Source organism: Aquimarina mytili (assembly GCF_016735115.1).
GTDB lineage: Bacteria > Bacteroidota > Bacteroidia > Flavobacteriales > Flavobacteriaceae > Aquimarina > Aquimarina mytili.
In genome coordinates this window covers 1-115343 of sequence record NZ_JAERQJ010000011.1, presented here as the reverse complement: position 1 = coordinate 115343, position 115343 = coordinate 1, and the positions used below count along the sequence as shown (strand labels likewise).

The 115343-nt window shown below is 34.9% G+C and carries 80 protein-coding genes, 5 tRNA genes and 1 pseudogene (1 of these 86 running past the window's edge); 50 read left to right on the top strand and 36 right to left on the bottom strand.

The window, feature by feature from the left end:
* Window positions 1-1501, bottom strand: the 5' portion of a protein-coding gene (locus JJQ60_RS19520) for a hypothetical protein (protein ID WP_201924088.1). 29 nt of this gene lie to the left of the window's left edge; 1501 of the gene's 1530 nt are visible here — the first part of the coding sequence; its start codon is at window positions 1499-1501; the stop codon falls past the left edge of the window.
* A gap of 142 nt (window positions 1502-1643) precedes the next feature.
* Between JJQ60_RS19520 and JJQ60_RS19515 the strand changes: the two genes are divergently transcribed.
* Window positions 1644-1982, top strand: a complete 339-nt coding sequence (locus JJQ60_RS19515) for a helix-turn-helix domain-containing protein (protein ID WP_201924087.1) — start codon at window positions 1644-1646, stop codon at window positions 1980-1982.
* Between the two features lie 56 nt (window positions 1983-2038).
* On the opposite strand, the gene JJQ60_RS19510 is transcribed toward JJQ60_RS19515, so the two are convergent.
* The 4 genes from JJQ60_RS19510 to JJQ60_RS19495 form a co-directional block, all read right to left on the bottom strand.
* Complete coding sequence (locus tag JJQ60_RS19510; RefSeq protein ID WP_201924086.1) at window positions 2039-2767, bottom strand: hypothetical protein; 729 nt, start codon at window positions 2765-2767, stop codon at window positions 2039-2041.
* Between the two features lie 10 nt (window positions 2768-2777).
* On the bottom strand, window positions 2778-5531 hold the full coding sequence (locus JJQ60_RS22325) for an RHS repeat-associated core domain-containing protein (protein ID WP_201924085.1): 2754 nt from the start codon (window positions 5529-5531) through the stop codon (window positions 2778-2780).
* A 217-nt stretch (window positions 5532-5748) separates the two neighbouring features.
* Window positions 5749-7857 carry a DUF6443 domain-containing protein gene (locus tag JJQ60_RS19500; protein ID WP_455423521.1) on the bottom strand — a complete coding sequence of 703 codons (2109 nt, stop codon included), beginning with the start codon at window positions 7855-7857 and terminating at the stop codon, window positions 5749-5751.
* 144 nt (window positions 7858-8001) lie between these two features.
* Window positions 8002-12588, bottom strand: a complete 4587-nt coding sequence (locus JJQ60_RS19495) for a hypothetical protein (RefSeq protein WP_201924082.1) — start codon at window positions 12586-12588, stop codon at window positions 8002-8004.
* Between the two features lie 460 nt (window positions 12589-13048).
* Between JJQ60_RS19495 and JJQ60_RS19490 the strand changes: the two genes are divergently transcribed.
* Window positions 13049-13444, top strand: a complete 396-nt coding sequence (locus JJQ60_RS19490) for a hypothetical protein (protein WP_201924080.1) — start codon at window positions 13049-13051, stop codon at window positions 13442-13444.
* Between the two features lie 128 nt (window positions 13445-13572).
* On the opposite strand, the gene JJQ60_RS19485 is transcribed toward JJQ60_RS19490, so the two are convergent.
* The 3 genes from JJQ60_RS19485 to rpmH form a co-directional block, all read right to left on the bottom strand.
* Window positions 13573-13920: a T9SS type A sorting domain-containing protein gene (locus tag JJQ60_RS19485; protein ID WP_201924078.1), complete on the bottom strand. Its 348-nt coding sequence runs from the start codon at window positions 13918-13920 to the stop codon at window positions 13573-13575.
* A gap of 108 nt (window positions 13921-14028) precedes the next feature.
* Window positions 14029-16881, bottom strand: coding sequence for a carbamoyl-phosphate synthase large subunit (gene carB, locus JJQ60_RS19480; protein ID WP_201924076.1), 2853 nt, complete (start codon window positions 16879-16881; stop codon window positions 14029-14031).
* Window positions 16882-16985: 104 nt separating this feature from the next.
* Entirely contained in the window at window positions 16986-17144 is a 159-nt protein-coding gene (gene rpmH / locus JJQ60_RS19475; protein WP_073314535.1) for a 50S ribosomal protein L34, read from the bottom strand.
* A gap of 172 nt (window positions 17145-17316) precedes the next feature.
* Here rpmH and JJQ60_RS19470 point away from each other — a divergent pair, with 172 nt between their 5' ends.
* Together JJQ60_RS19470 and JJQ60_RS19465 are read left to right on the top strand one after the other, a co-directional pair.
* Window positions 17317-17832, top strand: coding sequence for a tetratricopeptide repeat protein (locus JJQ60_RS19470; protein ID WP_201924067.1), 516 nt, complete (start codon window positions 17317-17319; stop codon window positions 17830-17832).
* A 150-nt stretch (window positions 17833-17982) separates the two neighbouring features.
* Window positions 17983-18846 (top strand): TlpA family protein disulfide reductase, encoded by an 864-nt coding sequence (locus JJQ60_RS19465; protein ID WP_201924065.1) that lies wholly within the window; start codon window positions 17983-17985, stop codon window positions 18844-18846.
* 4 nt (window positions 18847-18850) lie between these two features.
* On the opposite strand, the gene JJQ60_RS19460 is transcribed toward JJQ60_RS19465, so the two are convergent.
* The 3 genes from JJQ60_RS19460 to JJQ60_RS19450 all read right to left on the bottom strand — a co-directional run bounded on the left by JJQ60_RS19460 (window position 18851) and on the right by JJQ60_RS19450 (window position 20961).
* Entirely contained in the window at window positions 18851-19219 is a 369-nt protein-coding gene (locus JJQ60_RS19460) for a sulfite exporter TauE/SafE family protein (RefSeq protein WP_201924064.1), read from the bottom strand.
* Between the two features lie 62 nt (window positions 19220-19281).
* Window positions 19282-20229, bottom strand: coding sequence for a lytic transglycosylase domain-containing protein (locus JJQ60_RS19455; protein ID WP_201924063.1), 948 nt, complete (start codon window positions 20227-20229; stop codon window positions 19282-19284).
* 60 nt (window positions 20230-20289) lie between these two features.
* A complete protein-coding gene (locus tag JJQ60_RS19450) occupies window positions 20290-20961 on the bottom strand; it encodes an alpha/beta hydrolase family protein (protein ID WP_201924062.1) in 672 nt (223 codons plus the stop codon).
* A gap of 280 nt (window positions 20962-21241) precedes the next feature.
* Between JJQ60_RS19450 and JJQ60_RS19445 the strand changes: the two genes are divergently transcribed.
* Window positions 21242-21544 carry an N-acetyltransferase gene (locus JJQ60_RS19445; RefSeq protein WP_201924107.1) on the top strand — a complete coding sequence of 101 codons (303 nt, stop codon included), beginning with the start codon at window positions 21242-21244 and terminating at the stop codon, window positions 21542-21544.
* 68 nt (window positions 21545-21612) lie between these two features.
* On the opposite strand, the gene mtaB is transcribed toward JJQ60_RS19445, so the two are convergent.
* Window positions 21613-22923 carry a tRNA (N(6)-L-threonylcarbamoyladenosine(37)-C(2))-methylthiotransferase MtaB gene (gene mtaB, locus JJQ60_RS19440; RefSeq protein WP_201924061.1) on the bottom strand — a complete coding sequence of 437 codons (1311 nt, stop codon included), beginning with the start codon at window positions 22921-22923 and terminating at the stop codon, window positions 21613-21615.
* A 60-nt stretch (window positions 22924-22983) separates the two neighbouring features.
* On the opposite strand from mtaB, the gene JJQ60_RS19435 reads away from it, so the two are divergent.
* Complete coding sequence (locus JJQ60_RS19435; RefSeq protein WP_201924060.1) at window positions 22984-24678, top strand: ABC transporter substrate-binding protein; 1695 nt, start codon at window positions 22984-22986, stop codon at window positions 24676-24678.
* Window positions 24679-24762: 84 nt separating this feature from the next.
* Here the strand turns inward: JJQ60_RS19435 and JJQ60_RS19430 are convergent, their stop codons facing one another.
* The 3 genes from JJQ60_RS19430 to JJQ60_RS19420 all read right to left on the bottom strand — a co-directional run bounded on the left by JJQ60_RS19430 (window position 24763) and on the right by JJQ60_RS19420 (window position 27195).
* Window positions 24763-25944 carry a GlmU family protein gene (locus tag JJQ60_RS19430; RefSeq protein ID WP_201924059.1) on the bottom strand — a complete coding sequence of 394 codons (1182 nt, stop codon included), beginning with the start codon at window positions 25942-25944 and terminating at the stop codon, window positions 24763-24765.
* Window positions 25945-26314: 370 nt separating this feature from the next.
* Complete coding sequence (locus tag JJQ60_RS19425) at window positions 26315-26566, bottom strand: type B 50S ribosomal protein L31 (protein WP_025741669.1); 252 nt, start codon at window positions 26564-26566, stop codon at window positions 26315-26317.
* 164 nt (window positions 26567-26730) lie between these two features.
* Window positions 26731-27195, bottom strand: coding sequence for a hypothetical protein (locus JJQ60_RS19420; RefSeq protein WP_201924058.1), 465 nt, complete (start codon window positions 27193-27195; stop codon window positions 26731-26733).
* 330 nt (window positions 27196-27525) lie between these two features.
* Between JJQ60_RS19420 and JJQ60_RS19415 the strand changes: the two genes are divergently transcribed.
* The 3 genes and pseudogenes from JJQ60_RS19415 to JJQ60_RS22130 form a co-directional block, all read left to right on the top strand.
* A complete protein-coding gene (locus JJQ60_RS19415; protein ID WP_201924057.1) occupies window positions 27526-28011 on the top strand; it encodes a DUF4199 domain-containing protein in 486 nt (161 codons plus the stop codon).
* A gap of 173 nt (window positions 28012-28184) precedes the next feature.
* Window positions 28185-28712: a DUF4199 domain-containing protein gene (locus tag JJQ60_RS19410; RefSeq protein WP_201924056.1), complete on the top strand. Its 528-nt coding sequence runs from the start codon at window positions 28185-28187 to the stop codon at window positions 28710-28712.
* Between the two features lie 3 nt (window positions 28713-28715).
* Window positions 28716-28811: pseudogene (locus JJQ60_RS22130) on the top strand (glycosyltransferase); the annotation flags it as partial.
* 223 nt (window positions 28812-29034) lie between these two features.
* Here JJQ60_RS22130 and JJQ60_RS19405 read toward each other — a convergent pair.
* Window positions 29035-30723: a helix-turn-helix domain-containing protein gene (locus JJQ60_RS19405; protein WP_201924055.1), complete on the bottom strand. Its 1689-nt coding sequence runs from the start codon at window positions 30721-30723 to the stop codon at window positions 29035-29037.
* 192 nt (window positions 30724-30915) lie between these two features.
* Between JJQ60_RS19405 and JJQ60_RS19400 the strand changes: the two genes are divergently transcribed.
* The 6 genes from JJQ60_RS19400 (at window position 30916) to JJQ60_RS19375 (ending at window position 35336) form a co-directional block, all read left to right on the top strand.
* Window positions 30916-31302 carry a DUF4199 domain-containing protein gene (locus JJQ60_RS19400; protein WP_201924054.1) on the top strand — a complete coding sequence of 129 codons (387 nt, stop codon included), beginning with the start codon at window positions 30916-30918 and terminating at the stop codon, window positions 31300-31302.
* A gap of 150 nt (window positions 31303-31452) precedes the next feature.
* Window positions 31453-31962, top strand: a complete 510-nt coding sequence (locus JJQ60_RS19395) for a DUF4199 domain-containing protein (protein WP_201924053.1) — start codon at window positions 31453-31455, stop codon at window positions 31960-31962.
* Between the two features lie 2 nt (window positions 31963-31964).
* Entirely contained in the window at window positions 31965-32468 is a 504-nt protein-coding gene (locus tag JJQ60_RS19390; protein WP_201924052.1) for a DUF4199 domain-containing protein, read from the top strand.
* Window positions 32469-32475: 7 nt separating this feature from the next.
* Window positions 32476-32925: a DUF4199 domain-containing protein gene (locus JJQ60_RS19385; protein ID WP_201924051.1), complete on the top strand. Its 450-nt coding sequence runs from the start codon at window positions 32476-32478 to the stop codon at window positions 32923-32925.
* Window positions 32926-33134: 209 nt separating this feature from the next.
* Window positions 33135-34082 (top strand): glycosyltransferase family 2 protein, encoded by a 948-nt coding sequence (locus JJQ60_RS19380; protein ID WP_201924050.1) that lies wholly within the window; start codon window positions 33135-33137, stop codon window positions 34080-34082.
* Window positions 34083-34349: 267 nt separating this feature from the next.
* Window positions 34350-35336, top strand: coding sequence for an IS110 family RNA-guided transposase (locus tag JJQ60_RS19375; RefSeq protein ID WP_201924048.1), 987 nt, complete (start codon window positions 34350-34352; stop codon window positions 35334-35336).
* Window positions 35337-35435: 99 nt separating this feature from the next.
* On the opposite strand, the gene JJQ60_RS19370 is transcribed toward JJQ60_RS19375, so the two are convergent.
* Window positions 35436-36209 (bottom strand): hypothetical protein, encoded by a 774-nt coding sequence (locus JJQ60_RS19370; protein WP_201924046.1) that lies wholly within the window; start codon window positions 36207-36209, stop codon window positions 35436-35438.
* Window positions 36210-36348: 139 nt separating this feature from the next.
* The gene (locus JJQ60_RS19365; protein ID WP_201924044.1) at window positions 36349-37059 is read right to left on the bottom strand and encodes a class I SAM-dependent methyltransferase; all 711 of its coding nucleotides are present in this window, start codon (window positions 37057-37059) and stop codon (window positions 36349-36351) included.
* Window positions 37060-37341: 282 nt separating this feature from the next.
* Here JJQ60_RS19365 and JJQ60_RS19360 point away from each other — a divergent pair, with 282 nt between their 5' ends.
* Complete coding sequence (locus tag JJQ60_RS19360; RefSeq protein ID WP_201924042.1) at window positions 37342-37836, top strand: YkgJ family cysteine cluster protein; 495 nt, start codon at window positions 37342-37344, stop codon at window positions 37834-37836.
* Between the two features lie 72 nt (window positions 37837-37908).
* Here JJQ60_RS19360 and JJQ60_RS19355 read toward each other — a convergent pair whose 3' ends face one another.
* Both JJQ60_RS19355 and JJQ60_RS19350 read right to left on the bottom strand, forming a co-directional pair.
* Window positions 37909-38595, bottom strand: coding sequence for a Lipl32 family lipoprotein (locus JJQ60_RS19355; protein WP_201924040.1), 687 nt, complete (start codon window positions 38593-38595; stop codon window positions 37909-37911).
* Between the two features lie 146 nt (window positions 38596-38741).
* Window positions 38742-40064 (bottom strand): exo-beta-N-acetylmuramidase NamZ family protein, encoded by a 1323-nt coding sequence (locus JJQ60_RS19350; protein ID WP_201924038.1) that lies wholly within the window; start codon window positions 40062-40064, stop codon window positions 38742-38744.
* A gap of 8 nt (window positions 40065-40072) precedes the next feature.
* Here JJQ60_RS19350 and JJQ60_RS19345 point away from each other — a divergent pair, with 8 nt between their 5' ends.
* Entirely contained in the window at window positions 40073-41314 is a 1242-nt protein-coding gene (locus tag JJQ60_RS19345) for an ABC transporter permease (RefSeq protein ID WP_201924036.1), read from the top strand.
* A 50-nt stretch (window positions 41315-41364) separates the two neighbouring features.
* Here the strand turns inward: JJQ60_RS19345 and JJQ60_RS19340 are convergent, their stop codons facing one another.
* Both JJQ60_RS19340 and JJQ60_RS19335 read right to left on the bottom strand, forming a co-directional pair.
* Window positions 41365-42060 (bottom strand): fibronectin type III domain-containing protein, encoded by a 696-nt coding sequence (locus tag JJQ60_RS19340; protein ID WP_201924034.1) that lies wholly within the window; start codon window positions 42058-42060, stop codon window positions 41365-41367.
* Window positions 42061-42124: 64 nt separating this feature from the next.
* Entirely contained in the window at window positions 42125-49594 is a 7470-nt protein-coding gene (locus JJQ60_RS19335; RefSeq protein WP_201924032.1) for an MBG domain-containing protein, read from the bottom strand.
* A gap of 726 nt (window positions 49595-50320) precedes the next feature.
* On the opposite strand from JJQ60_RS19335, the gene JJQ60_RS19330 reads away from it, so the two are divergent.
* On the top strand, window positions 50321-50905 hold the full coding sequence (locus JJQ60_RS19330; RefSeq protein WP_201924030.1) for a fasciclin domain-containing protein: 585 nt from the start codon (window positions 50321-50323) through the stop codon (window positions 50903-50905).
* 730 nt (window positions 50906-51635) lie between these two features.
* Here JJQ60_RS19330 and JJQ60_RS19325 read toward each other — a convergent pair.
* The 8 genes from JJQ60_RS19325 to JJQ60_RS19290 all read right to left on the bottom strand — a co-directional run bounded on the left by JJQ60_RS19325 (window position 51636) and on the right by JJQ60_RS19290 (window position 68107).
* Window positions 51636-51905, bottom strand: coding sequence for a hypothetical protein (locus JJQ60_RS19325; protein ID WP_201924029.1), 270 nt, complete (start codon window positions 51903-51905; stop codon window positions 51636-51638).
* Between the two features lie 363 nt (window positions 51906-52268).
* Window positions 52269-53507 (bottom strand): AAA family ATPase, encoded by a 1239-nt coding sequence (locus JJQ60_RS19320; protein ID WP_201924027.1) that lies wholly within the window; start codon window positions 53505-53507, stop codon window positions 52269-52271.
* Between the two features lie 92 nt (window positions 53508-53599).
* Window positions 53600-54388 (bottom strand): hypothetical protein, encoded by a 789-nt coding sequence (locus tag JJQ60_RS19315; RefSeq protein ID WP_201924025.1) that lies wholly within the window; start codon window positions 54386-54388, stop codon window positions 53600-53602.
* Window positions 54389-54394: 6 nt separating this feature from the next.
* A complete protein-coding gene (locus tag JJQ60_RS19310; RefSeq protein ID WP_201924022.1) occupies window positions 54395-55384 on the bottom strand; it encodes a hypothetical protein in 990 nt (329 codons plus the stop codon).
* A 351-nt stretch (window positions 55385-55735) separates the two neighbouring features.
* Window positions 55736-56185 (bottom strand): T9SS type A sorting domain-containing protein, encoded by a 450-nt coding sequence (locus tag JJQ60_RS19305; RefSeq protein WP_201924020.1) that lies wholly within the window; start codon window positions 56183-56185, stop codon window positions 55736-55738.
* A gap of 273 nt (window positions 56186-56458) precedes the next feature.
* Window positions 56459-60259 carry a C1q-like domain-containing protein gene (locus JJQ60_RS19300; protein ID WP_201924019.1) on the bottom strand — a complete coding sequence of 1267 codons (3801 nt, stop codon included), beginning with the start codon at window positions 60257-60259 and terminating at the stop codon, window positions 56459-56461.
* Window positions 60260-60631: 372 nt separating this feature from the next.
* Window positions 60632-61333: a fibronectin type III domain-containing protein gene (locus tag JJQ60_RS19295; RefSeq protein ID WP_201924017.1), complete on the bottom strand. Its 702-nt coding sequence runs from the start codon at window positions 61331-61333 to the stop codon at window positions 60632-60634.
* Between the two features lie 12 nt (window positions 61334-61345).
* The gene (locus JJQ60_RS19290) at window positions 61346-68107 is read right to left on the bottom strand and encodes a LamG-like jellyroll fold domain-containing protein (protein ID WP_201924015.1); all 6762 of its coding nucleotides are present in this window, start codon (window positions 68105-68107) and stop codon (window positions 61346-61348) included.
* 207 nt (window positions 68108-68314) lie between these two features.
* Between JJQ60_RS19290 and JJQ60_RS19285 the strand changes: the two genes are divergently transcribed.
* Window positions 68315-69976: a tetratricopeptide repeat protein gene (locus JJQ60_RS19285; protein ID WP_201924013.1), complete on the top strand. Its 1662-nt coding sequence runs from the start codon at window positions 68315-68317 to the stop codon at window positions 69974-69976.
* 78 nt (window positions 69977-70054) lie between these two features.
* On the opposite strand, the gene JJQ60_RS19280 is transcribed toward JJQ60_RS19285, so the two are convergent.
* From JJQ60_RS19280 to JJQ60_RS19270, 3 genes are all read right to left on the bottom strand, one after another.
* The gene (locus JJQ60_RS19280) at window positions 70055-70747 is read right to left on the bottom strand and encodes a hypothetical protein (protein ID WP_201924012.1); all 693 of its coding nucleotides are present in this window, start codon (window positions 70745-70747) and stop codon (window positions 70055-70057) included.
* Window positions 70748-70812: 65 nt separating this feature from the next.
* Complete coding sequence (locus tag JJQ60_RS19275; protein ID WP_201924011.1) at window positions 70813-74046, bottom strand: T9SS type A sorting domain-containing protein; 3234 nt, start codon at window positions 74044-74046, stop codon at window positions 70813-70815.
* 197 nt (window positions 74047-74243) lie between these two features.
* Window positions 74244-79304, bottom strand: coding sequence for an FG-GAP-like repeat-containing protein (locus JJQ60_RS19270; protein ID WP_201924010.1), 5061 nt, complete (start codon window positions 79302-79304; stop codon window positions 74244-74246).
* A gap of 432 nt (window positions 79305-79736) precedes the next feature.
* Here JJQ60_RS19270 and JJQ60_RS19265 point away from each other — a divergent pair, with 432 nt between their 5' ends.
* The 3 genes from JJQ60_RS19265 (at window position 79737) to JJQ60_RS19255 (ending at window position 83959) form a co-directional block, all read left to right on the top strand.
* A complete protein-coding gene (locus JJQ60_RS19265) occupies window positions 79737-80258 on the top strand; it encodes an RNA polymerase sigma factor (RefSeq protein WP_201924009.1) in 522 nt (173 codons plus the stop codon).
* Between the two features lie 108 nt (window positions 80259-80366).
* Window positions 80367-81272, top strand: coding sequence for a FecR family protein (locus tag JJQ60_RS19260; protein WP_201924008.1), 906 nt, complete (start codon window positions 80367-80369; stop codon window positions 81270-81272).
* A 20-nt stretch (window positions 81273-81292) separates the two neighbouring features.
* Window positions 81293-83959, top strand: coding sequence for a TonB-dependent receptor (locus JJQ60_RS19255; RefSeq protein WP_201924006.1), 2667 nt, complete (start codon window positions 81293-81295; stop codon window positions 83957-83959).
* Between the two features lie 23 nt (window positions 83960-83982).
* Here JJQ60_RS19255 and JJQ60_RS19250 read toward each other — a convergent pair whose 3' ends face one another.
* Window positions 83983-85599: a hypothetical protein gene (locus JJQ60_RS19250; RefSeq protein ID WP_201924004.1), complete on the bottom strand. Its 1617-nt coding sequence runs from the start codon at window positions 85597-85599 to the stop codon at window positions 83983-83985.
* A 331-nt stretch (window positions 85600-85930) separates the two neighbouring features.
* Between JJQ60_RS19250 and JJQ60_RS19245 the strand changes: the two genes are divergently transcribed.
* The gene (locus JJQ60_RS19245; protein WP_201924003.1) at window positions 85931-87292 is read left to right on the top strand and encodes a pyridoxal-phosphate dependent enzyme; all 1362 of its coding nucleotides are present in this window, start codon (window positions 85931-85933) and stop codon (window positions 87290-87292) included.
* Window positions 87293-87438: 146 nt separating this feature from the next.
* Window positions 87439-88419 (top strand): helix-turn-helix domain-containing protein, encoded by a 981-nt coding sequence (locus JJQ60_RS19240; RefSeq protein ID WP_201924001.1) that lies wholly within the window; start codon window positions 87439-87441, stop codon window positions 88417-88419.
* 266 nt (window positions 88420-88685) lie between these two features.
* Here the strand turns inward: JJQ60_RS19240 and JJQ60_RS19235 are convergent, their stop codons facing one another.
* Window positions 88686-89540 (bottom strand): peroxiredoxin family protein, encoded by an 855-nt coding sequence (locus tag JJQ60_RS19235; RefSeq protein WP_201923999.1) that lies wholly within the window; start codon window positions 89538-89540, stop codon window positions 88686-88688.
* 192 nt (window positions 89541-89732) lie between these two features.
* Between JJQ60_RS19235 and JJQ60_RS19230 the strand changes: the two genes are divergently transcribed.
* From JJQ60_RS19230 to JJQ60_RS19110, 25 genes are all read left to right on the top strand, one after another.
* The gene (locus JJQ60_RS19230; protein WP_201923997.1) at window positions 89733-91013 is read left to right on the top strand and encodes a DUF2851 family protein; all 1281 of its coding nucleotides are present in this window, start codon (window positions 89733-89735) and stop codon (window positions 91011-91013) included.
* A gap of 29 nt (window positions 91014-91042) precedes the next feature.
* A complete protein-coding gene (locus JJQ60_RS19225; RefSeq protein WP_201923995.1) occupies window positions 91043-91264 on the top strand; it encodes a PspC domain-containing protein in 222 nt (73 codons plus the stop codon).
* Window positions 91261-92295, top strand: a complete 1035-nt coding sequence (locus JJQ60_RS19220) for a potassium channel family protein (RefSeq protein ID WP_201923993.1) — start codon at window positions 91261-91263, stop codon at window positions 92293-92295. Before JJQ60_RS19225 ends, JJQ60_RS19220 begins: the two co-directional genes overlap by 4 nt.
* Before the next feature lie 81 nt (window positions 92296-92376).
* Window positions 92377-93981 carry an alanine/glycine:cation symporter family protein gene (locus tag JJQ60_RS19215; RefSeq protein ID WP_201923992.1) on the top strand — a complete coding sequence of 535 codons (1605 nt, stop codon included), beginning with the start codon at window positions 92377-92379 and terminating at the stop codon, window positions 93979-93981.
* 10 nt (window positions 93982-93991) lie between these two features.
* Window positions 93992-94864 carry a ComEA family DNA-binding protein gene (locus JJQ60_RS19210; RefSeq protein WP_201923991.1) on the top strand — a complete coding sequence of 291 codons (873 nt, stop codon included), beginning with the start codon at window positions 93992-93994 and terminating at the stop codon, window positions 94862-94864.
* A gap of 140 nt (window positions 94865-95004) precedes the next feature.
* Window positions 95005-96171 carry an acyl-CoA dehydrogenase family protein gene (locus JJQ60_RS19205; protein WP_201923984.1) on the top strand — a complete coding sequence of 389 codons (1167 nt, stop codon included), beginning with the start codon at window positions 95005-95007 and terminating at the stop codon, window positions 96169-96171.
* 242 nt (window positions 96172-96413) lie between these two features.
* Complete coding sequence (locus tag JJQ60_RS19200) at window positions 96414-97793, top strand: alpha-amylase (RefSeq protein WP_201923981.1); 1380 nt, start codon at window positions 96414-96416, stop codon at window positions 97791-97793.
* 75 nt (window positions 97794-97868) lie between these two features.
* Window positions 97869-98063, top strand: a complete 195-nt coding sequence (rpsU, locus tag JJQ60_RS19195; RefSeq protein WP_130286235.1) for a 30S ribosomal protein S21 — start codon at window positions 97869-97871, stop codon at window positions 98061-98063.
* Between the two features lie 113 nt (window positions 98064-98176).
* Window positions 98177-99067 carry a tyrosine-type recombinase/integrase gene (locus JJQ60_RS19190; RefSeq protein ID WP_201923979.1) on the top strand — a complete coding sequence of 297 codons (891 nt, stop codon included), beginning with the start codon at window positions 98177-98179 and terminating at the stop codon, window positions 99065-99067.
* Window positions 99068-99138: 71 nt separating this feature from the next.
* On the top strand, window positions 99139-99441 hold the full coding sequence (gene hpf / locus JJQ60_RS19185; protein WP_201923978.1) for a ribosome hibernation-promoting factor, HPF/YfiA family: 303 nt from the start codon (window positions 99139-99141) through the stop codon (window positions 99439-99441).
* A 101-nt stretch (window positions 99442-99542) separates the two neighbouring features.
* Window positions 99543-99616 (top strand) — tRNA-Thr (locus JJQ60_RS19180).
* Between the two features lie 128 nt (window positions 99617-99744).
* Window positions 99745-99827, top strand: a tRNA-Tyr gene (locus JJQ60_RS19175).
* Window positions 99828-99863: 36 nt separating this feature from the next.
* Window positions 99864-99936, top strand: a tRNA-Gly gene (locus tag JJQ60_RS19170).
* A 128-nt stretch (window positions 99937-100064) separates the two neighbouring features.
* A tRNA-Thr gene (locus JJQ60_RS19165) sits at window positions 100065-100136 on the top strand.
* A gap of 58 nt (window positions 100137-100194) precedes the next feature.
* The gene (tuf, locus tag JJQ60_RS19160; protein WP_201923977.1) at window positions 100195-101382 is read left to right on the top strand and encodes an elongation factor Tu; all 1188 of its coding nucleotides are present in this window, start codon (window positions 100195-100197) and stop codon (window positions 101380-101382) included.
* A 60-nt stretch (window positions 101383-101442) separates the two neighbouring features.
* Window positions 101443-101515 (top strand) — tRNA-Trp (locus tag JJQ60_RS19155).
* Window positions 101516-101608: 93 nt separating this feature from the next.
* Complete coding sequence (gene secE / locus JJQ60_RS19150) at window positions 101609-101806, top strand: preprotein translocase subunit SecE (protein WP_201923974.1); 198 nt, start codon at window positions 101609-101611, stop codon at window positions 101804-101806.
* A gap of 9 nt (window positions 101807-101815) precedes the next feature.
* Complete coding sequence (nusG, locus tag JJQ60_RS19145; RefSeq protein ID WP_201923972.1) at window positions 101816-102370, top strand: transcription termination/antitermination protein NusG; 555 nt, start codon at window positions 101816-101818, stop codon at window positions 102368-102370.
* 75 nt (window positions 102371-102445) lie between these two features.
* Window positions 102446-102883: a 50S ribosomal protein L11 gene (gene rplK / locus JJQ60_RS19140; RefSeq protein WP_103071214.1), complete on the top strand. Its 438-nt coding sequence runs from the start codon at window positions 102446-102448 to the stop codon at window positions 102881-102883.
* An 18-nt stretch (window positions 102884-102901) separates the two neighbouring features.
* Window positions 102902-103597, top strand: coding sequence for a 50S ribosomal protein L1 (gene rplA, locus JJQ60_RS19135; RefSeq protein WP_201923970.1), 696 nt, complete (start codon window positions 102902-102904; stop codon window positions 103595-103597).
* A gap of 15 nt (window positions 103598-103612) precedes the next feature.
* Window positions 103613-104134: a 50S ribosomal protein L10 gene (rplJ, locus tag JJQ60_RS19130; RefSeq protein WP_201923968.1), complete on the top strand. Its 522-nt coding sequence runs from the start codon at window positions 103613-103615 to the stop codon at window positions 104132-104134.
* 69 nt (window positions 104135-104203) lie between these two features.
* On the top strand, window positions 104204-104581 hold the full coding sequence (gene rplL / locus JJQ60_RS19125) for a 50S ribosomal protein L7/L12 (protein ID WP_201923966.1): 378 nt from the start codon (window positions 104204-104206) through the stop codon (window positions 104579-104581).
* 132 nt (window positions 104582-104713) lie between these two features.
* Window positions 104714-108523: a DNA-directed RNA polymerase subunit beta gene (gene rpoB / locus JJQ60_RS19120; RefSeq protein WP_201923964.1), complete on the top strand. Its 3810-nt coding sequence runs from the start codon at window positions 104714-104716 to the stop codon at window positions 108521-108523.
* A gap of 107 nt (window positions 108524-108630) precedes the next feature.
* Window positions 108631-112932, top strand: a complete 4302-nt coding sequence (rpoC, locus tag JJQ60_RS19115) for a DNA-directed RNA polymerase subunit beta' (protein ID WP_201923962.1) — start codon at window positions 108631-108633, stop codon at window positions 112930-112932.
* Window positions 112933-113001: 69 nt separating this feature from the next.
* Window positions 113002-113322, top strand: coding sequence for a DUF3467 domain-containing protein (locus tag JJQ60_RS19110; RefSeq protein WP_201923960.1), 321 nt, complete (start codon window positions 113002-113004; stop codon window positions 113320-113322).
* Window positions 113323-113401: 79 nt separating this feature from the next.
* Here JJQ60_RS19110 and JJQ60_RS19105 read toward each other — a convergent pair whose 3' ends face one another.
* On the bottom strand, window positions 113402-114988 hold the full coding sequence (locus tag JJQ60_RS19105; RefSeq protein WP_201923958.1) for a peptide chain release factor 3: 1587 nt from the start codon (window positions 114986-114988) through the stop codon (window positions 113402-113404).
* A 181-nt stretch (window positions 114989-115169) separates the two neighbouring features.
* Between JJQ60_RS19105 and JJQ60_RS19100 the strand changes: the two genes are divergently transcribed.
* Window positions 115170-115343, top strand: a 174-nt coding sequence (locus JJQ60_RS19100) for a type IX secretion system membrane protein PorP/SprF (protein ID WP_455423520.1), incomplete at its 3' end; no start/stop codon positions are given.

Genomic DNA, 115343 nt, shown 5'->3' with positions numbered 1-115343 from the left:
GTTGCAAACAACCCTTTAAAGCATTATCAATACTGGCTCTGAGCCAATCATATTCTTTCATATCTACAATCTCAAAACAGTAACTCTTAGTTTTCTTTTTCTTCACTCGTTTTATATATCCTTCTTCCTGTAGTTGTTTATGATAGCCTCGTAATGTACTTTCTTTGATATGTAATTGCTTTCTGATTTCAGCATTAGTAAAAGTGGTTTGCTCATTGTCTTTAAGATAGGTTTTCAACCTTTCCAGATGATTTCGGGCGGCTCCTGTGATCAAGTCACTTTTACGTAGTAACACCTCTTTAATAATCTCGTTGGCTTGCTGTATATCATCAATAGTAGTTTCTACATATATTTCTCCTGTTTCTTTATCGGTTTTCTTTTTACGTTGCCATTGTTTGTAAAAGGTAATGGCTTCTATAAATTGTAAGTAATGTGCATTGGTTCTTCGTGGTTTAAAAACTGATACAGGCAAGGTCAAGTATTCTGCATAAGGATTACGAACTGATACCGTATTTAATGATCGTTGTACACTTCGTAAAAAACGTGCGGATTCAAATTCTTCTTTCTGATTTCGTTTACCTGCAGAGAGTAAACGCTGATAATCCATAATCTTTTTATCCTGTTCTTCACTTTCATCAATATAGAGCAAGAAGCTCCTGTTACTATTATCTTCGTAAACTGATTCTTGAGTGGTACAACCTGCAACACTCACAGGTCCTTCTACAGTTAAGTGTATGGTTTTGGTAGTTCCTTTTCGATCTTTATGAACCACTGTTTTTGTGATTCTCTTTTTAGATTGTAATTCTCTAAGTGGATAAAGTACCGATTCTGCACCGTCCAGATCTTCGATTAAGATCAGTTTGTTTCGTAATTCTGTTCTATTAAAGTAGTAAAAAGCATTCGCTGATAATACAGTGATCTCTATTTTATCTTCATCGGGTATGAGTTCTGCCACTTTAGATTGTAAATGCGTCTTACCAACTCCTGAACTACCAAGACTAATGCAATGTAATGGATTGTTAGTCTTTCTTGATGTAAAGATCAGGTACATTAATAATCTGTTGGTTTCTTCACCTATAACACCAGATTTACCAATAAGTTCATTCGTTTTTTTAAGTAGGTCTTTAGATTTTAAAAAGGTAATGGCTGCTTGTTCTTCTGTGGCGGAGAGTTCTTCTACTTGTATTTGGTTAGCTTCCTTCTCTCGTTCTAGTTCTTCCATACGATATTGCTCTAGTGCTGCGGTTAACTCTTGCAAAGTTTTTCTGGTCACACTTGTACCAATCTCGATACGTTCTGCGATCTTACGTACTAATTTCTCGATCATATTGTCATTATACAAATCGATACTATGTCGTAATACATTGATACTTTTAGGTTTTTGTACGCTCATCGTTACTCGCATACGCTCTAGATTGTTGAACTTAATGCCGCCCAAAATGTGGATTTCTAAGTATGCATTGATGTAACTGTAATTGTGTGGGTTGTGTGTTTTTAGCATTGTGAAAAATATTTTTTTGTTACACTTTGGTGACAAATGTAGACAATCTGTTATTTTTAAACAATACTTTTGGATTTGTTTTTTACCATTTGATGATATATTTTTGCTTAATCCATCACAGAATGGTGATTATTGATACATTATGAGTACAACTTTTGGCAATAGATTAAAAAATATTAGAACAGAAAAAGGTATAAAGCGTGAGGAGTTAGCTTCTTTAATTGGTACTTCTTCTGCTATTATAGGTAGATATGAACGTAACGAGCGTACTCCATCTATTGATATTGCCATGAACATTGCACAAGCTCTTAATGTTTCTCTTGACTTCTTAGCAGGAGATACCTCTGTATTAGTAAAAGATAAAGAAGTTTTACAGCGTATCGAAGATATTTCTAACCTATCTGATGATCGTAAAAAATATATCTATGACTTTATTGATATGTGCCTGCGTGACTATAAAACGCAAAAAGCATATTCATAAAAAAACAGTTACAAACCTAAGTCTATAACTGTTTCATAATCTAATCTGTAAAAGGTTTATTCTTTTACTTCAACTTTACGTCTTATACTGTCCTTAGATTTAAGCTGTAACTTACCTTTTTCTAAATTATAGTTTGACACGATAGAATCAACTAATTCTGAGTAGTTATTTGGATCAACATAATCATCTAACATATTTTTAACTAGTGTAACTCTTACTAAATTTTCTTCTTGTACTATTTCTGAATATGATTTTACAACAAGTTCCGCTATATCATCAATTTTGTGAGACAACAATATTTTATCTACAAGTTTTCCGTTATTGTCGAACTCAAAAAGATACCAAGAAGATGTCTCGTCTTCATTAATAAAATAAATAATTGCAGAACAAGGGATTGATTTAGGAGATGAATGATAAAAACTTCTAGAGTTACTTCTTCCTATTACTTTTGATAGGTAGTTTGCATAATTTTTATCGATAGCAATCATACCTTTTACTCCATCTTCCTTAACCAGTTCAATATCAAAAAGCTTCTGTTTTGTATTAACATCATTATCATTGATATATTTACAATTGATATAAACTTCTCCTTCCTTAATAGAAAAGATTTTATGTGAAGCTTCATCGTTAGTAGTTATATTATCTTTCTTACTATCATTTTCTTTAGTAATATCATTTGAACTTACTTTATCGGATGATATATCATCCTTCTTTTCACTACTTACATTATTACAACTGGTAATAAAAAGCAGTATACATAGGGCATTTAAAAGTGTTTTATTCATATTCATAGTTTTAATCAAGAATTGGTGTTGGTGGTGGTATTATTGGAAGCGGTGCTGGTGCTGGTGCCGGAGCTGGTACAGGTATAGTTCCACCCCCCGGTACTGGTCCGGGTGTTGGTGATGGTGTAATATCATTAGGCGTAATCGTACTAACACTTGTCGCTGTTTCTCTATTAAGATAAGCACTAGATTCTTTAAAATACTTTATATACTCTCCTTCGGGTATAATAAGTGAAAAAGACTGTATAGTACTTTCAAATTGAGACTGTGCTAAAGGTCCTATAAACCCTTCGCCTGCTGGTCTTCCTGCTCCAACAAATTCTCTTTCAAATTTACCACCTTTCCATAACGCTCCATCTGTTGAAGTATTATACTTATCATTTATACTTATTCCTCCTTTATTATATGTGGACTGTATAATATGTAAAGTACCATCATCATTAACCCTAGCTACAACCCCTGTGTGGCTGATCCTAGTAGTACCCGGTTTTCTCCAATATACAAAATCCCCTGCTTTAACTTCTGATACATTTGTGATCCATTGTCCACTATTTTGATAATACTTTGCTTGTGTTCTACTATCTCTACCCGGATCATAACCATCTGCTAGAGCTACTTCTCTAGCAAACTCAGAACAATCTACATAATTATCATTATATGCTGCTGTTCCGCCTACCATTTTATAAGTTCTGGTATCAGAACTATTTATGCTTTTCGCAGCAGCTACTCGATCTCCTGGTCCCATTGGTAACATCCCATCAATATCTATATAAAGAACAGGATTATCAAAAGCGTATGAAAAAGGAGAGAACGAAGGCATAAATTCTGCTAACGGATCAATGTTCATCCATCTACCCAATGCAGGATCATAGTTTCTAGCTCCAAAATCAAGCATACCAAAATCTAAAGAGTTTTGTTCTTCTTTACCATTAAATCCAAAGTTATGTTTTCTTCCTCTTATTGTATAGTTATAACCTTTTTGAACTAACCCAAAAGGATAGTAATTTTTCTCTTCTCGGATTTCATTCGTGTAATCATTGTCTCCATCAATATCAACACCATTTCTAACAACATCAATTTTACCGTCTTTATCATTATCAGCATATCTTAACCTTACTGATCCAAGATGATCCCTATATTCGTAAATATAAGTATAAGTTCCATCGCTTTCAGGTTCTACATACCCTTCTTTATGATCAAAAAATGATAGTTCATTATTCTCATAAATGTAATTGTTAGCATATTCTGTCATTGTTACAGAAGTACCATTGGTTACCTGTTTCTTAAGCTTAACACCATATGCATCGTACACATAGCTAATTTTCTTTGAACTAGAGTTATTAAAAGTAACTTCTACAGGCATATTAAGGTGATTATAGGTCATACCCGTAATACCTTTGTTACGGTCAATAATCATATTCCCATTATCGTCATATTCAAAGTCATCGTTGGTATTAGTACCATCTTTAAAACCATAGGTTTTGTTCCCTGTATCAGCTACTCTCATTAGTTTATTACCTACATCGTAAGTATACCCTAAATTATCCATTATACCAAAATCATTGACTCTTGATATATCTGGGCTTAATACTATTGTTCCTTTTCGTTGTAAAGCTAAAATATTTCCATTTCTATCATAAGACACAGAGGTTAAATCATATCTACCATCACTACTTTTAGCCTTAATTAAACGGTTCATAGCATCATAGTTAAATCCATATGCGCGCTTAGTAAGATCATTAGCTGTTTTCCAGATTGTTTCACTAATGTTGTTATTATATAGTGGATCAGCTCCTAGGTTTTCAGTTGGATTATTATAGCTAAGACCAAAAGCAAAAAGGTCATTCCCCATATTATTTACATCATTAATACCTTTTAACCACCCTCTCACATTGTAACTATAATCCACATTCTGTAATCCTCCACCTACGGCTTTAGATTCTAATTGCCCTAAAGCATCATAAGTGTTCTCTACAATGGTTTCTTCCTGATTTCCTATAGTTTGAGTTTGTTTTGTTAATCTACCAATATGATCGTATTCAAAACGATCTATCGTAACAATGACTGCATTATTGCCTTTCTTGTGTCTAGTAGTAGTTTCTTCAACTTTACCAACAAAATCAAATTTTGTCTCTACAATATCGCTAGTATTTAAATATTCATTGGTAGTTGCAACACATATAGGTCTGGCTTTTTTATCGTGATAGCTAACCGTGGTGATCCAATATGAAGTACCTAATACTTTTACTTTTGTACCTGTTGCTAAGGATTTTGTGCTATTAGATACTGGTTCACTATATACAGTTCCCGGATTAGCTAACTGTTGTACAGGAGTAGTTCCTAAAAAGTCATAATCATCATAATAATTAACCGTAAGTACTTCTGCATTCTGCGTGTTAGGGTAACCTCCATTGTTATAATACATTGTAGCTCCACCTATCATTACAGCACTACCGCGCTCTACCCATAGCGGAGTAGTTAGTGCATTTACTTCATCCTGCATTATTTTATGATCCCTATTATCAGTAATCTTACCTGTATAAGCTACTCTGCCAAAAGCATCGTATTTAGTAAACAACCACTCATTGTTTGCTCTAAGATTAGCATCTTGGGTCATTATAGGCCAGTCAAGTTTATTATAAACTACATATTCCCATTCCTTACCAGGTATTTTCTTGGCATATGGACGATTTCGATAATCATAACGATATTGTATAGATAACTCATCCAGTTCACTCTGACTTACCCCGTCACTAATATCCACCTTAGGTGACAGCTCGTACGTTAAGTTCCCGAAACTATCATACTTAACGCATTTTTTTTAATCGGATACCCTTTTTTCAAGCGCATACCTTCTAAAAACACTAAAAAATAAAAAACATTGGAACTATCCCCACCGCTCACCACCACTAAAGCCAAAGCTATCTTTACATAATTAGTAGTTATAGTCGCACTTCCTATCGTCAGGGTCTATAACGCAACTATGTAAAANCCTTACCAGGTATTTTCTTGGCATATGGACGATTTCGATAATCATAACGATATTGTATAGATAACTCATCCAGTTCACTCTGACTTACCCCGTCACTAATATCCACCTTAGGTGACAGCTCGTACGTTAAGTTCCCGAAATCATCATACACATAATAGGTATCATGAGCTATATTGTTATTAAACGTACGTTTTAGAATCACGCGACCTAACTTATCTTTATATTCTTTGGTGGTATGATCGTTAGAATAGGTTTGGCCAGGTTGCCAATTTTCATCTTTGGTAATGGTGACATATAATTGTCCCGCGGCATAATCATCAGTTCTTTTGGTCAATTTTGGTTTTTCGGTATTACCATTCTCAAAAGCTACTTCAAAATATACCACTTTATCAGCAATCGCATTTGTATTCCAATCAAATTTGATGGTATGATCGGTATCACTGTTTGTATCAACTTTCCAGGCTGCTCCTGGTGCCCCTTGCTCTTTTACCCTGTTTAATGGTGAGGCTTCGTATACACTTTGGCTATACGCATTGATCTGATTTAGATCTGTAATCCCTGGAAAATCGTCAGGATATTTATTTTGGTAGTATCCATTAATATGAGCACGCGTATTTACATTTCTGTAACTACCATTATTACCCGAAGCACTAAATGGTAAATATTCTTTAGCTTGTCTGCCAAACTCATCATATTCGAGATGGGTCACAATATCTTCAGGGATTATTGTTTCTTCTTGAATAGAGCCTGCGGCTGGATTAACATCTCCTCCTAATTTTCGCACTACGGGATTCCAAAAATATTGGCGCACATTAGTATCGATACTATAATATAAATAACTTCTAAATCTTGCTGTAGTTGTTGTATTGCTCCATCTAAATTCATTTCCATCTGATACTTTATTACCATCAATATCATACACTCCACTAATACCCTTGTCTCCTCCGGTATATCCATATGGATGAATTACTCCTCGCATCTGGTACCAAGTATTTAATTTGGGCAGGTCCCCAGACCAGAAATAAGGATTACTTTGTGCTACCCCATTAAGGTTTTCTACATTATTAGTACCGTGATAGGTTAAGCCATCTTGTGACCCGGTTCGCTTTACCCATACGCTATATCGGTACTCCAGGGTTTTATCTACAGTAAAATAGTCGGTGTTCCAACCTCCATCAGCATCGCGACCTGCATCGTTACCACATCTCCAAAGCACAGTAAACTCGCCATGAGGATTATTGCCATACAATCTACGGTTTTCTGAAGTGCCTCCATTCTGATTGAAGAAGGGAGTTCCCCCGTTTCCTTGAGACCAATCCATCGTAAGCTCGTTAGTTGTATTGAATACACTTACATCTGTAACACCTTGCTCGGTACCGTCTAATTTTTGGATCATAGGGTTCCAGAAATACTGTCTTACATTAGTATCTGTACTATAAAACAAATAACTTCTAAATCGAGAGGTATGTACATCATTTCTCCATTTAAATTCTTTACCGTCCAATACCCGGTTTCCGTTAATGTCATACACCCCGCTGATTCCTTGATCAGGGCCTGTATAATTATAAGGATGAATAATCCCAACAATAAGATACCAGGTATCTAGTTGCGGTAAATCACCATAAAAGAAATATGGGTTGTTATCCTGTACCCCGTCAAGCGTATTTACATTTTGTGTTCCATGGTATGTAGATCCATTTTGAGACCCAGTACGTTTTACCCATACACTATAACGATACCCAAGTCTATTATCAATTTGAAAATACTTGGTGTTCCATCCTCCATCGGCATCATTGGCTGCATCATTCCCACATTTCCATAATATGGATTGCTGCCCTGTAGGGCTGATCCCCATCTCACGGTTATTTTCTGAAGTACCTCCATTCTGGATAAAATTTGGCGTACTTCCTTGTCCAACTTCCCAATCTATTGGAACTGTATTGATTTTTGAAGAAAATGCTGGACTGGCACCTACAGCAATTTGTTGCTTTGGTCTTCCTAATCCATCATAATAGGTGATGCTAGTGATTTTTTTCTCTAAAGGTGCTGCATCAATGTCCACTGCTCTTTTGAATGGTTCTTGTGGTTGTACAGCCATTACAAAATTTTCGTCACTGATTTGGATCTGCTGTGACCATCCTGATAAAAAAGACAGGACCATAAATAAACCACAGCTATATAACTTAAATGTATGCATTTGATATTGTTTTAAATTGTGTTTTTGATATAACATGTGATACGTTTATTGTTTATGATTATCACTATCATCAATAAGGTCTGGCCCACCACCAGAACCGCCACCGGAACCACCTCCATTATTATTACAATAATCGGGGTTGAAGTAAAAATTCATCTTTTTGGTATGCTTCAGTCCACTCATGTTATCGGTTACAGTACACTCCAGGTAACCAGATTCTCCACAGTTATATAATGAGATTCCATATGTATCTCCCAAATAAGGTCTATTGGGATCGGCACTGCTAGTCCATGTAATTGTATAATCGCCTGATCCTTTTGATGGAATCGCTTTGTAGTCTTTTCTCATATATGAATTGTAGTATTCATCAACAATCGTGTTCCAACTTTGTCCCACTTCGGCACCGTATACAGAAATATCTCTATACACTTTAATAGTATGTCCTTTTGTATTATCGGTAACCTCGCAGATCAGAAATTTATCGATCCCATAAAAGTTATGACTCATATTCATAGTAAAGGTTCTTGTAGTGGGAGTATGATTAAAATTTCTACCATAGATCAACCACTTATAACTATAATTACCCGAACCTCCAGTAATTGCAACACTAAACGAAGCATTTGTAGCAACCTTAACTTCTCTAGGTGTATTGATATTTATACCATATACTGTAAGTCCTTGAGTAATTGTTTTTTTCTCGCCGGTAACCTTATCGGTCAATTTAACGCGAATAGTATTATACCCCGCCTGATCCATTTTGAAATGGAAATAATGGGAAGGTTTGTTTTCTATAGTAGTTACTTTCCCATCTGGGGCTTCAAACTCCCATTTATAATCATATTGTCCAGAACCACCATTTATCGTAACCTGAAAACCAGTTTGTTTGTGCGTTGCCGCAAACTCAGGAAAGTTTTTAAAACGTATTGCCAAAGGATCATATTCGCTAGATGAGTCGGTAACACCTGCATATCCATAATAAAATTTATTCGTGATATTTTCTTCTGCATCCTTTTGGTGCATCAAACGATTAAAATTATCGTATTCATAATAGGTTGTATATCCTTTGGGATTGGTCATACTCGTCATCCCAATCAAGGGTTCATAGGTATAGGTAGTAACCATGGCCTGTGGAAGATTATCTCGCAGAGTATCTAACGAGTAGGATAAATCGAAATTCATAAGTTCACCTTGTGAAATACCTAATGCAGCAGCGGCTTCTGTAAACGTTGCATTTTCAATTTTGGCCAGAGGATACATTTTATTATGCCCCCAGATATAACTTATGGTTGGTCCATCTGCTTTTTTATACTGTAAAATATTCCCCCTGTCATCATAACGTTCAAATTCAATTGTTTTTTGTAATGGATTTGCAGTAGTGATCACTCCCTTTCCTGCTTCTACAGATTTTTGTAACACTCTATTTTGTGTAATAAAAATATTGTAGCCATAATTCGTTATCTGAGAATTTAGCAAGGTATTATCTCTATACGCTTCAGATTTTACAGGAGTGCTAATACGGTTTGCCTCTCGCAATTCATCCATATACGGAAGATCATACACATCACTATCGTAAGGATAATAGTATCTAGTTTCTATTTCGTGATTATCGCTGTCTTTAGATTTAGAAATACGAAGATGATGTGTAGTTTCATTAAACACATTTGATTGTGTAGTATTGATTACTGCATTTAAATATTCTTCTGTTGTGCTTTCTTCTAAAACAGATTTTTGCGCATAATGATGAGGAAATCTATAGGTAAAATATGACATATGATCGTTACCCCAATCCATTGGAGGACCTCCATTATAATAAAAGGCCATTACTCTGGCAAAACTTCTATCACTTGCAATACCATATAATGTTTTGTATCTGTTTTTAGTACTTCTTACTCTATCGCCTTGTTGATTATATAGTATTTCTTCAGTAACATTACCGTTGATATACCCAAAACTATTTTTTGGTGCAATTCCCAGAACAAAAGCATTTTTAATACTTACATCAGGGGGGTTATGTCCCGATATGCCACCCCAATCATAATATGGTCTACGAAAACTAATCTTATGATATTCATTAGGGTTGTTTACGTACTTTGTTTCTATGGTACCATTTGTATTTCCTGATGCATCTACATCTTTTTCATACACTACAGAGTACCCAATATGACTACCTTGAGCTGATGGTAATGTTCTTAATGTAGACTCTGAGTCTAATTTAAGTGTAGACTGCCCCCATAATCTGGGCGTATAACTAATAGAACCATAGGCTTTTGAAAAATAAAGCAGATCATCCATTAAAATTCCTGTAGTCTCCTTTTCGTTATAAGCATTTACAACGTCATACTCATATATTTTTTTATTGCTAAAGGAGTTATCCTCTAAATAGTTAGTGATACTTTTTACTCTTAACCCTCCTATTTCAAAAGCTTCATATAATCTAGGAGCTGTAGGATTATCAACATTTTTGGGTAGATAAATCTTATAAATATTGGATTCATTGACAACCTCGATTCCAGGCCATCCCGGATTATTAGACGAATATGGTAAAGATTTAGTGATCACTTTATACGTACCAGGAGAAAGCGTTTTTTGCACATTGAAATTCGAGGTACCATAGTTAAACAATACTTGCTCTTGGCCGGTTGCAACATTTAAAATACTTCTCATAGGGTAACCCGAATAAAAACCAACATTATCACAATTATGATGGCACTTACGACTACCAGAAGCTTTAAAAGATGTAGGTTCTGTAATCGTAAACTCGCTATTTGTGGAGACATTTACTTCGTCAAACGCCTCATTAGCACCTTGATCTACGTGATCTATTAATCGATATGACGGATCTTTAGCTTTTTTAAGGTATTGATAGGTAAAATTGTATTTTTCCTCATCGATTAGATTTGTCCATCGATATCTGCCATTAGACAGGCGTTCTGTAATCGTATAAGGTTGTGTAACTTTTATTAAGGCCTCATGCCCTTCGTATTCGAACTCAGAATATCCTCCTGTTGGGTACGTTACTTTATTTAGGGCTCCGATTTTGCTATGTGCAAATGCTGCAGATCGATTGGCCATCGTATTATCTACATAAGCCTGACCTACTTCTAAATTAGTACCAGCATAGGCAGATGTTACAAAACGTCCTATACTTGGTATTCTTTCTGAGTTATTAGCACCGTTATAAAACCCCCAAAAATCAACATCTTTTGTGTCTTTTGTTGGTAATGAGTTTGGGCTTATGTATTCAAAATTATAACGTTTATCGTCAATAACTAGTTCGTCCAGTTTTAGTCTTAAATATTTTTCTTTATGGACATCATTACTTTTATGTTGATTGAAATAACTATGATTGAATACAATATCACGTACTACTTCGTTATCTGAGTTTTTGACCTTAATATTGTTTAATAACAAAGGTGCTTTTGAAGAAGGAGTTGCAGGGTGACTTCGTATTTCTCCTTTAGCCGTAACTAGAAAAATATTTGAATTATTTGTCATTTTGGAGAACACTAACGGAGTTACTAAATCCAATCGGGGAGCATGGATAAATTCGATTTCTCCAAAGTCTCCATAAATGCTTTCCAGGTATTGATTTTCTATAACTGTGGTTGTCGCTTGTACATACATCCCACCAGATGTTATTCCACTTCCATCTGATTGTATTAGGTTTTGGTCACTAACTTCTGTATACTCACTATATCGAGGGAAAGAAAAATGCAACCCTTCTTTATATGTAAAAACTATTTTTCTACCATAAGGAGATTCTATCGAACTTAAGAGCCAACTGGTAATAATACTTTCTTCTTTGCGATTAGGATCGGCAAATATGCCCATTAATGCTTGAAAATCATCTGAAGCACGTGTTAGTCCAGTATTTATATGAGGTACCGTACTAAATGAAGTATTAATCTCTTTGGTAGCGAATATAAATTTAAACCCTTTGTCATCTCGTATCGTAAAAGATTTATTCCTAAAATTGAATACTATTCTTACCGTATTATCATTGAACACCACCGTTTCAACAATATCACTATTAGCTTGTTTTTTCTTGAATCTAAATTTATAGGCTTTTCCTAAAAGATTTAATTCGAATAAATCAGGCTCCATGTCAATAGGTATATGCATACTTGCAAAACCTGTATGCAAATCTCTTACCTGGTTGTATGGTATATAAGGATCTGCCCCTTGGGGTTCTTGAACATTATAATTGTTATATAAAAAACCGCGAGACGTAGTTTCTCCTCTTAAATCATCAGAACCATTAATGGTTCGAGTTATGGCAGAGTATGCCATTAAATTCCAATTCAAACCTACCCAGCTGGCATCTTGATTAGTTCTTACTCCTTTTGAATCATAAGAGATTTGAATCGGTAGTGTTATACCATCAAAATTTAAATTATAAATAGGAATTGATAAGTTTATGGTACCATTGTATTTGTTTCCATTGATATTTCCATAATTTCCTAAACTTGATACTTCTGGACTCGAAGCGATACTCTCAGCAAGTTTATTAGGATGAAAATCGTGTTGGTTATCCTGAGCTTTTACATATATAGAAAAGCCAGATAAAAGCATTGTGATCAGTGACAATACTAAATGTCTCTTTTTAGTTTTATACATTGTTAGATTAGGCATAAAAAATGTTAATAATTGTTAATTATTTTGAAGCGAAGCGGCAAACGTACCACTAATTTTTAAATGGTAATGGGGGGATTTTTCCCTTTTTCGATGACTGGTTCATAAAAATTGTTGAATGGCCCAAAAGAGCCTGTTTTTAGCATTAGCATTACGGTTTTCCTCATCATTCCTTTCTTGTTTTTTTGTTTCCTGGTGCAATATTAGAGAATACCAGTTTCATTTTTCGTTACTGGAAAAACTTAAATGTTAAAATTTTGATTTACGATCGACTATTGATGATTTACGAAGTACGAATTAAGATTGATGAGTTACTTTGTCATATGCTCTTTAGGAAACTATGATAATTTTTGATTTTACACTTTTTGAAGAATTTTCTTATTGACACAACAGGTAGTAATCATTATGCGTTATAAGAATACATACAAATTTGTATATTAGAGTACCAAAACCCCATGCTATGAAAAATATAAATGTAATCCTTTTAGCATTGCTTGTTATTGTTGTAAATTCTGGTTGTAGTAGCAGTGATGACACAGTGCCTAACACAGATGGAGGTACCCCACCACCTGCTGCAAACCCAATACCTGGTAAAACATCAACCTATAATGCTGATGTACAACCTATTTTTGAAGCTCACTGTGTAGAGTGTCATGGTAATCCTCCAACACAAGGAGCACCGGTAGCATTAAGTACATATCAGGAAATTATAATCGCTATTAACCAAGAATGGGATGTATTTGGTAGAGTCTCTACTACTAGTCCTTTACGCGTGATGCCTCAATCGGGTAGATTACCCCAGGAAACTGTAGATATTATTTTGGATTGGCAAGCTGACGGGCTTTTAGAAGAATAAGCACTGTGCAGTTAGACCATATCCTTAGATGATAAAAAACAAAAATACTTACTTACTGACCGATATATAGAATCACCTTTGTGGGTAAAACCCTATTCTCGAAACGTATTTCTTCTAAATTTGAAGTATTATTTAGTATTAACGCGATCTTGTCCTTTATAAAATCGTTTAATGGCCGTGTTATTGCCAGCATATACTTTTACAATGTAAAACCCTTCTCTAAGACCAGACACATCAATTTCTCTATCAAGATGTAATTTTTGCCTTACCCTTATATGGCCAGCTTGATCCACTATTTTGATTTCGATCAATTGATTAGGCACATTAGTTTCAATACTTATAAAATGAGAAGTGACCGAAGGTTTAATTTCAAAAGAAAACAATTCGTCATTCAAATCATTCACAGGTTTTTTATCATTCGGATACACCAAAAATAATCCGACAAAAAACAAAACAGATAGTAGTACATTTTTCATAGCTTTTTTATTTTAATATACTACTAATTAAGCAATTACACCGTTAACAAAAGCACAAAAGAGCATCGATTTGATGCTCTTTTGTAAAACTTTATGAGTTGTTTATACCTATTTACTCAAATACATTTTACGTCTAGAGTATAGGTCATAAAACTGATCATCTTTAAGATCTTTGATAAATAAGATACTTTCTCCAGTACTCTTCATCTCTGGTCCTAGTTTCTTATTTACATTCGGAAACTTATTAAACGAAAATACAGGCTGCTTGATCGCGTATCCATCTAAATGTGGTTTAAAGTCAAAATCAGTAACTTTTTTCTCACCCAACATCACCTTTGTTGCATAGTTTACATATGGTTCTCCGTAAGCTTTAGCTATAAACGGAACCGTTCTTGATGCTCTTGGGTTAGCCTCTATAATATATACTACATCATCTTTTATCGCAAACTGTATGTTAATGAGTCCTACTGTATTTAGTGCGAGTGCAATTTTACGGGTATGGTCTTTAATTTGTTGCATCACAAACTCTCCCAAATTGAATGCAGGTAAGGTAGCATTAGAGTCTCCAGAGTGAATTCCACAAGGCTCTATGTGCTCCATAATACCAATGATATATACATTCTCTCCATCACATATTGCATCTGCTTCGGCTTCTATAGCACCATCCAGATAATGATCCAAGAGTAATTTATTATTCGGTATTTTACGTAATAGATCAACAACATGTTCTTCTAGCTCTTGTTTATTGATCACAATCTTCATTCCCTGCCCTCCTAATACATAAGATGGTCTTACCAGGATTGGAAAATCTAATCGATCTGCTACTTCTAATGCTTCATCAGCAGTTTCAGCCGTATCAAACTCAGGGTAAGGTATATTATTTTCTTTCAGAAGTTTAGAGAAACTACCTCTATCTTCAGCTAAATCCAGGGACTGGAAACTGGTTCCAATAATCTTAACCCCATAACGATCTAACTTTTCTGCAAGTTTTAATGCCGTCTGCCCACCAAGTTGAACGATAACACCTTCGGGCTTTTCGTGCCTAATGATATCATAAATATGCTCCCAGAACACAGGCTCAAAGTATAATTTGTCTGCTGTATCAAAATCTGTAGAAACTGTTTCAGGATTACAATTAATCATGATGGTTTCGTATCCACACTCTGCAGACGCCAAAACACCATGTACACAACAATAATCAAACTCGATCCCCTGTCCTATTCGGTTGGGTCCAGAACCTAAGACAACGATTTTCTTTTTATCGCTTACTTCGCTTTCATTAGCCACAGATACAATTCCGTCTGGAGTTTCTATTTCGGCTTCAAAAGTAGAGTAGAAATAAGGAGTCTCAGCTTTAAACTCTGCGGCACACGTATCTACTAACTTATATACTCTATTGATTCCTAACTCATCTCTTTTCTTATGCACTTCACTTTCATAACACCCTACCATATGTGCTATTTGTCTATCGGCAAATCCTTTTTGTTTTGCTTCCAGAATCAAATCTTTAGTAAGTGATTGTATGGTATAGGTTGAGATTTCTTTTTCAAGGTTATGTAATTCTTCATATTGTTTTAAGAACCACATATCTATTTTAGTAATCTCGTGTATCCTGCTCAATGGAATTCCCATTTGAATAGCATCATAAATTACAAATACTCTATCCCAGCTGGCATAGGTAAGCTTTTCTATGATTTGATCATAGTTTTTATATCCTTTACCATCTGCACCCAGTCCGTTTCTTTTGATTTCTAAGGATTGTGTGGCTTTATGTAGGGCCTCCTGGAAAGATCTTCCAATTGCCATTACTTCTCCCACTGCTTTCATTTGTAACCCAAGGGTTCTGTCTGATCCTTCAAATTTATCAAAGTTCCAGCGTGGTATTTTTACGATAACATAATCTAATGTCGGTTCAAATAATGCCGAAGTAGATTTGGTAATCTGGTTATCTAGCTCATCTAAATTATATCCTATAGCAAGTTTTGCCGCTATCTTTGCAATTGGATATCCTGTTGCTTTTGATGCCAATGCCGAGGATCTGGATACACGTGGATTTATTTCGATAGCAATAATGTCTTCGTTTTCGTCAGGGCTTACAGCAAACTGTACATTACATCCTCCTGCAAACTCTCCTATACTTCTCATCATATGAATGGCCATATCACGCATTCGTTGATATGTTTTATCACTAAGTGTCATTGCAGGTGCCACAGTAATAGAATCTCCGGTGTGAATCCCCATCGGATCCATATTTTCTATCGCACAAATAATCACTACATTATCATTAGCATCTCTAAGGAGTTCTAATTCATATTCTTTCCACCCTATTAATGCTTTATCGATCATTACTTCATGAATAGGAGAAGTTTCCAATCCTCGAGTAAGTAATTCATCAAAATCTTCTTCTTTATACACAAAGGATGCTCCGGCCCCTCCTAACGTATAAGAAGCTCTTATCACTAATGGAAAACCAAACTCTTGAGCGATTTCTTTTCCTTTCAGATATGATCCTGCAGTAGCTTGCGGTGCCATACCCACCCCAATCTTAAGCATTAATTCTCTAAATTGCTCTCTATCTTCAGTAATATTTATAGCATCAATGTCTACTCCAATAATTTCTACATCAAAATCTTTCCAGATTCCTTTTTCATCGGCCTCAATACAAAGGTTTAATGCAGTTTGCCCTCCCATAGTAGGTAACACAGCATCAATCTGAGGATGTTCTTTCAGGATTTCGATAATTGATTTTGTATTCAAAGGTTTAAGATATACATGATCTGCCATCGACGGATCCGTCATAATAGTAGCTGGATTAGAATTGATTAGAATCGTTTCGATTCCATCTTCTCTCAATGAACGTAATGCTTGTGACCCAGAATAATCAAATTCACAAGCTTGTCCAATAATAATCGGTCCGGACCCAATAATCAGTATACTCTTAAGTTCTTCTCTTTTTGGCATGTAATTAAAATTGTGTTGTGTATAATAGTTATTTTGCTAATAGATATAAAAAAAGGCGCTACCTATAAAGTAACACCTTTAATATTTTAAACTGCACATTACCATTAGTGCTTATGTCTTAATTCTGAAGAAACAGATAACTTCTTTCTACCTTTTGCTCTTCTACGAGCCAATACCTTTCTACCATTTACAGAAGCCATACGCTCTCTGAAACCGTGTTTGTTTTTTCTCTTTCTCTTTGATGGTTGAAACGTTCTTTTCATTGCTATCTATCTTTATAATATCTTCTTCGTATATCTTTAATTTACTTTTGAGCATATCTCCTCAAAACTGCGGGCAAATATACGAAGAGTTTTTACTTTGACAAACCTAAATATCAAAATATTTTTAATTGTTTTTATTACCTTTGCCGCGACTTAATAATTAAAGAAATCAATGTACAACAAAAATATAAAACTAGTAATCGCCGCAATGCTTATTGGAGCGGCTGTATGGCAAATAATTGAAGGATATATAGGTAACGGAATAATGATCATTTTGCTGGCATTGATATTTGTTTTTCTTTATTTTAAAAATGAATTCATTCTTCTTGCATTCTTACGACTACGTAAACAAGATTTTGACGGTGCTAAAAAATGGTTAAACAAAATCAAGAATCCAGAAAGTGCACTTACCACAAAACAGCAAGGATATTATAATTATCTTCTAGGTATCATGTTATCTCAAACCAACATTACTCAAGCCGAAAAATACCTTAAAAAAGCAATTAAGCTAGGACTATCAATGAATCAAGATCTTGCCGTAGCCAAACTAAATCTTGCCGGTATTGCAATGACAAAACGCCGTAAAAGAGAGGCACAAACGTTGCTAACCGAAGCAAAAAAATTGGACAAGCATGGTATGCTAAAAGATCAAATTACCATGATGAAACAACAAATGAAGAAAATTTAGGCATACTAATTGTGTAAGATTTTACGTTAACTAAGAGGTTTTTATTAAGAAAACATATAAAAACTGCTAGGGTAGAATTTTAAAGTTTTACAAACAAAAAATGCTTTTTTGGCTACTTTATACTACATTAGCTATCGTAATTAATTTGTAATGAAGAAATTATTAATACTAGGAATACTCTTTTCATATTTTAGCAACGTTGTTGCACAAGAAGAACGAAGAATACCATTCTCTACTGCTATATCAGCTCATATCGTAAAGTACAATCAAAAAATGGACGCCGTTTATAGAGAAAACGACATGGAACGCGCTCAGTTTTTGTTCGATTCACTGGTTACCAATCACCTCAATGGAACCTATATGGATAACTTTACCGTTAATACCATTAAAGAAGAGCCTGTAGCATTTGAAGATTATGAAAAACCACTATTCCTTATAACTTATGCAGCATGGTGTGTTCCTGGTGTTGGTGAAATCCCGGCATTAAATGACCTTGCTGATAGATTTCATGATCAGATTGATTTTATAGTTTTATTTTGGGATACCAAAGAAAATCTAAAGTCTAAAAGCAATGAATATAGCCAAAATATCAAGCTAGTATATGTGGATGAGAAAACCAATCAGGATTCTCATATCGTAAATAAGCTAAAACATGCACTTGGATTTCCGATGATGTATTTTATGGATGAAGAAAGAAAAGTTCTAAATATTCAAAAAGTAGAAACACATCATTCTAGCGAGACAATAAGCAATTCATATAATATACATTTCAACTCTTTATCGAAAGGAGTTTCATTAATTATTGCCGACCTTGATGCCAGAGGTTTATTAGCGGATGATGTAGAGGCTCCAGAGGAGGAAGAAGAAAATACTTCTAAAAAAAGAAGGAACAAAAAAGAGGAAAGAGATGCTGATGGCCGTACCGAAGAAGAGCGTAGAATTGATGAGGAATACGAAAAGTATAAAAAAGAAAAAGACTCACTAAAAAAACGCCGTCGCAGAAGAGGTAATTAATCTATTACCGCCCAAATATCATTTTTATAGCTACTAATAGCAGTACCCCTCCAAAAATCTTTTTAAGCAGGGCTTGATTGATAGAGATTGCTAATTTACTCCCTAAATACCCGCCAATAATAAACGTTACGGCTATTATTGCGGCATATTTCCAGTTAACATATCCTTCTTGATAATAGTTATACGCGGCTAATAATGTTACAGGAACCGCCAACACAGCTAAGCTGGTACCTTGTGCCTCATGTTGGGAAAAATTTACCCATAATATCATTAAAGGAATCATAACTACACTCCCTCCAATTCCAAGGGTGCCACTAAAAAAACCTGCTAATAGACCTATAAGTATAAGCGAAATAAGCACAGACGTATTCATACTACTATAAAATAAGCAGCTAACTTAATCAATTATCTTCGAAATATTAGATAAAAAGAGGCTTATTGTCCTACTCCTGTTTTGTAGTATCCTTCTCTTGGTATTTTGATAAGATATTCTTTACCTGTGGTATTGTTTAAATGAGGCTCTCTAAGCCATGGATTATGAAGCTTCAAGATTTTATAATTGATATCATATTGCTTTGCAAATTCAGTAAAATCCGCAATAGGCTCATCAACTAATACATTAAATGTAGGGATATGTTTATATAAATCCTCAGTATTGAAATTGAATCCATATTGTTTAGGATTACTTAAAATCTCTTTTACAGCGACAATTCTAAATACATATCTTCCTGTTTCTTCACCTAACAATAAATCATAATATGTAGTCACATTTTGTTTTTCAAGCCTTCTGTTAATTCCTGCTCTGCCTGCGTTATAAGATGCAGCAGCAAGGGTCCAAGATCCAAATTTTTCTTTTGCTTTCTTAAGATATTTACATGCTACTCGTGTAGATTTCTCAATATGATAGCGCTCGTCTATGTTTTGGTTTACTTCAAGACCATATTCTTTTGCTGTACCTTTAAGTATTTGCCAAAACCCAGTTGCTCTCGCCGGTGAAACAGCTTGAGTTAAACTACTCTCTATCACAGCTAGATATTTAAAATCATCTGGCACGCCTTCTTCTTTTAGAATTGGCTCTATAATAGGAAAAAATTTATTAGCTCTTTTAAAAAGCAACAGACCATTGGATTGCCAGTACGTATTTACCAACAATTCTCGATCCATTCTTTCTCTAATATCAGGATTTTCGATCGGAACAAGCTCTCCAGCAAAATTAAGATTATCGGGCATAGGTATAGCATAGACATTATAGTCGTTAACTAACTTCTGCTCGAGCACTTCTTGTGCTACCGGTTTTTGTATATCATCTTGGGTAGCATTTACCAAAATGCCAAAAGTGAATAGCACGCCTAAAAAGACTAAAATTTTCCTGATCATTTTCATACTAAGTAGGTTTTATTGGGGAATAAAATATTGTTTTACAATATAACGTAAAAAGTTAGACTAATGCAAGTTATCCTTAATTATTTCAGGTAAATGTTTATTAAACCATCGGTATCGATTTACAATCATTACATGGGTTCCCTGATCCACTGTTATACAATTTTTAATGTTAGAAATAGGAAAAACGATGTCTTTATTCCCATGGATATGTATAATTCCTTCTGGAGTTTTTTCTTGATCCCAACACACCATGTTCTCAATAGCCCAATCCAAATACATTTTATGATTTATAGACAAATAACGCTGATACATAGCTGCTCTTTTCTTCGCAAAATCACCGAAAGCAAGTTTTTCCCAGTTATCAATTCTAGAAACGATTGAAGTTGGCAATAGCTTATAAGCCTTGGTTTTACGGGCAATTTTCATACGTTTTGGCAATTCGTGCTTGTTTTTAACACTAGAAATGATTATTAGTTTCTTTAAAACCAAGTACTTACTCATTTCTTGCACCATAACTCCTCCAAATGAAACACCGATTAAAACACAGTTTTCATGTTTAATTTCTTCACACATCCTTTTTGCATAATCACCCATAGATTCTTTCTTGTTAGGGATCTTCCAGGGAATCAAGTGGCACTCAAATTCGTTTTCAGGGAGTTTTATATGTTCAAAAATAGATACATCGGCAGCCATACCAGGGATAAAGTAAACATGAGTAACTTGCTGCGTCATAGGTATTTTAACAGTGGATTTAAAATTTAAACCTCTAATTTTCTTATCTTTGCATCTCAAAATTATAGTATTCCTTATTAAAAAAAAGGAAATATTGTATTATTTTTTTGTAAAAAGGGAATTTTGAACTAACAAATCTTAGTTAGTAACATAGGATTATATGCAGGAAAGGGCAATATATCTTTTTCGGTAAAAAGTTACAACTATGGTTAGAAATAAGAGAGGGTAACACCTCTTATTTATGATTTAAAACCTCATAATTTTAAAAAATATGGAGAACATGAGTGATGTTGAATTAGAAATTATCGATAATGAATTTCTAAGACAATTTGAAACCACAATTGAAGGTCAAAAAGCAAAGATCGAATACGCTCAACAGGAAAGAAAAATTTTCCTCACAAAACTGATCATGAGCGATGAGCATTTAGAAAAAGGTTATGAAGAAGATTTTATTGTCGCTGTGTTTAATCTGATTCAAGATCGTAATATTAGATTAGTACCCACAAGTCCAATTATTGCAAAGTTTATGCGAAAAAATAGGCGAAAATACAAAGATTTATTACCCGTAGGGATAAACATATAGTTTTTGAAAAAACATACATAAAAAAAGACCGGCAAAAATGCTGGTCTTTTTTTATGCATATACCTTCTTTATATAAATTCAAACCTTACTATACCATCATCATCAATCTCAGTTAATCGCACCGTATTCAATGTGTTTATATACGATGGATTCCAAGGCATTTTTACCTTCACATAATTTTCAGTAAAGCCATGAATATACCCTTCTTTATTCTCTGATTCGAATAAAACTGTTCTTTCTGTCCCTAATTGACTTTCATAAAATGCTCTTCGCTTCTTTGCCGACAAGCCTCTAAGCATTTTACTTCTCTTTTTACGAATATCTAACGGAACCACACCTTCTAAATCAACGGCAACAGTATTATCTCTTTCAGAATATGTAAATACATGAAGGTACGAGATATCTAATGCTGATAAGAAATTATACGTATCCAGAAAATGATCATCTGTTTCTCCAGGAAAACCAACAATTACATCTACACCAATACAAGCATGAGGCATAACTTCCTTAATCTTTTTAACCCTATCGACATATAAATCACTAAGATACCTTCGTCGCATTAGTTTAAGGATTTCATCATTACCCGATTGCAAAGGAATATGAAAATGAGGCACAAAGGTTCTAGAACCTGCCACAAAATCTATGGTTTCATTTTTTAACAAGTTTGGCTCTATAGATGAAATTCGTAACCGCTCAATACCCTCAACAGCATCCAATGCTTGTACAAGTTCGTAAAATGTATGTTCATGTTTCTTATTTCCAAACTCACCCTTACCATAATCCCCTATATTAACACCAGTAAGCACAATTTCCTTGATTCCTTTTTCTGAAATCTCTTTTGCATTTTTAAGTACATTCTCTAAAGTATCACTTCTGGATATTCCTCTTGCCAAAGGAATTGTACAATAGGTACACTTATAATCACACCCATCCTGAACCTTTAAAAAAGCTCGGGTACGATCACCAATAGAATAGCTTCCTACATAAAAATCTGCTTCTTCAATTTCACAAGAATGCACCTCGCCAAAATCATTTTTAGACAGATCGTTAATATAATCGGTAATTTTAAATTTTTCGGTAGCTCCTAAGACCAAATCGACACCATCTACAGCAGCAAGCTCCTCGGGTTTTAATTGTGCATAACATCCAACTGCAGCCACAAAAGCATCTTGATTTATTTTTTGTGCTTGCTTAACTATAGTTTTAAATCTTTTATCTGCATTTTCGGTAACAGAACAAGTATTGATAACATAAATATCTGCATTTTCAGAAAAGTCTACACGATCAAAGCCTTCATCCTTAAAGTTTCTGGCAATTGTAGAGGTTTCTGAAAAATTCAGTTTACAACCTAATGTATAAAAAGCAACTTTTTTTCTCATAAAACTACATGTCATTTCGCCAAAGGCGGAAATCTCTTTATATTTACGCTTATTGCATCTATGATAGAATACTTAAGTATAAATTTAGAGGGTGCAAATATACCAACAATAATCCGTTTACTAAAATTGAAACTCAATCATTACCTATTTATAATTCGCTATTTAGCAATCGTTTATATTAGCTTTTCGCTTTTGTCATGCAAAAACTCTTCGAAAGAAGATAGAGATCATTTAGTATTCCGGTATAATCAATACGACAATATCAGTTCACTTGATCCAGCCTTTGCCAGAAACCCAGCAAATATTTGGTCTACCAACCAATTGTTTAACGGTCTTGTGCAGTTTGATGATTCGTTGCGGGTACAACCAGACATAGCTAAAAAATGGGAAATTTCTGAAGATGGGCTTATATATACGTTTACCCTAAGGGATGATGTATACTTTCATAAACACAGTCAATTCAAAACCCAGGATAGCACAAGGCATGTAATTGCTTCAGATTTCACCTACAGTTTTGATCGTTTAATAGACCCTGAAGTTGCTTCTCCGGGTAATTGGGTTCTTAAAAACGTGAAGTCGTATCAAGCCATTAATGACAGTGTTTTTGAAATTAACCTCAAAAAACCTTTTCCTGCCTTTTTAGGACTAATGAGCATGCGTTATTGCTCTGTTATTCCTAAAGAAGTAGTTGAATTTTATGGAAATCAATTTAGATCTAATCCCATAGGTACCGGGCCTTTTAAATTTAAGTTATGGGAAGAAAACATTAAGTTGGTGTTGCGCAAAAATGAACTGTATTTTGAAAAAGATGAAAATGGAAAACCACTGCCTTATCTCGAAGCTGTTGCCATAACTTTTTTACCAGAAAAACAAAGTGAATTTTTACAATTCGCTAAAGGAAATATTGATTTTTTAAACAGTCTTGATGCTTCATATAAAGATGAACTTCTTACTCCCAGTGGAAAATTAAGAGAAAAATATAAAGACCGCATCACCATCTCTAAAGGCCCTTATCTAAATTCTGAATATCTTGGTTTTTATCTGGATAGCGAAAAAAATGAGATTCAATCTATTTTATTAAGGCAGGCTGTTAATTATGGGTTCGACCGTGTAAAAATGATCACCTATCTAAAAAACGGAATTGGCACACCTGCCATACATGGTTTTATACCCAAAGGGCTTCCGGGATTCAACAATATTAAAGGATACGAATATAACCCTGAAAAAGCCCGAAAGCTGGTCAAAAAATATATAGAAGAAACTGGTAACAAAACCCCTACAATTACCATTACCACAGACAGCAACTACTTAAGTTTGTGCGAGTTTATACAAAGAGAATTAGAGAAAATAGGGTTACAAATCGTAGTCGATGTATTACCACCATCAACTATTAGAGAACAAAAGTGGAGTGGCAAACTAGATACATTTAGAGCCAGTTGGATTGCAGATTACCCGGATGCAGAAAATTTCTTATCGCCATACTACAGCAAAAACCATACTCCAAATGGTCCGAATTACACACATTTTAAGAATGATCTTTTTGATCAATTATACGAAGAAAGTTTTTTGATTACAGACACAAAGTTACGAGAGCAACTCTACTCAAAAATGGATTCAATAGTTATTGCTAACGCACCAATTGTTCCGCTGTATTATGATCAAATAACACACTTTACTCAAAAAAACGTAAAAGGAATGACCATGAATCCGCAAAATTTCTTAGTTCTTAAAAGAGTGTGGAAAGAAAAGAAATAACATCTCATATTTTATTAACATTAAAGAATCTAAAAACGCCATCTAAATTAGATGGCGTTTTTTTTACATTTTCAAAACCAAAATTTAAGAGTCATAACCTTTACGCCAAGATTTAGTATCTTCAAAAACATGCTCTAAAATTTTCCCATCTTGTTCGGTAAATTCAATATCTCTTCTTGACATTACTACTTTAGCTACTTCAAAAGCTTTTTTAGTTAAATACGTTGTAAAACCACCGCTACCACCCCAACTATAGCTAGGTATAAAATTACGAGGAAAACCACTACCAAAGATATTTGCATTAACCCCTACGACAGTGCCCGTATTAAACATAGTATTGATCCCACATTTAGAGTGATCTCCCATCATTAAACCGCAGAACTGTAGTCCTGTTTTTGCAAAACCTTCGGTTTCATAACTCCAAAGCCTAACCGGAGCATAATTGTTTTTTAGGTTTGATGTATTTGTATCTGCACCCAGGTTGCACCATTCTCCCAATACCGAATTCCCAATAAATCCATCATGACCTTTATTGGAGTATCCAAAAATTACACAATTAGTAACCTCTCCTCCTACTTTAGAATATGGCCCTATCGTTGTACCTCCATAAATTTTGGCTCCCATTTTTACGGTCGCTTGGTCACAAAGAGCAAATGGCCCCCTTATGATACTTCCTTCCATAATCTCTGCATTTTTCCCTATATAAATAGGACCATTAGATGCATTTAGGGTTGTAAATTCAAGTTTTGCTCCTTCTTCAAGAAAGATATTCTCAGGAGCAATTATATTATTATTCTTAGGTATAGGTAAACTCTTTCTATCATGAGTTAGCAACTCAAAATCATCATTAATGGCTTTTTCATTTTTTGAAAAGATATCCCAGGTATTCTTAACTGTCAATACATCTATATCTAATGATATGATTTCGTAAGTATCAAAATCTACCTCTTGCTCTTCAAGAACGTAGAACGCAACGGGTTGATCCTTATCAAATATAGCCTGATTAGGTTTTAAATCAACTACCATGGTAGCCAAATCTTTAGAAGGCAGATAAGATGCGTTGATCATTATATTCTCTTCTAATTCTACCATTGGGTATTTCTCGCTTAAATATTCTTCGGTTACCGTAGATGTAGTATATCCAAGGTGCTTTTCCCACTTTTCGCGTATGGTCAAAATTCCAATTCTAATTTCGGCAACAGGCCTGGTATACGTAAACGGTAGCAATGCATCTCGTGAAGCACCATCAAAAAGAATGTAATTCATGCTTTGATTCTAAATAATTAATAGTTGAACCTGTTGTGCATCTTTATATTTTTTAATCCAAAATCCGTCAATTCGAGTACTTCGACTTTAGGAGAAGTATATCGAGAATAGGGTTTTGGGGATTAAAAAAGCTTTTCTCGATACATTTTGTCTCCATTTTGTTATGACAAAAACACTCGAAATGACGCTTTTTTTAATCTGTAATCTCAAAATGCACCACGGTTTATTTCAAAACAAAAATAAAACCCTCGATGTTAAATCAAGAGGAATTATTAAATTATTTCGAAACTTTTGATAATTAACATTAATGATAGATCACAAAAAAAGCCTTTCCAAACAGAAAGGCTTTTGTATATATTGTAGTACTAAATTACTTTTTGAACTTAGCGTATTTGTTTTTGAACTTGTCAATACGTCCAGCTGTATCGATAAGTTTAGACTTACCGGTATAGAATGGATGAGACGTTCTTGAAATTTCTAATTTTACTAGCGGATACTCTACGCCATCAACTTCAAGAGTTTCCTTAGTATTCGCCGTAGATTTAGTTAAAAAAACTTCATCATTAGACATATCTTTAAACGCTACTAATCTATAATTTTCTGGGTGAATATCTTTTCTCATTATATTAATCTTTTCTTTTTTCGAGCTGCAAATTTACAACTATTTTATTAAATGCAAAACATTTTTTAAAATAAAGTAAAGAAACTCGAATTCATTTTTTAAACCTAAAATATAGTCTAGAAAATAGTGATTCTTAAAGCATTGCTTACGACACCATTTGATCCTTAATTAGTTGCTTGTTCTTTCTGACTTACCCAATCTTCAATAGCACACCAAAGGCTACCTAAGTCACAACCAGCAGATGAACTCTTACCTAAACTATTTCTTATTTCTATTCTTAAATATTCATACTGATCCGCAATACGTCTAAACTCTTCACCAGTCATGTTCATCGCCTCAAGTTGGTAATATAAATCCAAAAAGGCTTGTGATTGTTCTCCTAAAAACTCCTCAAATAAATCCTGATTAACAGATTCACTAGAAGTGTCTGTGGCAGTTTTTTGGTATCTAGATTTCATAAATTGTTGAAATTTACCTGTTTCAATAGCACTTTTATTAAACTCAATGATTGTTTGTTTCACTAAAAGTTCTTTTTCTTCCTGTGACATTTGAAGAGACTCATCATCTTTGGTACATGAGGTGATCCCAATAAAAGAAAAAATAAGCGTAAAAAGTAGTAGTTTTTTCATAAACCAATGATTTTGTTAATATATTTTTATGCAATTTAAAAATTGGGGTATTCTACTCCGAAAAGGGTATAATATGTTTTTTTTCGTCATCCCCAATGCTTAAAAACACTCATTTTCAACCCTTTAAAATTTTCGATCTATTTCAAGGTAAAGTATATATTTTACACTTGCTAAGACCATTTACAAACTACGGAAAAACCGTAATTATTTTGTAAATATACGATAAAAATGTATATTAACCCGATAAAAAGCCGTTTTATTTATGATTATAACATTTTTTTATAGTATTATACCGGTAGATTAATAATTACTTAAACACATAATTGCTATATGGAAGAGACTACTATTTCTGTTAAAAAGTATATTTTGGTATATGGGTCTATTCTTGGCCTTATATGGATTATTTATGGGGTGCTTCGTCATATTACAGATAATAGAACAACCTCAAATTGGATGTTGTCAATGTTCGAATTATTCCTTCATATTGGAATTACAGTATTCGGCATATATAAATTCAAACAAAAAGATAATGGTTTTTTAAGCTTGTGGCAAGCCTTTAAAATTGGTTTGGGAATTGCCTTAGTCTGCATCTTAGTACAACTGACTTGGGATATTTTTTTTGTAAAAGTAATTTCTCCAGAAACCCTAATTGAAGCTCTCAATTCAGGGAATGAATCTGCTTCATCCAAATCCCAAGGAGAAAATGATTATATTTTTAATAGATTTTTGAGAGGTTTAATTTTTAATTCAACTTTAGGCATTTTAATCTCGCTGCTAGGAGGAGCCATCATGCAAAAAAATAGAGATCCCTTTTAATAATAGACTTCACTAAATAAATTGTTTTACTGATATAACACCTGTACCATTAAGGTTTTTGGGGACATGTATAGCAACTCAAACCTCAACACCAAATATATTTCTTTGCTCTTGTAACATTTTAGTATCTTTGGCTACTCATGGTTATATAAATAACCAAAACGATTTCAATTATGGAGGATGAAAAGATATCCGCAAAAAAAATTATAATAAATTACGGTGTGATACTAGGAGTAGTATCTATCTTATTTAGTGCTATTATCTATGCTACTGGTATGTATAAAGATCCTCATTGGTCTGTTGGTGTATTAGGGCTTGTGATTATGTTGGCAGCCCTGGTGTATGGAATAAAGGCATATAAGTCCGCTAATCATGGATTTCTTAATCTTACCGATGCGATTAAAGTAGGTATTGGTATAGCATTAATTAGCGGAATTCTATCGGGTATTTGGAATCTTACTTTAACTACAGTAATTGAACCTGATTATTCGGCACAGGTTATGGAAATTCAGAAAGAAAAACTTGCCAAAGAATCTCCAGATATGACCCAAGAGCAAGTAGAACAAGTATTTGCCATAACAGAAAAATTACAAAGCCCACCTATAAGTTTTGCTATCGGAATTATTGGAAGCCTGTTTATGGGGTTCATTATTTCATTAATAACAGGATTGGTGATGCAAAAGAAACAAGAGTTATATTAACCTATGAATATATCTGTGGTCATACCGCTGCTGAACGAGCAGGAATCACTTAATGAATTATATAATTGGATTGCAAAGGTTATGCAATCCAATTCTTTTTTAAAATCTCATTTCTCTTTCTTAAAAAACGTAAATATTGAATAAGAAGCATCTTCTCAAGTATTTTTTTTGCAAAGAAATTGTATTGAGAAGTATGTTCTAATCGAAATTATCTTGTTTTAGATACACCCAATCATAGATTTGACAATCAAGCCGACGAAAATTTTTCATTTATAATTTACGCTAAAAACTATTTATTAAGCATGAAGCATTATTTAAGCAATTATGTATGTTTTAACTTACTAATAAAAGATGAAGGGTAAATTCCTGTTTTTTTATGAAACGCTTTTGAGAATGACTCACTTGTCTTGAATCCTACTTCCTCAGAAATACCTTTAATAGAATATAACCTAAATTTTTCATCATCCCGCAAGCGCTCAATGGCATATCCAATTCTAAGATCATGCAAATAATTAGAAAAACTCTTTTCTTTATACACGTTAATAATTTTTGACAAATAAGTCGAATTGGTTTTTAACTCTTTTGCTAATAGGTTTAGAGTATATTTTTTATTTAAGTATCGCTGTTTTTTTTCAAAATCATTGATTCCTTCTAAGATTTTTTTAATACTATCCTCTGAAATATTTAGATTATCTAATTGTTGTTTCCCCCTTTTTTCAGTATCAGGTTCTAGAACCTGTGTCTTGTTGGTATACGAGACTACAGCTCGAAAACTTTTGCGGTAGCGATTGCGATCATTATAAAAATAAATCATAATTCCAAGTGATACGAATAGCAAAAATACCCCTATAACTATTGCCAATCTATACTTAAACCCTTTACTCTCTAACTTAGAAATTATCGCATTTTCATATGAAACTATGGGGAGAAATTCATACTCTTCTATCGTTTTTATGAATGAATTCGTTGCATTCTTGTCAACAATACTATCAAGTTCTTTTATCCTTTGCCTATATACCAATATATCTTTATTATCTCCTAGGTTCTGACTATATTGCATCAACAGTTTATACCCTTCTACTAAATCAGGAGTTACATATGCATTGATTAGGGCAATCGAATCCATTTTTTTTAAATAATGTACGCTTTTCTCATTGTCACTAAGCTTATGAAACGTGGCCCCTAAATAAAAATAAGCAGTAATCAAAGGCTTAATTTCTTTACTGCTCTTCAAATTTGGTATTTCTTTTAAAATAGTATGTGCTGCGTTTTCATATTCTTCATTATAATATTGGATAACCCCTTGATTAAGAAAAAATAAATGCTTGCTATACTCATCATTAATGTCTAACGCATTTTTTATCCCCAAATTATTATAATACTCGGCAGAATCTAAAACATTCATGCGTATCCACTCTTCAGTAATAAAGTATATATCCTCTAGCCGATCCTCTAAATCTTCTTCAATACCATATTCATAACATTCTTTAAATATTTTAAGTGCATCTTTATGCGTACCTAATCGACTTTTTAAGATTCCTATAGAACGCTTATACTGATACATTAGCTTAGGATCAGAATCTTTCAATACAATATCTTCGGCTTTTTTATATGTACTCCATGCATTTTGAAATTGTCCTTTATTTAGATAATACTCTCCAAGTAAGAGATGTCCTTTTATCAAAAGGTTTTTGTTTTTAGTTTTTTGAGACAACTGTATAATGCTATCCAGGTATTTAAGATATAATGTATTCCCTTTATATAGTCGAGACATCAAATAGTATCCATGTCCTTGAGCATTTTTTTTATTTTCACTTTTTCCTTTTTCTAAATATGCATTTGCATATACAGCAGCTTTTTTTGGGTTTTCTTTATAGGTTTCAAAAAATTGATCATATAACTGAAAATATGTCTTCGATTGCAAAGAATCTGGAATTTTACTTATCCAATTTTTATTTTGAGCGGAAGTAGCAATATTTATTAAAAAGATCAAAAGTAAAATTTGTTTCATGCTAATGTTTCATAAATTTCATCCTATTCTCTATTCATCCAAAAATAAGGATAGTACAAATCATTTTCTAATTTTATTTATTGAGTTTTATAGCTATTATAGTGATTTAACTAACAAACGTTTTACCTTAAAAGGTCATATAAGCGAATTTTGTTATTTTTGCCAATTGTATTTCTTTCTCAGTCCATTAATATGAAATCTAATAACATTTCAACCCGAAAATTTATTATCAAATATGGTTTAATTCTTGGGGCTATCTGGATTATTTATTATTTCATTAAGTATTTAGTTATTAATTCCGTTTACAATGATGGAGGTTATATTTTTTCAATGATTACTGAAATAGGCTTGCATATTTTATTAGCATACCCTATATATCAATATAAATTGATCAACAATGGTTTTCTAACTTTAATACAAGCACTAAAAATAGGTATGAGTATTGCTTTAATAGTCTCCTTAATAGCGGGAATATATTTTATATTTGTAATCAAAATTATTGAACCCGAAGAAGTCCTTCAAAGAGCAAATGATGCTAAAGAAACTATGCTCAATAACAACCCTGATATGTCTCCCTAAGAAGTAAGAAAAGTAATAAAAGCAAATAACATGTTCAGTTCATTTTATATGTATCAATTATTTGATTTGATTTTCACCTTAATAATCAACTTCGTTATATCCTTAGTTACAGCAGCAATCTTATACAAGAGGAAAAAGTTATAGAACGGTATGAAAGACACAACTATTTCAACTAAAAAATTTATACTAAAATGCGGCTTAATTCTAGGAGTGATATGGGGTATCTATTTCTTAATTAGATTTGCTACGGATAATTTATACTACACAGAAGACTGGTTTTTTTCTATTATTGAACTTCTACTACATTTTAATCTGATTTTCCCCATATACCTATATAAATCATTTAATAAAGGAATTCTAAAACTTAGTGAAGCGCTAAAAATAGGCGTAGCTATTTCATTGATTACTGGTTTAATGTGGACAACCTACATTGTTTTAGTAGAAATCATTCAACCAGAATTCGTAATACAAACCCTAAATGAGAGTAAAGAAAAAATGTTAATTAATAAACCTAATATATCTCCAGAAGAGATGCATGAAACTATTATTTCTGATAAAAAGTTCAATTTATTCGGAGGGTTTATATTTCATTTAATAATTGATTTTGTAATCTCCTTAATTGCCGGAGCAATACTGCGCAAGAAAAAAAGTTATAGATGAGTATGAAGGAGACAATTATTTCAACTAAAAAATTTATACTAAAATACGGTCTAATTCTGGGAGTCATTGGAGGCATCTATTTCTGTATTAGATTTGCAACAGATAACATATATACTATAAACTGGTTTTATTCAAGTATTGAAATCATATTATATATTAGCCTGATTTACCCTATATATCGGTATAAATCATTAAATAAAGGGATCCTAAAAGTGAGTGAAGCCATAAAAATAGGCATAGGTATATCCCTAATAGCCTATTCCTTATCATTGCTTTACAATAGAATCCTTATAGATATTATTCAATCTGAATATATAATACAAACCTTAAATGAGACAAAACAGGAGGCATTAATTAACAACCCTAATATATCTCCAGGCGATATACAAGAAACTATCAAGGCCAATAGAAAGTACTATTCTTTCACGGTCTTTATGGTTAATCTAATGATTGGTTTCGTTGTTTCCTTAATTGCAGGAGCAATTCTTCGCAAGAAAAAATTATAGAAGAAGTATGGAAGACACAACGATTTCAACTAAAAAGTTTATTTTTAAATATGGTATTATACTTGGTGCAATTTGGGTTGTTTATCTTTTTCTTTGGTATACTATAACAGGTGGTGTGTCGCTCCCTTCTAAGAACCGACTTTTAAGCATTATAGAACTTGTCTTGCATTGTTCTATAATATATCCTATTTACCGTTATAAATTGATCAACAATGGGTTCTTAAACTTAAAACAAGCCATAAAAATAGGTATAAGTATTGCTTTAATAGCCTACTTTATAAATTTGACTTACTTTACTATTACAATGAAAATCGCTGAGCAGGGAGAAGTGATACAAAGTTTAAATGATGCAAGAGAAAAAATGTTAGTTAATCATCCTGATATGTCTCCTGAAGCTATACGAAAAACTATTAAATCTCCTGAAAAATATAGCCCCCAATTACTTTATGGCAATTAACGCACCTAATAATGAGTACAACATTTAGTTTCATGGTATCCCTAATTGCCGGAGCCCTTATGTATAAGAGAAAAAAATTATAGCCCCATTAAGCAGAGTTTCGTATTAAAATTCATCTTTTAGTAAAAGCGTACGATTACTATCTAAAAACATGTTACCTTATAACATTTTACTATATTTGACTACTGGTTACTTTTTTATCTATACCTATGAATATATCTGTGGTCATACCGCTGCTGAATGAGCAGGAATCACTTAACGAATTATATAATTGGATTGCAAATGTTATGCAATCCAATTCTTTTTCTTATGAAATTATCTTTATTGATGATGGAAGTACTGATGGATCCTGGGATACCATTTCTGAACTGTCACAAAAAGATCAATATGTAAAAGGAATTCGTTTCCTAAAAAATTTCGGAAAATCTCAAGCGCTGCACGCCGGTTTTGGTGTTGCAAAAGGAAATGTAGTGATCACCATGGATGCTGACCTCCAGGATAACCCCGAAGAAATCCCAGAATTATATAACCTTATCACTAAAGATGGGTTTGACTTGGTATCGGGCTGGAAAAAGAAAAGATACGATTCGGTTATCGCAAAAAACTTGCCTTCTAAATTGTTTAATGCCGCAGCCAGAAAAACATCTGGGGTTAAATTGCATGATTTTAATTGCGGACTTAAAGCATATAAAAATATTGTGGTAAAAAATATCGATGTTCATGGCGAAATGCATCGATATATTCCTGTATTGGCCAAAAATGCCGGGTTTACAAATATTGGCGAAAAAGTAGTGCTTCATCAGGCCAGAAAATATGGTACGACTAAATTCGGGATGAGCCGTTTCATTAATGGCTTTCTCGATTTGATCACTATCTGGTTTATGTCTCATTTTGGTAAAAGACCCATGCACTTTTTTGGACTTATCGGAACAATACTATTTATAGTTGGTTTTGGTATTTCGTTATATTTGGGGATCGATAAGCTTTTTATTGAAACCAAAGGAAGACTTATTGCTCAAAGACCAGAGTTTTATATTGCGCTGACCTCAATGATATTAGGAACACAGTTTTTTCTGGCCGGATTTTTAGGCGAAATTATCTTAACCAGTAAAAGAAGTAAAGAAAGATATAGTATTTCTGAAAAGATACATTTATAACAACCTGTTGTGTATTTAAGAAAAAAAAAAGCTATTCTCGATACATTTTGTTGTCATTCCATTACAACAAAACACTCCTTTAGATTTGCATTTAAATTTTTTATATTTTAAAGAACGGAAAAGGTACACTATCTATACACTCTAAGTTTTTAAACTTATACATTCGATTCAGACCTTTTCCGTTCAGTTATAAACTCAAATAGAAATTAGGGATTAGAACCCATTATCAAGGAGTTGAGTTATAACATAATCTCTAAAACCAAAGTTATGAAAACCAATTCAAAATTCATTGGGATTGATGTTAGTAAAAAAACATTAGACATCTGTATTTTATCTGATCGAAAGGAGTTCTTTAAAATTGATAATACCCCACAATCCATTGAAGAATTTTTCACTGGAAACCTATCTAAAAAAACTACCCATTATGTATGTATTGAAAACACAGGAAAATATGGTTGGGCTTTAATGAAACTAATGCCTGAATTTAACTGTTTATTTTATGTTGTTAATCCACTGCATTTAAAAAAGAGTATGGGATTGATAAGAGGAAAAAATGATAAAATAGATGCTCTTAGAATTGCTAAATTCATTAAAAGTAATCATACAGAAATAGTTGCTTTTATTACACAAAGAATTGAAATTAAGGAGCTTCAGGTATTGCTAACCGAGAGAAAACATAGAATCAAACAAAGAAAATCCTTAGTAATAAAAAATAAAGAATATCTATCCTTAAGTGATGAGAAATTAATTAAAAAACTAACCCAGAAAAATAATAGATTGATTAAAGAGCTTGACAAACAAATCAAGGAATTTGAAAAAAGTATACAAGAAATTATAAAGCAAGATCAAAAATTATCAACGTTACAGAAACAACTTGTATCTACCCCAGGAGTTGGAAAGGTTTTAGCTTGGAATTTGTTAGTGAAAACCAATGAATTTAAAACCATAACTGAGCCAAGAAAACTTGCCTGTTATGCCGGTGTGGCTCCTTTTGAAAACATATCGGGAACATCAATATTTAGAAAACCAAGAGTATCCTCTTTTGCTGATAAAGATCTAAAAAGATTATTGCACTTGGGCGCAATGAGCGCTATTCGTTTAAAAAATGATTTAAGTATTTACTATAATAGAAAAGTAGAAGAAGGTAAAAATAAAATGAGTGTACTAAATGCTGTAAGAAACAAAATTATACACATCATTTTTGCTTTGATTAAAAATCAAACTTTTTATCAAAACCGCTTGAATTTGTCATAGAAATCGAACTGACGTAATTTTCTTATACAGAACTTACAGTAGGTTTAGAAGATATATAGATATTCTGGTATTCAATATTTAGTAGGAGAAAAAGATAAATCAACGCCCGCCATTAGCCTGTAAATCAGTAATACAGAGTGGATCAAGTTCTGGTATTGTTTCTCCCATACCCATCATACCACTACCAAACTCTATCGAAGCTTCCATTAAGCAAGTAGGCACATTGCAATGCCCTTCGGCATCTTCGTCTTCGTGTTGTGATTGTAGAGGAGTTCCAATATTTACCAATCCAAGTAAATGTGCAAATTCATGATTTAATGTTGCTATTTCTATAGTGCTTAAGGCTGGAGCAGTTGGTCTGGTACTTAATCTACGTAAAGTGCCTTCATATATTACAATAGAAGTATTTAAATAAGCAGATCCCAACGTCACTTGCTCTTCTGTATCATCTTCTTTGCCTCCATCTGCAAAATAGATATACACGGCAATATCATCTTCTTCATTAAATAAGGATCGAGTTTCGTTCTCTATGTCTCCTATTTCTTCGATAGTAAAAGGTGCATTATTTGAAGAAGTTACAGTACGTTGTGTAATCGTAATTCCGTCGGGTTTAAATAATCGTGCCTGTAAAAACTCTCTAAATCCACTAATTGCTGCAGCACTAGGCTCAAAACCTTGAACAGATACAATCTCTATAGAGAGGCTATTAAAATTGGTGGCACTTAAGAGATCGTTTGCTGAAGATCCTAAAGGTCTTAGATTCGCAACTCGAGAGGCATCATTGTTAACTGGAGTGGTGTCGTCATCATCAGAACAACTAACAAGAATGAACGATGATATAAATAGGTAACCTAAAAATTTTAGTAGCTGCACAAGATTTCTTTTTAAAGTTGTTAGTATTGATCCATAGACTCACACATGGTAGCGTTTATTTGGATGGTAACATTCTATTAATGTATGTAATGCTTTTCCACAAAGATTATACCACATCAATTAAACATAATCAATTTCGTTAATTAACAACAAGTCTTGCTAAGTAGTCGTTATTTTCGCCTTCAAATAACAATTCACATAAGAAACCATTAGCATTAGCAGCATTTTGCAATGTATTATAATCAATATATAACCAATCGAACCAATCTGATTGTTGGCTTTTGTATTTCAATGCATAGCGCATTTCGCCATAATATTCAGCAGAGGCATCTACCCAAAAACCACCCTCATCATCTGTGAAAAGGTATGAAATGTCTGAGGAATCTAATAAAACTTGTCCGCCTGGATTTAAGAGCGTCTTCATGTGGGTAAAGAATCTATCAATATTACTTAGTTTACCTATAATACCGCTTCCGTTCATTAACAATAATAAGGTATCGAACTTTTCATTTTTAAGTTCAAAAATATCCTGAACTATTGCTTTGGTAACACCTCTTTTGGTGCAAATTTCTATCGCGCCTTCTGAAATGTCTATGGCCGTTGTAACTAGTTTTTTTTCATTTTGAAGGTAGAGTGCATGGCTTCCGGCACCACAACCAATATCTAAGACCTTACCATAAGACAGATCTAATGCCTTTTGTTCTATAATAGGCATCTCTGAATATGTTCTAAATAAATAGGGGATAGGGATGATATCATCATCAAAATCTGGAGCTTGCACAACAATATCTTCGGTATATTCTTGATTATAAAAGTCTTTAATAGCGGCTCCGAAGATATCTTTGTTCATATTTTAAATTTTATACCGGTAATTTGAGTATGCTATGCAATCATAAAATTAGCATTTAACAGGGTTGTTAGTTAAATATATGATTCAGGTCCCTTCTCCCTCAGGGAGAAGGTTAGGATGAGGGGATTTTTACATCAAAAGCCCTCACCTTAATCCTCTCCCTCTGGGAGAGGAAACTCAATCTTGACTATTTAAAAGTAACAAAGAATCCAAGTTAATTAATTTACTTCATTCATAAATGAATTCGTCCATCGTAATTATCAAAAGTTGTAATTTTGTACCATGCAAGACTTTATAAATCAATTACCACAGCTGGCCAAAGATAAACATAACGAGAATAAAAAATTCTTTGCTAAGCTTAAAAAAAAACCTCCCAAAAAATTGGATCACATTATGCAGGAATTGCATGATGAAGAGTTCGAACAAACTGATTGTCTGCAATGTGCTAATTGTTGTAAAACTACAGGACCATTATTTACTGATAAAGATGTAGAACGTATTGCAAAACATCTAAAATTGAAACCTCGGCAGTTTGAAGAACAGTATTTAAAAATGGATGATGAAGGGGATTTAATATTGCAGCAGACTCCTTGTTCTTTTTTGGCTGCCGATAACTATTGTTTGATTTATGAAGTGCGACCAAAAGCGTGTCGCGAATATCCACATACCGATCGCAAAAAATTTCAACAGATTTCTAACCTAACCTTAAAAAATGTTAGTATCTGCCCGGCCGCTTATAATATTGTTGAGAAAATGAAGGCCAAAATACCGTTATAAAAAAAGTATTCCTATGTATACTAAGAAAACATAGGAATACCAAGAGTGTGCCTTTTTAATCTAAGTTTTATTCTATTTGAACTGTTTTTTTAAGTCTTCGATGGTTTTAGCCATTACCACACCAGGTAATTTGATCGGCGCTGCAACTTGTGCTAAGAATGTACCTTTTACTTCTCCAGTTTTGAAGGTAGTAAATCCAACACGATATAAGCCAACTGTCAGTGCCTTAAGAGGGTCACTGGCTTCACTTTTATATCTTAGCAAAGAATTATAACTACTTCCGCTAGGTTGCTTTGGCATTTCACTACTATCATCATTTTTTGCTAACGTTGTCCATTTAGCTGATTTTACACCTTCTTCTGTGATATTATCTTTGCTAATGATGCTAGAACGTTCTAAAGTAATGTAAGTATCAAAAAAATCTTTAGAACCAGCATTTTCTTCATACGATTTTGACTTGGTAGCATTTTTTATTTTTGCCCCGGCTACTGGTGACATCATTCTTACACCAAGCTCAGGAGCTACAGCAGGAATCCATACATAGATGTAGTAAAATTTCTTACCATCTTTTACTTCATCTTCATTACCAGGTGCTGCATACCCCATATAGGATACAACCTCTGTATATGGTACTTTAATCGTTTTAGGGCCTATCTTTTTTTCAGTTAAACCACCAAACTTTTTTAATTTTTGAGCTTGTGCATCGACAGAAAAAATTAGTGCAAATGCACTTAGTAAGATTAAGATTCTTGTTTTCATAATTAATTGGATTTTGAATTGATTTAGTTATTAGTGTTAGTATTAAGGCACATTTTTTATCTGTAAATATACAGTTGTTGTATACAAGTATGAGAGTTTATTATCAAAAATTGATAGTCAATTTTATTTTTTTGTCTAACATCGAATTATTTATATAAAAGGTATTGTTTTCTTTTCTTAGCATACTTAATGAGATCTTCTCTCCATGATTTTTTGATTTGGGTGATACTCCAGCCTTCTTGTATTTGCTGTTGTAATTTTTTGGTTCCCGCATGCAATGTAAATGATTTAGTATTAAAGAATTTTTCTTTGTTATTCGAATTTTTGTAGGCATAGACCAACCATTCTAAGTTTATAGCATTTAGATTTGGAGTCTTCTGCAAGTTTTTTCCATAACATACTTCGCCTTGATGCTTAGGGTATTTGGCTCCAAAATTAGGTTGAGGTATATAGGCGTAATCATATTTTTCTATCGTAAGGTCTGGAGAACCAAAAATCTGAAACTGTGTTTCGGTACCTCTACCGGCATTAATTGTTGTTCCTTCAAAAAAACCAAGACTAGGGTATAAGTTAATAGATATATCATTAGGTAAGTTTGGCGAAGGTCTGATAGGTAAGCTATACGAAGTAGTATGCGTATAATTCTGTACAGGTATAATCTTGATATCACATGTCAACCCTTCTCCCAGCCATTTTTCCCCATTTACCATTTGTGCATACTCGCCAATAGTCATTGCATGCACTAACGGGATAGGGTGCACTCCTAAAAAACTAGAATGCTCTGGCTCTAGTGTCGGACCGTCTATATAATGCGCATTAGGATTAGGGCGATCTAAAATTAGCATAGGAATATTATTTTCTGCGCAAGCTTGCATTACATAATGTAGTGTAGAGATATAGGTATAAAATCGCACCCCCACATCCTGGATATCAAAAACCACAATATCCAGACCAGTTAATGTTTCTTTTGAGGGTTTTTTATTTTTACCATATAGAGAAATTATGGGGAGCCCGGTTTTAATATCTTTTCCATCAGCGACTAGCTCTCCCGCATCTGCTTTACCCCTAAAACCATGCTCGGGAGCAAAAACTTTTAAGATATTAACACCTCTAGATAGCAAAGAATCTACGATATGGGTATACTGTGGAAGGGTAGAAGGTTGTATCTCTCCAACATTTTCTAGTAAAGGAGACAGATTAGGGTATTTAAAAATCACCGAAGTTTGGTTACCCACAATAGCTACTTTTTTGTTTTCTAATACTGGTAAGTAACGTTCGGTTTGGTTAGCACCTACAATAATGGGCTTTGTAATTTCTGTGGTTTTTTTTACAATATTAGTATCGATTTTTATGTTTGTAGAATCTGTAGGAGAAGTCTGTGATGATAGTTTTGTTCCACTTCCGCAAGAAATAAGAACAGTACAAAAGAATAAAAATGTATTTTTGAATGCATTTCTAATAAAAACCATAGTTAAGCTTGAATTTCGAGTATTTTATTGCCAAACGCCTTATCAAAGGTAAGGAACATAAAAGTAGCATTTCTGCTCCAATCATAAAAATTGCAATTGCCGCAATTGCGATAGGTATGATTATGATGCTGATTACTGTAGCTACCGGTGTAGGTTTACAACGCAAAATTCGCGAAAAAGTTGCTACGTTTAATGGTCATGTGATAATTTCCAGCTTTGATAACAATAACAATATAGAATCTTGGATTCCTATCAAAAAACAGCAAGATTTTTACCCAGAATTTAATAGTGTAGAGGGAATAACGCATGTTCGAGGAGTAGCTACTAAGATAGGGGTGATTAGAACAGCCTCTGATTTTGAGGGAGTTGTGATGAAAGGGGTTGGCGATGATTATAATTGGGGTCATTTTGAAGAATACCTTGTTGATGGTAGATTGCCAGATTTTAAAGAAAACCTAAATCAAGAGATTTTACTCTCTGAACATATAGCCAATCGATTAGGGCTAAAAGTTGGAGATAAAGCCATAACCTATTTTTTAAAGAAAAATGTTACCGCTAATTCACGGCCTAATATTAGAGCGTTAGAAATTGTTGGAATTTATAATTCAGGATTTCAGGAGTTTGACGAAAAGTTTCTTTTTGCCGATATTAGACATATTCAACGTATGAACAAATGGGAAGCCGATGACGTAGGTAATTTTGAAATTTTTATAGATGATTTTGATAAAATCGATCAAAAAGGACAAGAAATTTATGAAAATATCCCTTCGGTACTCGATAGTCAAACGATTACCTTAAAATACGCAACCATTTTTGAATGGTTAAAACTTTTTGATTTAAACATTATAGGGATCATCAGTATTATTATCCTGGTGGCTGGGATTAATATGATAACCGCTCTCTTGGTTTTAATATTAGAAAGAACACCTATGATAGGAATATTAAAAGCTTTAGGGACCAGTGATTGGAGTATAAGAAAAATGTTTTTGTATAACGCTGCGTATTTAATCTTAATTGGTTTGTTTTGGGGCAACCTTATAGGGATCGGATTATTGTTTTTACAGGATCATTATGGGATAGTACGTCTTAATCCCGAAACGTATTATGTAAATACTGCTCCGGTATATATAGATTTTGGATACATTATGCTGCTTAATCTAGGTACTATGATATTGTGTTTGATCATGTTGCTTATTCCCTCTTATATAGTAGCTAAGATATCACCCACAAAATCTATTCGTTTTCAGTAATACTTATACATGAAAAGGGAAGAATTGCTTCCTCCCTTATTCCCCCATTACTAATCTGTAGTAAAACTCCAGACTTGTCCTATTGTGACTCCTTGTTTATTATCTTTTGCTACTACTCTCCAATAATATTCTGTATTTGTTAATACGTTTACATCTAATGATGATGAGGTACTATTTTCTACAAATAATTCAGGAGGGTTAGTATCTCCAAAATACAAATCATATGATAAAGGATCATTATCTGCATCTGCTGCATCCCAATCTAACGTAATATTAGGCCCGGTTACTGTCGCTCTTACCAAGGGCGATACCACTGTAGGTACAAACGGAATATTATTTATTCCTGCTTCGGGTTCTGTAAAGAATGTTTGTGTTGCAGAATAAATGCTCTCTTTACCCTCTGTATCTCTAGCTTTTACCCTCCAATAATACGCAACTCCTTTTTCTAAAGTAAATGGATGTGTAGTTTGCGAAGTAATTGCGGTAAACAATATGGTTGTAAAATTAATATCTGTTGCTACTTCGATGACATAGCTTAATGCATCTCCGTTAATATCTCTGGAGGCATTCCAATCAAACTGAAGATTAAAATTGGTACATACCAGATTATTTGTAGGAAATACTAAACTAGGTGTTGTAGGTTCTATATTTGGAACCAAAGGGTTTCTGGATATTACAAATTCATCATCTGCATTACACGACAGTAGCATCAATGCACTTAGAAATATGATATATATATGTTTCATAATGTATTCAATTAGTAATTGTCTAATACATCCCCTGCCTTATAAAGACAGGGAATAGTATACTTTATTCTTTAATGATTTTTATAATTTTTGAAGTACTTGCTTTAATAGATGCGAAGTAGACTCCAGCCGTTACATTCTCCATAGGTAAGGTCACTTTATTACCAACTACAGAATATATGCCTGAAGAAACTTTCATTCCGATTGCATTATAGATATCAATTGCAATAGCGTTCTCTGTTGTGCCAGGTAATAATAATGTTACATTACCCCTGGTTGGATTTGGATATGCCGAAATAGTACCTAAAGTACCTATAGTAGTAGACAATTTACCTTGACAAGTTACGCTAGAATGTACGTCTAAGATATCACCGTTGTTAACATCTACCAAGAAGCTATTTGTAGTATATTCACCAACAACTTCATTATTAATGGTTACCGTATACGGAGCGGTCCCTGATTCGATTTCTACCAATACTTGTGTATTAATACTAGTATCATGGATTGTGGTTTTACCACTTAATACCGGAGCCTGATCGATTGCAAGTTCAAAACACTGCTCACAACTTGAGAATCCATCAACTGTAATACATACATTATAATCACCCGGTGATAAATCTGGAACCACAAGGGTTGAGCTAAAGGCATATGCTTGATTATTGATTGTTGCAGTATAATTTAGTGTTTCAACTGTATTAATGGTAATGATCCCGTTGTTTTTACCATCACAAGTTTCACTAGATGTTTGAATCTGAAAGTTGTTTGCTGGCAAATTCACAAGCGGACATGCTTCAACAACGGTTAGCGTTTGCATAACATCTGTAGCAGCATTCCAATTTGTATCTCCTGCTTGAGACGCTGTGATCGTAGTAGTACCCAGACCTATGATTGAAACTGTATTACCAGATACGGTTGCTACTGAAGGATCAGAACTGATATAGGTAACCACTAATCCTGATGAAGCCGTTGCATTTAGATTAAAATCTGCATCATCCTCGGTTACCGTAGCTAAAGGAGTAAAAGTAATGGTTTGATCTGCCTTGTTCACAACTAATGTTTGCATAACATCTGTAGCAGCTGCATAGGTAGCATTACCAGCTTGTGATGCTGTGATCGTGGTTGATCCTGCTCCTACAATAGTTACAGTGTTTCCAGATATAGTAGCTACGGCAGTGTTTGAGCTTACAAAGGTTACCGGGTTACCAGAAGCGCCACCGGTTGCAGTTAGCATAAAATCTGTATCTCCAAAAGTACGATCGGCTAACGAACCAAAAGTGATTACTTGTGGTATCAGATTCGTAATGGTTAGGTTTCCAGGTACAAAAGTCAGGTTGTAATTACCATTTAGGCTTACTGTTCCTTGATTTATAGCATAGTTACCTAACGCTTCTCCTGCCACTCTGCTAAGGCTTCCCGTAACCACATCAGAGAATTGTAACCCACCAGATGTTATTTGATAGGTCAATGCAGGATCTGCAGATCCAATAACTTTTACCAGATCGTCGGCAGTGATCTCGATAGGTCTTTGGCTAATCGTAAGATCATTACTAACATAAGTTACTACATAATTTCTTCCAGCCGATAACGTACCCTGATTAATCGCATACGTTCCTACATTTTCACCGGTAGCTCTAGATAAAGCACCTGTAAAGGTATCGCTAAATTGCAAAGCTCCATTAGTAATTTGATAACTTAATGTAGGATCTGTATCACCATACGTTTTTGCTTGTACATCAGCAGTTACCTCAATAGCACGAGCCGTAATATCAAGGCTTACCGAACCTGCATTGGTATATGTTATCGAGTAAGAAGATTCTCCTCCATTGGTAGAGGTAAATCGAGCAGATAATCCTCTTATCTGGTATCTTCCTATATTTTCACCTGAAGCTCTAAATGTTCCATAGGTTTCTAAGGTGTCATCATATGCTAATGATCCCTGAGTAATAATATATGGCCATGTTAAAGCCGGATCAGTATCTCCATAGGTTTTTGAAATTGGAGCGGCAGGAATTACTCTAATAAAACGATAATCAATATATAAATTACCAGGTACAAAAGTAAGGTTATAGTTTGCTCCCAGAGATAAGGTTCCCTGGTTAATCGCATAGTTTCCTCGTGCTTGTCCAGCAACTCGATACAATGCACCTGTAAATGCATCACTAAATTGTAATGCACCTGCAGTGATCTGATACGTTAATGCTGGGTCAGCATCTCCATAAATCTTTGTTTTTGCTTCTGCAGTAACTTCTATAGCTCTTGTTGTTATTTCAAGGTCATTTGAAACGAATGATATTGCATAATTCGGATTTATTCCTAAAGTACCTTGATCAATTGCGTACGTTCCTACATTTTCTCCGGCGGTTCTTTCTAAGATTCCAATAATGGTATCACTTCCTGCTAATGTTCCCGAAGTAATTTGATAGGTAAAGGCAGGGTCAGCATCTCCATACGTCTTAGATTGAGCATCGGCTGTAATTTCAATAGCTCTTTGAGCAATCGTTAACGTATTAGGGACAAAGCTTAGGGCGTAGTTAGCATTAAGTGCTACTGTACCTTGATCAATTACATAAGGTCCTACAGCTTCTCCTGCTACTCTTGAAAGACTTCCGGTAAAGGCATCACTCCCTGCCAAACTACCTGAAGTAATTTGATAGGTAAGTACAGGATCTGTATCTCCGTATACTTTACTTTTCGCATCTGCAGTAATTTCAATAGTTCTTTGGCCAATCGTTAAAGTATTAGGGACAAAGCTTAGAGCATAGTTACCGTTAAGTGCAATAGTACCTTGACCAATTGCATATGGTCCTACAGCTTCACCGGCTGCTCTATTTAGACTTCCTGTAAAGGCGTCGCTACCAGCTAAACTACCAGAAGTAATTTGATAGGTAAGTGCCGGATCTGCATCTCCATATTGCTTATTTAAAGCATCAGCTGCAATTTCGATAGCTCTCTGGCCAATCGTAAGATCATCAGATATAAAAGTAGTTGTATAGTTAGAACCAGCAGTTAACGTTCCTTGTTCAATAGCATAGGATCCAACGTTTTCACCAGCCACTCTTGAAAGGTTTCCTGTAAAAACATCACTACCTGCAAGCGTTCCCGAGGTAATTTGATAGGTAAGTGCAGGATCTGCGTCTCCATAGGTCTTTGATTTTGCATCGGCCGTGATTTCAATAGCTCTTGGAGTTATGGTAAGATCATTCGATACAAAAGTAATATCATAGTTGCTTCCTGCGGATACAGTACCTTGTCGAATGGGGTAGCTACCTGTATTTTCTCCTGCAATTCTAGATAAACTACCGGATAAGACATCGCTAAATTGTAATGTTCCTGCAGTAAGTTGATAGGTTAACAAAGGGTCTAGCACTCCATATATCTTCGACTTAGCATCGGCCGTTACCTCAATAGCTCTTGGAGTTATGGTAAGATCATTAGAAACAACAGTTATAGCATAGTTCTCACCTGATGCAAGGGTTCCCTGGTTCATGGTATACGTTCCTACACTTTCTCCATTAATTCTGCCTAATGAACCTGTAAATGTATCTCCACCTACTAAACTTCCATTAGTGATTTGGTAGGTAAATACAGGATCAGCATCTCCGTATACTTTACTTTTTGCATCAGCAGTAACTTCAATAGCTCTTCTATTTATTGTAAAATTATAAGTGTCAGTTCCTTGATAGGTTGGGTTTGCTGCATCTATGGCTACCGTTATGGTATAATCACCAGCATTGGTAGGTGGAGTAGTAGAAGGACCATAATCAACATCAGCATTATCAGTTCCTGAATAGGAGATCGTATATGCCGGTGCCGGAGTGATAACAACATCATTGCTATCTGTAATACTCGTAATATTGACTCCTTGTGAAGTTGCATTATACGTTAAACTAGCCGAATCAAAATTAAAGGTTACATACTCTTTTTCAAATATCGTTAATGTCGCACTCGTACTTCCGAAGAAATTTGCATCAGCTGTATCTACATAGGCAAATACTTTGTATTCTCCTGTAGCAGTAGGTGCTGTAGTCGTCTTGTTATAGAACGTTCCATTAATTCCTTCATACGTTATATTTACAGTAGGCGTTGGTGTGGCTGCTACTCCTGGGCTCGTTTCAATACTACTTACTGTAACAGGTTTTTGGGTACCATCATATTGTTGTGTAAGATCAGTAGGGTTAAGGGTAATAGCTACCTCTGTTTTATCGGTAATCACTAAGTTCCCGCCTGAATAGGAAACAGTATGATTTCCTGTTCCGGTAGAGAAAACTGATACCGGATAGCTTCCTATTTCTATAGGTGCTGCTTCACTATAATAGGGGCCTATTTGATAAGATATTCTTAATGGAATATTTTCTCCTGATAATCCTGTTGCCGTAGCTTCAAAAGTTTTAGGGCTACCATCATATACTTTTGTTTGTGGGCTATCAGGAGTAATAGCAATCTGATATTGACTAATACTAAAGTTACCTGTTACCGATCCAAAATAGTTAGGATCTACAGCATCTACTGAAGCTCTTACCATATAATTCCCCGCATTTGTTGGTGGTGTGGCTGAAGGGCCGTATGAGTTTCCAAATACATCGGTTCCTGAATACGATAAATTAACCGTAGGTGAAACAGGACTACCATCAGAAGTTAACACAATACTAGAAATATCTACAGCTCTTCTTGGGGTTGCATTATAGAAAGTGTTATATAAATCAAATCGATCTAAGGTAATCGTTACTTGTTCTTTAGTTGTAATAGTAAAAGTACCTGTTTGCAACTGAATAGTATAATCACCATTCGTTACTCTACCAAAAGAATCTTCTATATCAATATAACCATATCCTAAAGGATCGGTACCAATACAAACTCCTGTAGGGCATAACCCAAAAGGATCAAAACTAGCCGGAGCTTGTGCCGTTTCATCTATGGAAATTACATAAGTTCCTTCGGTTTCTCCAGGTTCTCTTTTTAGAGGAACCCAAATAATCTCACTTTGGTTTAATTGACCACTGGTCAAAGCTGATGTTAATGCAGGATCTGGGCTTCCCAGAGCTTTGATCGCGTCGACAGCAGTGATTTCAATAATACCAGTATTGGAGTTCGTTACCGTAATCGGAGTACTACCTACAGCTACGTTATAATTGGTATCATTAGGAATGAATCTCGTATAAATTGTGGTAGGAAAACCGCTGTTGTATGGTAATGAGGTAACTCCTTCGGTAATTCTTCCTGAAAAAGTATTCGTAAAGGAACTATAAAAGGTATAGTATTCAAAAGAACCAGCAACATTGGCTGATGCATTTAAATAAGAAGCATCTAGAGGAACTCCTGCAACTATACTTGCTGGTGCGTTCCAGGTGATTACCGGGTTAGCTTTTGATATGGTTAAGTTATAATCCTTAGAAATAGTTTGATAAATACCATTGGCAGGTACGGTAACTCTTAGCGTTGTACTACCAACAGCACCTGGTGTAAAATCGCTTCCTACTAATGTGGCTCCTGTAGTATCACCGATCAAACTATAAGCAATAGCTCCTGTACTAGTGGTTGTTGCACTTAGTGTAGTGGCAGGATCATTGTATCGTATTACAGGTGGCGCAAAATTCAAGCCTAAAGCAAATTGTGAAAAAGCATATCCTGTTTGTTGATATATGGTTGTACCGTTACAATCTTTATACCCGTAGATGGTAAAGAAATACTGAGCCCCTTCAGAAAGTCCTGTGATGTTAAGAAGTGGAGTTACTGAAGTTCCTGAATAGATGACTTGTTCTCCTCCTGCATATGCAGTACTGCCGGTTGGTATAGTTGCACCAATAGCTAAAGGTGAAAAGCTATTTACGGTATTCATTTTAATCACATATCCATCAGGTGCATTTACTGTCGCAGTTGGAGCGGTAAACGAGTTTAAATCTAACGAAGTAGTCTCTACATTATTTATAACTGCTCCAGATGCTAATGTTGAAGTTACACCGCAAGTAGTTTGCTGACTGTAAATACCTGTTGGATAAAAATAATAAACACCATTACATATTTTATAATTGACTGCTGCATAATAATACGTAGTATTAGGAGATAATCCCGTGGTCATTAATCCAAAACCGTTTGCCGCACCTATATATGCTGCTACTTGTCCCGTTTTTCCTGTATAATCGGGAGAGGCCGTAGGTAACGATGCTGCAGTTAAAGTTGTGGGTAGTGTAAAATTATTTTCATCGCTCATGTAAATAATCTTACCATCGGCATTATTACCTCCTGTAAAATTTACCACGCGAATAGTGTTATGCGTGTTCGTTGGCTCTGCATATAAATAAATCCCTGCATTACTATTTGGTGGTGAACAAACTGGTGTTATAGATGAAGAGACACCTGTAGATTCAAAATAGTAATTTCCACCGCATAATTCTGCTTTATAGACTTTAAAGAAATATTCAGTCCCTGTAGTTAAGCCTGTTATTAATTCATTTGGAGTTGCAGAATCTCCTGCATACACTACTTGCTCTCCTCCACCATATACCGCGTTTGCAGTGGGTAATGTTGTCCCGTTTGTAGGTGCTGTAAAAGTATTGATTGTGTTTGCTTTTACCACATATCGTATAGATGCTCCTGTTGTTCCGGTAAAAGAACTCACATAACTAGAACTTTCATTATTCGCTGCTAAGTTTAATGCTGTTGCAGTCGCCGGAGCCGCTCCACAAGTGGTTACTGTGAATACATTACCTGCATTTAGTTTTAAATTCCCTCCGCAGTCACTATAGTTAAACACCTTAACGTAATAGGTTGTATTTGCTGTTAGTCCTGAAATAGTAACATTGGGTGTGGTAGAATTCCCAGTATACACTGTTTGCTCTCCTGACCCTGGGTAAGCAACATTAGTTGCAGAGGTAGCAGTTGGATACGTATACCCAGCACTAGGGTCTGTAAAACTATTTACCGTATTTACTTTTATTAATGAAATATTTGTACTCCCTGCAACACTATTTATCGTAAAATCATTTTCGTTACGATCGGTGGATAGAACTGTTGTTAAACCTGGGATATTACACCTTGGGAAATTAGCTCTATAGCTATAACCTCCAGATCGGCCTCCTCCAACTCTTACCAAATAGTATTCATTGGCTGCCGTATACGTTAAGGTCATCGCCCTGTTCGATTGGTCAGTACCTGGGTGAATAAGCGTATTAGAGACCAAAGGTCCATCGTAGCTTCCAGTTCTTGTTTCTAACCATACTTCTGGTTGCATAGATCCACTGTTAGATTGCATACCCATTCCTACGCTACCTAGCACAAAAGGGGATCTACCTATTTTCCAATAATCTTCGTCAGAGCCAACAACAGTACCTCCACTAAAAATAGTAGTAGTATTAGTTGTTGCCACGGTAAGTGTTTGCACACCGCTATCATTAGTAAGATTATTAGGTTCTGTTTCTGTAGCAAAATCAAATTGAGCATAAGAAAAAGTTGTGACCAAAGAACACAAAACTGTAAAAAGAAACGTTTGCAGTCTTCTGGTAAATTCTGGATGAATATCCGGTAAAAGAAGTTTCATAGTTAAGGGGTTTATTAATAGTTGAAATTATTATTGCATTACAAGCTCAGGCATGCGAGCATACTTAAGTGATACTTTGATACTATTGGATTTAGATTAACTTAAGAGCAGTATATGAGATGTTACTCTTTTGTACTGGCAGAAAAAGCCAGGGTATTGATAAAAGATTTGACCAATTTGTAGGTTGAGCTTTGAGATCGTAGTTTTTCTTCATAGTACCAGGGGCTTAGTTGTTATTACTTTTAATTTATCGGCAACTTTTATAGTGCCGGTTATAGGTATTACAGTTCAGTTTTAGAATACCCTATTTTTAATTGCAATTTTTTTTGAAATTTTTATACTGCACCATAGGATGGGCATGGTTTGATGTGCAAGAAGTACTGCCAAAAGAATTGATGGTATACATAGGTTTTAAATATTTTTAGATTTGGGATGGTAAAACTATTAGATGTAAGTGCTTTTAAAGAAAAAAACACCCCTACAAATACCCCTACAAAGTTTTTAAGACTTTGTTTATAAGGGTTTTGGTAGATTTGAGTTTGTTAAAAATGAAACAAAGAGAAATCAGAATTTGTACGGTCACGTGTAGAAATAGAGGTATATTTTTTGGTAGTAGTTCATAGATTTGAGTGTTAAAAAACACTTACTAATTGAAAGCCTACGAATTCTCATTTATAGATCTGTTTTATTTCCTGATAAAATATATTTGGTAGCAAAATTTCACCAATGCATTTTAAAACATCACTACACATTTTATCTATTTTAGGAGTATTACTTTTTAGTGCTTGTACGCCATCTAAAAAAAGTACTTCTAAAGATGAAAAATTAATCGCTCAGGCTAGTATTTTACCCACAGAAGAAAAAGTTCCTACGCTTTCAGAAATTATATCTGTTGATGTTGGATTTACCAAGTTATCTGAAATGATACAAGCCACTGAGTATGCCAAAAAACTTGAAGAGGAAGGCCCCTATACTGTTTTTGCTCCAACCAATGGTGCACTAGATAGATTACCGCCAAAGATGTTAGAAAATCTAAAGAAACCCGAAAATCAGGAAAAATTAATTTCGGTGATCAGCTACCATATTATTCCAGGGTTAATCAATAAACAAGATATTATTAAGGCTATTAAAGAATATGGTGGAAGCGTAAAATTAAAAACCATTGCCGGAGATCGGTTAACAGCCTCGATGAAAGGAGACAAAATCTATTTGATAGACGAAAGAGGAAGCGCCGGTAGATTAATGATTAACGATATTGAAGCCTCTAACGGGATCATCCATACCACAGAATCTGTAATGATGCCAAACTAATAAATAACAACCACAATCAATTAGTAGTATCTAAACGGAAGCTATCGTAATTTAGCTTCCGTTTTTTTATGAATTTACTTTTACTTGATACATCATTCCATTACGAAAAACCACTCGAACCGACGGGTTAACACGCTACGTCACAACTTGTCCCGAACTTGTTTCGGGATCGTGTGCCACGCCTTAGCGTGGTGTATCGAGATGCATTTCGTAACTAAAAGGTTCTCGATACATTTTTCTCCATTACATTTCGAAAAGCACTCGAACTGACGTTGCGACTATACTCAACATAGATCAAGCAAACACGCTACGTCATATCGAGTGATTCGACCAGCGGGAGAATTGTATCGAGATGTTTTTAGAACCAATAGGTTTAAATTTAATCTATAGTACTATTAAGGGTTCTCGATACACTTTTCTCCATTCCATTCCGAAAACCACTCGAACTGACGGATGAATACGCTACGTCGCATCGAGTGCCACGCCTTAGCGTGGTGTATCGAGATGTTTCAGAACCGAAAAGCCCAAAAAAAGGAACACCAATCCGTGTTCCTTTTATAATATATACAAGTGATGTGTCGTACATTACGATATCAACACTTCTTCTTCATCCCCAACGGGTACACCACCAGGTCGGCTAGGGGTGCGGTACAGGTCCCGTTTTACTGGTAACTCGTCAAACACATTATCGGCTGCAGCGTTGATTTTTTGAAGGATGGCATATAGCTCATTAAGCTGCTCTACACGGCCTTCGGTATCTACCATACGCAATAATTGTTGTTCTTGACAAAGTAGCTAAAGGTTTCCCCGTTGCAGCTGATCGTTTCGACAAGATAGCTAAGAGTTTCTCCGTTGTAGCTGATCGTTTCGACAAGATAGCTAAGGGTTTCCCCGTTGCAGCTGATTGTTTCGACAAGGTAGCTAAGGATTTCCCTGTTGCAGCTGATCGTTTCGACAAGGTAGCTAAGGATTTCCCCGTTGCAGCTGATCGTTTCGACAAGATAGCTAAGGATTTCCCCGTTGCAGCTGATCGTTTCGACAAGATAGCTAAGGATTTCTCCGTTGCAGCTGAAGCTTTCGACAAAAATGAATGAACTACTAGTTTGTATATGTATTTATCTGCAATATGACGATTGCATCGGGGTGGGTGTGCCGTTAAGCGATGGCGAATATAGGGATTAATTTTTGAATTATGAATTTTAGGGTATGGTAGTTGGGGTTAGGCACGGATTACGAATCTGGGCGATCGGGGTTATAACACTAAGATAACAAAAAGGCACAGAGTGAGGAATATTCGGAGAATATCCCGATTGGCACTTACCATACTCAAGCAATTATTTATGGCCATTGTTGTGTGTTGTTTTTATTTTTTACGTGCTCCAAATAATTTTATCCATAAGGCAAAACCTCTTTGTTGCAATCTATATTCTCCTCTTTTTGAAGGATTTTTTAGTATAATTTTTCTTGATGTTAAAGCTTTTAAAGCGTCAGTGACTGTATGGTCAGCACCAGAGAATTTTTGAACGATATCACTTTTTTTTATCCAAGAATTCATACTGTCAGCCATTATTGAAAGTACTTCTCTATAGTCATCCGATTTTATTTGCTCATTATATGCACTATGGTAATACCTTGTTCCTATTTCATCTAGTGCACCTCCTTTTCCAAAAGCACCACCAGTTACATCATCTTCATTTATTTCTCCGTCTGAATTAAAATCAAATGCTGAATATGCAAATTGTTGAATAAAATGAGGATAACCTTCTGATAAAGTAGATATTAGATTTTTACCTTTTGAAGTTATAGTAGTTATCTCTTCATTTATTTTATTGCCTTCTTTTATGCCACTTTCAACAACACGTTGTCTGTCTTCTGGGGATAATTCTTTTATTATTAAATGATTGAAAATCCTAATAGATGAAGGGTGTGAGTTAGATAGTTTTTCTATTACGACTGGTAAACCAGCAACAACAAACATTATGTTGTTACATTCGTGTTGAACTAATAATTCTGTAACAGCTTTAACTAAATATCCTAAATGAAGATTTTCGCAAGCATTATCAGCTTCATCAATAAAAAAGATAATACCATCTTTACATTTAGCTTCATCTTGTTTGCCAATAATTCTTTTACAAGTTTGTGCAAGTGAATATGCAAAATCATCAATTATGATGTCAAGTTCACTATTTTGTTTAGCGGAATCGATTCCCGAATCCATAATTTTAATTCTCTGGACAAATTCCCAAGTTGAATCTAAAAATGATTTTACTTTTTCAATTTTACCTAGTTCTCGTTTTAAAATTCGGTCAATTAATTTTACGGAACTAATTAGGTCAGTTCTGTCTGAAATTACAAGTTGGACTGTGACGAAATCTAGTTTTTTACCATAACTATTTTCAATATCGCCTTGAGCAATATATTTAATAAGTTGAATTAATGAGGATTTACCAATTCCTCTTTCTCCAGTTATTAAATAGTTGTTAGGGAATCCATTTTTAGTTTGCCATAGCCCTTTTTCTAATTCTCTAATCTCTTCGATTCTACCTGCAAACATTCCGGGTGGAACTGTATGATTTGGTTTAAATGGATTTATTTTTGGCATAATGTATTTTGTTTTTTCTCAAATAACACACAACGTTCCGTGTATGGTGCGTATCCCGTAGGGTATGCACTATACACCTTGTTGGCGTGTCGTTATTTTTTTAATTTCTCTTTACGTTTTTTCCAATTCTCAGAAATCTTTTCATTATTGGAATTGAAAATTTTAGAATCTAAGTTTGTATTTGCCCAAGATTTTATGCTGTAATATTCCATTACAGGAATTAATAGTTTCGGGACATCACTTTCCGAAATATTTTCATTTTCTAAATTGGTGAATTCTATTTTAAACCTTTCATTAATACTTGTTACGTTTTGAAAGTATACAAAGAGAATAACAAAGTCAGTTAGTAATGTCAATGGAATGCTTATTTCAAATAGTATTCTTACAATATCACTACCGCCTTTTGAGAAAATAGAAAGAAGAAAAGGAATACTAAGTACTACTAGAATTATCAAGTTTTTATATAGCATTAACTTCAACGTATTTTCGGTATGAAATGAGCTTTCATAAGAGTTTAATGCTAGCTTTTTTATGCCATATTCAGTCTCATCATTATTATAGTATTCCGTGGTGTTTTCATCAGAGTAATTAGTTCCAAATGCATTGTCTATCAAGTCATTTCTCTTAAGTTTCTCTACATTGTGAAATAGAATTTTAGTCACTAGTTTTATTATCAAATATCCAATCATTGAGACATAACTAATTACTTTTCCAAGGTCTTTTAAATTCTCGTAATCTTTGTTAACTGTTTCATCGAAGAATTTTCCAAGCATCCAATTTGTTAAAATGAGGAATGCCGAAACCAAAAGAAGAATGAATGCAACTTTTTCAAATTTTCTTATTAGGTCATATTTTGTATCAAAAGGAACGTGTCTAGCCATACTTATTTATGAATATTGAGGAAAATCGTCACCAAATAATTCTCTCCATTTATTAATTGCCGAATTCTGATTTTTGTCTTCTGTTTCAAGCCGATATGCTTCATAACCTTTTGTGTATGCATCATTTGCCTTAGCTGATATTTTGGTTTTATCGTCATTGGACAAACCATTTATATTCGTATCTATTCCTTTTGGATCATTGACATTATTGTAAACAGCAGTTTTTAAATAATTCCAAAAATTTATCAAGTTGACATCTATATAATCTGATAACTCAGATTTACTATCCGCAAAATTCAAAACAAAGTTTTCGAATAAAAACGAACTCATTGTTGGCATTTGAGCTCTTCGATTCCAGTATTTTAAGGTGCGAACAAGCTGGTGAACAGAAAAATTATGTTTTTGATTCATTTGGGTCATATACTCTTGATCCAAAGATGGATTTGTTGCTTTCCAATTACCACTTCCATCTGGAATCAAATAAAATCCTGTCGTAGTATAAAATGCTGGAACTATATCAAAACTCCAGTCATAAGAGGTTAGATTAAGTTTAGCAGCTTCCTGTCTTCGGTGAATTGCGGCAGATTTATATTGCCTAATATTTGATAAACAAGAAACGAATTTGTTTACAACCTTTATCGAGTTTAATTGGTTGTCATTTGACAAATCTTTAAGCCTTTGACCTGCATTTTCGGTATGTAAGTAATAGCGATTATGATACAGAGAACTTTTGGAATAATAAGCATTGTTAGCATGGAGGCAATAAATTAGGTCAATATCGTCAAGTTCTCTAATCTTAGTATTACGAGCGAATGAGCCAAATTTCACATGACGTTCTTCATATTTCAATGGAAATAAATTATAGTTGTCAGGAAAGCTATTCAGCTGACCATATAACCAATCTCGGCTGCTTCTAGCGGTTGTAGTTTTCCCACTATCTAGATTAACATAATCTCGATTAAATTCAGTAAATGCTGAGTTTACGGTTTTTGCCATTTAGTTTTTATTTAATGCACGCCAACATGTATATAATAACAATAGCTATTATTCCTTTTATATCCCCACTAATCTACCCCAATATTTCTAACCTTCTGATGTGGGAAACCGTAAACATTTTTAAAAAGATTTTTGTATGGCCCTTCGACAGGCTCTGGGTGACAGGCTTTAGGGTCGAGATGTTTTAGAACCGATAGGTTTATTTTAATCCGTGTTATTACTAAGAGGTTCTCGATACACTTTTCTCTATTACATTCCGAAAAGCACTCGAACTGACGGGTAGGTGTGTTATGGTATTACATTCCGAAAAACCACTCGAACTGACGGGCTAACACGCTACCTAGTATTACGTTACTCTTTTACAATTCTTTTGGTGATAGATCTTGTGGTGGTTAATATACGTGCTATATATACACCCGATGATAAATGTGTTAAATCAAAGCGTGTAGTATTCGTTTTGTATACTTTCTGGCCGGTGATAGAGTAGATTTCGGTCTCCAGGATACCTTCACCATCTATAAACACCAATCCCGAGGTAGGGTTAGGATACATTGAAAAAATAGTTGGCGTATCAGGATCTATCGTTAGGATAGTATATGTCGATTGATGAAACCCTTGTGTAAGGTTGAATGTATCACCTTTAAGCGTTGTGATCGCAGTTTCACCTACGGTAAAATCTAAAGCGATAGTGCCATTATCAAATGAAGCCCCGGTGCTGCCTATTATCTGGCGTTCTATGCTTTGGGCTTGTAGTTGTGCTCCTGTGAGTACTACTAATATTAATAGTATATGTATATTCATTTGCTTGTATTTTTGTTTAGATTAAATCTTACAATTTAAACTAGTTACATATTTCGAAATTAAAATTTTAAAAAGCGTCATTCCGAGTGGTTTTGCTATAGTGAAACGTAGACAAAATGCCCGCCTGCTGGACGGGCGGGTATCGACCTTTCGGCAAGCTCAGGATGACGAAGCTTTTTTATACGAAAATCCTATTCTCGATATATCCCAAAAACAAGTTTGGGACACTCGAATTGACGGATTTTCGCATAAAAACGTGACATACAAACTCAATTAAAACCTACTAATCAAGTACCCGCTAAAACCACTTTCAGAATGAAGGCTCCAACTTGTATCCGCACTTGATTGTACATTAACATTTACCTGCTCTCCTGCATTTAATTTCATCACACCACTTACGGTTAGGGTATGAAAATTGGTACCCGCATCTCCTTGAGTGATAGCATGCATTCCGTTATCCAAGCTTAGTTTATTCTGGATTCCTAATAATAGTCTAAAGTCTCCTGAATTAACTCCGTCAAAGCGTATTTGTGCCGAAAAGAAGTACAATCCATTTACAGGAGCGGTAAACGTTCCCGAAGCTTCATCAAAATGATTTCCATTATCGTGTAGATTGGTAATGGTTGCATCACTGGTTCTCCAGGATGGTACCCGAACGAAGTTACCAGCACCAGACAATACCAAAGTCCCACTTAGATCTGCAGAAAAACTTGGTAAACCTGTTACGGTTAGTGCAGAGGTGGTTACCGAGTTAGCAGAAACGTCATTGGTCCAGCTATGGTTACCACTGCCATCTGTGCTTAGTAATTGTCCGTTCGTTCCTCCTGAAGGAAGGGAGCTGGCACCAGAAGCATCCACCCATGAAACATTTCCGGCACCATCGGTAGTCATTACCTGGTTAGCTGTGCCGTCTTGTGCAGGTAGGGTATAGGCTGCACCTGCCCCAGTGTTATCACCATCAATGGTTAATTGACCGTTTAAAGTAGTATTACCATTTTTAAGCATCACCAGGGCATCTCTTCTTTGAAGGACAGAAATACCATTTCCGATTACAAAAAGGCGGTCTGTAGCGTTAAAACTGTCTTTTGTTCCGTTGACCACTGTATTATTAAATCCCATAGAAGTTTGTCCGTAACTGCCAGCATGAGTTACAAATCCCATTGCCATTGCTCCAAAAGCAGAAGATGTATTTGAAAACCCAAAAGCCAGTGAAGCACCATGGGTAAGCGTATTACTCTGACCAATGGCGTAGCTTATAGTAGCATCATTGATATCATTTCCGTCTCCTATGGCTATAGAACCGACTGAAGTTCCACGTATATTATTATTGTCTCCAATAGCTATCGAATTTCTGGATGCGGCAATAGAACCTTCTCCTAAGGCAATAGAACCTTCGCCAACATTGGCATCATTCCACTGATCTCCTGGTTCATTATCAGTTGGGTCTGTAGGATCTAGGTCTTTCAATCTTCCAACGCGAAAAGCTGCTTTACTTTTATCAAAAAACATTTTGGCGTTATCATCAGTCGTTAATGGATCATTATCTAATTGGGTACTACCAAACACAAAATCGTCTGTAGCAATCGCACCAGGGGCATTGCTGGTTACATTAGCAGTTGTCGAGAAAGCGCCTGATAAAGCCGTAGTCCAGGATACATTTCCGGCACCATCGGTTGTCATTACCTGATTAGTAGTACCATCTTGTGCGGGTAGGGTATAGGCAGCACCACTTCCGTTATTATCTGCATCAATAGTTAATTGTCCGTTAAGCGTAGTGTTTCCATTTTTGCTCATGACTAGAGCATTTGTTCTATTACTATCATCGATTCCGTTACCAATAATAAATAAGGGATCTGTAGCAATGTAAGCGGCATCATTTCCGTTTACAAACTCACTAAACAATCCAATGGTATGTTGCCCATAACTAGTCGATTGGGTACCACGTCCTATACCTACTGCATAATTACCCGAGGTACTATTATTTGCTCCCAATGAAATAGAAGCGAAACGAGATGATAAATTATTATATCCTACCGAAAAAGCATTTTCTCCTCCAGAATTGTTATAACTACCAAAGGCTGTTGCGGCTGTACCTTGTACAAGGTTTCCTCGTCCCATAGCTACAGAAAAATCACCTGAATTACCCTCATCCCAATCTCCTGCAAATCCATCTGAGGCTACTGCGCTACCGGCTCTAAAAGATCCTTTACTTTTATCAAAATACATTCTGATATCATCTGCCGTACCTCCTATATTATTTAATTGTGAGCTTCCGAATACAAAATCATCGGTGGCGATAGTACCATTGGTATTGCTAGTTACATTATTAGTAGTCGAAAATGCTGTTGTTGGTGCGGTGGGTAAGTTTGTCCACGATACTTGTCCGCTTCCATCTGTTGTCATCACTTGGTTAGCCGTTCCATCTTGAGTGGGTAGGGTATAAGCAGTACCTGCCCCTTGATTATCTCCATCAATGGTTAATTGGCCATTAAGTGTTGTGTTACCATTTTTGAGCATGACCAAGGCATTACTTTTATTGGAAAACGTACCATTACCGATTACAAAAAGCCTATCGGTTGTAATAGCCGAATTAAGGTTTCCGTTTACAGGGTTATTATAGTATCCAATGGTCGTTTGTCCGAAGCTATTGGCTTCATTATTTCTTCCAAGAGTGAGTGCAAAAGTACCAGCTACTTCATTACTAACGCCTAATGCTCCTGCATAAGCTCCTGTAACGGTGTTACCATTACCCATGGCAAAGCCGGTCTCACCGGTTACTGTATTATATCGCCCTAGAGAAACAGATCCTTCTGTAGTAGCTATTGGAGATAATCCCATAGCTACAGAGCCAAAACCGATGTTAGATTCATTCCATTCGTTTCCTAATGTACCATCAGCAGGATCTTCAAAAGCAAATCCGGCTCTAAAAGCACCTTTGCTTTTATCGAAGAAAAATCGGGCATTATCATCCATGCTGCCTGCTACATTATCTAATTGCGAACTACCAAATACAAAATCATCGGTTGCAATTGTACCAGGTGCATTGCTTGTGATATTGGCTGTTGTGCTAAAAGCACCTTGTGTATCGGTTACCCAACTGTAGTTTCCAGCACCATCTGTGCTTAACACTTGTCCGTTGGTTCCTCCAGTAGGTAATTCAATTTCGTTGGTAGGATCTGCATCGGCATCGTTTACATTATCATTTACCCAGCTATAGTTTCCGCTTCCATCGGTTACTAAAACTTGCCCGTTGGTTCCTCCGGTTGGTAATTCAATCTCGTTAGTGGCATCAGCATCGGCATCATTAATGTTATCATTTACCCAGCTGTAGTTTCCGCTTCCGTCGGTTACTAATACTTGCCCGTTGGTTCCTCCGGTTGGTAATTCAATCTCGTTAGTGGCATCAGCATCGGCATCGTTAATGTTGTCATTTACCCAGCTGTAGTTTCCGCTTCCATCGGTTACTAATACTTGGCCGTTGGTTCCTCCGGTTGGTAATTCAATTTCGTTGGTAGGATCGGCATCTCCATCAATGGTGACTATATCGATCCAATTATAATTACCATTGCCGTCTGTGGCTAATACTTGTCCGTTAATTCCACCAGTGGGTAATTCAATTTCGTTAGTTGGGTCTGCATCTGGCCCATTAGTTGCATAATTAGCATAAGGCACCGATTGTAATTGAGTTGCGCCAAGCACAGTATAGTTAGTACCTCCAGCGCTGTCTATAGCAACCTGAAGCCAGTAGTCTTGTGTACTCCATTCGATTGTAGAAAAATTATCAGATGTATTTCCTTGACCAATGGACAATGTGATGATACCTTGGGCATTAGAACGTATTGTATGCGTTTCTTCATAAATATTGGTACCTGTTGCATTTCCTTGTAATACGGAAATTTGTACTCCAATGTCTTGATTTGCAATGGGGTTACCCTCTGCATCGCGAACTGCTGCCTGGTAATTAAAAGATTGAGAAAATCCTTGTTGTGCAACCAATAGTAGCACGGCACAAGTGAGCCATTGTACATATTTTTTTGCAAATGTGTTTTGATTTGAATTGTAATTTGTATTCATACGATACAGGGTTATAATATTTATTTTATTTTGAGCTGATAAACAATAAGTTTACTTCAATTGGTTTCTAGTAGTACAGTTAAGTTTATGGATACCCTATTTTTATTTTAAAATTTGATAAAGAATATGTTGATCGGTTGTGCATTTTGAATTAAAAAAAGCTTTTCTCGATAAATTTTGTCTACGTTTCACTATGACAAAACACTCGAAATGACGCTTTTTTTTAATTCAAAACCTTGTCGTTCTGTTCTTATGATATTTTAGTTTTGTATAACATTCATAATCAGTTTATAAAACAGCAAAACCACCCAATTTCTTGAGTGGTTTTAGTGTTGTTGTGATTTGAAATTTAAAGCATCATAGTACTCTTTCTTATTCTGTTCTAAAATTCCAAACCTGACCGATCGTTGCACCTTGATTGGTATCTTTGACAGTAACTCTCCAATAATATATCGTATCCGGAGATACTGAGACATTAATGGTGTTTGTATCTAGATTTTCTGCAAATAGTATTGGAGGATTTGTGTCTCCAAAGTATAGATCATAGGATAATGCATCTCCATCAGCATCACTAGCGGCCCATTCTAAATCTACAGTACTACCCGATAGTGTTGCTCCTAAAGAAGGGCTTACCAGCGTTGCAACCGTAGGGATGGTATTCAACCCGGCATCAGGCTCGGTAACGAATGACTGAGGTTCAGAAAATGCACTCTCATTTCCTTCACTATCTCTAGCTTTTACTCGCCAATAATAGGTGGTACCTTTTTCGAGGGTAAAGATGGTTTGGGTACTAGTTGTAGTGGTTGTAAATACTACAGTATTGAAGTTGTTATCTCCAGCAATTTCAACTACATAGCTCACCACATCTCCATCGGGATCGGTAGCAATATTCCAGTCGAGTTCGAGGTCAAAATTTGTACAGGTTTCATTATTGATAGGAAATACCAAACTCGGGGTTACGGGAGCCTCATTTCCTGACACAGATCCTGGCGATACTGCGCCATCATCATCTCCACTACAAGAAAATAACAAAGTAATACCAATTACGGCTATATATAGTTTTACACTTTTCATCTGTTTATTATTTTATTGTTTTACAATTCTAAAGGTTTTTGAACTACCATCGTTTAGAGAGATAAAATACACGCCAGATGGTAATGTTTCCATTGGCAATACTACTTTTCCTTCAGTAATACTATATGTATTTGAAGATACCTTTATCCCTAATGTATTGTATATCTCTACGGGTAAGGTTTTAAGTACAGTTTCTGGAATGGTAATTACGATATTTGATCTTGTAGGGTTTGGTGATACCGTTATTTGATCGAACAGCGTTACTTTGGTTGATAATTTTCCTTCACAAGCCTGGCTTGAAAACACATCCAAAGTATCGCCATGTTGTACTTCAACATAAAAGCTATTGGTATCATAGGTGGCAACCATCTTATCATTAATCATTACGGTATAAGGTGCTGTACCTTCGTCAATTTCTACGTATATCTCATTACTTTTAGTATCGGTATTCAATATTGTTTTACCTTCTAAAACAGGGGCTTCTTCAATCGCTACTTCAAAACATTGTTCGCAATCTGAATATCCATCAATGGCAATACATAATTGATATGTTCCCGGGGCTAAATCTTGTACAAAAAGATCAGTCCCAAAATCATAGGTGTTGTTATTAATGGTAGCGATGTAATTCTGCTCTTCGGTAGCTCTAACAAAAATATTTCCGTTATCCTTATCTTCACAGGTTTCGCTATATGCCTCTACCAGGAAGTTATCTGCAGGTAAATCAAAGATAGGACAACTCGAAACTACATGTACCGTTCGTATCACTTCTACTGCAACATTATTTGAAGCATCAGTTGAATTATATGTAATGCTATACGTCCCTAATGCATCAACAAAATCGGAAGTATCGATAATAACCTCTGATCCATCATCTGTAGTAGCTCCTAATTCGGTATATCCATCTCCTAGAACAATGGTTTGAGGATTATCACCTAGTAAAGTGATTATAGGGGGAACGTTATTTACTACATTAACGGTTCTGGTCACTTCTGCGGCAACATTGTTTGACGCATCGGTAGCATTATATCGAATGGTATAACTTCCAAGAGCATCTATAAAGACAGAGGTATCGATTGTTACCGTGGTACCATCATCTGTGGTTGCCCCCAGTTCGGTATAGCCATTCCCTAGTTCAATGGTTTGTGGATTATCTCCTGTTAATGTAATGACAGGAGCCGTAGTATCGACTACGTTTACGGTTCTGGTTACTTCTACCGCAGCGTTGTTTGACGCATCGGTAGCATTGTATCGAATAGTATAGCTTCCCACAGCATCTACAAAATCTGAAGTATCGATAATAATACTACTCCCGTCATCTATGGTCGCTCCCAATTCGGTATATCCATCGCCTAATTCAATGGTTTGTGGGTTCTCTCCTGTTAATGTAATGACCGGAGCCGTAGTATCGACTACATTTACGGTTCTTGTCACTTCTGCCGCAACATTGTTTGACGCATCGGTGGCATTGTATCGTATAGTATAACTTCCTAAAGCATCTACAAAATCAGAATCATCAATTACTACAGCCGTACCATCATCTGTGTTTGCTCCTAATTCGGTATACCCATCTCCTAATTCTATGACCTGAGGATTATCGCCTATTAAGGTAATTACCGGAGCCGTAGTATTTACCACATTTACGGTTCGGGTTACCTCTGCGGCAACGTTGTTTGATGCATCGGTAGCGTTATATCGTATGGTATAACTTCCAAGAACATCCATGAAGGCAGTAGCATCAATGGTTACATTAGTGCCATCATCTGTAGTTGCTCCCAGTTCGGTGTAGCCATCACCTAATTCAATGGTTTGTGGGTTATCTCCTGTTAATGTAATGACTGGAGCCGTAGTATCAACTACATTTACCGTTCTGGTTACTTCAACAGCGTTATTACCTAATAATCCTACAGCATTATACGTAATGGTATAACTTCCTACAGCATCTGTAAAATCTGAAGCATCAATAATTACAGTTGAACTATCACTGGTACTTGCTCCCAGTTCGGTATACCCATCACCCAATTCAATGGTTTGTGGATTATCTCCAATCAAGGTTATGATAGGAGTTTCACAATTATCAGTAATGTCTTGAACACTATCCCAGGCCGTTTGATTGCTACCTTGAAATGATAAGGTTGTCGCACCATCACCTGTGGTAACATAATCATACAAACCACATAGATTCGTAATCCCCAGGTCCTGATCTCGGATAATCAAATTAGAACCTACATTTCTAAGTCCATACAGATTGATACTTTGCAAACTATTATTATTTCTAATAGTGGAGTTAGTTCCTGTAAGGGAAGCTACATTTTGTAAGGCATCAATTTCTACCAGATTTCCATTAAAACTAATTCCTAGAGTACCAATAGAAGTTAATGATGCTAAGAAAGAATTATCGAATGTTGTGAGTAATTCATTTTCGGCAATATTCAATGAATTTATAGAAGTAATCGCTAATTTAGGGAATCCCTCCAGATTAGGTACCAAATCACAATCTGATATATTAAAACCACCTAAAGTTGTTAAATTATCCATTCCTTGAACAGTATTAAGAGCAGTCATATCGGTTAAAGACAGGTTTCCTCCAATACTTGTAACACCTGATAAAAATGATAAATCAGTCACGGCCATATCATGAAATAGTGCAGCGCCACTTATGGTACTTAACACTGTTGCTGTTATGGAGTTCAGGGATGGAGAGTTATCTATAGATAAATTATTTCCAATACTCGTCAGTTTAGGGAAATTAACAGTCGTTAAGTTCGCACACCCTCCTATGTTGCATGCTCCTGTTAAATTTAATATTTCTGGAGCATCAATACTGATTAATCCCGTTGCATCGGCTATGCGGAAATTTCCTGAACTCTCTAATAATGGCAATGATATACTCGTTAATCCTGATCCAATATTGCTAACACGAAACTCCCCGTTAACTTGGGTTAATTGGTCTATTGAAAGCGTACTCAAAGAGCTATTGAAAGTTATTCTGAAGCTACCTGTCATTGTTTGCAACTGATTCAATGTGATAGTTGTCAAAAGCGCATTATCCGTAATCTCTATATTTGGTATTGTAGTTATCTGATCAAGTATGGTTATTTCTGTTAAAAGATCTAAATTATCTACGGTAAGATTCCCTCCTAAACTCGTTACATTAGAGAATGACGCTATACTTGTAGTATTGGTCATATCTTTTAAAGTGAAATTTCCTCCAATAGTAGTCAATGAAGCAAAGCCGGAAAGATCATCCACAATATTTCCTTCCAAATACAAATTCCCAGAAATAGTATTCACATTTGAAAAGCCTGATACATCGGTAATGGTACCATTAATCGTTACATTTCCTTCAATAACCCCACAAGTTCCTAAGGTTGCTATATAACTATCTACTTCTGCTTGTGTAGTTAGTGTAACGCCTCCAGCAACTACACAATCACAACTTCCTGAAATATTGTTAGAAGACGCATCTATCCAGTTACTCGTAGCACCGTTTAACGCAAAATTGGTAAGTGTTCCGTTATAGCTGTTTCCAGAGCCATCCGCTAATGTTGTTAGACCACTATTATCAGCTCCTGAAATACCTTCATTAAAATTATAACTGGCTATTAAATTAGATTGCGACATATCTGCTGTACAGCCATTCAATTCTGAAACCTCGAAAGCACTTAGGGTTTTTGTCCAGATACGTAATTCGTCTAACTGCCCATTAAAATATCCTCCTGTATCTCCTGAAGGTGTATCCCCGACAGCATATCCCAATTGTATATCGGCTGTTGTGGTCGTAGCCGTTGCTGTTCCTACCCATCCAGTTGTTCTAGCTATTGTTCCATCAATATAACATCTTGCATTTCCAGAATCTAAAGTTACAGCCACATGATGCCACTCTCCATCATCTACTTTTGTAGCAGGACTTAACAGACGAGTAATATAATTAGAGGCACTAGCGTAGTAATAAAATTCTATTCTTCCGCCATCTAAGTTAATACGCCATCCATTATTCCCATCGGGCGTAAATTTATTGATGACTCCACCAAGTCCATCGGTAGTTTTAATCCAAAAATCTACTGAAAAATTCAAGTTATTTTGAGAGATATTGTGTGGGATTGTTACCAAATCGTTAGCACCGTCAAAATCTAAACCAGTCCCAGGAGGAATTGCTGTTCCTTGTATGGTGAAACTATATGAAGGTTCATCACAATCATCGCTATCTATAATTACGGTAGCTGTTTTTGTCCCGCCAGATGTAGGAGCAAACTCTATTCTTAATGAAGCAGATTCAGTGGCTGGTATTGGATTGTTATGTGGGTTTTGCGTAATGGTAAAATCAGCTGTATCACCCGTAAGTATAACACCATCTATATTTAAAGCGGCAGAACCATCTGTATTACGAACAAAGAAGCTCATTTCTTTAGTACTACCTACATTGATACTTCCTGCATCTGTATTGTCACTAGTCTCAGGAGTTGTATCCCCATTCAGGATATCGTTACCGTTTCCTTGTACATTAATTTCAGGAATAGCTATTGAACAATTTCCGGAGATACCATTTGCTGTAGTATTTATCCAGTTAGAAGTATTTCCTGTTAATCCAAAATTGGTTAAAGTTCCGTCTAAATTGTTTGAACTAGTATCATCTACGGTTGTTTCACTAGTATTGTCTGCAGCAACATTTCCTTGATTTAATTTGTAGTAAGCAACTAATCCTGATTCGTTTCCTGCTAGTTCACAACCTTGTTGTGCTAAAATCTCATCTGAGCATAATAAACGATTCCAGAAACGAATATCATCCAATTCTCCGGAAAAATAGGTGTTTGAGTAATCGGAATAACCTATAAATACATTTTCTGAATTCGTGGGCGCATTTGTAATAGTTGAAACTGAGTAATCACTATCCAAAACACCATCTACATAAAGCGTTGAAACCTGATTTCCATAAACCAAAGAAAAATAATGCCAGTTCCCATCGTTTAATCCAGAAATATCAGAGTTTCTAAAGGAAGTAAGGTTTGAACTTTTAAAGTATAGACGTAATCTTCCTGTATCGGTTAAATACACTGAGTAACCATTGTCTTCAGTGGCATCGTACTTACTAACAATAGGATTGTCCTGAGACGTTGACGAAGTTTTAAAATACCCTTCAATAGTAAATGTACTGGTATTGAATGCGTTATTATGATTAATACTGATATGGTCATCTGTTCCATCTAAACTGATTCCTGTAGCAGGCGTATAACCTGTTCCTTCTATAGCAAACTCAAAAGTAGCATCATCACAATCATTATTTGAAATACGAACCGTTGCATTTTTAGTTCCTATAGAAGAAGGTGTAAATAGAATCCTTAGATTTCCGGAAGCACCTGCTGCTACATCTGTTGGCGATTCTATAATCGTAAAATCGGATGCTCCATCAATGGTAATGTTAGAAATGTCTAGTGTAATATTACCTGTATTGCTAATGGTATAGTCTGCGGGCTCTGCTTGTCCAAATATAACATTCCCAAAAGAGGTGCTATTATTTATACTTACTGTAGTATCTCCATTATTAATAGCATTATTATTTGAAGCAATGGCAATTATAGCCTCTGTATATGCATTACAGGCTCCTGAAACACCATTAGCAGTAGCATCTATCCAATTGGATGTAGTGCCTGATAATCCAAAATTATTTAATGTTCCTTGTGGTGGAATCCCAGATGTAATCCTATGATTAGGATCTAATATACTGTACTCAGGAAAGTTATTACCATTTACTTCTCCATTGTTAAAATTATAATAGGCAATTAAATCATCTTCGCTTCCTGTTAATTGACAGCCAGATTGATCAGAAATTCTACATGTAGACAGTGCTACATCCCACACTCGTAATTCATCTATTGCACCCTTGTAGTAGAGTGGGCCGCCACCTGATACTGTTCCTAAAGTTAAGTTATTACTGCTATTATCTACAATAGCTTCAGAAAGGGCTAATGAGTTATCTAGCATACCGTTAATAAAAATTGAATAACGAGAACCATTATAAACAATAGCCACATGTTGCCATTGATCATTTACTATAGAGGGGGTGTCTAAATTTTGAATACCACTAGCAGTAAAAAAGGTAAAACTTAACTCTGACATAGAACTTATTCTCAGACTATACCCTGAGTTGCTACTCATATTATCCAGTATAAAATGTTCGTCTGTACCAGAAATTTCAGGTTTTATCCAAAATTCAATGGTAAAATCATCGCTCAGGCTATAATTACCATTGTTAAAAGTGATATTATCATCCACACCATCAAAATGTAGCCCAGTAGCTCCTTCGAAAGCAGTTCCTTGTATAGCAAATGTATAAGTTCCATTGGTTGGATCATCACTGGTAATGGTTACTATCGCGTTTTTTATTCCAGCAGATTGTGGCGCAAAACTTATTTCAATAAATTCTGATGTTCCACTTAATACCGTGACTGGCCACATGTCATTAAGCACAAAATCTGAAGCATTGGCTCCAGTAATTGTAATATTCGAAATATTTAAATCACTTGCACCATTGTTTTGGATGCTAAAAGGTGTCATTAGAGAGTTGCCTGTTCCTAGTTCTAGATACATGGTCCCATCAAACATATCAGGAGTTGTATCACCATTGGCAATCACTGTCATCATATCAGGACCAGTGACACTAATCTGTGGTGTGAATAATTCTTTGGAGGGTTTAAGAGATGTTTTAGCAGATAATTCATAAGAGGTGAATCCTATAACGTAAAACACCACGAAAAACAAAAGTAGTAGTTTCTTCATAAGGGGTATGTTTTGGTTAAAATTTTGTTAACGATTCGAGCTGCAATGGTACAAATCTATGTTCAGATTTATGTTGTTTTTATGGTTACAAAAAGTTTCATCTCTTTGTTTATAAGGGTTTTCAAAGAAATATTGATAAGCATGTGCTATGTTGTTTTTTGTCAATATTCTTATATTTGTAATACACTTTTAATCCCCTTATACCTCATGAGAACTTTGTTCTTTACCATTTCGTTATTGTATTTATTTCCTGTATTGGGTCAGGTACAACAAGACAGTCTGGAAATTGAATTAAGACAAAAGGTTAATGATGCCGCTAATGATTCTCTAAAAGTGCATTACCTTATTGAGCTTACTAAGGAGGTTGAAAAATATAGTATAGATCAAGGAAGGGATTTGATGAACCAAACCCTGCAACTCATTAACAATATCGATGCTCCTTCTTATCACTTTTTGAAGCAAAAAGCAATTGTATTTGATTTATTGGGCAAATATGAATCCAGACAAACCAATTATAAAAACGCTTTGGATCTTAAGTTAAAAGCATTAAAAATCAGGGAAAAATTGCAAGATTCTTTTGAAATTGCCAAAAGTTATCATAATATCGGCATGATCTTCAGATATGAAAAAGAATATGATAAGTCAAAGTCTTATTTTTTAAAATGCATAGCCATACGGAAACGGTATTTAGACAGTACACAATTGTCACGCACCTACAATATGCTGGGAGTCGTACATTATTATACCAAGCAGAATGATTCTGCTATGTATTATTATCAGCTTTCAAAGAATTATGCCCTTACGCTTGAGGAAAAAGCAAAATCCAATGACAATATTGCTGCGATCTACTATACTACTGGTAACTATAAGGAGGCTATTGAAATATATAAGGAAAACTTAGCCATTTTTAAATCTTCAAAAAATTATAATTTTGTTGTTAATAACTTAATGCACCTTTCCAAAATACATTCTGATTTGGGTAAACATCAGGAAGCCGTGGCCTATGTAGATGAAGCGCTTGACTATGCCAAAAAGTATGGGAGTACCTCTAAACTTGCTCTTATATTTCAATTAAGAAGTCATGTTCATGAAGAGATGGGGGCTTATAAATATGCATTGAAGGATTATAGAAACCATAAGTTTTATTATGATTCTATATATAATGTTAGAAACGCAAAAAAGATCACGGTTCTAGAGTTGAATCATCAGTTCCAAAAAGAAAAACTGGCAGATAGCCTTCAATTTGCAAATGAAAAACGGGAAATAGAATTAAAAGCAGAAACCCAAAAAACCAGAAACCAACTGTACGTAGTTTTGTTAATCGCTGCGGTAGTTGGGATTATCGCTTTGTTAATCGTAATGCGAAATCGAAAAAAATTGAATAAAGAACGTATTAAGAAGGAACAGTTAGAAAAGGAATTATTAGACGAAAAGCTGAAACATACCACCTACCAGACCAAACAATTAATTGCAGACAATAAAATGCGTTTACAGTTCAAACAAGAATTCCTGGTAAAACTCAAAAAAGTAAAACAACATGCTGATGCAGTTGATGTCTCAGATTTTCAATCTCTGATTACTGATCTTAATTCTCAAATTACCACAGAAAGTAAATTTGATTTTATAGGAGATAATATAGAGCAGATAGATAGAGAGTTTAATGAGAAGCTTAGACGTTTATATCCTGATCTTACAAAATCTGAACGAGAGATTTGCGCCCTCATGCGTATGAATCTAAGCCTTAAAGAAATTATGGTGATCAGAAACGTAACCATGGGATCGATTAAAGCCTCCAGGCATCGTATTCGAAAAAAAATAGGTTTAGATCGAGAGCAAGAATTAGAGCAGTTTATCAGTAAGCTCGTTTAGATCATAAAAAAACCACCCAATTTCTTGAGTGGTTTTAGTTTTGCCGTGATTTGAAATTTAAAACATCGTGTGTCCCCCTTATTCAGTTCTAAAATTCCAAACCCGGCCTATGGCTACTCCTTGCTTATCATCTTTGGCAACTACCCTCCAATAATATGTTTTATTAGCTTCAATCTGAACATCCAAAGTCATTGCATTCAGATTTTCTGCAAATAATTGAGGAGGGTTGGACTCGCCAAAGTATACATCAAACAATAGTGGGTCATTATCTCCATCTGTGGCATTCCAACCCAGTGTTGCCGTATTTCCTCGTAATAGTTCACTTACAGCAGGTGTTGCTGTTGAAGAAATAGAAGGAATTGTATTTGTTGTTGCTTCTGGTTCTGTAATAAAAGTTTGTATTCTTGAATACGGGCTTTTATATCCTTTACTGTCAAAGGCTTTTACTCTCCAATAGTATAGAGTACCTTGTTCTAAAGTAAATGTAGCAGTAGGTTCGGTAGTTGTAGTGGTAAATACTATTTGATTGAATGTCGCATCGGTTGCAATTTCTACCTGATATCCAATTTTACCTAGGGTAATGGTAGTAGATGTAGTCCACTGAAACTCCAGGTTAAAATTAGTACATACTAAATTATTGGTTGGATATACCAAACCCGGGGTTGTGGGATCAACACTAAGATTTTGTAAAGAATCTACTAATATAGTCTCTTCTTCGGTACAAGAAAATAAAAGTAGTACAGTGCATATGGTGATATATATTTTTTTCATGGGTATTTTTCTTTAAAGGGGTTTTGTTCCCCTTGCATTAAAAGGCAAGGGGAACATTATTTTATTTATTGTTTAATAATTCTTAAGGTTTTTGAAGTGCCTTGATTAATGGTGACAAAGTATATTCCGGATGGTAAAGACTGCATAGGCAACTCTACTTTATTAGCTTTGATATCATATACTCCAGAGGATACGGTCATTCCCAATGCATTATGAATTTCAATAGCTATGGTGCTACTATCAGCATTAAGGATGCTTAGTGTTGCATTGGCTTTAGTTGGGTTAGGGTACAGGTTTATATTTCCTAGATTACCAATAGTTGTTGATAATTTACCCTGGCAGGCAGCTTTGCTTGAAAATACTTCAAGAACACCTCCGGTTTTAACATCGATCTCAAAACTATTGGTGTTATATTCGCCAACTACTTGATTATCGATAGTTACTGTATATGGGGCAGTACCCGATTGGATGTCAACAAATACTTTGTTGTTGATATTGTCTATACTTGTTTTACCTTCTAATGCAGCAGCTTCTTCGATTACAAATTCATAACATTTTTCGCAATCTTCAATTCCTGCAATACCAACGCATAAAGGATAAGTGCCTGGTGCTAAATCTGGTATAACAAGATTAGAGTTGAAAGGATACGCTTGGCCATTAAGTGTTGCCATATAACTAAAGTTTTCTACAGCATCGATACTTAAAATACCATTGTTTTTATCAACGCAAGTCTCATTGGAAGCTTGAATCTGGAAGTTATTATCTGATAAAGTATCGATAAAACAATCTCCGGTTACACGTACCGTAGCGGTTCGTTCAGAAACATTTCCATTAACATCGGTAATGGTAAGCGTTACGATATTGTCTCCAGTATTTCTAATATTAAAGGTATTAGGAGATACTTCCATCGTATCGATTCCACAGTTATCAAATACTGCACTAGTCGGTACAAAAGCAACATAATCATTGGTAGCTCCCCAATTCGCTGCATTACGGCCAGGGACAATAATAGCTGCTGTACCATCTATATTTTCCAATCCTTGCGTTTTATCGTCTCCGGTTAGTGGAATATTAGTAGTATGAATCTCGATACGATTTGTTCCTTCAAACAGTTTTACTTGGGTTGTTGTAATATCATTATCGTCATCAATATGAGTCACACTATCCCAATCCATAATCAGGATTCGATTTGGTGCAGTTCCAATAGTTTCATAATGCATGGTTCCTCCACTTTCAGGGTCAATGTCATTCCAGTCGAAAGCGATAAGATTATTTGGTGTACTAGTATCTGGTAAGGATTGTCCATTACAACATCCATCATCTCCGTCATCCGAAAATGTGATAAAACCGTTTGATGAGATATAAAATTCAGTATATAAATTTCCATAAAAACCAAACTCGAAACCTATGGGTAGTGCTGCAGTTAGTTCATCATCGTCTAAAACTACCTCGGTTCCTGTAGTACTAATATCTACACGATCCAATGTTCCTGAAGTTTCTACAGTATAGTCACGAGCAAGAGGATCTTCGCCAATAACGTCTTGAGGAGTTACAGTAACCGTATCCTCAAAGTTTGCCAGTGTAAGAGTCGCATCTTTTGTATTAAATAACGGGGCTCTGGTATCCACAACGGTTACATCATAACTACACTGTACCGTATTGCCCTCATTATCTAAACTGTCATATGTAAATGTGGTAGTGCTTCCAACAGGTAAAAGTGTACCGCTAGCAGGTCCGGCAGTAACATTACTGGCACATGGATAATTATACACTGCGCCACATGCATCAGTATCACTTTCTAAAGTAAAGTCAGAAGGGCATGATGGCAATGTAATCGTAACTGTTGTCGTGCATGTTACTCTATTTCTGTTTCGATCAAAAACCGTTACCGTTACTGTATTGTCTCCTAAATCGGCACAAGTAAAGGTACTTTTATCAAATCGAACACGATCGATAGCACAATTATCTGTTGCACTTGAAAGAATGTTATCTTCTGTAATCATAGCATTACCTGTAGCATCTAATTCTAACGTAAAAGGAGCTACACATTCTATTACCGGATCAATAGGATCATCAATAAATGCAACTACTGAAGCAGTACTTACATTTCCGTTGGTATCGGTAGCAGTTAGTGTTATTATATTAGGCGGGCCAACATCACTACAGTCAAAATCTGTTGGACTTAATGTAAGGCTTTGCAACCCACAATCGTCAGTTGCGCTTGCATTAAGATCGGCTAATGTAATTGTAGCATTACCTGTTTCATCTAACTCTATATTAACGAATATATCATTAGTGATTACAGGAGCAGATTCAACGATCACCACAGTAACATCTATTGTTGTACTGTTGTTTTGATCATCGGTAGCCGTTAGTTGTATAGTATTATTACCGATATGGGTACAATCAAAATCCGTTTGACTTAAACTAAGATTTGGAGTACTACAATTGTCGGTAGCTGTTAATCCAAAATCAGCTGGAGTTACCGTAGCGTTCCCTGTTGTATCTAAAGTAACGGTTAGTGTAGTTGTACCTGATGGTGAAAGATCCCCACGAACCCATACTCTATGGATTGTACTTGCAGCATTTACTGCAAAATCGTCTACTTCCCAGCGATTACCAGCACCTCTAATTCCCCAATGATACCTTCCTGATCTCCAGAACGGAAAATTAGTTAGTGCTAAATCTCCTTCGTTTGTAAATACGCTAGATGCCTGAGCAGGTATAAAAGCGGTATGATTTGGTAGAATTGTAAAATTACTGGTATTATTTATTCCTGAAAAAGAACCTGAGCCTGTCTTTACATAATTCAATACATTAGTATAACTGGTTTTGAAATCAATAATACGACTGTGCCCTGTAGTGGCTCCATAAAATCGCATTTCTTCAAAATCGATGGCCGCAGCCAGGGCATTCCCCATATGGCCCCAAGTGGCAGTTCCGGCTTCGTTATCTCCTAAAGTAGAAGATCCCAATAAGGGTAAGTCGGTATTACGTACCGTTAAGTTAGAATTATCACCTGCAACATGTACATAGTTAAGAATCATTAACCAACCGCCACCATCGGTGTCATTGTCTAAGACACCTTGAAAAGTACTTCCATTAAAATTAAAATAGTAGGTTCCGCTAGGAACACTACCCACTGTGGTTTGTAATAAATTCTTAAAAGGGTTGGCCATAGTCCCGTCTCCGGCATCACCAAAGACTGGAGGCGTAGTGTCCTGTCCAGGACCACATTGTGCTTGTGTGTTATAAGCAAAACAAAAAGACGCTAATAACAATAGTAGTAGTTTCTTCATAAATAAGGGGTTTATAAAAATTAATTGTTTAATTGTTGTTTCTTATTCTAATACAGTCAAGTTTCAGGATACCCTATTTTTATTTGCAATTTTTTTTAAAGAATTGACAAAAAAGAACTAAAGGTGTTTACTTTGCTGTTTAATAGTTGTTTGATTCCCCTCGCTTCAGATAAAAGCAAGGGGAAGGATATTTATATTTATTGTTTTACGATTCTCAATGTTTTTAAAGTTCCCTGGTTGATGGTCACAAAGTATATTCCTGTGGGTAAAGCCTGCATTGGTAGCTCTACTTTATTTGCAATGATATCATACACCCCAGAAGATATGATCATTCCCAGTGCGTTATGAACCTCAACGGCTATGGTATCACTTATTGCATTAGGTATGCTAAGGGTTATATTAGTCCTTGTGGGGTTAGGATATGCATTAATATTAGCTAATTCATCAAGGGTCATTGATAATTTACCCTGGCAAGCAGCTTTACTTGAAAATATTTCGACCGCCCCTCCATTCTTAGCATCTATTGCAAAACTATTGGTGTGATATTCGCCCACTACTTTGTTATTAAGAGTTACTGTATATGGAGCAGTACCTGATTGTATGTCAACAGCTACTGTATTGTTACTTTTGTCCATTGTAGTTTTTCCTTCTAGCACAGGAGCTTCTTCAATAACAAACTCATAACATTTTTCGCACCCCTTAATTCCTTCGATACTAATACAAATAGGATAAACACCTGGTGTTAGGTCTGTTACGATAAGATTATCAGTAAAAGCATAGGTTTCTCCGTTAAGAGTAGCGATATAATTAAAGTCTTCTATTGTGCTAATCCTTAAGACCCCGTTGTTTTTATCACTACATGTCTCATTAGAAACCTGAAGCTGAAAATTATTATCAAGTAACTCATCAATAAGGCAGTCTAAATGTACGGTTACGGTTGCGGTTTGTTGAGAAACATTTCCATGTACATCGGTTACTGTTAAAGTCACTATGTTAGCTCCTAAGTTTGTATCATCAAAAGTGGTGGTATCTAAACTCATCGTTTGAATACCGCAATTATCCGATGAACCATTATCAATTTGAGTCGGAGTAATAGTTACGCTTCCAGATGCGTCTAATTGTACGGTGATGTTTTGAGTGACCACCGTTGGTACAATTTTATCTTCTAGGGTTACGGTTGCGGTTTGAGTATCTGAATTTCCGTTTACATCGGTTACGGTTAAGGTTACTGTATTCGTTCCCACATGGGTACAATCAAATGAAGTAACATCCAAACTCATCGATTGAATTCCACATGCATCAGAAGAACCATTATCAATTTGAGCCGGAGTAATAGTTACACTTCCAGATGCATTTAATTGTACTGTGATATCTTGAGTTACCACCGTTGGTACGATTTTATCTTCTATGGTTACGGTTGCAGTTTGAGTATCTGAATTTCCGTTTACATCGGTTACAGTTAAAGTTACTGTATTGGTTCCAATGTTAGTACAATCAAATGAAGTAGTATCTAAACTCATGGAATGAATGCCACAATTATCTGATGAACCGTTATCGATTTGATTAGGAGTAATGTTTGCATTTCCTGAGGCATCTAACTGAACAGTTATATTTTGAGTTACTAGAATCGGATTGATATTATCTTCTACAGTTACAATCGCCGTATTGGTATCTGAATTTCCATTTACATCAGTTACGGTTAAGGTCACCGTATTTGTTCCAATATTCATACAGTCAAAAGATGTGATATCCAAACTCATCGATTGAATGCCACAGTTGTCTGAGGAACCATTATCAATCTGAGCTGGAGTGATACTTGCATTTCCTGAAGCATTTAATTGTATCGTGATATCTTGAGTTACCACCGTTGGCAAAGTTGCATCTACCGTACTAAAACTTCCTTCTGAAGAAAAAGCAGATCCGGCAAAACTATGATCTATCGCTTGTACTTTAAAGGTATAATTAGTAGTGCAAGCTGAAGAAAGTTTATATCTGTAACTGGTGTTTTGCTGAGAATTACCCATAGCAGGTAGTTTACGCCAACCATTGTTCTCCTGTGCCATTGGACTTACTTCGTATGCTGAGCTTGTCGAAGCATCTTTTATATACACATTATAGCTTAATCCGCTACTTGGCGTTTCAGCGTCTGTACTTGCAGTCCAACTTAAGGTTACTTCATCTCCGTTTACCACTGCTACCGGATCGGTAGGTGCTGTAGGAGCAGTATTGGCAATGGTACTATTATTAGTAAAAATTTTTGAAGTAAACGAGCTGGTTGTAACTCCTGCCATTGCTATATCTAAATCTCCGTCATTATCATAATCTCCCCAAACGGCATCACTAACTGTTATATTTGGCAAATTACCAGTAATAAGATGGGTAAAAACACCTGCAGTATTCGTATATATTCTGGTTGAAGCACCTCCACCTGTACCTGTTATTAATACGTCTAAATCTCCATCATTATCATAGTCCCCCCAGGCAGCTGAACCTTCTTGTACTCCAAGCAAGTTTGCAGTTGCCAGTTCTGTAAAACTCCCCGCGGTATTGGTGTATATTTTAGAGACCCAAGCGCTTCCCGTATATCCTGATAACAAAATATCTAAATCCCCATCATTATCATGATCTCCCCAAGCTGCCGAACTGTACGATACTCCTGTTAGACTTGCAGAGGTAAGTTCTGTAAAAACTCCATTAGTATTCGTATATATTTTAGAGATATCTAAACTTCCAGTATATCCAGTCAATAATATATCTAGATCCCCGTCGTTATCATAATCCCCCCAAGCTAAAGCACCACTAAATAATCCCGGTAGATTTGCTGAAGCGAGTTCAGTAAAAATCCCTTCATTGTTGGTATATATTTTTGAGATCCTACCTCCACTCAATGCGATATCCAAATCTCCGTCATTATCATAATCTCCCCAGGCTACATCTCCATAGGCGATTCCTTGTAAATTAGCTGTCGCTAACTCAGTAAACGTACCTCCATTGTTGGTATATATTTTTGCTACATTAACATCTCCAACACCTAAACCTGTTAGAAGTATATCTAGATCCCCATCGTTATCATAATCCCCCCATTCTACAGAACCTGACTGTACTCCTTCTAAATTAGCGGAAGCTAACTCTGTGAAAGCACCACCATTATTGGTATATATTTTTGAAATAGGATCGATAAATACAGAAATTGATTTTTTACCAGTTACTAATAGATCCAAATCTCCATCATTATCATAATCTCCCCAGGCTAAATCACTTTGGAAAACATCTGGTATATTTGTTGTAGTAAGCTCTTCGAATATGTTTTGTACGGTTACCGTAGCAGTTCTGGAATTTGAGTTTCCATTGACATCAGTAACGGTTAGTGTTACTGTATTGGCTCCTACATGGGTGCTGTTAAATGCAGTCATATCCAGGCTTGTCGATTGAATACCACAGTTATCTGAGGAGCCATTGTCTATTTGTGCCGGTGTAATGCTTGCATTTCCTGAGGTATCTAACTGTAGGGTAATATTTTGAGTAATTACCATCGGAAGTTCATTATCTTCAATGGTTACTGTTGCGTTTTGAGTATCAGAATTCCCATAAATATCGGTTACCGTTAAGGTCACTGTATTTGTTCCAATATGAGTACAATCAAATGTAGTAGTATCTAAACTCATAGATTGAATGCCACAGTTATCTGAAGAGCCATTGTCTATATCTGTTGTAGTGATACTTGCATTTCCTGAGCTATCTAGCTGTACGGTGATGTCCTGGGTTACTATGGTAGGATTGGTAGTATCTACTGTGCTAAAACTTCCTTCAGCAGAAAAGGCAGACCCGGCAAAACTATGGTCTATAGCTTGTACCTTAAAGGTGTAATTGGCAGTACATACTGGAGGGAAAATATATTTACGGCTAGTGCTTTGTCCTGCATTACCCATAGCTGGGAGTTTACGCCAACCATCATTTTCCTGGGCCATAGGACTCACGCTGTATGCTGAGCTTGTCAAAGCATCCTTGATATATACATTATAACTTAATCCGTTACTGGGTGTTTCTGCATCGGTACTGGCGGTCCAACTTAAGGTTACTTCATTTCCATTAACTACTGCCGTAGGATTAGTAGGTGCAGTAGGTGGTGTGTTAGGAGTAACTATGTTATTAGTATATATTTTTGAAAAGTTAGTATCATCTCCTGCAATACCAGAAACTAAAATATCCAAATCGTTATCATTATCATAATCGCCCCAGACTGCCGAACCATATTGTCCTCCTAGTAAATTTGCCGACACTAATTCAGAAAAAGTTCCTGCGGTATTAGTATATATTCTTGTAATACGCGTACTTCCATTTACTCCGGTTAGTAAAATGTCTAAATCTCCATCATTATCATAATCTCCCCAAGCCACAGAACTGTGTTGTATATTGGGTAAATTTGCGGTAACAAGCTCAGTAAAAGTACCAGCTGTATTGGTGTATATTTTGGAAACTGTTGTACTTCCTGTAAACCCTGTCATTAAAATATCTAAATCCCCATCGTTATCATAATCCCCCCAAGCGACTGAACTATAGGAAACTCCTATTAAATTAGCTGTTAAAAGTTCTTCAAAAACGCCATTGTTGTTGGTGTAGATTTTTGAGACATCTGCACTTCCAGTATATCCTGTTAGCAATACATCCAGATCTCCATCATTATCATAATCACCCCAAGCAGCCGAGCTGTCATCAAGATCTAGTAAATTCGCGGTAGTTAATTCTGTAAATACTCCTGCATTGTTGGTATATATTTTTGAGGTCCCTCCTGTCATTAAAATATCTAAATCTCCATCGTTATCATAGTCACCCCAAGCTACTGAACCTCCAGCAGTTCCTGGTAAATTGGCTGTCGTAAGTTCGGTAAAAGTGCCATTAGTATTGGTATAGATTTTTGTTATCGCGAATAAACCACCTGCTAATAAAACATCTAAATCCCCATCATTATCATAATCTCCCCAGGCTACAGCACCGTTATCCGCTCCTGGTAAATTGGCAGAAGTAAGCTCTGTAAAAGTACCTCCATTATTCGTATAGATTTTGGAATATCTACGATTGGATGCATAAGAATCCAATCCGGTGAGTAATACATCTAAGTCTCCGTCATTATCATAATCCCCCCAGGCTGCTGAGCTGAGAAAAAGATCGGTTAAATTGGCGGTATTGAGTTCGGTAAATGTTTGTGAATAGACGCAAAAAGTTAGTAATGATACCGAGAATAGTAATAGTTTTTTCATAGATAAGGGGCTTAAAAATGTTTATTCAGCTTTTAATAATAAAATCACAGTTTTATCATGTTATATGTATTACAGCCAAGTTTTAGAATACCCTATTTTTAGTTGCATTTTTTTTAGAGCTTCGAAAATTGATGAGAATTAGGTTTATAATTCATTCTTGGTTAGAGCGTAGAATGATCGTACGAATTTTAGAAAAGTTGTAGGTTGGGTATTCGGGTTCATAATGATAAAGTTTTTGGGGGTAACGATCCAAAAGTACACACTGATACGTTTATATAGGTTAAAAACTACCCCTACAAATACCCCTACAAAAATTTAAAAACCATTGAAAAACAATAGTTTATAATAGATGTAAGGAAATAAGGTCCATTAAAATGTTCTAGCTTTCTGTTTTTTTAATAGCTTTGAATATTTCATAATTCTTTAAACCCCATGCCCGAAAAAAAGCAATCTGTTTGTGAAGAAAAAAATTTCGATACCCTATTCAATACACATTTTGAATCGGCAAGAAATTATCTGTACTATAAGTGTGGAGATATACAGCAAGCTGAAGATATTGTACAAGATGCTTTTGTGAAATTATGGAAACAATGTGCAGATATTATCTACGAAACCGCAAAATCCCTCATTTTTAAGATATGTAATAATGCACTTTTGAATGAATTTGCTCATAAAAAAGTGGTACTACGATATGAAGCTATGCCTAGAGATGATAAAGATCACGAAAGCCCCGATTTTGTTTTGGAAACTGAAGAATTTAGAATCAAATTAGAACGAGCTATCTCACAGTTGTCCGAAAAAGAACGTGAAGTTTTTTTACTAAGTAGAATCGATAAAAAAACGTATAAAGAGATCGCAGAAATCACTAATATTACGGTAAAAGCGGTAGAAAGAAGAATGAGTAATGCCTTCATTAATCTAAAGAAATTATTAGGAGAGGATATAAAAATTTAAAAAAAATAGGGTAATTCATTGTTCACCTGTATTATAATTGAATGGGAGAAAATTGCAGGATAAAGAATTATGAATAAAATACCGAAAGTGAATACTTTCTAAACCGATATGGAAAAGTACGAATCAGATAAGACATATATAGCAAGATGGGTTGCTGGAGAGTTGAGCCAGGAAGAATTATCTGAGTTTAAAAAATCAGATGCATACAAAGAATTTAATCGTATTAATCAAGTAGCTCAAAATTTTAAAGCACCGCCTGTAGATAAAAGACAAGCACTTATTAAAACCAAAGAACAAATTACCTTTGGTAAAAAACGAACATCAACTCGTAGTGCGTGGCTTGCTGTTGCAGCCTCTATAGTGGTTGTATTAGGAGTGTTTGGATTGTTTAACACAACCAAAAGTTACACTACAGCGTATGGCGAGCAATTAGCGGTAACCTTGCCTGATGGATCAACAATACAACTCAATTCAGATTCTGAAGTAACGCATAGACGTTTTTTTTGGTTGAATGATCGCGAAGTTAACCTGAAAGGAGAAGCATATTTTGAAGTCGAGAAAGGTGGAGATTTTGTAGTGAAAACCACGTACGGAGATATATCCGTTCTTGGTACCAAATTTAATATCAAAACCAGAACCAAAACTTTTGAAGTAAACTGTTTTGAAGGAGCGGTTCGTTTTGATAAAATCTCCTCAGAAGAATATCATATCTTAAAAGAAAATGATAAGATAGTGCTCTCTGAAGCAAAAGTTGTTAATGAAAAAACTGAAGAAACTATCCCGAACTGGATGAACGGTATTAGTGTATTTAAAGAGAAGCCTTTACAAGAAGTTTTAGGTGAAATTCAAATTCAATACAATGTCACTTTTCAGAACAAGAATATAGATCTAACAAGGCTGTTTACCGGAAGTTTTTTACATGATGATCTTGAAAAAGCACTAAAGTCAACGTTAACCCCAATGGGCATTTCATATACCCTTTCTGAAGATAAAACTATCGTATATTTGCAATAAACCTGTTTACCATATTATTTATGAACCAACGTCTAATGCTTATTGCAGCACTTTTTGTGTCTGCATTATGTTATACCCAAGAAAAATTAACAGTGACATATACCAATACACCACTTAAAGAGGTGCTACTGGATATTGAATCAAAAACGGGTATTCTTTTTTCGTATTCTCAAGATGTTATCGCTTCAAAAACCATTACAATATCTCAACAAGAAACCTCTATTGATGATTTATTACCAGTATTAAGCATACAAAGCGATCTTATTTTTGAAAAAGTATCCACTAAACAAGTTATTATTACTCAGAAAAAAGTGATTTGTGGTTATGTCTTCGATTCAGATACAAATACAGCATTACCATATGTTACCGTAATTATCAATGCTGATCTAAATACCACAACAGATGATAATGGATATTTTAGTGTGCAAGATAGTAGTCTGGCGACCGAAAATGTGAAACTAAGTTTTATTGGATATGATGACAAAGAGATGGTTATTAAAGTTGGTGATCCTTGTCAAAATATACAACTTGATCCATTGTCTTCTGCTCTTGATGAGGTTGTAGTTTTAGGATATGTAACCTCAGGTATTGACAGAAATAAGGACGGATCAATTTCGTTAGACTCTGATAAATTAGGAATTTTACCTGGATTGGTAAGTCCAGATATATCACAGAGTATCCAATTAATTCCAGGGATTTCAACTTTAGACGAATCTGCAACGGGGATTCAGATTCGTGGGGGGTCACCAGATCAAAACTTGATTTTGTACGATGATATCAAGTTATATAACACAGGATATTTTTATGGGATGTTTTCATTATTCAATCCCTTCGCTACAAAAACTGCAACCATTTTTAGATCAGGTACAAGTGCTAGTTATGGAGATCGTATTTCGGGGATTATTGATATTTCTAGTGGAGAAGATATTCCTCAAAACATCGAAGGAGGATTTGAGATCGATGGTCTAGCTATAAATGGATATGTAAAAGCACCTTTATCTGAAAAAACTGCAGTATATGCTTTTGCCAGAAGATCATATGCCGATGTATTAGAAACACCAACGTATATTAGCTATGCTGATAAGATTTTTACAAATTTTGGAGTCGCAAGAGACGTTAATGGTAATGTGTTAGAACTAGAAACTGATGATGATTTTAGCCGTGATACCAGTAATAATGATTTTTCTTTTACCGATGTCAATGCTAAGTTTATTGTAAAACCTAATGCTAAAAACAGTATTTCGCTTAGTGGTTTATATACCAGAAATCGCTTGGATTTTGATTTTACCGGAGGTGAAGAACTTGTTGTAGATTCGTTGATAACCCAAAACAAAGGAGCTAGTATTAACTGGAAGTATACATCAAGCGATACATACCAACAAAAACTTACTGCATATTTTGCTGAATATAATTCGTTTTATCAAAACGATGAGATAAAGGATGAGACTGATGATGGTATTTTGGATCTTGCCGAGATTAATATTCGCAAAAACGATATTTTAGATTTAGGGCTAAAATTTACTTCTTCATTGGCAATCAAAGAAACCCAAAAACTTACATTGGGGTATGAACTTTCGTATACCGATTTAGATATAGTAATCAGTAAAGAAAATCCGGTTGATGCCGAATTTGAAAGCTCTGGTCAAGATGATGAAAACCTTCAAAATGCATTATTTGGGGAGTATACCTTTAATTTCAAAAATAAAGGATTTATTAATGCCGGACTTCGATTAGTACATTATAGTTCTCTTGATGAGTTTTTAATTGAACCCCGTGTCAATTTAGAATACCCGTTAGGAGATCGTTTTAGGGTTAAAACTGCTGTAGAAAGAAGAAATCAACCCATTTCTCAATTGGTAGAGTTTAATCATACCGAGTTGCGTTTAGAAAATGAATTATGGCGTTTATCAGACGATCAACAATTTCCTTTATTGAGTAGTAATCAAATCTCTGGAGGGTTATTATATCATTATAAAAATCTAAATATTGATATCGATGCCTATTATAAAGAACTTGATGGTTTAACAACATTTACCAGTGGTTTTAGTAATCCTTTAGAGAATTTAGAAGAAGGGGATAGTACGATAAAAGGAGTAGACGTTTTATTAAAATATCGATGGGATAATTACAAAATATGGACAGGATATACGTATAATGATATTACGTTTCAATTTCCTAATTTGGCCGCGACTCCATTTGAGTTTCCCGGAAACAATGATATCACACACTCTTTTAGAATTTCAAATACATTGCAACTCGAAAAATGGCAATTTTCTCTGGGATGGCAATTTAGAACAGGAAAACCAATTACCCCTGTTAATAGTTACGTAATTGAAATTGATGCCGATGGTGAAAATGCGGGTGTAGTTAATTTTGGATCCGTTAATAGCGATAAATTGCCCGATTTTCATAGGCTAGATGCTTCAATATTATATGACTTCGCTATAAAAACGGGTAATAATAGATTAAAGGCGCAGCTGGGGTTATCATTTTTAAATATTTACGATAGGATAAAACCTTTAAATTTGATATACAAAGCAGAACGTAAACCCTTAGATGATGGAGGGATAGCAGTTCCTGGGACTACTGGATCAACTCCTGAAGAACTTGAAGTGATTTTAGAACAAGTAATTCAACGATTTTCTCTAGGCTTTACGCCAAATGCTGTGTTTAGAATTTTCTTTTAAAAAGAAAGCAGGACATTTTCTTTCTAATTCTTTTCTAGATATTCAAGAATTGGCGCCCCTTTGGGAGCATTGATTTTTTTACGAAGACGATATCTGTTCATCATAACACTGTCTTCAGAAATAGCTAAAATACTAGCAATTTGTTTTGTGTCTAGTCGTAACTTTTCCATAGCAATTAATCGTTCTTCAGATTGTGTGAGTTCAAATCCTTTACGGTTTAACGTATTAAAAAATCCAGGATGTACATTAGTGAATTTTTCTCTGAAGGTATACCAATCTTCTTTGGTTAGGATTTTAGTAGCGGTTAGCTCTTGAAGGTTTTTTATAGATTCTTTTTCTCCAAACTCAGATTTTAGTTCTTCTAATTCACGGGTCAGTGCTTCTTGTGCATTACTTTTTTCGATGAGCTGTTTAGTGAAGTCTTCCAGCTCTTGTTTGTTTTTTTCTAGCTCTTCAGCTACTGCAATGGCTTTGTTTTTGTAGATTCTTCTAATGAGGTATCCAATTACTAACCCTCCCATAATAGCAGTGATTAGTAAAATTAGGTACAATTGTTTTTTGGCTGTTTCAGATTCATTTATTAAAGCTAGTTCACGTTTTTCAGATACAAATTTTATACTGTCACGTACTTTTTCTTTTTCATATACAAAAGCAGTTTCAAGCTTTGCTAACTTTTTTGCTTCTTCAACATCATTACGTTTTTCCAATAATTTATGATATTCTAGATACGCCGCATAACTCTCTTTATAGTTTCCTATAGCTTCATAACTCCTACTTAATTCAAGGTATCTAAAAGGTATTACGGCTTCACTTTTAAGAGCTACACATAAATCTATAGCTTGTTTTAAATACGTTATGCCTTTTAGAGGTTGGCCTACATCTGTATAGTAAATCCCCAATGCATATAAACCAGATTCTAGGCCTATTTTATTATTGTTTTTCTTATGGAGCACTATAGCTTTTTGTAAATATGATAAACTACTTTTATAGTCCTTAAAGCGTCTTAGTATAGCCGCATAATTAGCATACATTGCAGCTTTTTGATAGTCTGTTCCAATCGAATCAACAAGACGAATCGATTTATTGTAATATCTCATGGAGTTGATAGTGTCACTTGCTCCATAAGCAGATCCAAGCGAGCTATAGATCTCTAATAACTGTCCTGTTTGCTTATATTTTTTTGCAACCTGTTCTGCTTTTTCAAGTTGCTTAATGCCATCTTCCATAGAATTTAAAACAGAAATCCAAGCTTTAGCCTTTTGATGGTAGGATATAGCTAGTAATGAGTCCAGTCCATGTGCAAGTTTTATATCAATACTTTTTTGAGCTAATATTGCAGCTTCATCAAAATTGTGTTCTCGACGTTCATAATAACTAAGAAAGTGATACGCATCGGCCTTTATTTTATTAAAATAATTGTTTTTTGATTTTCTGGGTACTACTAAGCTATCTATATACTGGACTATTTCATAAAGATATTTTTTAGCTTTATAGGGTTTGCGATCCGAATTTTCTTTAGCAAGGCTATATAATTTCTCGACTTCTATGCTATCTTGGGTATCTTGATTTTCCGATTTCTGTTGCCCCATTGCAAAAGAAAACATAGAAAAAAAAGCGATAATGAATAGAGAACATCTCATGAAAACAAAAATATTAGAATAGTTGCATATTTCATCACATAGAAAGTTTTTTATTTAAACAAATTTTCTGGATTGAAAGTATTAAACCTTTTAGATGATACAATATTAGTTTTTAAACTATGAATCATGAAGCATTTATTCAATAAAAACAAATACTGTTTTTATTGAATAGAATAATGAATTTACTAAATAACAAATGTATTCTATCAGGAGTAAATTATGAAATTTGAGATCAAAATAAAATAATATCACCAGTGCATTGAAATCGATATTCTAGATCGTATCTTTGCGAAGTTCAATACCCTAGAATTGGGTTATTAAATTATATATAGTGGAATACGCAAAAAATATATTAGAAACCATTGGAAATACACCTTTGGTTAAAATGAATGCCTTAGTAAAAGATGTTGAGGCTTTGGTATTGGCCAAATATGAAACTTTTAATCCAGGAAATTCGGTAAAAGACCGTATGGCCCTTAAAATGATTGAAGATGCTGAAGCTGATGGTCGATTAAAACCTGGAGGAACTATTATAGAAGGTACCTCAGGAAATACTGGAATGGGACTTGCCTTGGTAGCTATTGTAAAAGGATATAAATTAATTTGTGTAATGGCCGATAAGCAGTCCAAAGAAAAAATGGATATCCTTCGTGCTGTTGGAGCAAAAGTAATGGTATGTCCTACTAATGTAGAACCCGATGACCCAAGATCATATTATTCGGTTTCTAAAAGATTAGCGGAAGAAACACCGAATTCTTGGTACGTAAATCAATACGATAATCCATCAAATGCAGTAGCGCATTATGAAAGTACAGGGCCTGAAATCTGGGAACAAACTGAAGGTAAAATAACTCACTTTATTGTAGGTGTTGGTACTGGTGGAACCATATCAGGAGTTGGTAAATATCTGAAAGAAAAAAATCCTAATGTAAAAATTTGGGGAGTAGATACTTATGGCTCAGTATTCAAAAAATATCATGAAACGGGTATTTTTGACGAAAATGAGATCTATTCATACATTACTGAAGGTATTGGAGAGGATATTCTTCCAAAGAATGTAGATTTTTCTGTAATTGATGGCTTCACTAAGGTTACTGATAAAGATGCAGCCATTTATACCCAGCGATTGGCCAAAGAAGAAGGAATGTTTTTGGGAAATAGTGCAGGAGCTGCGATAAAAGGATTACTTCAATTAAAAGAACATTTTACTAAAGACGATGTGGTGGTGATTTTATACCATGACCATGGTAGTCGATATGTTGGTAAAATGTTTAATGATGATTGGATGCGTGAACGTGGTTTTCTTGAAGAGGAAGTATCTACCGCAGTTGATTTGGTAAAAGATCATGTAGAAAAACCTTTGGTTACCGTTAAAACAGAAGAACTGGTTTCGCATGCTATAGAGCGTATGCGTAAATTTCAAATTTCGCAAATACCAGTTGTTGATAGTGATGGCTTTGTAGGATCTGTAGATGAAAGTGCTTTGTTTAAAGCTTTCATGGAAGATAAGAATATGGATAGTACACCTATTAAAGAAGTGATGAAAGATCCATTTCCAGTTGTAAATGCAAAAACCTCTTTGGATGAGATCTCTAAACTTATAAAAAATGGAAACCCTGCAGTTCTAGTAGAACTTGAAAATGGGAAACACCATATCATTACTAAGTATGACGTTATCAGTCATATAAAATAAATCCTTATATTTAGTATAATTTAACCCCTCTATTAGCGTTATTGGCTGATAAAGGGGTTGTTTCTATTAGCTTAATTTTGCGTTTTGTTGGAATATTTATCTAGATGCATAAATGAAGCAAGTATCTTATATAATGGTAGTAGTGTATGTGTAAGTATGTATTCGATTTTTCTGATATAGATAAATTGCGAGATTATTTCAGATCTCAATTGGATCCAAATAGTATTTCTGATCGAATTTATTTTCCGCCAGAAATAGGAGAGGGGTACCTATCATATTATAAAATATCGCCAGAAGTATTTCTTTTGGTTAATAATTATAGAGCCAATACCGATATAGAGTATATCAGACGACCAATTGATGAAAAAGACATTATTCTTCATTTCAGGAAATATGCATTAGATCATCAAATCGAAGAAGATCAAATTATCAGCACATATTCTGACAATTATACTCCAGGTAATATGAGATGCATGGATGCCCGACAAGGAGAACAGGTTTTTATTACTAAAGGAGCAGAGGTGAGATCGACTATGATTGTATTAAAAAGTTCATATACCAAGTCCTTCTTTATGAAAAGTAATGATATGGCAGAGAAGGTAGATAGTTACATACGCTATTCACATCAGCATATCCATAAGTTTTATCTTTCGTACAAACAATCTAATCTCTTTGATCAAATTGTACAGCCCGATCTGAACAAGATAGAAAATTACCTATATTATATTGCTCGAGGAATACGATTATTAGAAACTTTTTGGAAAGATGTTCTTAAATGGGAAACAGCCAGTAATCCATTTAATGTCAACAGTGCTCAAGTTGGTAATATTTATAAGGTGAGTAACTATCTTAAAGAAAACCTGCATGAACCCTTTATTGGTGTTGATCAATTAGCTACCATGGCACATATGAGTCGTACAAATTTCTTTAATATGTTTAAAGAGATACATGATCAAACACCACTAGAATTTTTTAATAATAAAAAATTAGAAAGCTCTTATAATATGATATTTGGTGAAGGCCTATCCATAAAGGAAGTTATGGATGCTCTTAATTATTCGAATTCTTCAAAATTCAAAAAAGCATTTTTTAATAAGTTTGATATTTATCCTGATATCAATATTTAGAAAATAAAGAAGGTCGTCAAAATATGACAACCTTCTATAACCTAACACAAACTCAACTTAGCTTAGGGTTTTGTAATCTTTATGTCGTTGTGAATTATTTTCCCTCTAATTCTAACAACAAAGTAAAGAAATGAAATTGTTGTTTAGGTTTCCATTAATACATATTATGTTACCAATAGTACATTTTAGAGCAGTATTAACTTGATTTTAAGAATAATTAGGGGTATTTGCTCATTTGGAACACATTTATTTGTCTTTTTTCAAGTTTAAACAGCTTTTTGATCTAAAATCTTGAGAAATGTTTCTGGTTCTGGTCGTACTCTATAATTATCAGTTAAATCGGCAAATATGATTTTTCCTTGTTTATCTGTTATAATGATTGTTGGTAATACTGTATCACTATCATATCCAAGAGTTTGAAAACCCATCGGGATTCCATTTTTGGACAAAATATCCAACTGTTTTGCCACTTTGTTACCTTGATCGACCAAAAAATTGAAGTTTACATCAAATTTATTGGCCAAAGACTGGGTGTATTTATGCGGTTGCGGACTTATAAGAACCATATTTACATTTCTCTTTTCAAGCTCTTTATATTGTGATGCAATTTCTTTGATTTGGGCCATGCATAGAGGACACCAATTGCCTCTGTAAAACATAAAAATAGAAGGGTTTCCAACAAATTTTGAAACATTTACATTATTTTTTTTAGAATCTTGTAATTCAAAATCAGGGAGTTGATTTCCAACTTTAATCATTTGATTTGATTTTCTACCCTTAAATGTTGAATACCATTTTATATAGAGCACCCATCCCAAAAACAAAATAATACTTGGTAGAGAACCATTCAAGTCTTGCTCTATAATCCCACCAAAAACAATACTAATTAAAAAACCGATGCTTATTGGCAATGTAAATGCCCTTAAATTTGCATCTGTTCTCGCCACGGGTTTGATAAAAATCATTGCAAAAAGAAATGCAATTGTAAAAGCGATTAGAATTCTTCCGATATATCTATAGGAGATACCATGATTGATCAAGTGTAAGACGCCATCAATTGCAAAATAAAGCGCTATTAATGGAAATACAGAAATGAAAATTGATTTTAATAAAGAATTCATGTGACTTAATATATTGGTTATGTTTTGTCTATAGTATAATGATAAGCTTACAAGATTAGAATAAATTTTATTATTTTCAGCAAATATTTGAGATAAGCTATTGCGAATTTTTCTTCCTACCCAAAAACATTAATAGTTTATTCTGCTTTCTACACAGCAGGTATTATAATAACTAAATAATGTATAATGGTAATGAATGAAGATTTTCTTCAATATTTATGGAAACATAAAAAATTTGAACTCTCTAATTTAAAAACAACACATCAACAAAAGATTGTTTTACGACATGCGGGAGTTCATAATACGGAAAACTCGGGTCCTGATTTCTTTAATGCCCAGATGAGTATAGAAGACCAAAAATGGGCCGGAAATGTTGAGGTTCATTATAAATCTAGCGATTGGTATGTTCATAATCATGAAAATGATCCTTCTTATGATAATGTGATTTTACATGTGGTTTGGGAGGATGATACTGAAATTTTTAGAAGGGACAATACAATGATACCGACTCTACAACTAAAGGACTATATACCTAAACTTACATTAAAACGGTATCATACACTTTTTAATACTCATCATTATAATTGGGTACAATGTGAAAAACAATTACCAAAAGTTTCAAGTTTTGTAATGTCTAATTGGAAAGAAAGACTGTATATAGAAAGACTAGAACAGAAATCGATTTTGATTCTGGAATTATTACAGAATTCTTCAAATAATTGGGAAGCTGTTTTTTTTAAACTTTTAGCAAAAAATTTTGGACTAAAAATCAATGGAGAAGCGTTCTTAAGCCTTTCTCATTCTTTTGATTTTTCTGTAGTTCAGAAATGTTGTGAGAGTTTGAACAGGTTAGAAGCATTATTCTTAGGGCAAGCAGATTTACTAATGGTTAAGAATGAAACTGCTTACTCAAGAAAACTGAAAGAAGAGTATGGATTTTTGAAAAACAAGTTTCAGTTAAATAATACAGGGGTTTTGCCTTCTCAATTCTTCAGATTAAGACCATCAAATTTTCCAACAATTCGTTTGGCACAATTGGCTAAATTATATTTTAGTCATCAACACCTTTTTAATACTGTTATTCAAACAACAAATATCGAAGATTTTTATGACCTTTTTCAAGTAGATACAAGTGATTTTTGGAAAAACCATTATACATTTGAAAAAGAGTCGTATCCAAGAAAAAAAAGAATAACACAATCATTTATAGATCTTATTCTAATTAATACGGTAATTCCAATCAAATTTATATATGCCAAAAGTCAAGGCAAAAATCCAGAAGAAGAAGTGTTTGAATTACTGTCTCAGGTATCTTATGAGAAGAATACTATTACTGATCATTTTATTTCTTTAAAAATACCCATTAATAACGCTATACATTCTCAGGCAATGATTCAGCTCAAAAATAATTACTGTGATCAAAAAGCGTGTCTTAAATGTGCAATTGGGAATTATTTATTGAATCAAGATTGAAGTTTAGGATAATATAATTATTTTGCGGTATGTTATATAACCTAAGACACTTTTTAGAGCGTAATGGATTTTATGTATCTGCAAGATTGGCAGATAGGTTTGGTATGCGGGCAAAAAATGTACGTTTGTTCTTTATTTATTTGACCTTTGCAACGGTAGGTTTGGGTTTTGTGATATACCTTAATATGGCATTTTGGTTAAAACTTAAAGATTTGGTGTATACCAAACGAACTTCTGTATTTGATCTATGATAAGAATTTACAATTGGGGAAGACCTAGAATATATATTGCACTAATTTTATTGATTATTGTAATTTCTATCGGAGTATTAGGATTCCGGTTCTTTTCAGATTATTCATGGGTAGATGCTTTGTATATGACTGTTATTACTATGACTACAGTTGGTTTTGAAGAAGTTCAACCCCTAGATGATCAAGGAAAACTCTTTACAGTATTTCTGATCTCTACCAGTGTCGCCATCTTTGCCTATTCGGTTTCTGTAATTACAGAGTATATTGTAAGTAAAAATGATCCTAAAAGAGTGCAATTAAGAAAAACACAAAAAATGATACATCAGATTCAAAATCATATCATCATAATTGGTTATGGGCGCAATGGAAAACAAGCTGCAGCTAAACTTATGGCATATGATAAACCTTTTATTATTATAGAAAAGGATGAAGCGATTATTGAGCGATATCAAAATGGAGAATTACTTTTTTTGAAAGGTAATGCTACCGAAGATGAGGTTTTAATTAAAGCTGGGATTAAAAATGCCACCTGTTTGATATGTACATTACCCGAAGATGCAGATAATCTATTTATAGTACTTTCTGCAAGACAAATAAATAAAAGTCTAAAGATAATAAGCAGAGCATCTCAAGATGCTTCTTATAAAAAAATAAGACTAGCGGGTGCAGATAATGTAATAATGCCCGATAGAATAGGAGGAGACCACATGGCATCTTTAGTTGTGGTTCCTGATTTAATTGAATTTTTAGATAACCTTTCCATTGTAGGCAAGCGATCTATAAATATCGAGGAAGTATCTTTTGAAGAACTATTTGATGATCTCGAAGAAAGAACAATTCGCAATATAGATATGCGATCCAGAACCGGATGTACAATTATTGGGTATAAATCTCCAGAAGGAGAATATATTGTAAATCCCGAAGCCGACACACTTCTAAGACCCGGTTCTAAGATTGTTGTTCTTGGTCGTCCCGAACAGATTAATCTGTTAAATAAAGAGTTCAATATTCAACAATTACCGAACATTTAACTCTTTAAAAATTGTACACAACCGTTTTTTTTAGCATCTTGCTGGCTTCTTAATAACTAAATTCAATTAACTCACATAATCATGAAGAGAATTCTTCTTTCAATTTTAGCACTCACACTTCCATTTTTAACAGTTGCACAAGAAACCGCAGAAAAAGGCCTCGATCAAATTATAGATGAAGGGTTTAAGCCTGTTTCAGATTTTTTCTCTAGTGTAATTTTCTTTACCATTGGAGGTACACCATTTGTTTTAATATTGTTGGTGTTAAGTGCCTTGTTTTTTACTATTTATTTTGGTTTCCCTAATATTAGATACTTTGCAAAAGCAATTAATGTGGTTAGAGGAAAGTATGATGATGTTGAAGGGCACGGAATTGAAGGAAACCCAGAAGTAAATATAGTAGAAGGAGACATTAAAGATACAATACGTGACGAATCTAAAGAAGGAGAAGTTTCGCATTTTCAGGCATTGGCAACGGCAGTATCGGGAACCGTTGGTAACGGTAACATTGCAGGTGTTGCCTTAGCAATAGCCTTAGGAGGGCCTGGAGCTACATTTTGGATGATTATTTGTGGATTACTAGGGATGTCAACAAAATTTGTAGAATGTACTCTTGGTGTACAATATAGAGATGTAGGAGAAGATGGAACCGTGTATGGTGGTCCTATGTATTATTTAAGTAAAGGGCTTAAAGAAAAGGGATTTGTTTGGCTCGGTAAAATTGCAGCCGTAATTTTTGCAATCTTTTGTATTGGTGGTTCATTTGGTGGAGGTAATGCTGCACAATCAAACCAGGCCACGGTAGTTTTAAAAGAACTATTAGGTTTGGAAAGTACAGCAGCTGGATTTTGGATTGGTATTATCCTGGCGATTTTAGTTGGAATCATTATTATCGGTGGAATTAAAAGAATTGCATCCGTTACTGAAAAAGTGGTTCCTTTTATGGCATTGCTTTATATCATTGCATGTCTATATATTATTTTTAGTAATTTCTCTTTTATAGATGATGCTATTGGAATGATTATAACCGAAGCTTTTAATCCTAAAGCAATAGGAGTTGGTGGAGTTATTGGGGTATTGTTAGTAGGATTTAAAAGAGCAGCGTTTTCTAACGAAGCAGGTGCAGGATCGGCATCTATTGCTCACTCTGCTGTTAAAACAAAATACTCGGCTTCAGAAGGATTAGTAGCATTATTAGAGCCATTTATTGATACAGTAGTAATCTGTACGATGACAGCATTGGTAATTATTATTTTCAATTCTGAAGGAGCGTTTGCATATGGAGGCGATGGTAGTGGTGCTGTTATTATAGACGGTGTTTCATACGAAGGTGCTGGGATAACCCAAAAAGCATTTGCCAAATATATTCCATTCTCTAATGTGTTTTTAACTATTGCTGTTGTTCTTTTTGCAGTATCAACAATGATATCATGGTCATATTATGGGCTACAATCCTGGAAGTTTTTATTTGGTAGAGGAAAGAAAGCTGATTTAGTGTATAAATTATTATTCTTAACATTTGTTGTGATTGGTGCAGCTGCGAGTATGAAATCAATTTGGGATTTCTCTGATGCCATGATTTTTGCTATGGTGTTCCCTAATATGATTGGATTGTATTTCTTATTCCCTGTAGTTAAGAAACAATTAGCAAGGTATTTTGCAGCAATAAAAGCTTCTCAGAAATAAGTATAGATTGATGAAAAATATTAAATCCCATTTCGAGATACATTCACGTTTCCGAAATGGGATTTTTCTTTTATCAATAGTGTTGTTACTTAGTGTTTTTGGATATTACTTTTATCCGAAACCTACAACACTGGAACAGAGTTTTGTTGAGTTGACAGAGTTTCAAAACCAGGTAGATTCCTTAAAATTAGTAACAAGTCTAGAAAAAAAAGTGTATCAACCTAAACCTTTCAATCCTAATTTTATTTCGGATCATAAGGGATATCAACTCGGCCTTTCCACACAACAATTAGATCGACTCTTTGCATATAGAGAGAAAAATAAATGGATCAATTCTGTTTCAGATTTTAAGAATGTAACAAAAGTTTCGGATTCTCTTCTTGCACTAATCTCTCCGCTGTTCAAATTTCCTGAATGGAAAAAAAATGAGGTTACCTATAAACAATATGCTCGTAGAAAATATCCGATAAAAACATATGCCCAAAAAGAGGACTTGAATAGGGTGACGGCGCAACAACTTCAAGAAAAAGTGAACGTACCAGATTTTATCGCAGAACGAATTATTAGGTATAGAAATAAACTTGGTGGTTTTGTTGGAGATATACAGCTTAAAGATGTTTCTGGATTATATGATCACCAGAGAAAAAAAATGTTATCTCTGTTTACAGTAAAAACTCCAAAACAGATCAAAAAAGTAAATATAAATACAGCATCTGTAAATGAGCTTATCGAGGTACCTTATTTTACTTTTGAAACAGTTTTAGAAATAAAAGATTATATAAAGAAAAATGGTTCTATTTCCAGTTTTAAAGAATTAGAAAAAATCGACGGTTTTTCTTTAGAAAAAATAGATAGAATAGCTTTATATTTGACATTAAATTAATAATCGGAAAAAATTGCTGTGAATTTTGAGAAATCTTAAAAATGTTAACTAAAAACTATCAATTCGATAAAAAAGTTACATCAGTATTGATTTGTCATTATACATGGTAATATGCTAACTACAAAAGCAAAAGTTATCATATGAATAGTATGTATTTTACAGAAGAGCACGAATTATTTAGGCAAAGCCTTAGAGAGTTTCTTAAAAAAGAAGTAGTTCCACATATCGAAAAATGGGAAAAGTCTGGATCAATTGATCGATTTATTTGGGAAAAATTTGGTGAGATGGGGTATTTCGGTATTGCGTATCCTGAAGAATATGGAGGACTTGGATTGGATCTTTTTTATACCGTTATCTTGTTAGAAGAACTGCAGAGAATACATTCTGGTGGTTTTGCAGCGGCTATATGGGCTCATGCTTATTTAGCTATGACACATATTAATAAAGAAGGTGATCATAGAATTAAACAAGAGTACCTTACACCCAGTATATCTGGAGAGAAAATAGGATGTCTTGCTATAACAGAACCTTTTGGAGGTTCTGATGTTGCAGGTATGAAAACTACTGCTGTTAAAGAAGGAGATCATTATGTGATTAATGGTTCAAAGACCTTTATTACCAATGGAGTATACAGTGATTATTTGGTAATAGCCGCTAAAACTGATCCAAAGTTAGGGAATAAAGGAATTAGCATTTTTGTAGTTGATCGTGATACTCCTGGAGTTTCTGCGACTAAACTAGACAAGTTGGGTTGGAGAGCTTCAGATACAGGTGAGATCGCTTTTGATAATGTGAAAATACCGGCACAAAATTTAATGGGAGAAGAAAACAAAGGATTCTCATACATTATGCAACATTTTGCTTTAGAAAGATTGATTATGGGGGTTAATGCCCATGCCAGAGCAGAATATGCCTTAGAGTATACCATAAAGTATATGTCAGAGCGAGAAGCTTTTGGTAAAACCATTGATAAATTTCAGGCGCTGAGACATTCGGTAGCAGATATGGCCAGCGAAATTGAAATGTGTAAGGAGTTTAATTACTCCATTACAAAAAGGCTTGATGAAGGGCAATATGTGGTTAAAGAAGCTAGTATGTCAAAATTACTTTCTACTAAAATGGCAGACGAGGCTATTTACAAATGCCTACAACTTTTAGGAGGATATGGTTATATGGAAGAATATCCAATCGCCAGACTGTTTAGGGATAGTAGATTAGGACCCATAGGAGGAGGAACTTCAGAGATTTTAAGAGAAATTATAGCTAAGATCGTAATCGATAAAAAAGAATATAAACCGGCGACCTAAAATTTGGTTATGGTTTTTGGTAATTATGTTCTTCTTATTAAAACATGATTTAAAATTAAAAAAGTGCGGTATTTACCGCACTTTTTTAATGTGAATCCTATATCATAATGCTTTTTACTTGTAATAAATATTGATTCTTATTGTTTTATCAACACGAAAACGTTTTCGTGTTTCTTCAAACGTTTTCGTTAGTGTTAGAATACTTAATTTGATAAAAATTTAACACAAAACACTAAGTAATTATGAAAATTAATCATCTTTTTTATGGATTTCTTACACTGACTTTTTTGTTTGCAAGTTGTAGTAAGGACGAAATCTTGGATCCTGTAACATCAGAGTCTAGTGATTTACAAGAACAAGTGTCATCAAAAGCTTTAAAACCAATAGGTTCTGGAGTGATGATGCAAGCATTTTATTGGGATGTCCCGGCGGGAGGTACCTGGTGGAATGTTATTAAAGGTAAAGTAAGCTCATGGAGCAATGCTGGTGTCGATGCAATTTGGTTACCGCCAGCGAGTAAAGCACAGAATGGGGCATTTTCAATGGGGTATGACCCTTTTGATTATTATGATTTTGGTCAGTATAATCAAATGGGAAGCACAGAAACTCGTTTTGGATCAAAGTCTGAATTGGAGTCATTAATTTCCAGAGCTCACAATAACGGATTAAGTGTTATTGCGGATATTGTGATAAATCATAATAGTGGTGGTGATCTCGAATCTAATGAGTTTGCAGGAAAAAGTACGTACACAAAATTTACACCCTTATCCGGTAAATTTAATCGAACAAAATATGATTTTCATCCAAATGATCAATATAGTTCAGATAGCGGATTTTTTGGTGGATTTCCTGATTTAAGTCATAATAAACCATATGTTCAGGATTGGTTATGGAAACGATCTAATTCTGTAGCAAAGTATTATAAGAATACCATGAAATTTGATGGCTGGAGATTTGATTATGTTAAAGGATTTGCTCCTTGGGTTCCTAGAGAGTTTAATAGAGCTGTTGGAGGGTTTGCAGTTGGAGAATATTGGGATGGAAATGTTAATACTCTAAATTGGTGGGTGAATGAAGCACAAATGTCTGCTTTTGATTTTGGATGTTACTATAAAATGAGAGATGCATTTATGGGTAATAATTTGAATGCACTTAGTGGTGATATGTTGTGGAAAAGAAACGCTTCTCGTGCAGTAACCTTTGTTGCTAATCATGATACAGATGAGATTATCAATAATAAGATTTTGGCATATGCATATATATTAACCCATGAAGGATATCCTGCATTATTTTATAGGGATTATGAAGATTGGTTAGATAAGAATAAACTAAATAATTTAATCTGGATACATAATAATCTTGCTGGAGGTAGTACAACAAACCTATGGACCGATAATGATGAATATATTGCCAAGAGAAATGGTGGAGGCGGAAAGAATGGCCTTATCGTATATATAAACAACTCTAACTCTTGGAAAGAAAGATGGGTAGAGACGAATTGGTCAAGCAGAAGGATTAAAGATTATACCGGTAGTTCAGGTTGGGAACCTGTAACTCAAGGAGGACGATGGGTGAAGATTCAGGCGCCACCAAAAGGGTATTCTGTTTGGTCTTTAAAATAAAAGTAAAAAAGACTTTGTATATAGCAGTATTGTATTATCTTTGCATCCTAATTTTTAAAGAAAGGAGGTACAACTATGTTAATTATACCAGTAAAAGACGGAGAAAATATAGATAGAGCGTTAAAACGTTTTAAACGTAAATTCGATAGAACAGGAACGATGCGTCAGCTTCGTAAACGTCAACAATTTACTAAACCTTCTGTAGAGCGAAGAGCTCAGATCCAAAAAGCGCAGTACATACAGCATTTAAGAGATCAGGAAGAAATTTAAAAAGTTGAAACGCAGTCTATGATACTTCTTAACAGAAGAAGACTTCGTTTTTCAGTATAAAATTACCGTTAGGATTCTAAAAGTTTCATATTTTTGTTTTCTAACGGTTTTTTATGTTTATTTCTGAATTTATAGACTATTTACTTCTCGAAAAAAAGTATTCAATACATACAGTTACGGCCTATAAAACAGATCTGTTTTCTTTTTTAGAATTCTATCAAGAAACATATGATACTTCAGATATTTCTAAGGCAAATTATTCTCAAATTCGTTCTTGGATTGTAGATTTGGTGGATAATGGTATTTCTAATCGCTCGGTAAACAGAAAAGTTTCTTCACTTAAAACATATTACAAGTTTTTACTTAAAACTGGTCATATTGATAAAAGTCCCTTAGTAAAACATCAAGCTCTTAAAGCAGCAAAAAAAATACAGATTCCATTTTCTACAAAGGAGGTGGATATAGTTTTAAATGAATTTGTAGATAGTAAAGATTTTGAAAGTGTAAGAGATAGATTAATTGTAGAGCTTTTTTATGCTACAGGGATGCGTAGGATCGAATTGGTGAATTTGAAGCTTTCAGATATAGATATAGCTAACCAGCAAATAAAAGTATTAGGAAAGAGAAATAAGGAGCGATATTTGCCATTACTTTCTTCGGTTTGTGGTACGCTGAAGACTTATTTAGACCTTAGATCTGTAACAGTGGGTCAAGAAGAAGTTTCTTCTTTGTTATTGACAAAAAAAGGAGTTAAAATATATGAAACTCTTGTATATCGAATCATAAATGGTTATTTTAGTAAGGCCTCCTCGAAGGTAAAAAAGAGCCCGCATATCTTAAGGCACTCATTTGCGACTCATTTACTTAACGAAGGAGCAGATTTAAATGCTGTAAAAGAATTACTTGGTCATTCCAGTTTGGCAGCCACACAGGTGTATACAAATCATAGTGTAGCTCAACTAACAAAAGTTTACAAAAAGTCTCACCCAAGGAATAAAAAGTAAAGAATAAGAGTAGAGCGCTTATTAATCTTTTTTGGCTAAAAATATTTGTTCAACCAATTAAACTATTACCTATGAAAGTGAACTTGCAATCCGTGAATTTTAATGTAGATCAAAAGTTGGTAGATTTTACTCAAGCTAAATTAGATAAACTTGAAAATCATTTTAATCGTATTATTCATGCAGATGTATTCTTAAAAGTTATGAATACAAGTAGTAAAGAAAATAAAATTACAGAAATTTTGTTAAGTGTACCTGGAGATGAATTTATAATTAAAAAAATCAATAAAACATTTGAAGAGGGTGTGGATGAGTGTGTTAGTTCATTAGAAAGACAATTAAGAAAACGAAAGGAAAAATTAAATGCACATGTTTAGCTATTTTTTTTGAAAATAGTTTTGTCTAAAAAATAAATTATTATACATTTGCAGTCCGTTAGAAATAGCGGACTTTTTTATGTTCTAAAACATGGTGAAAAGCCGATATAGCTCAGCTGGCTAGAGCAGCTGATTTGTAATCAGCAGGTCGTGGGTTCGAGTCCCTCTATCGGCTCAAAAAAAGCTAAAACTTTTAATAAATTTTAAAGCTTTTTTGTTAGAATTTTGAATTGTAAAATAAATGACTATTTTTGCGCTCTCAAAACTCTTAAAGTTCATTGTAAAATATTGAATTTATCAATTGGGGAGATACTCAAGCGGCCAACGAGGACAGACTGTAAATCTGTTGGTTTTTACCTTCGCAGGTTCGAATCCTGCTCTCCCCACTTTTTTAATTTTGAATTTTAAATTCAAAATTTTTTGCGGGAGTAGCTCAGTTGGTAGAGCGTCAGCCTTCCAAGCTGAATGTCGCCGGTTCGAACCCGGTCTCCCGCTCAACAGAGCTAATCTCAATGATATATTATATTATTGAGGTTGGATTTTTAAAATAGATGTAATGGTTGATCGGATTTCTTTCTGAATGTTATGAAAGTGCTCTGATTTATCATTATACTCGTTAAAAAGCCGGTGTAGCTCAGGGGTAGAGCGTTTCCTTGGTAAGGAAGAGGTCACGAGTTCAAATCTCGTCATTGGCTCTGAGTTCAGAAGTATAAATTGAACACTAATATATAACTAAGATTAAATAAATTAATTATGGCAAAGGAAACTTTTGATCGTTCCAAACCGCACTTAAATATTGGTACTATTGGACACGTTGATCACGGTAAAACAACTTTAACTGCTGCGATTACTAAAGTATTAGCAGAAGCTGGTCTTTCTGAAGCGAGAGATTTCGATACTATCGACAACGCTCCAGAAGAAAAAGAAAGAGGTATCACGATTAATACTTCGCATGTAGAGTATCAAACATCAAACCGTCATTACGCTCACGTTGACTGTCCAGGTCACGCCGATTACGTAAAGAACATGGTTACTGGTGCTGCTCAGATGGACGGTGCAATCTTAGTGGTTGCTGCTACAGATGGTCCAATGCCACAAACTCGTGAACACATCCTTTTAGGTCGTCAGGTAGGTATCCCAAGAATCGTTGTATTCCTTAATAAGGTGGATATGGTTGATGATGAGGAATTATTAGAACTTGTTGAAATGGAAGTAAGAGATCTTCTTTCTTTTTATGAGTATGATGGAGATAATGGTCCTGTAATCGCTGGTTCTGCACTTGGAGCTCTTAACGGAGAGAAAAAATGGGTAGATACAGTAATGGAACTTATGGAAGCTGTTGATACTTGGATCGAGTTACCTAAGCGTGACGTTGATAAAGATTTCTTAATGCCTATCGAAGATGTATTCTCTATTACTGGTCGTGGTACAGTTGCTACTGGTCGTATTGAAACTGGTGTAGCTAATACTGGAGATCCTGTAGAGATTATTGGTATGGGAGCAGAGAAATTAACTTCTACAATTACTGGAGTTGAGATGTTCCGTAAAATATTAGATAGAGGAGAAGCTGGAGATAACGTAGGTATCCTGTTAAGAGGTATTGAAAAGACTCAGATTTCTCGTGGTATGGTAATTACTAAGCCAGGATCTGTAACTCCACATGCTAAATTTAAAGCTGAGGTGTATATTCTTAAGAAAGAAGAAGGTGGACGTCACACTCCATTTCATAACAACTACCGTCCTCAGTTCTACGTACGTACAACTGATGTAACTGGAAATATTGCGCTTCCTGATGGAGTAGAAATGGTAATGCCTGGAGATAACTTAACAATTACTGTTGAGCTAATTCAGCCAATTGCAATGAATGTTGGTCTTCGTTTTGCTATCCGTGAAGGTGGTAGAACAGTAGGTGCTGGTCAGGTAACCGAAATTTTAGACTAATACAAATATATACATATAAGTGTGAGGTATTCGCCTAGGCGAATACCTTGACTTATGTATACGGGTTTAGCTCAGTTGGTAGAGCACTGGTCTCCAAAACCAGGTGTCGGGAGTTCGAGCCTCTCAACCCGTGCAAGAACAATCATAAATTATGATTGAGATAGGTAAGAATTTATGTAACGAATTTTAAGGGAGTATTCTTAGGTTCGTATAAATAATAAACAAGATGGCTGGATTAATAAACTATATTACAGAATCATATAACGAATTGAAAAACCATGTAACATGGACACCGTGGGCTGAAGCACAAAGGCTAACCTTGGTTGTTATTGTTTTTTCGGTTATTTTTTCTCTAGCTATATGGGGAATAGATACTGTGTTTAGTAATTTGATCGAGTACTATTTTACTCTAGTTAAATCTTAAATTGTCAAAATGGCCGAGGTGGATAATTCAAAGAAGTGGTACGTTGTAAGAGCGGTTAGCGGGCAGGAAAATAAAGTAAAAGACTATATAGAGAGAGAAATTTCTCACATGGGTCTTCAGGATTATGTTTCGCAAATTCTTGTTCCTACAGAAAAAGTGGTACAGATCCGTAATGGAAAAAAGATAAATAAAGAACGTGTTTATTTCCCGGGTTATGTTATGATAGAAGCTAACTTATCTGGTGAAATACCACATATTATTAAGTCTATTAATGGAGTTATTGGTTTTTTAGGAGAAGTAAAAGGAGGAGATCCTGTTCCTTTACGAAAATCTGAAATCAATAGAATGCTTGGTAAAGTTGATGAACTTGCAGTTAAGACTGATAATGTTGCTATACCTTATACAGTTGGAGAAACTGTAAAAGTTATCGATGGACCTTTTAATGGTTTTAATGGTACTGTTGAGAAAGTAAATGAAGAGAAGCGTAAACTTGAAGTAATGGTTAAAATCTTTGGTAGAAAAACGCCATTAGAATTAAGTTATATGCAAGTAGAGAAAGTATAATAATTGTTACATTATATATCCAGAGTTGTTCTTTTGCTTCCACATGTAGAACAATTCTAATTTAAAATTAGAAAAATGGCTAAAGAGTTAAGTAAGGTTGTAAAATTACAAGTACGTGGTGGAGCGGCTAACCCATCCCCACCAGTTGGGCCTGCTTTAGGTGCTGCCGGAGTAAATATCATGGAATTCTGTAAGCAATTCAATGGTAGAACACAAGATAAAGCTGGTAAAGTATTACCGGTTGTTATTAATGTGTATAAAGACAAGTCTTTTGACTTCGTTATAAAAACTCCTCCTGCAGCGGTTCAGATACTGGAAGCAGCAAAACAGAAAAAAGGTTCTGGAGAGCCTAATCGTAAGAAAGTAGCAAGTGTTACTTGGGATCAAGTTCGTGCAATCGCTGAAGATAAAATGCAAGATTTAAATGCATTTACAGTAGAATCTGCTATGAAAATGATTGCTGGTACTGCTCGTTCAATGGGTGTAACTGTAAAAGGACAAGCTCCTTTTTAATCCAAAAACGTTTACAAAATGGCAAAAGTAACAAAAAAGCAAAAAGAAGCACGTGCTAAAGTTGATAGCAATAAAGCATATTCACTAGCCGAAGCTTCCGCTTTAGTAAAAGAAATAACAAACGTAAATTTTGATGCTTCTGTAGATCTTGCTGTTCGTTTGAACGTAGATCCACGTAAAGCTAATCAAATGGTACGTGGTGTGGTAACGTTACCTCACGGAACAGGAAAAGATGTTAAAGTATTAGCATTAGTAACGCCAGATAAAGAAGCTGAAGCTAAAGAAGCTGGTGCTGATTTTGTTGGTCTTGATGAATATCTTGATAAAATCAAAGGTGGTTGGACAGATGTCGATGTAATAATTACCATGCCTAGTGTAATGGGTAAATTAGGACCTCTAGGTAGAGTATTAGGACCACGAGGATTGATGCCTAACCCTAAAACTGGAACAGTAACAATGGATGTAGCAAAAGCTGTTTCTGATGTTAAAGCTGGTAAAATAGATTTTAAAGTAGATAAAACAGGTATTGTTCATGCTGCAATAGGAAAATCTTCTTTTGATGCAGATAAGATAGCTGGAAATGCTAAAGAATTAATAACAACATTGGTAAAGTTAAAACCTCAGGCTGCTAAAGGAGTGTATATTAAATCAATATACATCTCTTCTACAATGAGTCCTGGAGTTGAAATAGATGCTAAAAACTTTGCTGGGTAATTAAGAAAAACGATTATGACAAGAGAAGAAAAATCACTAGTAATTGAAGACTTAACTGCTCAGTTGGCTGAAAATGCTAATATCTATTTAGCTGATATTTCAGGTCTAGATGCAGGTACAACTTCAAACTTACGTAGAGCTTGTTTTAAAGCTAATGTATCATTAAAAGTAATTAAGAATACACTTCTTGCTAAGGCAATGGAGAATTCTGATAAGGATTTTGGAGAATTACCAAATGTATTAAATGGTAATACTTCATTAATGTTTGCTGAAACTGGTAATGCACCTGCTAAGGTAATCAAAGAATTTCGTAAGAAATCTGAGAAACCTGTATTAAAAGGAGCTTTTATCGAAGAAGCAATATTTATCGGTGATGATAACCTTGAGACTTTAGTTAATATCAAGTCTAAAGAAGAAGTTATCGGAGATATTATCGGCTTATTACAGTCACCAGCTAAGAATGTTATTTCAGCATTAAAGTCAGGTGGAGGTACAATAGCAGGTATCCTTAAAACATTATCCGAAAAAGAAGGATAATAACTAGTAGTGTACGCACTTTTTAATAAATTATATTTCAATTAAAAAAATTATTTAAAACGATAGAAAATGGCAGATTTAAAAGATTTCGCAGAACAATTAGTTAACTTAACAGTAAAAGAAGTTAATGAGTTAGCTGATATATTAAAAGAAGAATATGGTATCGAGCCTGCTGCTGCTGCAGTTGCCGTAGCTGGTGGAGCTGCTGCTGGAGGTGGAGATGCTGCTGAAGAAAAAACAGAATTTGATGTAATCCTTAAGGCTGCAGGTGGTTCTAAATTGGCAGTTGTAAAACTTGTTAAAGAATTAACTGGTCTTGGTCTTAAAGATGCTAAAGAATTAGTTGATGGAGCTCCTAAAGCTGTAAAAGAAGGAGTTGCTAAAGACGAAGCAGAAGCTCTTAAAGCTCAATTAGAAGAGGCTGGAGCTGAGGTTGAGCTTAAGTAAGCTTACCATAGATTGATATATAGGTTTAGACCCGGAGAGTATTCTCTGTGGTCTAAACCATTTTGCATATATAAATGTTAAGCATTAAAATATGCAACCCTTTTTAAAATTTTAATTTAATTCCGTCCATTGATGTTAGCAACGCAAACAGAAAGATTGAATTTCTCTTCCGTAAAGAATAGACCCGAATATCCTGACTTCCTGGATATCCAGATCAAATCTTTTCAGGATTTCTTTCAATTAGAAACAAAGTCTGAAGAAAGAGGAAACGAAGGTTTATATAATACCTTCATGGAAAACTTCCCGATTACTGATACTCGTAATCAATTTGTACTAGAATTTTTAGATTATTTTGTGGATCCTCCAAGATATGATCTGCAAGAATGTATTGAAAGAGGTCTTACATACAGTGTGCCTTTAAAAGCACGTCTTAAATTATTCTGTACTGACCCAGAACACGAGGATTTTGAAACTATTGTTCAGGACGTATATCTAGGTACAATTCCGTATATGACCCCTAGTGGTACTTTCTGTATTAATGGAGCTGAGCGTGTAGTTGTATCTCAGTTACACCGATCTCCAGGAGTATTCTTTGGACAATCATTCCATGCTAATGGAACTAAATTATATTCTGCCAGAGTAATTCCTTTTAAAGGTTCTTGGATAGAATTTGCTACCGATATCAATAGCGTAATGTACGCATATATCGATAGAAAGAAAAAATTACCGGTTACAACACTTTTCCGTGCCATCGGTTTTGAAAGAGATAAAGATATTTTAGAAATATTTGACCTTGCAGAAGAGGTAAAAGTTTCTAAGTCAGGTTTAAAGAAAGTACTAGGGCGTAAATTAGCGGCTCGTGTACTAAATACTTGGCATGAGGATTTTGTGGATGAAGATACAGGAGAGGTAGTATCTATCGAGCGTAATGAGATCGTTTTAGATCGTGATACAATCCTAGATAAGGATCACCTTGAAGAAATAATCGAATCTGGTGCAAAAACTATTTTATTGCACAAAGAAGATAATCAAAAAGGTGATTATGCAATTATCCATAATACATTACAAAAAGATCCAACCAATTCTGAAAAAGAAGCGGTAGAACATATTTATCGTCAATTACGTAATGCAGAACCACCAGATGAGGAAACTGCACGAGGTATTATTGACAAATTATTCTTCTCTGATCAACGTTATAACTTAGGTGAAGTTGGTCGTTATAGAATGAATAAGAAATTGGGTCTTGATATCGCAATGGATAAGCAAGTGCTTACCAAAGAAGATATCATTACCATCATAAAATACTTAATTGAGTTAATTAATTCTAAAGCTGAGATTGATGATATTGATCACCTTTCTAATCGTCGTGTTAGAACTGTAGGAGAGCAATTATCACAACAGTTTGGTGTTGGTTTAGCTCGTATGGCTCGTACTATTCGTGAGCGTATGAATGTTAGAGATAATGAGGTATTTACGCCAATTGATTTGATCAATGCTAAAACCTTATCTTCTGTAATTAATTCGTTCTTTGGTACGAATCAGCTATCTCAGTTTATGGATCAAACCAATCCATTAGCAGAGATTACTCATAAACGTAGACTTTCTGCTCTTGGACCTGGTGGTTTATCAAGAGAAAGAGCAGGATTTGAGGTTCGTGACGTACACTACACACATTATGGTCGTTTATGTCCTATCGAAACTCCTGAAGGTCCAAATATTGGTCTGATTTCTTCGCTTGCCGTATTCGCAAAAGTGAATTCAATGGGATTCTTAGAGACTCCTTACCGTAAAGTTGAAGAAGGTAAAGTTGATATTAGCGAGTTTAGATATTTAAGTGCAGAAGAGGAAGAAGAGAAATTGATTGCACAAGCCAATATTCCATTAAAAGATGATGGAACTATTGAATCTGATAAAGTAATTGCTCGTATGGAAGGTGACTTCCCGGTAATTGAGCCAACAAATGTAAATTATGCAGATGTCGCACCAAATCAGATAGCATCGATTTCAGCATCGTTAATCCCATTCTTAGAGCATGATGATGCAAACCGTGCACTGATGGGATCAAACATGATGCGCCAGGCAGTGCCATTATTAAGAGTGGATGCTCCAATTGTAGGTACAGGGTTAGAACGTCAGGTAGCTTCAGACTCAAGAGTATTGATTAATGCAGAAGGAGACGGAGTTGTAGAATATGTTGATGCTCAAAAAATCACGATCAAGTACGATAGAACTGATGAGGAAAGAATGGTTAGTTTTGATGGTGATTCTAAAACATACAACCTTATCAAGTTCCGTAAAACAAACCAGGGAACAAGTATCAACCTTAAACCAATTGTAAGAGTTGGGGATAGAGTGACAAAAGGTCAAGTTCTTTGTCAAGGGTATGCAACCGAAAACGGTGAGCTTGCACTTGGTAGAAACATGAAAGTGGCTTTTATGCCTTGGAAAGGATATAACTTTGAGGATGCGATTGTAATTTCTGAAAAAGTAGTTAGAGATGATATCTTTACTTCTATTCATATCGATGAGTACTCTCTTGAAGTTAGAGATACTAAATTAGGTCATGAAGAATTGACAAATGATATCCCTAACGTTTCTGAAGAGGCTACAAAAGATCTTGATGAAAACGGTATGATCCGTGTTGGAGCAGAGATCAAACCTGGTGATATTCTGATTGGTAAAATTACTCCAAAAGGAGAAAGTGATCCTACTCCAGAAGAAAAACTATTAAGAGCGATCTTTGGTGATAAAGCTGGTGATGTTAAAGATGCTTCTTTAAAAGCTTCTCCATCATTACACGGTGTGGTTATTGATAAAAAATTATTTGCACGTGCTATAAAAGATAAGAGAAAACGTTCTCAAGACAAAGAAGATATTGATATCCTAGAGAGATCTTACGATACAAAATTTGAATTGTTAAAATCAGAATTAGTAGATAAGTTATTTGCTATTGTTGGAGGTAAAACTTCTCAAGGTGTTATGAATGACTTAGGAGAAGAAGTGCTTCCTAAAGGTAAAAAGTATACTCAAAAAATGCTGAATAGTGTTGATGATTATGCACACCTTACCAAAGGAACATGGACTACCGATGATGAACTTAATAGTATGGTTGCAGATCTTATCCACAACTATAAGATTAAAGAAAATGATTTACAAGGTAACCTAAGAAGAGAGAAGTTTACAATCTCGGTAGGAGACGAATTACCTTCAGGAATTATAAAACTTGCTAAAGTTTACATTGCTAAAAAACGTAAATTAAAAGTAGGTGATAAGATGGCAGGTCGACACGGTAACAAAGGTATTGTTGCACGTATCGTAAGAGAAGAAGATATGCCTTTCTTAGAAGATGGAACACCAGTAGATATCGTATTGAATCCACTTGGGGTACCTTCTCGTATGAATATTGGTCAGATTTATGAAACTGTATTAGGATGGGCCGGGCAAAAATTAAATAGAAAATTTGCTACTCCAATTTTTGATGGTGCTTCTCTTGATCAAATTAATGAATTGACTGATGAAGCAGGAATTCCAAGATTTGGACATACGTATCTTTATGATGGTGGAACAGGTGATCGATTTGATCAAGCTGCTACTGTAGGTGTGATTTATATGCTTAAATTAGGTCACATGGTAGATGATAAGATGCACGCACGTTCTATCGGTCCATACTCCTTGATTACTCAGCAACCACTTGGTGGTAAAGCTCAGTTTGGTGGTCAACGTTTTGGAGAGATGGAAGTTTGGGCTCTTGAAGCTTATGGAGCTTCAAGTACGCTTCGTGAGATATTGACTGTGAAATCTGATGATGTTATAGGAAGAGCTAAGACGTACGAAAGTATCGTTAAAGGTGAGCCTATGCCAGAACCTGGATTACCAGAATCTTTTAACGTATTAATGCACGAATTAAAAGGTCTGGGTCTGGATATCAGATTAGAAGAATAATGAAAGGTGTTAAAGCTTTCACCCTGAGCTTGTCGAAGGGTAGTTAGTTCAAAATACCAAATGTTATTCAATTTTAAATTACAATAATTCTTTAGCAACCATATATTATGGCAAGAAATAATGATAAGAATACAGTAAAGAGATTTAATAAGATCTCTATTGGTTTAGCTTCTCCAGAATCAGTTTTGGCGCAATCAAACGGAGAAGTATTAAAACCTGAAACTATCAATTATCGTACTCACAAACCTGAGCGTGATGGTTTGTTCTGTGAGCGTATCTTTGGACCTGTAAAGGACTTTGAATGTGCTTGTGGTAAATATAAAAGAATTCGTTACAAAGGTATTGTTTGTGATCGATGTGGGGTAGAAGTTACCGAAAAGAAAGTACGTAGAGACCGTGTAGGTCACATTAACTTAGTGGTTCCTGTGGCACACATTTGGTATTTCCGTTCTTTACCAAATAAAATAGGATATTTATTAGGCCTTCCTTCTAAAAAGCTGGATATGATTATATACTACGAGCGTTACGTAGTAATCCAGCCTGGTATTGCCAAAAATGAAGAAGGAGAGCCAGTACAAAAAATGGATTTCCTTACAGAAGAAGAATATCTTAATATCCTAGATAGCCTTCCACAAGAGAATTTATATTTGGACGATACTGATCCAAATAAATTTATCGCTAAAATGGGAGCAGAGTGCTTGATCGAGATTCTAAGAAGAATTGATCTTGACGCACTTTCTTATGAATTAAGACATAAAGCAAATAACGAAACTTCAAAACAACGTAAAACAGAAGCACTTAAACGTCTTCAGGTTGTAGAGTCGTTCCGTGATGCAAACAAAAATAGAGAAAACCGTCCAGAATGGATGATCCTTAAAGTAGTACCAGTAATTCCGCCAGAATTACGCCCATTGGTACCACTTGATGGTGGTCGTTTTGCAACATCTGATTTGAATGATTTATATCGTCGTGTAATTATACGTAACAATCGTTTGAAGCGTTTGATGGAGATTAAAGCTCCTGAAGTAATTCTTCGTAACGAAAAGCGTATGCTTCAAGAATCTGTAGATTCATTATTTGATAATACACGTAAAGCATCTGCTGTTAAAACAGATTCTAACAGACCATTAAAATCATTATCTGATTCGTTAAAAGGTAAGCAAGGACGTTTCCGTCAAAACTTACTTGGTAAACGTGTGGATTATTCAGCTCGTTCGGTAATCGTTGTAGGACCAGAATTGAAATTATTCGAATGTGGTCTTCCAAAAAATATGGCTGCAGAGCTATACAAACCATTTGTAATCAGAAAGTTGATTGAACGTGGTATTGTAAAAACTGTAAAATCGGCTAAAAAGATTATAGATAGAAAAGAGCCTGTTGTTTGGGATATCTTAGAAAATGTTCTTAAAGGACATCCAGTATTACTAAACCGTGCTCCTACGCTTCACCGATTAGGTATTCAGGCATTCCAACCTAAACTTATTGAAGGTAAAGCGATTCAATTACACCCATTAGTATGTACTGCATTTAATGCAGATTTTGATGGGGATCAGATGGCGGTACACTTACCACTGGGTCCAGAGGCAATTTTAGAAGCACAGTTATTGATGCTTGCTTCACATAACATCTTAAACCCTGCTAATGGTTCTCCGGTAACCGTACCTTCTCAGGATATGGTATTGGGTCTTTATTATATGACCAAATCACGTAGATCTACTTCAGAGTTAGAAATAAAAGGTGAAGATTTGACATTCTATTCTCCAGAGGAAGTTGTGATCGCATATAACGAGAAGAGATTAGATATCAATGCTAATATCAAAGTAAGAACTAAAGATATTAATGAAGAAGGTGAATCAGTAACTAAAATAATCGAAACTACCACAGGTAGAGTATTATTTAATGAAAAAGTTCCTGAGCAAGCTGGATATATCAATGAGGTATTAACCAAGAAATCTCTTAGAGATATTATTGGTGATATCTTGAAAGTTACTAGTGTTCCTGAAACAGCTGTTTTCTTAGATGAAATCAAGAAATTAGGATATAACTTTGCATTCCAGGGTGGATTATCATTCAGTTTGGGAGATATCATTATACCTCAAGAAAAGCACACGATGATTGCGAGTGCTAATAAAAAGGTAGATGAAATCGTAGGAAGTTATAACATGGGACTTATCACTAATAACGAGCGATACAATCAGGTAATTGATGTTTGGACAACAACAAACGCAAACCTTACCGAGTTGTCGATGAAGCGTATTAGAGAGGACCAACAAGGATTCAACTCTGTATATATGATGCTTGATTCTGGAGCTAGGGGATCTAAAGAACAGATTCGTCAGTTAACCGGAATGCGTGGATTGATGGCAAAACCTAAGAAAGCTAGTTCTGCCGGAGGAGAGATTATCGAAAACCCTATTCTTTCTAACTTTAAAGAAGGACTTTCGATTCTTGAATACTTTATCTCTACTCACGGTGCTCGTAAAGGTCTTGCAGATACCGCTCTTAAAACGGCAGATGCTGGATATCTTACACGTCGTTTGGTAGATGTGGCACAAGATGTTATTGTTAATATAGAAGATTGTGGTACGCTTAGAGGTGTAGAGGTAACTCCGTTAAAGAAAAACGAAGAGATTATCGAAGGTTTAGGTGCAAGAATTGTTGGTAGAACTTCATTACAAGATGTAATTAATCCTCTTACTCAAGAAGTATTGGTTGAAGCTGGAGTAGAAATTGATGATGTTACAGCTAAAATTATTGAAAATTCTCCTGTAGAATCTGTAGAAGTACGTTCTGCACTGACTTGTGAAGCTAAGAAAGGAATCTGTGTGAAATGTTATGGTCGTAATCTTGCAACTGGTAAAACAGTTCAACGAGGTGAGGCTGTAGGTGTAGTTGCAGCTCAATCAATTGGTGAGCCTGGAACACAGCTTACATTACGTACATTCCACGTGGGAGGTATCGCAGGTAACATTTCTGAAGAAAACCAATTAAAATCTAAGTTTTCTGGTAAAGCAGAAATAGAAGAACTTAAAACGGTTAAAGGTGAAGATGCAGAAGGAAATGAAATAGATGTAGTGATCTCTCGTACTTCAGAGGTGAAGATAATTGACCCAAAGACGAAGATAGTTTTAAGTACAAACCTAATCCCTTATGGTTCTCAACTATTCATTAAGGATGGTGATACCTTAAAGGAGGAACAGGTGATCTGTCAATGGGATCCTTATAATGGTGTTATTATTTCTGAATTTGCTGGTAAAGTAAGTTACGAAAACATCGAACAAGGGGTTACATATCAGGTAGAAATTGATGAACAAACTGGTTTCCAGGAAAAAGTAATTTCTGAATCTCGAGATAAGAAAAAGATACCTACGCTTCATGTATTAGGTAAAGGAGATGAAGTGTTACGTTCATATAACCTTCCGGTAGGTGCCCACCTTATGGTAGATGATAACGACAAGATTAAGGTAGGTAAGATTCTGGTTAAAATACCTCGTAAGTCAGCTAAAGCTGGTGATATTACAGGAGGTCTGCCAAGAGTAACTGAATTATTCGAAGCACGTAACCCATCTAACCCTGCTGTTGTTAGTGAGATCGATGGTGTTGTATCTTTTGGTAAAATCAAGCGTGGTAACCGCGAAATCATTGTAGAGTCTAGAATAGGTGAGATTAAGAAATATCTTGTAAAGCTTTCTAATCAGATCCTTGTTCAGGAAAACGATTATGTAAGAGCAGGTATGCCATTATCTGATGGTTCTATCACTCCAGAAGATATTCTTAAGATTAAAGGACCATCTGCTGTACAACAATACTTAGTTAATGAAGTACAGGAGGTTTACCGACTACAAGGTGTGAAAATTAATGATAAGCACTTTGAAGTAGTGGTAAGACAGATGATGCGTAAAGTAAGAATCCAGGATCCGGGAGATACTATTTTCTTAGAAAATCAACTGGTTCATAAATCAGACTTTATAGAAGAGAATGATGAAATCTTCGGAATGAAGGTTGTAGAAGACGCAGGAGATAGCGAAAACCTTAAACCAGGTCAAATTATTTCTCCTCGTGATCTTAGAGATGAAAATTCAGTATTACGTAGAGAAGATAAGAATTTAGTTGTAGCTAGAGATGTAACTCCGGCGACTGCGACACCTATTTTACAGGGTATTACCAGAGCTTCTCTTCAAACGAAGTCATTTATCTCAGCGGCTTCCTTCCAGGAAACTACAAAAGTATTAAACGAAGCTGCAGTAAGCGGTAAAGTTGATACGCTTGAAGGTCTTAAAGAAAATGTAATTGTTGGACATAGAATCCCAGCAGGTACAGGAATGAGAGATTACGAAAGCATTATTGTAGGTTCTAAAGAAGAATTCGAAGATCGAATGGAACAACGACAAGAAGTTAATTATAATTAATACGAAAAGCCTGCCGCTCTCTAGGCAGGCTTTCTTTTTTTAAAAAGAAGTACAATAAAAGAACTTGAAATGGCAGACAATAAAAATCAAAATCAAAAACAGAATCAATTAAATATAGAGTTAGATGAATCAATAGCAGATGGAATCTATAGTAACCTGGCTATTATTAATCACTCCGTTTCAGAATTTGTTGTTGATTTTGTAAATATTATGCCTGGTAGACCTAAAAGTAAAGTGAAGAGCCGAATTATTTTGACTCCACAACATGCCAAACGGTTGTTAAAAGCCCTTAATGATAATGTTAATAGGTTTGAGGCTGCTCATGGAGAGATTAAAGATTATGAGCAACCACCAATACCAATGAATTTTGGTCCTACTGGAGAGGCTTAATCTTTTATTTTTAAATAGAACTATAAAAAACCGGTTAGATATTTTCTAACCGGTTTTTTATGCTTTCGCCCTATACCGTCTAAAACTCCGAAGTAAAATGAAATTGTATCGAAGGATATTTTTGCTGAGTCATTTGTAAACTAAATGAAGAATCGGCCAAGAAAACAAGTTGTCCTTGCTTGTCTTTAGCTAAGAACTTGCTTTTTACACGTTTAAAATCTTTGAATTCTTCGTTGTTTGGATCTTCGGGATCTACCCAACATGCTTTATGGACATTTAGGTTTTCATAAGTACATTTTGCACCATATTCATGCTCCAATCGATATTGAATAACTTCATATTGAAGCGCCCCTACGGTACCGATAACTTTTCTTCCGTTTAATTCTAAAGTAAATAATTGAGCCACTCCTTCATCCATTAATTGATCAATTCCTTTAGCCAATTGTTTAGATTTCATAGGATCCGCATTGTTAATATATCTAAAATGTTCTGGCGAAAAACTTGGGATACCTTTATAATGAAGAATCTCTCCTTTTGTAAGCGTATCCCCAATCTTGAAGTTACCCGTATCATGTAGCCCGACGATATCACCTGGATAGGATATGTCTACAATTTCTTTCTTTTCTGCAAAAAAAGCATTTGGACTGGAAAACTTAAGTTTTTTATTATGCCTTGTGTGTAGATAGGGTACATTTCTTTCAAAAGTACCTGAAACAATTTTTACAAAAGCCAATCGATCTCTGTGTTTAGGATCCATATTGGCATGAATTTTAAATACAAATCCTGTAAAATCATTTTCTTCAGGTTTTACAATACGTACATCACTTTCTTTTGGTCTTGGTGGGGGTGCTATACTAACAAAGCAATCTAGCAATTCTCTAACGCCAAAGTTATTTAATGCTGATCCAAAAAACACAGGTTGTAATTCTCCGTTTTTGTAGGCTTCGTTTTCAAATTTTGGATATATACCTTCAACGAGCTCGATTTCTTCTCTTAGCGTCTCTGCAGGTCTGTCTCCAATGATTTTATTCAGTTCTTGGGATGCTAAATCAGAAATCTCAATATTTTCTTCTATATTCTTTCTACTATCTCCACTAAAAAGGTTAATATTTTTCTCCCAAATATTATATATCCCTTTAAAATCATACCCCATACCGATTGGAAAACTAAGAGGGGTAACAGTAAGACCTAATTTTTGCTCAATTTCATCCAGAAGTTCAAAAGCATCTTTACCTTCTCTATCAAGTTTGTTGATAAAAACTATCATTGGAATGTTACGCATTCTACATACCGATACTAGTTTTTCGGTTTGTTCCTCTACACCCTTAGCAACATCAATTACAACAATTACACTATCTACAGCGGTTAAGGTCCTAAATGTGTCTTCTGCAAAATCCTTATGTCCTGGAGTATCAAGAATATTGATCTTAATATTTTTATACTCAAAAGCTAATACAGAAGTTGCTACTGATATACCACGCTGGCGTTCGATTTCCATAAAATCACTGGTTGCTCCTTTTTTGATTTTATTCGATTTTACCGCTCCGGCTTCTTGAATAGCTCCTCCAAAAAGTAATAGTTTTTCTGTTAATGTGGTTTTACCGGCATCCGGGTGAGAGATGATCCCAAAGGTTCTCCTTCTTCCTATTTCGTCTGTAAATTTCATTGTATATGTAGTGATGAAGGTGCAAATATAGCACTAAAAACACAATGTAAGAATCAAATTATCTTTCAATATTTATTGTCGATAGTATGCTAATAATATGGTATTTATATAATATACTATATATTTGTTAATCCCTAAATCAATTAAAATTCTAATGAATAGACCCTTACTTATATTTATAATGTTGGTATTTACTTGCACTACTACATTCATTCATGCGCAGCAAGACGCCCAATATACCCAATACATGTATAATACGATTAGTGTTAATCCGGCCTATGCTGGTAGTCGAGGTGTTATGAGTATTATGGGGCTACATCGTAGTCAGTGGGTAGGTTTAGATGGTGCACCACGT

What these genes read in the sequence shown, in the direction of transcription:
- JJQ60_RS19515 (WP_201924087.1), top strand. Translation starts at nt 1,644, where the DNA reads ATGAGTACAACTTTTGGCAATAGATTAAAAAATATTAGAACAGAAAAA.
- JJQ60_RS19510 (WP_201924086.1), bottom strand. Translation starts at nt 2,767, where the DNA reads ATGAATAAAACACTTTTAAATGCCCTATGTATACTGCTTTTTATTACC.
- JJQ60_RS19495 (WP_201924082.1), bottom strand. Translation starts at nt 12,588, where the DNA reads ATGCCTAATCTAACAATGTATAAAACTAAAAAGAGACATTTAGTATTG.
- JJQ60_RS19490 (WP_201924080.1), top strand. Translation starts at nt 13,049, where the DNA reads ATGAAAAATATAAATGTAATCCTTTTAGCATTGCTTGTTATTGTTGTA.
- JJQ60_RS19485 (WP_201924078.1), bottom strand. Translation starts at nt 13,920, where the DNA reads ATGAAAAATGTACTACTATCTGTTTTGTTTTTTGTCGGATTATTTTTG.
- carB (WP_201924076.1), bottom strand. Translation starts at nt 16,881, where the DNA reads ATGCCAAAAAGAGAAGAACTTAAGAGTATACTGATTATTGGGTCCGGA.
- rpmH (WP_073314535.1), bottom strand. Translation starts at nt 17,144, where the DNA reads ATGAAAAGAACGTTTCAACCATCAAAGAGAAAGAGAAAAAACAAACAC.
- JJQ60_RS19470 (WP_201924067.1), top strand. Translation starts at nt 17,317, where the DNA reads ATGTACAACAAAAATATAAAACTAGTAATCGCCGCAATGCTTATTGGA.
- JJQ60_RS19465 (WP_201924065.1), top strand. Translation starts at nt 17,983, where the DNA reads ATGAAGAAATTATTAATACTAGGAATACTCTTTTCATATTTTAGCAAC.
- JJQ60_RS19460 (WP_201924064.1), bottom strand. Translation starts at nt 19,219, where the DNA reads ATGAATACGTCTGTGCTTATTTCGCTTATACTTATAGGTCTATTAGCA.
- JJQ60_RS19455 (WP_201924063.1), bottom strand. Translation starts at nt 20,229, where the DNA reads ATGAAAATGATCAGGAAAATTTTAGTCTTTTTAGGCGTGCTATTCACT.
- JJQ60_RS19450 (WP_201924062.1), bottom strand. Translation starts at nt 20,961, where the DNA reads ATGACGCAGCAAGTTACTCATGTTTACTTTATCCCTGGTATGGCTGCC.
- JJQ60_RS19445 (WP_201924107.1), top strand. Translation starts at nt 21,242, where the DNA reads ATGAGTGATGTTGAATTAGAAATTATCGATAATGAATTTCTAAGACAA.
- mtaB (WP_201924061.1), bottom strand. Translation starts at nt 22,923, where the DNA reads ATGAGAAAAAAAGTTGCTTTTTATACATTAGGTTGTAAACTGAATTTT.
- JJQ60_RS19435 (WP_201924060.1), top strand. Translation starts at nt 22,984, where the DNA reads ATGATAGAATACTTAAGTATAAATTTAGAGGGTGCAAATATACCAACA.
- JJQ60_RS19430 (WP_201924059.1), bottom strand. Translation starts at nt 25,944, where the DNA reads ATGAATTACATTCTTTTTGATGGTGCTTCACGAGATGCATTGCTACCG.
- JJQ60_RS19425 (WP_025741669.1), bottom strand. Translation starts at nt 26,566, where the DNA reads ATGAGAAAAGATATTCACCCAGAAAATTATAGATTAGTAGCGTTTAAA.
- JJQ60_RS19420 (WP_201924058.1), bottom strand. Translation starts at nt 27,195, where the DNA reads ATGAAAAAACTACTACTTTTTACGCTTATTTTTTCTTTTATTGGGATC.
- JJQ60_RS19415 (WP_201924057.1), top strand. Translation starts at nt 27,526, where the DNA reads ATGGAAGAGACTACTATTTCTGTTAAAAAGTATATTTTGGTATATGGG.
- JJQ60_RS19410 (WP_201924056.1), top strand. Translation starts at nt 28,185, where the DNA reads ATGGAGGATGAAAAGATATCCGCAAAAAAAATTATAATAAATTACGGT.
- JJQ60_RS19405 (WP_201924055.1), bottom strand. Translation starts at nt 30,723, where the DNA reads ATGAAACAAATTTTACTTTTGATCTTTTTAATAAATATTGCTACTTCC.
- JJQ60_RS19400 (WP_201924054.1), top strand. Translation starts at nt 30,916, where the DNA reads ATGAAATCTAATAACATTTCAACCCGAAAATTTATTATCAAATATGGT.
- JJQ60_RS19395 (WP_201924053.1), top strand. Translation starts at nt 31,453, where the DNA reads ATGAAAGACACAACTATTTCAACTAAAAAATTTATACTAAAATGCGGC.
- JJQ60_RS19390 (WP_201924052.1), top strand. Translation starts at nt 31,965, where the DNA reads ATGAAGGAGACAATTATTTCAACTAAAAAATTTATACTAAAATACGGT.
- JJQ60_RS19385 (WP_201924051.1), top strand. Translation starts at nt 32,476, where the DNA reads ATGGAAGACACAACGATTTCAACTAAAAAGTTTATTTTTAAATATGGT.
- JJQ60_RS19380 (WP_201924050.1), top strand. Translation starts at nt 33,135, where the DNA reads ATGAATATATCTGTGGTCATACCGCTGCTGAATGAGCAGGAATCACTT.
- JJQ60_RS19375 (WP_201924048.1), top strand. Translation starts at nt 34,350, where the DNA reads ATGAAAACCAATTCAAAATTCATTGGGATTGATGTTAGTAAAAAAACA.
- JJQ60_RS19365 (WP_201924044.1), bottom strand. Translation starts at nt 37,059, where the DNA reads ATGAACAAAGATATCTTCGGAGCCGCTATTAAAGACTTTTATAATCAA.
- JJQ60_RS19360 (WP_201924042.1), top strand. Translation starts at nt 37,342, where the DNA reads ATGCAAGACTTTATAAATCAATTACCACAGCTGGCCAAAGATAAACAT.
- JJQ60_RS19355 (WP_201924040.1), bottom strand. Translation starts at nt 38,595, where the DNA reads ATGAAAACAAGAATCTTAATCTTACTAAGTGCATTTGCACTAATTTTT.
- JJQ60_RS19350 (WP_201924038.1), bottom strand. Translation starts at nt 40,064, where the DNA reads ATGGTTTTTATTAGAAATGCATTCAAAAATACATTTTTATTCTTTTGT.
- JJQ60_RS19340 (WP_201924034.1), bottom strand. Translation starts at nt 42,060, where the DNA reads ATGAAACATATATATATCATATTTCTAAGTGCATTGATGCTACTGTCG.
- JJQ60_RS19335 (WP_201924032.1), bottom strand. Translation starts at nt 49,594, where the DNA reads ATGAAACTTCTTTTACCGGATATTCATCCAGAATTTACCAGAAGACTG.
- JJQ60_RS19330 (WP_201924030.1), top strand. Translation starts at nt 50,321, where the DNA reads ATGCATTTTAAAACATCACTACACATTTTATCTATTTTAGGAGTATTA.
- JJQ60_RS19320 (WP_201924027.1), bottom strand. Translation starts at nt 53,507, where the DNA reads ATGCCAAAAATAAATCCATTTAAACCAAATCATACAGTTCCACCCGGA.
- JJQ60_RS19315 (WP_201924025.1), bottom strand. Translation starts at nt 54,388, where the DNA reads ATGGCTAGACACGTTCCTTTTGATACAAAATATGACCTAATAAGAAAA.
- JJQ60_RS19310 (WP_201924022.1), bottom strand. Translation starts at nt 55,384, where the DNA reads ATGGCAAAAACCGTAAACTCAGCATTTACTGAATTTAATCGAGATTAT.
- JJQ60_RS19305 (WP_201924020.1), bottom strand. Translation starts at nt 56,185, where the DNA reads ATGAATATACATATACTATTAATATTAGTAGTACTCACAGGAGCACAA.
- JJQ60_RS19300 (WP_201924019.1), bottom strand. Translation starts at nt 60,259, where the DNA reads ATGAATACAAATTACAATTCAAATCAAAACACATTTGCAAAAAAATAT.
- JJQ60_RS19295 (WP_201924017.1), bottom strand. Translation starts at nt 61,333, where the DNA reads ATGAAAAGTGTAAAACTATATATAGCCGTAATTGGTATTACTTTGTTA.
- JJQ60_RS19290 (WP_201924015.1), bottom strand. Translation starts at nt 68,107, where the DNA reads ATGAAGAAACTACTACTTTTGTTTTTCGTGGTGTTTTACGTTATAGGA.
- JJQ60_RS19285 (WP_201924013.1), top strand. Translation starts at nt 68,315, where the DNA reads ATGAGAACTTTGTTCTTTACCATTTCGTTATTGTATTTATTTCCTGTA.
- JJQ60_RS19280 (WP_201924012.1), bottom strand. Translation starts at nt 70,747, where the DNA reads ATGAAAAAAATATATATCACCATATGCACTGTACTACTTTTATTTTCT.
- JJQ60_RS19275 (WP_201924011.1), bottom strand. Translation starts at nt 74,046, where the DNA reads ATGAAGAAACTACTACTATTGTTATTAGCGTCTTTTTGTTTTGCTTAT.
- JJQ60_RS19270 (WP_201924010.1), bottom strand. Translation starts at nt 79,304, where the DNA reads ATGAAAAAACTATTACTATTCTCGGTATCATTACTAACTTTTTGCGTC.
- JJQ60_RS19265 (WP_201924009.1), top strand. Translation starts at nt 79,737, where the DNA reads ATGCCCGAAAAAAAGCAATCTGTTTGTGAAGAAAAAAATTTCGATACC.
- JJQ60_RS19260 (WP_201924008.1), top strand. Translation starts at nt 80,367, where the DNA reads ATGGAAAAGTACGAATCAGATAAGACATATATAGCAAGATGGGTTGCT.
- JJQ60_RS19255 (WP_201924006.1), top strand. Translation starts at nt 81,293, where the DNA reads ATGAACCAACGTCTAATGCTTATTGCAGCACTTTTTGTGTCTGCATTA.
- JJQ60_RS19250 (WP_201924004.1), bottom strand. Translation starts at nt 85,599, where the DNA reads ATGAGATGTTCTCTATTCATTATCGCTTTTTTTTCTATGTTTTCTTTT.
- JJQ60_RS19240 (WP_201924001.1), top strand. Translation starts at nt 87,439, where the DNA reads ATGTGTAAGTATGTATTCGATTTTTCTGATATAGATAAATTGCGAGAT.
- JJQ60_RS19235 (WP_201923999.1), bottom strand. Translation starts at nt 89,540, where the DNA reads ATGAATTCTTTATTAAAATCAATTTTCATTTCTGTATTTCCATTAATA.
- JJQ60_RS19230 (WP_201923997.1), top strand. Translation starts at nt 89,733, where the DNA reads ATGAATGAAGATTTTCTTCAATATTTATGGAAACATAAAAAATTTGAA.
- JJQ60_RS19225 (WP_201923995.1), top strand. Translation starts at nt 91,043, where the DNA reads ATGTTATATAACCTAAGACACTTTTTAGAGCGTAATGGATTTTATGTA.
- JJQ60_RS19220 (WP_201923993.1), top strand. Translation starts at nt 91,261, where the DNA reads ATGATAAGAATTTACAATTGGGGAAGACCTAGAATATATATTGCACTA.
- JJQ60_RS19215 (WP_201923992.1), top strand. Translation starts at nt 92,377, where the DNA reads ATGAAGAGAATTCTTCTTTCAATTTTAGCACTCACACTTCCATTTTTA.
- JJQ60_RS19210 (WP_201923991.1), top strand. Translation starts at nt 93,992, where the DNA reads ATGAAAAATATTAAATCCCATTTCGAGATACATTCACGTTTCCGAAAT.
- JJQ60_RS19205 (WP_201923984.1), top strand. Translation starts at nt 95,005, where the DNA reads ATGAATAGTATGTATTTTACAGAAGAGCACGAATTATTTAGGCAAAGC.
- JJQ60_RS19200 (WP_201923981.1), top strand. Translation starts at nt 96,414, where the DNA reads ATGAAAATTAATCATCTTTTTTATGGATTTCTTACACTGACTTTTTTG.
- rpsU (WP_130286235.1), top strand. Translation starts at nt 97,869, where the DNA reads ATGTTAATTATACCAGTAAAAGACGGAGAAAATATAGATAGAGCGTTA.
- JJQ60_RS19190 (WP_201923979.1), top strand. Translation starts at nt 98,177, where the DNA reads ATGTTTATTTCTGAATTTATAGACTATTTACTTCTCGAAAAAAAGTAT.
- hpf (WP_201923978.1), top strand. Translation starts at nt 99,139, where the DNA reads ATGAAAGTGAACTTGCAATCCGTGAATTTTAATGTAGATCAAAAGTTG.
- tuf (WP_201923977.1), top strand. Translation starts at nt 100,195, where the DNA reads ATGGCAAAGGAAACTTTTGATCGTTCCAAACCGCACTTAAATATTGGT.
- secE (WP_201923974.1), top strand. Translation starts at nt 101,609, where the DNA reads ATGGCTGGATTAATAAACTATATTACAGAATCATATAACGAATTGAAA.
- nusG (WP_201923972.1), top strand. Translation starts at nt 101,816, where the DNA reads ATGGCCGAGGTGGATAATTCAAAGAAGTGGTACGTTGTAAGAGCGGTT.
- rplK (WP_103071214.1), top strand. Translation starts at nt 102,446, where the DNA reads ATGGCTAAAGAGTTAAGTAAGGTTGTAAAATTACAAGTACGTGGTGGA.
- rplA (WP_201923970.1), top strand. Translation starts at nt 102,902, where the DNA reads ATGGCAAAAGTAACAAAAAAGCAAAAAGAAGCACGTGCTAAAGTTGAT.
- rplJ (WP_201923968.1), top strand. Translation starts at nt 103,613, where the DNA reads ATGACAAGAGAAGAAAAATCACTAGTAATTGAAGACTTAACTGCTCAG.
- rplL (WP_201923966.1), top strand. Translation starts at nt 104,204, where the DNA reads ATGGCAGATTTAAAAGATTTCGCAGAACAATTAGTTAACTTAACAGTA.
- rpoB (WP_201923964.1), top strand. Translation starts at nt 104,714, where the DNA reads ATGTTAGCAACGCAAACAGAAAGATTGAATTTCTCTTCCGTAAAGAAT.
- rpoC (WP_201923962.1), top strand. Translation starts at nt 108,631, where the DNA reads ATGGCAAGAAATAATGATAAGAATACAGTAAAGAGATTTAATAAGATC.
- JJQ60_RS19110 (WP_201923960.1), top strand. Translation starts at nt 113,002, where the DNA reads ATGGCAGACAATAAAAATCAAAATCAAAAACAGAATCAATTAAATATA.
- JJQ60_RS19105 (WP_201923958.1), bottom strand. Translation starts at nt 114,988, where the DNA reads ATGAAATTTACAGACGAAATAGGAAGAAGGAGAACCTTTGGGATCATC.